The organism is Ruminococcus flavefaciens (genome assembly GCF_900108555.1).
Taxonomy (GTDB): domain Bacteria; phylum Bacillota; class Clostridia; order Oscillospirales; family Ruminococcaceae; genus Ruminococcus; species Ruminococcus flavefaciens_P.
Genome location: NZ_FNWV01000010.1, coordinates 1 through 94,664 on the forward strand (window position 1 = coordinate 1; position 94,664 = coordinate 94,664).

The 94,664-nt window shown below is 45.7% G+C and carries 78 protein-coding genes, 1 tRNA gene and 1 other annotated feature; of the genes, 34 read left to right on the forward strand and 45 right to left on the reverse strand.

Annotated elements, in window-relative coordinates; all coding sequences use genetic code 11:
* Window positions 1–1,046 (reverse strand): RNA dependent RNA polymerase (locus tag BLW60_RS12550; protein ID WP_431768015.1); only part of this gene is annotated, 1,046 nt, incomplete at its 3' end.
* Between the two features lie 337 nt (window positions 1,047–1,383).
* Between BLW60_RS12550 and BLW60_RS12555 the strand changes: the two genes are divergently transcribed.
* The 6 genes from BLW60_RS12555 to BLW60_RS12580 all read left to right on the forward strand — a co-directional run bounded on the left by BLW60_RS12555 (window position 1,384) and on the right by BLW60_RS12580 (window position 7,185).
* Window positions 1,384–2,574 carry an AAA family ATPase gene (locus BLW60_RS12555; RefSeq protein WP_074717937.1) on the forward strand — a complete coding sequence of 397 codons (1,191 nt, stop codon included), beginning with the start codon at window positions 1,384–1,386 and terminating at the stop codon, window positions 2,572–2,574.
* 344 nt (window positions 2,575–2,918) lie between these two features.
* Complete coding sequence (locus BLW60_RS12560; protein ID WP_051629783.1) at window positions 2,919–3,230, forward strand: plasmid mobilization protein; 312 nt, start codon at window positions 2,919–2,921, stop codon at window positions 3,228–3,230.
* Window positions 3,230–4,558 (forward strand): relaxase/mobilization nuclease domain-containing protein, encoded by a 1,329-nt coding sequence (locus tag BLW60_RS12565; protein WP_051629781.1) that lies wholly within the window; start codon window positions 3,230–3,232, stop codon window positions 4,556–4,558. The genes BLW60_RS12560 and BLW60_RS12565 overlap by 1 nt, the downstream gene beginning before the upstream one ends.
* A gap of 677 nt (window positions 4,559–5,235) precedes the next feature.
* Window positions 5,236–5,514, forward strand: a complete 279-nt coding sequence (locus tag BLW60_RS12570; RefSeq protein WP_074717939.1) for a DUF6809 family protein — start codon at window positions 5,236–5,238, stop codon at window positions 5,512–5,514.
* A gap of 157 nt (window positions 5,515–5,671) precedes the next feature.
* Window positions 5,672–5,887, forward strand: coding sequence for a helix-turn-helix domain-containing protein (locus tag BLW60_RS12575; protein ID WP_031561560.1), 216 nt, complete (start codon window positions 5,672–5,674; stop codon window positions 5,885–5,887).
* Between the two features lie 95 nt (window positions 5,888–5,982).
* Window positions 5,983–7,185: a tyrosine-type recombinase/integrase gene (locus BLW60_RS12580; RefSeq protein ID WP_074717941.1), complete on the forward strand. Its 1,203-nt coding sequence runs from the start codon at window positions 5,983–5,985 to the stop codon at window positions 7,183–7,185.
* Window positions 7,186–7,314: 129 nt separating this feature from the next.
* Here BLW60_RS12580 and BLW60_RS12585 read toward each other — a convergent pair.
* A tRNA-Ser gene (locus tag BLW60_RS12585) sits at window positions 7,315–7,403 on the reverse strand.
* A gap of 275 nt (window positions 7,404–7,678) precedes the next feature.
* Window positions 7,679–9,469: a 1,4-alpha-glucan branching protein GlgB gene (gene glgB / locus BLW60_RS12590; protein ID WP_074717945.1), complete on the reverse strand. Its 1,791-nt coding sequence runs from the start codon at window positions 9,467–9,469 to the stop codon at window positions 7,679–7,681.
* 243 nt (window positions 9,470–9,712) lie between these two features.
* Here glgB and aroC point away from each other — a divergent pair, with 243 nt between their 5' ends.
* The 7 genes from aroC (at window position 9,713) to BLW60_RS12625 (ending at window position 18,145) form a co-directional block, all read left to right on the forward strand.
* Window positions 9,713–10,804, forward strand: a complete 1,092-nt coding sequence (aroC, locus tag BLW60_RS12595) for a chorismate synthase (protein ID WP_074717947.1) — start codon at window positions 9,713–9,715, stop codon at window positions 10,802–10,804.
* A 33-nt stretch (window positions 10,805–10,837) separates the two neighbouring features.
* On the forward strand, window positions 10,838–11,866 hold the full coding sequence (locus BLW60_RS12600; RefSeq protein ID WP_074717949.1) for a 3-deoxy-7-phosphoheptulonate synthase: 1,029 nt from the start codon (window positions 10,838–10,840) through the stop codon (window positions 11,864–11,866).
* Window positions 11,867–12,209: 343 nt separating this feature from the next.
* Entirely contained in the window at window positions 12,210–12,446 is a 237-nt protein-coding gene (locus BLW60_RS12605; RefSeq protein WP_081348258.1) for a putative Se/S carrier-like protein, read from the forward strand.
* Window positions 12,433–13,569 (forward strand): aminotransferase class V-fold PLP-dependent enzyme, encoded by a 1,137-nt coding sequence (locus BLW60_RS12610; RefSeq protein ID WP_074717951.1) that lies wholly within the window; start codon window positions 12,433–12,435, stop codon window positions 13,567–13,569. The genes BLW60_RS12605 and BLW60_RS12610 overlap by 14 nt, the downstream gene beginning before the upstream one ends.
* A 140-nt stretch (window positions 13,570–13,709) precedes the next feature.
* Window positions 13,710–14,597, forward strand: coding sequence for a diadenylate cyclase CdaA (gene cdaA, locus BLW60_RS12615; protein ID WP_074717953.1), 888 nt, complete (start codon window positions 13,710–13,712; stop codon window positions 14,595–14,597).
* The gene (locus BLW60_RS12620) at window positions 14,594–15,937 is read left to right on the forward strand and encodes a CdaR family protein (protein WP_074717955.1); all 1,344 of its coding nucleotides are present in this window, start codon (window positions 14,594–14,596) and stop codon (window positions 15,935–15,937) included. Before cdaA ends, BLW60_RS12620 begins: the two co-directional genes overlap by 4 nt.
* A 228-nt stretch (window positions 15,938–16,165) precedes the next feature.
* The gene (locus BLW60_RS12625; protein ID WP_074717957.1) at window positions 16,166–18,145 is read left to right on the forward strand and encodes a DUF5620 domain-containing protein; all 1,980 of its coding nucleotides are present in this window, start codon (window positions 16,166–16,168) and stop codon (window positions 18,143–18,145) included.
* Window positions 18,146–18,232: 87 nt separating this feature from the next.
* On the opposite strand, the gene BLW60_RS17300 is transcribed toward BLW60_RS12625, so the two are convergent.
* Window positions 18,233–18,364 (reverse strand): hypothetical protein, encoded by a 132-nt coding sequence (locus tag BLW60_RS17300; protein WP_278289922.1) that lies wholly within the window; start codon window positions 18,362–18,364, stop codon window positions 18,233–18,235.
* Between the two features lie 81 nt (window positions 18,365–18,445).
* Here BLW60_RS17300 and BLW60_RS12630 point away from each other — a divergent pair, with 81 nt between their 5' ends.
* Both BLW60_RS12630 and BLW60_RS12635 read left to right on the forward strand, forming a co-directional pair.
* The gene (locus BLW60_RS12630; protein WP_074717959.1) at window positions 18,446–20,716 is read left to right on the forward strand and encodes a D-alanyl-D-alanine carboxypeptidase family protein; all 2,271 of its coding nucleotides are present in this window, start codon (window positions 18,446–18,448) and stop codon (window positions 20,714–20,716) included.
* Window positions 20,717–21,462: 746 nt separating this feature from the next.
* Window positions 21,463–23,928: an ABC transporter substrate-binding protein gene (locus BLW60_RS12635; RefSeq protein WP_074717961.1), complete on the forward strand. Its 2,466-nt coding sequence runs from the start codon at window positions 21,463–21,465 to the stop codon at window positions 23,926–23,928.
* A gap of 206 nt (window positions 23,929–24,134) precedes the next feature.
* On the opposite strand, the gene BLW60_RS12640 is transcribed toward BLW60_RS12635, so the two are convergent.
* The 8 genes from BLW60_RS12640 to pyrR form a co-directional block, all read right to left on the reverse strand.
* Complete coding sequence (locus tag BLW60_RS12640) at window positions 24,135–26,174, reverse strand: cellulase family glycosylhydrolase (protein ID WP_431768016.1); 2,040 nt, start codon at window positions 26,172–26,174, stop codon at window positions 24,135–24,137.
* Window positions 26,175–26,243: 69 nt separating this feature from the next.
* Window positions 26,244–28,004, reverse strand: a complete 1,761-nt coding sequence (locus BLW60_RS12645) for a cellulase family glycosylhydrolase (protein WP_431768017.1) — start codon at window positions 28,002–28,004, stop codon at window positions 26,244–26,246.
* A 272-nt stretch (window positions 28,005–28,276) separates the two neighbouring features.
* Window positions 28,277–30,238 (reverse strand): excinuclease ABC subunit UvrB, encoded by a 1,962-nt coding sequence (gene uvrB, locus BLW60_RS12650; protein WP_074717967.1) that lies wholly within the window; start codon window positions 30,236–30,238, stop codon window positions 28,277–28,279.
* 257 nt (window positions 30,239–30,495) lie between these two features.
* Entirely contained in the window at window positions 30,496–33,687 is a 3,192-nt protein-coding gene (gene carB / locus BLW60_RS12655) for a carbamoyl-phosphate synthase large subunit (RefSeq protein WP_074717969.1), read from the reverse strand.
* A 157-nt stretch (window positions 33,688–33,844) separates the two neighbouring features.
* Window positions 33,845–34,942, reverse strand: a complete 1,098-nt coding sequence (locus BLW60_RS12660; protein WP_074717971.1) for a carbamoyl phosphate synthase small subunit — start codon at window positions 34,940–34,942, stop codon at window positions 33,845–33,847.
* 250 nt (window positions 34,943–35,192) lie between these two features.
* Window positions 35,193–36,119: an orotidine-5'-phosphate decarboxylase gene (pyrF, locus tag BLW60_RS12665; protein ID WP_074717975.1), complete on the reverse strand. Its 927-nt coding sequence runs from the start codon at window positions 36,117–36,119 to the stop codon at window positions 35,193–35,195.
* Between the two features lie 17 nt (window positions 36,120–36,136).
* A complete protein-coding gene (locus BLW60_RS12670; RefSeq protein ID WP_074717977.1) occupies window positions 36,137–37,405 on the reverse strand; it encodes a dihydroorotase in 1,269 nt (422 codons plus the stop codon).
* 32 nt (window positions 37,406–37,437) lie between these two features.
* Window positions 37,438–37,959: a bifunctional pyr operon transcriptional regulator/uracil phosphoribosyltransferase PyrR gene (pyrR, locus tag BLW60_RS12675; protein ID WP_074717979.1), complete on the reverse strand. Its 522-nt coding sequence runs from the start codon at window positions 37,957–37,959 to the stop codon at window positions 37,438–37,440.
* Between the two features lie 544 nt (window positions 37,960–38,503).
* Between pyrR and BLW60_RS12680 the strand changes: the two genes are divergently transcribed.
* From BLW60_RS12680 to BLW60_RS12725, 10 genes are all read left to right on the forward strand, one after another.
* A complete protein-coding gene (locus BLW60_RS12680) occupies window positions 38,504–38,689 on the forward strand; it encodes a DUF6897 domain-containing protein (protein WP_074718104.1) in 186 nt (61 codons plus the stop codon).
* Window positions 38,690–38,862: 173 nt separating this feature from the next.
* The gene (gene trmB, locus BLW60_RS12685; protein ID WP_074717981.1) at window positions 38,863–39,525 is read left to right on the forward strand and encodes a tRNA (guanosine(46)-N7)-methyltransferase TrmB; all 663 of its coding nucleotides are present in this window, start codon (window positions 38,863–38,865) and stop codon (window positions 39,523–39,525) included.
* Window position 39,526: 1 nt separating this feature from the next.
* Entirely contained in the window at window positions 39,527–39,736 is a 210-nt protein-coding gene (locus BLW60_RS12690; RefSeq protein ID WP_074717983.1) for a hypothetical protein, read from the forward strand.
* A 76-nt stretch (window positions 39,737–39,812) separates the two neighbouring features.
* A complete protein-coding gene (locus BLW60_RS12695) occupies window positions 39,813–40,823 on the forward strand; it encodes a M42 family metallopeptidase (protein ID WP_074717985.1) in 1,011 nt (336 codons plus the stop codon).
* Between the two features lie 2 nt (window positions 40,824–40,825).
* The gene (locus BLW60_RS12700) at window positions 40,826–41,830 is read left to right on the forward strand and encodes a M42 family metallopeptidase (RefSeq protein ID WP_074717987.1); all 1,005 of its coding nucleotides are present in this window, start codon (window positions 40,826–40,828) and stop codon (window positions 41,828–41,830) included.
* Window positions 41,827–42,624 (forward strand): GNAT family N-acetyltransferase, encoded by a 798-nt coding sequence (locus BLW60_RS12705; RefSeq protein WP_074717989.1) that lies wholly within the window; start codon window positions 41,827–41,829, stop codon window positions 42,622–42,624. Before BLW60_RS12700 ends, BLW60_RS12705 begins: the two co-directional genes overlap by 4 nt.
* Window positions 42,625–43,095: 471 nt before the next feature.
* Complete coding sequence (locus BLW60_RS12710) at window positions 43,096–44,085, forward strand: diaminopimelate dehydrogenase (protein ID WP_074717991.1); 990 nt, start codon at window positions 43,096–43,098, stop codon at window positions 44,083–44,085.
* Window positions 44,086–44,271: 186 nt separating this feature from the next.
* Window positions 44,272–45,414: a leucine-rich repeat domain-containing protein gene (locus tag BLW60_RS12715; protein WP_074717993.1), complete on the forward strand. Its 1,143-nt coding sequence runs from the start codon at window positions 44,272–44,274 to the stop codon at window positions 45,412–45,414.
* Window positions 45,415–46,142: 728 nt separating this feature from the next.
* Complete coding sequence (locus BLW60_RS12720) at window positions 46,143–46,955, forward strand: hypothetical protein (RefSeq protein WP_074717995.1); 813 nt, start codon at window positions 46,143–46,145, stop codon at window positions 46,953–46,955.
* A gap of 75 nt (window positions 46,956–47,030) precedes the next feature.
* The gene (locus BLW60_RS12725; protein WP_074717997.1) at window positions 47,031–48,605 is read left to right on the forward strand and encodes an SEL1-like repeat protein; all 1,575 of its coding nucleotides are present in this window, start codon (window positions 47,031–47,033) and stop codon (window positions 48,603–48,605) included.
* Between the two features lie 204 nt (window positions 48,606–48,809).
* On the opposite strand, the gene BLW60_RS12730 is transcribed toward BLW60_RS12725, so the two are convergent.
* Both BLW60_RS12730 and BLW60_RS12735 read right to left on the reverse strand, forming a co-directional pair.
* Window positions 48,810–50,048 carry a hypothetical protein gene (locus BLW60_RS12730; protein ID WP_074717999.1) on the reverse strand — a complete coding sequence of 413 codons (1,239 nt, stop codon included), beginning with the start codon at window positions 50,046–50,048 and terminating at the stop codon, window positions 48,810–48,812.
* Between the two features lie 12 nt (window positions 50,049–50,060).
* A complete protein-coding gene (locus BLW60_RS12735) occupies window positions 50,061–50,621 on the reverse strand; it encodes an RNA polymerase sigma factor (RefSeq protein WP_074718001.1) in 561 nt (186 codons plus the stop codon).
* 438 nt (window positions 50,622–51,059) lie between these two features.
* On the opposite strand from BLW60_RS12735, the gene BLW60_RS12740 reads away from it, so the two are divergent.
* Window positions 51,060–52,076 carry an SDR family oxidoreductase gene (locus BLW60_RS12740; protein WP_074718003.1) on the forward strand — a complete coding sequence of 339 codons (1,017 nt, stop codon included), beginning with the start codon at window positions 51,060–51,062 and terminating at the stop codon, window positions 52,074–52,076.
* 36 nt (window positions 52,077–52,112) lie between these two features.
* Complete coding sequence (locus BLW60_RS12745; RefSeq protein WP_074718005.1) at window positions 52,113–53,294, forward strand: iron-containing alcohol dehydrogenase; 1,182 nt, start codon at window positions 52,113–52,115, stop codon at window positions 53,292–53,294.
* Here the strand turns inward: BLW60_RS12745 and BLW60_RS12750 are convergent.
* A complete protein-coding gene (locus BLW60_RS12750) occupies window positions 53,278–53,856 on the reverse strand; it encodes a zinc metalloprotease (protein WP_074718007.1) in 579 nt (192 codons plus the stop codon). The two genes, BLW60_RS12745 and BLW60_RS12750, sit on opposite strands and share 17 nt — an antisense overlap.
* Window positions 53,843–54,109 carry a hypothetical protein gene (locus BLW60_RS12755; RefSeq protein ID WP_074718011.1) on the reverse strand — a complete coding sequence of 89 codons (267 nt, stop codon included), beginning with the start codon at window positions 54,107–54,109 and terminating at the stop codon, window positions 53,843–53,845. Before BLW60_RS12755 ends, BLW60_RS12750 begins: the two co-directional genes overlap by 14 nt.
* Window positions 54,110–54,235: 126 nt before the next feature.
* Between BLW60_RS12755 and BLW60_RS12760 the strand changes: the two genes are divergently transcribed.
* On the forward strand, window positions 54,236–54,970 hold the full coding sequence (locus tag BLW60_RS12760) for a polysaccharide deacetylase family protein (RefSeq protein WP_074718013.1): 735 nt from the start codon (window positions 54,236–54,238) through the stop codon (window positions 54,968–54,970).
* Window positions 54,971–55,334: 364 nt separating this feature from the next.
* On the opposite strand, the gene BLW60_RS12765 is transcribed toward BLW60_RS12760, so the two are convergent.
* From BLW60_RS12765 to BLW60_RS12810, 10 genes are all read right to left on the reverse strand, one after another.
* Window positions 55,335–56,195, reverse strand: a complete 861-nt coding sequence (locus tag BLW60_RS12765; protein ID WP_074718015.1) for a COG1361 family protein — start codon at window positions 56,193–56,195, stop codon at window positions 55,335–55,337.
* Window positions 56,196–56,321: 126 nt separating this feature from the next.
* Window positions 56,322–57,299, reverse strand: coding sequence for a GTP-binding protein (locus tag BLW60_RS12770; protein WP_074718017.1), 978 nt, complete (start codon window positions 57,297–57,299; stop codon window positions 56,322–56,324).
* Between the two features lie 85 nt (window positions 57,300–57,384).
* The gene (locus BLW60_RS12775) at window positions 57,385–57,978 is read right to left on the reverse strand and encodes a phosphoribosylanthranilate isomerase (protein ID WP_074718019.1); all 594 of its coding nucleotides are present in this window, start codon (window positions 57,976–57,978) and stop codon (window positions 57,385–57,387) included.
* 1 nt (window position 57,979) lies between these two features.
* Entirely contained in the window at window positions 57,980–58,756 is a 777-nt protein-coding gene (gene trpC, locus BLW60_RS12780) for an indole-3-glycerol phosphate synthase TrpC (RefSeq protein ID WP_074718021.1), read from the reverse strand.
* An 8-nt stretch (window positions 58,757–58,764) separates the two neighbouring features.
* On the reverse strand, window positions 58,765–59,784 hold the full coding sequence (gene trpD / locus BLW60_RS12785) for an anthranilate phosphoribosyltransferase (protein WP_074718023.1): 1,020 nt from the start codon (window positions 59,782–59,784) through the stop codon (window positions 58,765–58,767).
* 327 nt (window positions 59,785–60,111) lie between these two features.
* Complete coding sequence (gene trpA / locus BLW60_RS12790) at window positions 60,112–60,888, reverse strand: tryptophan synthase subunit alpha (protein ID WP_074718025.1); 777 nt, start codon at window positions 60,886–60,888, stop codon at window positions 60,112–60,114.
* Complete coding sequence (gene trpB, locus BLW60_RS12795; RefSeq protein WP_074718027.1) at window positions 60,881–62,071, reverse strand: tryptophan synthase subunit beta; 1,191 nt, start codon at window positions 62,069–62,071, stop codon at window positions 60,881–60,883. The genes trpA and trpB overlap by 8 nt, the downstream gene beginning before the upstream one ends.
* A 193-nt stretch (window positions 62,072–62,264) precedes the next feature.
* Entirely contained in the window at window positions 62,265–62,831 is a 567-nt protein-coding gene (locus BLW60_RS12800; protein WP_074718029.1) for an anthranilate synthase component II, read from the reverse strand.
* Window positions 62,828–64,294, reverse strand: a complete 1,467-nt coding sequence (gene trpE, locus BLW60_RS12805) for an anthranilate synthase component I (RefSeq protein ID WP_074718031.1) — start codon at window positions 64,292–64,294, stop codon at window positions 62,828–62,830. Before trpE ends, BLW60_RS12800 begins: the two co-directional genes overlap by 4 nt.
* A 432-nt stretch (window positions 64,295–64,726) precedes the next feature.
* Window positions 64,727–65,140, reverse strand: coding sequence for a peptide deformylase (locus tag BLW60_RS12810; protein WP_074718106.1), 414 nt, complete (start codon window positions 65,138–65,140; stop codon window positions 64,727–64,729).
* Window positions 65,141–65,299: 159 nt separating this feature from the next.
* Between BLW60_RS12810 and BLW60_RS12815 the strand changes: the two genes are divergently transcribed.
* The 3 genes from BLW60_RS12815 to BLW60_RS12825 all read left to right on the forward strand — a co-directional run bounded on the left by BLW60_RS12815 (window position 65,300) and on the right by BLW60_RS12825 (window position 68,959).
* Window positions 65,300–66,100 carry a hypothetical protein gene (locus BLW60_RS12815; protein ID WP_074718033.1) on the forward strand — a complete coding sequence of 267 codons (801 nt, stop codon included), beginning with the start codon at window positions 65,300–65,302 and terminating at the stop codon, window positions 66,098–66,100.
* Window positions 66,101–66,112: 12 nt separating this feature from the next.
* Window positions 66,113–67,639: a YifB family Mg chelatase-like AAA ATPase gene (locus tag BLW60_RS12820; RefSeq protein ID WP_074718036.1), complete on the forward strand. Its 1,527-nt coding sequence runs from the start codon at window positions 66,113–66,115 to the stop codon at window positions 67,637–67,639.
* Window positions 67,640–67,804: 165 nt separating this feature from the next.
* Window positions 67,805–68,959, forward strand: coding sequence for an FtsW/RodA/SpoVE family cell cycle protein (locus BLW60_RS12825; RefSeq protein WP_074718038.1), 1,155 nt, complete (start codon window positions 67,805–67,807; stop codon window positions 68,957–68,959).
* 70 nt (window positions 68,960–69,029) lie between these two features.
* On the opposite strand, the gene BLW60_RS12830 is transcribed toward BLW60_RS12825, so the two are convergent.
* The 16 genes from BLW60_RS12830 to BLW60_RS12905 all read right to left on the reverse strand — a co-directional run bounded on the left by BLW60_RS12830 (window position 69,030) and on the right by BLW60_RS12905 (window position 83,152).
* Window positions 69,030–70,103, reverse strand: coding sequence for a radical SAM/SPASM domain-containing protein (locus tag BLW60_RS12830; protein ID WP_074718039.1), 1,074 nt, complete (start codon window positions 70,101–70,103; stop codon window positions 69,030–69,032).
* A 1-nt stretch (window position 70,104) separates the two neighbouring features.
* On the reverse strand, window positions 70,105–70,854 hold the full coding sequence (locus tag BLW60_RS12835) for a dockerin type I domain-containing protein (RefSeq protein WP_074718041.1): 750 nt from the start codon (window positions 70,852–70,854) through the stop codon (window positions 70,105–70,107).
* A 126-nt stretch (window positions 70,855–70,980) separates the two neighbouring features.
* On the reverse strand, window positions 70,981–71,256 hold the full coding sequence (locus tag BLW60_RS12840; RefSeq protein ID WP_074718043.1) for a hypothetical protein: 276 nt from the start codon (window positions 71,254–71,256) through the stop codon (window positions 70,981–70,983).
* A gap of 114 nt (window positions 71,257–71,370) precedes the next feature.
* Window positions 71,371–71,925 carry a dockerin type I repeat-containing protein gene (locus tag BLW60_RS12845; protein WP_074718044.1) on the reverse strand — a complete coding sequence of 185 codons (555 nt, stop codon included), beginning with the start codon at window positions 71,923–71,925 and terminating at the stop codon, window positions 71,371–71,373.
* A 259-nt stretch (window positions 71,926–72,184) separates the two neighbouring features.
* On the reverse strand, window positions 72,185–72,997 hold the full coding sequence (locus tag BLW60_RS12850) for an amidohydrolase family protein (protein ID WP_074718047.1): 813 nt from the start codon (window positions 72,995–72,997) through the stop codon (window positions 72,185–72,187).
* Between the two features lie 148 nt (window positions 72,998–73,145).
* On the reverse strand, window positions 73,146–73,712 hold the full coding sequence (locus BLW60_RS12855) for a S1 RNA-binding domain-containing protein (protein WP_074718049.1): 567 nt from the start codon (window positions 73,710–73,712) through the stop codon (window positions 73,146–73,148).
* Between the two features lie 45 nt (window positions 73,713–73,757).
* Window positions 73,758–74,060, reverse strand: a complete 303-nt coding sequence (locus BLW60_RS12860) for a hypothetical protein (RefSeq protein WP_074718051.1) — start codon at window positions 74,058–74,060, stop codon at window positions 73,758–73,760.
* On the reverse strand, window positions 74,050–74,595 hold the full coding sequence (gene yabQ / locus BLW60_RS12865) for a spore cortex biosynthesis protein YabQ (RefSeq protein ID WP_074718052.1): 546 nt from the start codon (window positions 74,593–74,595) through the stop codon (window positions 74,050–74,052). The genes BLW60_RS12860 and yabQ overlap by 11 nt, the downstream gene beginning before the upstream one ends.
* Complete coding sequence (gene yabP, locus BLW60_RS12870; protein ID WP_074718054.1) at window positions 74,592–74,870, reverse strand: sporulation protein YabP; 279 nt, start codon at window positions 74,868–74,870, stop codon at window positions 74,592–74,594. The genes yabQ and yabP overlap by 4 nt, the downstream gene beginning before the upstream one ends.
* 70 nt (window positions 74,871–74,940) lie before the next feature.
* Window positions 74,941–76,086, reverse strand: a complete 1,146-nt coding sequence (locus BLW60_RS12875; RefSeq protein ID WP_074718056.1) for a hypothetical protein — start codon at window positions 76,084–76,086, stop codon at window positions 74,941–74,943.
* Between the two features lie 16 nt (window positions 76,087–76,102).
* Complete coding sequence (locus BLW60_RS12880) at window positions 76,103–77,251, reverse strand: hypothetical protein (RefSeq protein ID WP_074718058.1); 1,149 nt, start codon at window positions 77,249–77,251, stop codon at window positions 76,103–76,105.
* Window positions 77,252–77,281: 30 nt separating this feature from the next.
* Window positions 77,282–78,379: a DUF3810 domain-containing protein gene (locus BLW60_RS12885; protein ID WP_074718060.1), complete on the reverse strand. Its 1,098-nt coding sequence runs from the start codon at window positions 78,377–78,379 to the stop codon at window positions 77,282–77,284.
* A gap of 114 nt (window positions 78,380–78,493) precedes the next feature.
* Window positions 78,494–79,111: a hypothetical protein gene (locus tag BLW60_RS12890; RefSeq protein ID WP_074718062.1), complete on the reverse strand. Its 618-nt coding sequence runs from the start codon at window positions 79,109–79,111 to the stop codon at window positions 78,494–78,496.
* 52 nt (window positions 79,112–79,163) lie between these two features.
* Complete coding sequence (locus tag BLW60_RS12895; RefSeq protein WP_074718064.1) at window positions 79,164–80,870, reverse strand: NAD(P)H-hydrate dehydratase; 1,707 nt, start codon at window positions 80,868–80,870, stop codon at window positions 79,164–79,166.
* Between the two features lie 33 nt (window positions 80,871–80,903).
* Window positions 80,904–82,613: a hypothetical protein gene (locus BLW60_RS12900; RefSeq protein ID WP_074718066.1), complete on the reverse strand. Its 1,710-nt coding sequence runs from the start codon at window positions 82,611–82,613 to the stop codon at window positions 80,904–80,906.
* Window positions 82,613–83,152: a hypothetical protein gene (locus tag BLW60_RS12905; RefSeq protein WP_074718068.1), complete on the reverse strand. Its 540-nt coding sequence runs from the start codon at window positions 83,150–83,152 to the stop codon at window positions 82,613–82,615. Before BLW60_RS12905 ends, BLW60_RS12900 begins: the two co-directional genes overlap by 1 nt.
* Before the next feature lie 588 nt (window positions 83,153–83,740).
* On the opposite strand from BLW60_RS12905, the gene pheS reads away from it, so the two are divergent.
* The 3 genes from pheS to BLW60_RS12920 all read left to right on the forward strand — a co-directional run bounded on the left by pheS (window position 83,741) and on the right by BLW60_RS12920 (window position 90,416).
* The gene (pheS, locus tag BLW60_RS12910; protein WP_028518928.1) at window positions 83,741–84,769 is read left to right on the forward strand and encodes a phenylalanine--tRNA ligase subunit alpha; all 1,029 of its coding nucleotides are present in this window, start codon (window positions 83,741–83,743) and stop codon (window positions 84,767–84,769) included.
* Window positions 84,770–84,851: 82 nt separating this feature from the next.
* Window positions 84,852–87,308: a phenylalanine--tRNA ligase subunit beta gene (gene pheT / locus BLW60_RS12915; RefSeq protein ID WP_074718070.1), complete on the forward strand. Its 2,457-nt coding sequence runs from the start codon at window positions 84,852–84,854 to the stop codon at window positions 87,306–87,308.
* A gap of 252 nt (window positions 87,309–87,560) precedes the next feature.
* Window positions 87,561–90,416: an insulinase family protein gene (locus BLW60_RS12920; protein WP_074718072.1), complete on the forward strand. Its 2,856-nt coding sequence runs from the start codon at window positions 87,561–87,563 to the stop codon at window positions 90,414–90,416.
* Window positions 90,417–90,487: 71 nt separating this feature from the next.
* Here BLW60_RS12920 and asnA read toward each other — a convergent pair whose 3' ends face one another.
* The 3 genes from asnA to BLW60_RS12935 all read right to left on the reverse strand — a co-directional run.
* Window positions 90,488–91,498: an aspartate--ammonia ligase gene (gene asnA, locus BLW60_RS12925; protein ID WP_074718074.1), complete on the reverse strand. Its 1,011-nt coding sequence runs from the start codon at window positions 91,496–91,498 to the stop codon at window positions 90,488–90,490.
* A gap of 173 nt (window positions 91,499–91,671) precedes the next feature.
* Window positions 91,672–93,042, reverse strand: coding sequence for an asparagine--tRNA ligase (gene asnS, locus BLW60_RS12930; RefSeq protein WP_074718076.1), 1,371 nt, complete (start codon window positions 93,040–93,042; stop codon window positions 91,672–91,674).
* A gap of 71 nt (window positions 93,043–93,113) precedes the next feature.
* Window positions 93,114–93,371: a binding site (T-box leader), on the reverse strand.
* 348 nt (window positions 93,372–93,719) lie between these two features.
* On the reverse strand, window positions 93,720–94,664 hold a 945-nt coding region (locus tag BLW60_RS12935), incomplete at its 5' end, for a leucine-rich repeat domain-containing protein (RefSeq protein ID WP_139283421.1).

Consider the following 94,664-nt stretch of genomic DNA (forward strand, 5'->3'; position numbering starts at 1 on the left):
TTCTGCGGACTGTCTTTGCTTACACCAGAGATGTACAGAGCGTGCCTGTATCTGCGGAATGCGTCCCAATAGTCCTCCCAGCTCATATTGTTATCGCAGAGCCAACTGTAGCCCTTGAACATACTCTTGGTTAGGATAATATCAACGTCAGCAACCTTGTGCTCAACTCCCCAGATGTCGGTGAGCGTTACAACTCCTGCGCTCTTGAAAAAGTCGTGAATATCTATCTGATGCAGCATTCCCTTGATGTACGGCAGTCGTATCTGAAACGAGGTATGCTCGCCGTTCAGCTTTTTATTGATGACCTTGGCGAACTCCTTGGAGATAATGCCCTCTCCGTCATAACCGAGAATATCCACACTCTCCCTGTGCTCAACACGATGATACTTCCGAACGGCATTGTCGCTGCCATCGTCTTCAACAGTGATAACATCTGTGTCGTGAACAGTGTGTTTTTGATTATCCACAACGATAACTCTGTGCGGCTTGTCGATGTTTATTCCATCAACACGAATGCCGCCTGAGAGCATAAGTCCGTTGTATGCGTACAGCTTGCTGAGCTGACACTTGGTTATCTCCATGCCGAGGCGAATGCGCTCTGTGACCTTCCAGAAAAGGTCCTCACGGATAAATGACAGCACAGCATTTCTGCTCATGCTTGCGGAGCGCTCAAACGCAACGTACTTGTGCATACCGTTGCCGAAGTCTATCTCCACACCTCTGTTCGTGAAAAGTGCCGCAGCCTTCTCTTGGAGCTGTGCATAGTAAGGGTGCGATGCGTCTCGGTCAAACACCTGTGAGAAGTCTGCGTAGAAAATAACATCGGAAAGGTCCGTCACAAGTTCAGCGCCGTCATATTTGAAATCGTCACCGTGCAGCACGCACATTATCTGATAGAAAAGTGCGTTGTCGTCCTGCTCGTGTGCGGAGTGTTTTAGACAGCTCCGCAGTGCATTTTTATCAATAACTGTTTTGTAAAACAGTCCGTCAGGCTTGGAGTAGTTGAGCATTGCTCTGACGGACAGATCATATATCCTGTACTTCATGGTCTCACCACCTGCTAAAAGTATATCACAAAACCTGCCAAAATGCAATAAGGATACTGCTCCCACATTTTTATTCCGAAACGCTCATTTTTACCCTAAAAACATTCAAAACTGTCATAGTAACAGTTTTGAGTTGAAATGTCTGCCAAGCTCTATTCTATGGGCAGTGCAGCTGTTTTTATTATTTAGTGAGAATTAGTGAGAAAAGGTCAGTTCCCATAATAATCAATTTGTGTTTCGGAAAATGTTTCAGAGCGGTCAAAAACTTATGCAAAAACAGGTCGATTTGCATAAAGGATACTGCTCCCACATTTTTATGAAGAAAGGATGATTTTTATTGACAAAACGAATCGAAATTGAGTTCAAAAGCAGCGTCGAGATAATGAACACTCCGATGAAAAAGCGGCGCTTCATCGTTGACGAAATGATCTATCCCGGTCTCCATGTACTGTCAGGTGATCCGAAGATAGGTAAATCGTGGATGATGATGGATATGTGTCTTGCTATTGCCAAAGGTGAAAAGTTTCTCGGACGCAAAACAGATCAAGGTCATGTGGTGTACATGGCACTTGAAGATACGTCTGATAATTTACAGACGCGAATGTATGAGCTGACAGATGAGCCGACGGATAATCTGCAATATGTTTTACTTGTCAACACTCTCGGTAACGGTCTCGAAGATGATCTGCGCAAGTGCAAGGAAACATTCTCAGACCTGAAGCTGATAGTCATTGATACTCTGCAAAAGGTGCGCGAAACTGTTGACATGAAGTACGGCAGTGATTACAAGGACGTATCAACGCTGAAATCTATTGCTGACGAGTTAGGCATCGCAATAATTCTTGTTCATCACAACAGAAAGCAGCAGGACTCCAATCCGAACAACATGATACTTGGCACGAATGGTATCCCGGGTGCAGCAGATGGTCTGCTCGTTCTTACGCACAAGTCAGACAGCAAGAATGCAGTACTGAACATCAGCGGTCGCGGTGCTCCGTCACTCGACATAAATGTTATCAGGGACGGAGCAAAGTGGAAGCTGCTTGACAAGCCGCCCGAGGACAAGCCTGATAACTTCCCGTCTGTGATACATGATTTTATGCTGGAGCGAAAAGAGTTCCGCGGAAGTGCGTCTGAGTTGTGTGAACTGTTATGCAAAAAGTTTCCGTCAGAGGAATTCAAAAACAACTGGATGTACCGAGAACTATTGCAGCACGATGAAGAAGTTCACTCGCTCGGTATCAGCTATGGCAAAACAAAAAGTAACGGCACTCGCAGTATCTGTGTCCGTTACGAAGCTGATAGGGACAGCAGTGGCAGTAAATTACTGTACCCTGAAAGTGGTGCCCCTGCTGTCCCTGAAACGTCTTCAAACGCTGATATATCTTCGCAAACCGATACTCCCTCTGCCAGTGATGTTAAAACAATTGCTGTCCCTGTTGGTGATAAACTTATTGAGTGGGCAGCGAACCGAATCACAGAAAAGTTAGCGGAGCAAGGTATTGAAGTCGAGCCGTTTCAGCCGTGAGGCACCAAAACGCCAATATTTGCCGCCGATACAGAAATCGGGTAGTTACCCCACCTGCGGCGATAAAAGCGATTGTGGCGCAACGTGGAGCGAGTGTGGCGATACCGCACAGATACTAATGGCAGAGGGAAAAGTGGCGGTACCCGAGAAAAATCAACCCCACTGGGTTGGCAAGCATAGCTGCCGGCATTCCGCCTGCCGCCTTTGCTTGTCGGGCAGAAGCCCGAACCCACTTACGGCGAGCCGCCGCTCCCAATTGTGCCTCCGCATAGTCCTTACGGACAGGAAGTATAATTGTCGGCACGCTGAAACATTTTACAAAACGGAAGAAAAGGAGGGATTCTATGAGACGGAGAAACGCAACCATAGCGATACGCTGCACAGAGGAAGAAAGCAGACGTATCCATGAACTGGCTGAGAGGCACGGCTTAAGGCTGAATGACTTCGTAATGCGGAGTGCTCTGGGCAAGAAAATCGTTGTTGCCAACGGCATCGATGAGATAGTTCGGCAGCAGAAAGCTATCGGTCGAAACCTGAATCAGATAGCTACACTTGCGAATATGGACAGGCTGACCGCCGTGAACTTCCAGCCGCTCCTCGACGAGCACAGGAAGGTCACGGAGCTGATAGGTCAGCTCTTACGGGAGGTGAAGTAGTGGCGACGGTCACAGCTATTAGTACAAAAGGTGGTGGCGGCGGCAAGAAAAGTCTGGACTACATCTGCCGCGATGACAAGACCGAGAATAAAAAGTTCGTGACGGCTCTCAACTGTTCGCTGCCCACAGCCTATCAAGAATTCCAAAATACAAGAGAGATGTACGGCAAGACTGACGGCATTCGTTACTATCACTTCGTACAGTCGCACCCAAGCGGCTACAAGATAGAGCCTGCACTTGCTCACAAGATAGCTGTTGAGTTTGCAGAGCGAGCGTTCAAAGGTCACGAAGTTGTAGTCGCAACTCACAACGACGCTGAACACGTTCACTCACATTTTGTGCTCAACGCAGTTAATGCTGAGACAGGTTTGAAGTACCACTCAAACAAGTTCACACTGCAAGACCTACGGCAGCTCAGCGATGAAATTTGTCAGAAGTACGGAGTGACAACTCTCAGCAAACCTGAGATTCACAAGCAGAGCAACGGTATCACTAACGGTGAGTACCGTGTTGCAATGCGAGGTGAGAGCTGGAAAATGAATCTCATCAATACAATAGACATGGTCATGAAAAGAGCAAAGTCAAAGAAACAATTCCGCTTCTATATGAAGCAGTGTGGCTACGATGTCAAGTGGGAGGACAGCAGAAAGTACATCACATACACCTGTCCCAACGGCAGGAGATGCCGCGACAACAAGCTTCACGAAGCGAAATACAGAAAGGAGAATATGGAATATGAGTTCGAAATACGAAGAAGCGAAAGAAGCCTCCAAGCAGAATTTGGAGGAGACACAGGACATACCAACTATGGTCTGCGTCCAGGAACACAACTGGCTGGCGTTGATATCACAGCTGAAGCTTCTGACAGATACGCTGTTCGAAGTCAAGGCTCAGACAGACGAGACAATGACATATGCACAGATGGAACGGTACCTGCGAAATCAGCAGACGATATACAATCAGCTGCTGGAACAGGGAAAGGAGATACAGGAGCAGACGTCACAGAACGTGACGGCAGAGGTGTCGAAGCTGGATCAGGCGGCGAAGGAACTCGTATCACAGGCTGGGAGTCTGAACGAGCAGACCTTATCGCAGCTGAAATGCTCCGAAGAGCAGAGCAGAAGTCACGGCTTCAGACTGCTTCGACTGGTGGTGCTGATAGAAGTGCTGCACCTGATATCATCGGTGGCATTGCTGCTGTGGCTTCGATAATCGAGGACGAGTCTGAGCCTACTGACGATACCGAATACGCACGTGAGCACGTTGACCGCAAGGCACTCGCCGAGGAACGAGAGCGAAAGGAAGCTCACGGAATACACATGGGATAAGCTATGACTCCCTGAATCAGGGACTCAACTAACTCAGGGATAAAACGTCCGTGAGTTATTATTCGTAGCTGGGCTACCGTAACGGTACTTGAAGTCCGAAACAGAACTGCACTCATTCCCAGCTCAGGATAGAGTTCCCATAATGGACATTCGTTATGGCGGGATGTAATATCCCGTCACGACGATGGGGTGGTGAATCGCCACCTCGCCACCTGAGTCGGCGAATCGCAGGGGCAGCAAAGGGGTGTCCAAAACGGACTGAGCTGATGTATGGAAACACGACGGTAGCTCACGGTGAACGAGGCGTTCACCGTACTGAACTCGCCCTGATTCGGGGCGGGTGTGAACGAACCGTTCATCCCTTTGCTGGTACCGAACAGATTGTACAGTACCGACAGGTGTTGCCAAAATGGCAGCGCCTTCAAATCATCCATATTGGAAGGTATGAGCTGACAGAACGATTCGTTCGGTCAGTAGACGAAGTAACGAAACGTGACGGCGTCTCAATCACCAAAGGATGTCACCAAACGTGACATCCTTTGCAATAAGGGTATCGTGAAAGCCAATACCCTTGTAGTGCTTCTGCTCAGTATCAACAGCGAACATTCAGTGGTTCTGATGAATGGATTTCGACTGGAAGCTGTGGTATGATTGTTGGTCAGGAGGTGACCGCGGCGATGAAGTTGCAGGATCTGTATTACGGGAACGTCATACCGTGTCAGCACGATGTGAGGAAGGACTCCGATTATGCAAAGCGAAGTCTGGAGCTCCTCGAGATGTGCGACAGACTGGAGAAACGACTGTCAGCTGACGATAAGAAGCTACTCAACAACATAACGGATATGCAGGGAATGTTGTCCGAGACATTGGTAGCTGAAAGCTACATACAAGGCTTCCGTGACTGCACCGAACTGATAATAGATGTGATGTTCGGCAGGAGCGAGAACCTGAAATAACAAATCAAATGGAGAGAGTACGGTAAAACACCGTACCCATTTTCGTATCAAAGGGAGCGGCTAACCACCGCTCTCTTAATAATTCAAAAGGAGAAAGTTAAAATGAACAATGCAGATCATACGAGAAACACAAGCGAAATAATAACAGGAGGAACGAATGAGATATACAGAAATGTTCAGAAACGAACCGGACGTGCTGACTGTCCCAGAGGCAGCAAAGCTGCTCCGCATTGGAAAGAATCAGGCTTACGAGCTCGTGAAAAATGGAAGTATCGGAGCGATAAGACTGGGCAAGAAGATAATTATTCCGAAGCCCGCTCTTGTTGACTTCTGCCGAAACGAGAGAAACTATTTAGTGCTTCTGCCGAAATGAGGTGAAAGGTATGGATTTTTCGAGAGAAGTGTGGTATTGTTGTCGTGACGAAAGTCACGATAAGGAACGATTTGGGAATTGAAAGGAGGATGCCAATGAAAATAACCACAGGACATTTGGCCGAGAAAAGCGGCAAATGGTATGCCGTTATAAACTTATACGATGCCGACGGTAAGCGTCACGAAAAGTGGCGCTCCCTCGGACTGGACGCAAAGAAAGGCACCAAGACCGAAGCCAACCACCGTCTGAACGAGGTGTTGGAGCAGTACAATCTTGGTGACCAGTACCTGCACGAAGGTATGTCGAGAGCCGACAAGGAGCGTAACCGCATAGCTGATATGCGTGTTGAGGACTACCTTGCGGAGTGGCTGGAGTCCTACAAGGGCAACATCACGAAGTCCACATACACAAGCTACAAGCGGTACATGGACGTACACATGATACCATTCTTCAAGAAGATGAAGATAAAGGTCAAGGAGATAACCGGCGACGAGATAAACGAGTACTACGCTTACCTCAGAGCCAAAGGACTGAAGGGCACAAGCTGTCAGCGGCACCATTCGCTCCTGCACCTTGCATTCAAGTCTGCAATGAAGCGTCGTATAATTCCGACAAATCCTGTCGATCAGGCTGACCGCCCGAAGTCGGTGCAGTTCATCGGAAACTACTATAACGCTGAGGAGATAAAGCAGCTCATCGACTGCACAAAGGACGATCCGCTGCACATCGTCATCGTTATAGCTGCATACTATGGACTCCGCCGAAGCGAGGTCATCGGGCTGAAATGGTCGGCGGTGGACTTCGTAGGCAAGACCATAAGCATCAAGCACAAGGTGTTGCAGGACGAGGACGGAGTTGCAGGTTACGATGTAATGAAAACGAAATCGTCGTACAGAACGCTTCCGCTGATACCTGTAGTCGAGCAGGCACTCATCGCCGAGCGTGAGCATCAGGCAGAAATGAAGAAGGCATTCGGCAGAGGATACTGCAAGAAGTACGAGGACTACATCTGCGTAGACGCTGTGGGAGAGCTGATACGTCCCAACTATGTATCGGACCACTTCCCGATAGTGCTCCGCAAGAACGGTCTGCGGAAGATACGCTTCCATGACCTGCGGCACAGTTGTGCCAGCTTACTTCTCGCCAACGGAGTGCAGATGAAGCTGATACAGGAGTGGCTCGGTCACAGCGACATAGGTACGACCAGCAACGTGTACAGCCATGTGGACAGCGAAAGCAAGAAGCTGAGTGCGGAGGCGATTGCTAAAGCACTCTCAAACGAATCAACAGCCGTATAACATAAACTGAAAGGCAATTGCAGTTTTCTCGCAAAAAACAAGTCGGTCATTATGCAAGCAACTGCGCTATAACAAAAAAGTTCCGCCTCTCGAAAAGGCGGAACTACGCGGAATACTCCGCATTTGGCTTGGCGCAGTGGGTGGGATTCGAACCCACGTCCCTCAAGGGGCATCATGATTTCGAGTCATGTCCGTTATGACCACTTCGATACCACTGCGTATTTAATTTAACTATAAAACTGCGAGAAAACTGCGAGAAAGCCAATTACAAACGCAACTGCGAACACCGCCGAAACCACGCAGAACAGGGAAAAATCAAAGTGCGGCAAGCTCAAAAACGACTATGTTTCGAGTCATGTCCGTTATGACCACTTCGATACCACTGCATAAAAATTACTATAATATTATATCACACTGCTGCTTGGAAATCAAGAGAATTGTAAAAAAATAATATTATAACAAAAAGAGCAGAGGAGCTCCCCTGCTCTGTGTATTATTTAGTCAGCAGGAACATTCTGCCGCTGAAGGGCGGGATATCCATATTGAGACTGCCGTCTTTGCACGAAAATGCTGTTTTTCCATGCGGTGTAGTACCGCTGTAGAGCTGATCGTCGGAGTCGAGAAGCAGTTCTGCACTGTACTCTTCGCCTATACGGACGGAGTATTTCGACTGAAACCAGTCCGAGAAATTGAACACTGCCAGTATATCGCCTTCTGCGGACTTTCTCCGAATTGCGTAAATGCACCTTTCTATTGCATTACAGTCAGACCACTCAAAGTTTGTGGGATCATGGTCGTAGTGAAGCGCACTATGCTCAAGGTATATCTTATTAAGAGCTTTGATAAACTCACGGAAAGAGTCATGCAGCGGATATTTCAGCATATCCCAGTCCTGCTGACGCTTTTCGTCCCATTCCCTCAGCTGAGCGAACTCGCTTCCCATAAAGTTCAGCTTTTTGCCGGGGTGAGCGATCATATACATATACAAAGCCCTTGCCTGCGGAAACTTCTCGGGATACTGTCCGTTCATCTTCTGTGCGACTGTAGCCTTTCCGTGGACTACCTCATCGTGCGAAAGCGGAAGAATGAACTTCTCATTATAAAAATAAAGCATTGAAAAAGTCAGCTTATGATAGTCCCGTGAGCGGTACATCGGCGCACTTTGAAAATACTCCAGCGTATCATGCATCCAGCCCAAGTCCCATTTATAGTCAAAACCAAGACCGCCTGCATAAACAGGAGCCGTTACTCTCGGATATGCTGAGGAGTCCTCAGCGGCTATGACAGCAGAAGAATGACGTGCTTTAAGTCCGCAGTTCATAGCTTTTATGAACTCTATTGCAGTACGGTTCTCTCCGCGGCGTTCGTCACCGTTCCAGTAGATCATATTGCGGATAGCGTCCATGCGCAGTCCGTCGAAATGATACACGCTCAGCCAGTAATCCGCAGCCGACTGTATGAACGATCTTACCTCGCCTTTCGAGTGATTGAAGTTGCGGCTTCCCCACTCGTTATATCCTGCACTGTCGTCAGGGTACTCATATAGCTTAGTGCCGTCATACTCCGTAAGCCCGTAGTGGTCGACCGCAAAATGCACAGGAACGAAGTCAACTATTACGCCAATGCCGTTTTTATGGCATTTATCCACAAGCTCCATAAGGTCTGAGGGAGTCCCATAACGGGAAGTCGGCGCAAAAAATCCCGTGCTCTGATAGCCCCAAGACTCATCACATGGGTGCTCGCTGAGAGGCATGAATTCGATGAAATTATAACCGTATTCCTTAACATAAGCGATGAGCTCGTCAGCTATTTCAGCATAGGAATACCAGCCTGTCTCCTCTTCATCTGAACGCCTTTTCCATGAGCCGAGATGCACTTCATATATGTTCATAGGCTTGTCATGGCAGTCTGTACGCTTTTTCAGCCATTCATCATCTGTAAATGAGTAGTCCGTGATGCTCCTTATGACGGAACAAGTTCCCGGACGCACCTCCATACCGAAGCCATAGGGATCACAATGGTCGATGAACTTACCTTTTTTATCGTAAATTCGGTACTTATACCGCATACCCTCCTCAGCTTCGGGCAGACATAACTCAAAGAACCTGCCGTCCTCAACAGGCTTCATGGGGATATCCTTCCAGTCGCTGAAATCGCCTATTACCGATACCTTTGACGCATTCGGCGCATATGTACGAAAAACAGTGCCCTTTTCAGTGATATGAGCACCGAAATATTTATATGCTTCAAATTCCTCGCCCTTGTAAAAACTCATAATGTCCATACTATCAGCTCCCGTCACCGATCTCTCTTTTCTGATTATAACACGATATATCGTCAAAGTCAATGATGTCAAATCCGACAAAAAGGAGCAGCTGCGCCTATACAAAATCACTATTTACTTTAGCGCTTTGTACCTGCAAATCGTTAAATTGCCGTGTTGACATATTTCAGACTCGGTGATATAATTTAATAGTGTTCCGAATATAGATATCGGGGCATAAAACGTTATCAGGGAGATGAAATAATGAAAAACACCTTTGGTTCAAGCGTTTCCGTAACAGTTTTCGGCGAAAGCCACGGCGAAGCTATCGGTGCAGTGCTTGACGGAATGGCATCAGGTATCCCCGTAGATGAGAATTTCATCGCACAGCAGATGCAGCTGAGACAGTCTATCGGTGCTCTTTCCACAGCAAGACGTGAAGCAGACAAGGTAAGGATAGTCAGCGGAGTCTTTAACGGAAAAACTACAGGAACTCCTATGACGTTTATCATAGAAAATCAGGACACAAGAAGCAAGGATTACGGCGAGCTCGCTTACAAGGCACGTCCGGGACACGCAGACTTTTCCGCACAGATGAAGTATCACGGCTTTCAGGATTTCCGCGGCGGCGGACACTTCTCGGGCAGGATAACAGCAGGAATAGTTGCGGCAGGCGCAGTTGCGATAAGTGCTCTCCGTTCTAAAAATATAAACATAGCAACTCATATCTTATCGTGCGGCGGAGTCTATGACCGACCGTTCAATAACATCGAAGATGACATAAAGCAGCTCAATTCTATGGAATTCGCTGTTCTTGACGAAAAGAGAGCCGAGGAGATGCAGGCTGCGATAACTGCTGCAAAGAACGACGGCGACAGCGTAGGCGGCAGACTTGAAACTATCGTTACTGGACTTCCAGCAGGCGTAGGCGAACCGTGGTTCGATACTCTCGAAAGCGTACTTGCTCATGCACTTTTCGGTATCCCAGCCGTTAAGGGCGTGGAATTCGGTGCAGGCTTTGCCGTAGCGGATATGCTCGGAAGTCAGTGCAATGACTCATTCCGCTCAGCTGACGGAAAGGTATACAGCGATACCAACAACAACGGCGGTATCATCGGCGGAATCACCACAGGACTGCCCGTACTGTTCAGAACAGCTATAAAGCCCACTCCTTCGATCTACAAAGAGCAGGAAACTATCGACCTCAATACACTTGAAAATACAACATTGCAGATAAAGGGCAGACACGATCCAGCAATAGTTCACCGTGCAAGAGTAGTGGCAGACAGCATAACCGCTCTCGTACTCTGCGACCAACTGTCTCTCCGTTTCGGAACAGACTGGCTCAAAGCGTAAAACGCTTTTTCAAACAAGAAAGGAAAATGTAATATGGCACTTAATATTATCCGCGAGCTGCCTCACCCGTCTGAACTGAAGGCTGCTCATCCGCTCTCACAGGAGCTCATCGACATCAAGGCTAAGCGTGACGAAGAAGTAAAGAAGATATTCAGCGGCGAGTCTGACAAGTTTCTCCTCGTCATCGGACCTTGTTCCGCCGACAATGAGGACAGCGTACTTGACTATATCACCCGTCTGCGTGAGCTTCAGGAAAAGGTCAGCGACAAGATAATGATGATACCGAGAATATACACAGGTAAGCCAAGAACTACAGGTGCAGGCTACAAGGGTATGCTCCACCAGCCAAACCCTGCCGCTATGCCTGACCTTAAAAGCGGTATCATCGCTGTAAGACATCTCCACATGAGAGTTCTCTCGGAAACAGGCTTTTCATCTGCCGATGAGATGCTCTACCCCGAGAACTACAGCTACCTTGACGACCTTCTCTCGTATATCGCTATCGGTGCTCGTTCCGTAGAAAATCAGCAGCACCGTCTGGTATCCAGCGGAGTTGATATCCCTGTTGGTATGAAGAACCCAACAAGCGGCGATATTTCCGTAATGATGAACTCTATCACTGCCGCACAGCACCACCATGCATTCATATACAGAGGCTGTGAGGTAAGAAGTGACGGCAATCCTTATGCACACGCTATCCTCCGCGGCTATGTCAACGACAAGGGACAGTCCTTCCCGAATTATCACTTCGAGGATCTTTACAACCTTGCACAGACATATGCAGAAAAGGAACTGAAAAATCCTGCTCTTATCGTTGATACCAACCATGCAAACTCAGGCAAGAGATATGAAGAGCAGATAAGAATATCCAAGGAGATACTTCACAGTATGCGCCACAGCGATGACATCAAGAAGCTGGTCAAGGGACTTATGATCGAGAGCTATATCGAAGACGGAGCGCAGAAGATAGGCGAAAATATCTACGGCAAGTCCATCACAGATCCATGTCTCGGCTGGACAAAGACAGAAAAACTTGTATACGATATCGCAGAACAGCTCTGATAAAATAAAGTTTTCAAACATTACACAAAATTTAAAGCCACAGTATTTCTGATATCATTCAGAAGTGCTGTGGCTTTATGTTATTGACAAAGATAGATCATAATTCAGCGCATACACGCAAAGTTGAGAATTGAGAATTGTGGTGTCGCCTACGGCGATATAATTTTAATAATTTGATCGCAGCGAACTCGATCATTCTACTCACTACTCTCTACTCACTTAAATCAAAACATCGCACTTTAGTTCTCACTTTTTATGACATTTTCCGTCATATCGGCATATAATAAACAGTACCGCATTTCCTGCTGACCTGCGCAATACGCAGCAGTCAGGGGTGATACTATTGACCAACAGTATTCTTGATATGCCCTCATATACCTACGCTGTCAAAGCACAGCGGCTTCTGCGGTCACGGGGCTATCCATGCATGATAAAAAGGCGAGAAAAGAGCTCCGAACGGGGCTGCGGCTACTCAGTCCACATTGCAGGCGGCAGCGAAAGCGCAGTTAAGCTCCTTGAAAGCCGCGGTATACCCTATTCTGTCGTAAATAACGGAGGTGAAGGCGATGACCAACTTTGACAACGCAGCCACCACCTATCCCAAGCCGCTGTCCGTACGCCGAGCCGCCGCAGAAGCCATTCGCAGCTATGGCGGCAATGCAGGCAGAGGCGGTCACGAGCTTGCCATGCGTACCTCAGAGGCTCTTTACTCCGCCCGTGAGACCGCAGCAGAATTTTTCGGCGCACAGACTGAAAACACCGTCTTTACTCTTAACTGTACTCACGCTCTGAATATGGCTATACAGGGCGTAATGAAAGACGGCGGACACCTTATCATAAGCAGTCTCGAACACAATTCCGCTACCCGTCCCTCATTCACTCTTACAGCCGAAAAGCGCATATCTCTTTCAATAGCCGAAGTCTTTGCTGATTCAGCGCAGACTGTGGAGAGCTTCCGCCGCCTTATCCGCAGCGACACAAAAGCGATAGTCTGCACACTTGCAAGCAATGTCACAGGTCAGCTTCTCCCCTACAGGGAAATAGCCGCTCTTTGCCGTGAAAACGGCATATGTTTCATAGCAGACGGCGCACAGATATGCGGAATATATGATATAAAGCTCGAAAGCGGCATAAATATACTATGTACCGCAGGTCATAAGGGACTTTATGGCATCACAGGCACAGGTCTCCTTATAACTGACGGCAGCTTCCCTTTATCTCCGATAATACAGGGCGGCACGGGAAGCGATTCCCTGCGTCTTTTCCAGCCTGATATGCTCCCCGACAGCCTTGAAAGCGGCACACCGAATATCATCGGTGCAGTAACCGTAGGTGCAGGGATAAATTATATAAACTCCTACGGCATGGAAAATATACGCCGCCATGAAGAAAAGCTTTGCAGAATGTTCATTTCAATGCTTGAAAATACAGAAGGCATTACCTTCTATCGTGACAGCAATGCGGAATATGCTCCTATCGTCTCCTTCAATATCGACGGCTTTTCATCTGAGGAAGCATCCTCTCTGCTTGCCGAAAAAGGCTATTGTCTCCGCGCAGGATACCACTGTGCAGCACTTGCTCACGCTTCCCTCGGAACAAAAAACGGCACTGTACGTTTTGCACCGTCAGTATTTAATACAGAAACCGAAGTAAAAAATCTTGTACTTTTTGTTAAGACAATGAAAAATTTACAAAATTCTTAAAAAACTATTGAAATTATCTGAATTTGTGGTACAATAATATTATAGTATTGCGCAGTCAGCTATGAGGACAGCCGTCCTCATACATAAACAGATCACGCAAAATAAATATGTGTAATAATTCCCCGAGGGGGTGTATATAATTGTTCAAAACCACGCCGCAGGAGGTATTTAACGCTTTTCTCAGCGTAGTAAGTACGTTCAGAGCTATAGACGTAATAGACGTTCTTATCCTTACATACGTTATCTATCTTCTGCTGAAACTTATACGCGAAACTCGCGCAGGTCAGCTTGTAAAGGGAATACTTTTCCTTGTTGCCAGCTATTTTATAAGCGTTGCTTTTGACCTCAAGGTCGTAAGCTATTTGCTGAACAGAGCTCTCAGTATGGGAGTCCTTGCAATGATAGTCCTCTTCCAGCCCGAACTCAGAAGAGCACTTGAAAAAGCAGGACGTACCCGTTTCGGAATACGTCTTTTCGGTATCGGACAGAGCACCGATGAGATCAAACAGCGTTGGGAGCCTGCTATCGAAGCAATATGCGATTCATGTGTAGAGCTTTCCGCAACCTGTACAGGCGCACTTATCGTCGTTGAAAGACAGGTGAGGCTTGGCGAACAGATCGAAACAGGCACTATACTTAACGCAACACCCAGCAAGGAAGTGTTCGGAAATATATTCTACCCGAAAACACCGCTCCACGACGGTGCTGTTATAATGCGAGACGGCGTTATCCTCGCCGCAGCCTGCTTCCTGCCAAAGCCGCAGAATGACGCAATAATCAATAAAAAGCTCGGTTCGAGACACAGAGCCGCAATAGGTATGAGCGAAAACTCAGATGCCGTTGTCGTTGTAGTTTCCGAGGAAACAGGACAGATCTCCGTAGCAGTAAACGGTACTCTCACAAGAGATTATACACGTGATAAGCTGAAAACACTTCTCGAAGAAATGCTCTTCAACGATAAAACCGAGATATCTATAGGCAAAAAGAATTTATTTTCTTCATTCTCCGAAAGGAGGAAGAAAAAATGAACCTTTATAGTAACGGAAAAACTCATAACACAAAAGACACCAAAAGCAATGCTGTACTTTTCGTCATAGCTTTGATATGCGCCATAGCAAGCTGGCTCATAATAGCTATGAAGATGTACCCTTCTGCTTCAAAGCAGCTGTACAACATTCCCGTATCTCTTGATGTAAGCGGTACTTCCGCAGCAGAAAACGGATTGCAGGTACTTTCTCCCGAAAAAGTTACCGTAAATATCAGCTTCGACTGCAGCCGTACCGATTTCAGCAAGCTCACTAATGACAATGTAATAGCCTACGTTGACTTTAGCAATATAGACACCATAGGTTCAAGAGAGCTTAAAGTTGAAGTAAAAAGCAAGGACGGCTCGGGAATGTCAAATATCAGCTGCTCGCCGTCAACGATAAAGGTATATCTTGATAAGTTTGAGACAAAAACCATACAGCTGAAGCCAAAGCTCCAGAATTTAAAAACTGTAGAAGGTATGTCTTATTATGACGATGAGGTCACCTGTACTCCCGATGAGATAAAGATCACAGGTCCTTCCCAGAAGCTTGCAAAGATCGCTGAATGTTATGTGGTATCAAATAAAGATGTTACCCTTGACAGAGAATCGGATATAGCAGGCGAATCTTTCCAGATACTTGACGAAAACGGAACAGGTCTTGATGATACGGGTATCAAATTCGGTGCTGAAGCACAGAGTATAAGTATGCATATACCTGTACGTATACAAAAGACCGTAAAGCTTGATGTAAGCCTCGGAGTATGGCCCGAAAACTTTGATCCCGACTGCCTTGATTTCACTATAACACCTGAAAGTATCCCGATCGCGGCAAAGGATAACGAGTCGAATATCCCTGATACACTGACAATACCTATACGTCTCAGTGCTCTTGATATCGGATACTCATGGGACACAGAGATAGATAAGCTGCTGGCAGACAGCAACCTGAAGAATATATCGGGAATAGACAAGATCAATGTTACTCTCAACAGCGACGGTCTTTCATCTAAGGAGGTCACTATCAACTGTGACGATATACCTCTGACCAACAAACCCAGCGATAACAATGATTATACAATACTTACCGGTCAGGTAAAAGTCAAGATCGTAGGACCTGAGGACATAATCAACGAACTCACAGCAAAGGATCTCAGTGCCCGTGTCAACCTCCTCGGAGCAGACACCTCCAGCGATCAGTTCAAGTATAATGTTACTGTATCGTGTTATACATATGATAACGTATGGGCTGTAGGCGATAAGAAGGTAGAGATAAAAAAGACTCCGAAAGAAGGAAAGACCACACAGTCTTCTTCGACAGCAACTACAAGTGCAAACTGATATCAAAAGCTCCACTGTACTAATGTACAGCGGAGCTTTTTTGTTCATACAGATACATATCATTAGCAATTTTTCACAAATTATTCATAACATCTTAAAACATTATGCCGAATTTCACTGCTTGTTAACAATTTATTAACATTTCAATGTCATAAGAGTGCTATAATGTGCGTGTACAGCAATGTACTATCTTATTTTATTTAATCTTATCTGAAAGGATGATACACAATGAAAAACCATCTCTCCAACCGAATAACCGCTTCTGTAATGAGCCTCGCAATGGCAGTTACTGCACTTCCGTTATATGCTATGCCCGCTGTTGCTGCAACTCCGTCGGGAAATATAGCAGCTGTCAGAAACGTAGGGCTGTCTCAGACTATGAAGGTAGACTCTGTATACAAGGGCACTTTCCCGGAGGGCGGTGCTGACTCTGTTACATTCACTCTGAGCACAAGCTACTCGGGACAGAGCTTTTCATACGGCTTCGGCTGCTCAACTGAGGAAGATCCTTACTGGCTCGAACTTGACAAGAGCGGCAAGTGGATGGAAGGCGGAAAAAATTCAAAGGTAGAGGGTACTGCCTGCAAGCTTGACAAATCATCGAGCACTATCACTATCGACCTTAAAAAGGCTGGTATAAAGCCGGGCGGCTCATTTGAATTCAGATGCTATTATTCAGCACACTGGGATAACTCCAAGAGTGATATGGTTGACAACTCCGTAACTCTCACAAGTGTTGATTTCAAGGGTGGAAGCAGCTCATCTTCTTCATCTTCAAGCAGCAGCTCATCTACAACATCAAAGAACGCAAAGAGCGGCGCATGGAGCTTCAAGGACAACAAGGACGGTACTGCTACAATTTCATCAACTGTAACAAAACAGCTTGATGACCTTGATTATAAGCTCACAGTAGGCTATGATGAGGACTATTACACTTCAAAGGGAGAAAAGATAACAGACGACTCCCCTATCAACAGCCATAAATTCAAGTACAGCGATTTCGGCATAACCGAGACCGAGGGCATTACCATAGAGTCACTTGATGTTATCGTCGAGACAGATTTCGACGTTGATAAATTCATGTACGGCTGCGGAACCAACGTAGAAAAAGGCTCTCCTGCCGATACAGAATACGCTAAGAGCGGTATAATAGAGGGCAAGGATACTGCCGGCTACTGGTACAACGAAATGGGCGAGGACTCACGCAAGGAATTCGAGGACGCAGGCGTTGAATTCGGTATCAAGGATATAGGCGAAGGTACGACTCTCGAAAGCGCCGGCAAATGGATAGAATGTGTATGGGACGTTCCTGCCGAAGTACAGAAATATCAGACCACAGCAGGAAACGATTCTATCGGCTTCCAGTTCTGGTACGGCACAAAGGATGCTGCAAAGTATACCGAGATCACCGAAAAAGATGATGTTACTATCACAAGTGCTGCACTTACATATACAATAACCAAGACTATCCCCTATACCAAGTCTGTAAAGAATACTATAGGCAAGTCGCTTGACTGCACAGCTACATCTGATTCTAAGAAGAACCTTGAAGTTGATTATGCCGACCTTGGTATAGAGAAAGATATGAAGGTCTACGCTATCAGATTTGATGTTTCCGCAAAGAAGGACGTAAAGAAGCTTGTTTACGGCACAGGTACAGGCACGACAAATAAAGCTGATGATTACTGGTATCAGGAGCCTGTAAACTCTGTTATACTCAACGCAGGCAAGTCCGCAGAGATAATGTGGGTACTTCCTACGACCATCACAGGTGACAAGCCCGAAAAGAACATCGTAAATCCTGACGGAAAGGTCGTATTCGGCTATTACTACGGTGAGTCCGACTCTATCACAGTTGACGATATCGAGGTATACTACGATGTAGTTGAGACAACAACAACTACTACGACCACGACCACTACTACAACCACCACAACGACTACTTCGCCCACACCAAAGGTAACAGTATGGGGCGATGCTAACTGCGACGGCGACATGGATCTCAGCGACGCCGTGATCATAATGCAGAGCCTTGCAAATCCTAACAAGTACGGCGTAAATGGTACTGACGATCACCACATCACCGAACAGGGTATCGCAAACGGTGACGTATACCAGAACGGTACAGGACTCACATCAAACGATGCTGCATCTATACAGAAGAGACTTCTCAATCTCATTACTGAGCTTCCCGAGTCATATAAATAAGAAGATGATCTCGGGACAAACCGTTTTTCACAAGCTGTTTTACCGAAAAATGGTAAAATTATACATTATATAAAAAACAAACATTGTTCAAGAGCTGCCGTTATCGGGCAGCTCTTTTTTATGGAAAACACCGAAAAACGTCAAAATAGCCTTGTTTTTTCGCGTTTCATCTTCCATTTCAGTTCCAAGCGTGATATAATGAAATCTGCCGTTTAACATAATCATATAACAATAAGCGGTATTCGTGTTGTAAAAAGCACAAAATGATATATATCGACACAATTATAGAAGGAGAAAAATATGAATGTCAAAAGATTTTTAGTGTCTGTGCTTTCCTTTGCATTATGTACAGGACAGCTTTCCACATTCGCTGCCAACGCTGAATATCCTCACAACGTTACTTCAAACAGCTCAGCTGCGATCGCTTATGCAGATACAGCGGAAGTAACAGCACAAGCCAACATTCATTCCGTTAAGGGAGCATCACAGGCAGCCGCCATAAACGCTCTTGGTGATGTGAATAACGACAAGTTTATTGACGCAAACGATGCATCGCTGATACTGAAGGCATACGCAAAGATCTCAAACAATATGTCCTCAGGTCTTACCTTTGAACAGGCTAATGCAGCTGATGTAAACACAGATCATCACATTGATTCTATCGACGCTTCGTGCATACTTTCATATTACTCCTACGCCTCCACAAACGGGACTCTTTCGCTTGAGGACTTCCTCAAGACTGACAAGCCGTCCACAACAACGACCACTACTACAGCAGCCCCTGCCACGACTACAACGACAGCTGTATCAACAACTGTCTCCAAGACCACAACTGCTGTATCCACCTCAAAAACCTCTTCATCATCTAAAGCAACCACAACAACAACAACAACAACAACAGCAGCAGCCTCCTCAACTACGACCACAAAGGCTGTAACATCATCGACTACTGCTGCATCAACAACTACAACAGCTGCACCTGTCGTATCTATAGTATCAGCACCTCCAACAACATCAACAACAAGCGTTACAAGTTCTGCTGCTACAACTACTTCCGTGACCACAACAGCTGTTCCCACATCAACAACTACACTTACCGCTGCAACTACTACTTATCAGGATCCTTACAAAGTACAGGGAATAAAGCTCAGCAAGACCGAGATGACTCTTACTGTAGGCGACGGCGGCGGAATATCATACGTTACTATGCTCCCACTGACTGTAACAGACTATCGTGATATATGGAGCTGCTCCGACGAGCGCGTAGCAATAGTTGACAACGAAGGCTGGATATTCCCTCTTGCTGAAGGAAACTGCATAGTCACCGTACAGAGCATAAACAACCCTGCCGTCAAGGCTGAGATAAAGGTCACAGTAAAGGACCCCAACAAGGTAACATCAATGAAGCTCAGCAAATACAATATGTCCATACCTATAGGCGGCGGCGATATAGCTTATGTGACGATGCTTCCTTCAAGTGCGACAAACAAGAAAGAAACATGGAAAAGCTCTGACGAAAGCGTCGCAACCGTTGATCCATCAGGCTGGGTAAGCGGTGTTTCCGAAGGAACCTGTACAATAACAGTCACAAGCAGATCAAATCCTGATGTAAAAGCAACTATAAATGTTATAGTAACCGATCCGAAAAAGGTAAGAGAGATAAAGCTTAGCAAATACGAAATGGATATTGCTGTGGGCGGCAAGGATATCGCATACGTTACAATGCTCCCATTAACAGCAGAAAACACCGAGGAAGTATGGACAAGCTCAAATCCTGCAATCGCCAGCGTTGACGCGTACGGCAATATCAAGGGTATAGCACCAGGAAAGTGCGTAATATCAGTAATAAGCAAAGCAAACCCGAATATAAAGGCTGATATATCAGTTACAGTACACAGCGGTTCTGTTGTCACTACTTCTTCAACATCTTCAACTACTACCACAACAACAACTACTACGACACTGACTTCAACTACCACAACATCGACCACTACAACTACTTCAACTGCCACAACTACAGTAACTCAGTCCGCACACCTTGTTCAGACAATAAACGGTGCAACATATATCGACGGTATATTAGTTGTAAACAAGACCTACAGTCTCCCCGAAAACTTTAGTGCGACTGCACTTAATCCCCTTGCACTTGACAGCTTCAACAAGCTTGCAGAAGATGCTGCAAAGCTGGGACTCAAGATACAGTGTTCATCAGGCTTCCGTTCATACGCTACACAGAAAGCGATATACAATAACTATGTAGCTTCCGACGGACAGGCAGCAGCCGATACATATTCCGCAAGACCGGGACATTCGGAACACCAGACAGGTCTTGCCATAGACGTAAATTCCATAAGCAATGATTTCTTAGGAACTCCCGAGTGTGAATGGCTCGCAAAGAACGCTCACAAATACGGCTTTATAATCCGTTATCCAAAGGGCAAGGAAGCCATAACAGGCTATCGCTATGAACCGTGGCATATAAGATATCTCGGAGTAGATACAGCCACAGCAGTTTACAACAGCGGTCTGTGCCTTGAAGAATACCTTGGTATCGACTCATACTACAGATAAACAGCAAAGCTGCCGAAGTCTCGGCAGCTTTATTTTATATGAAAGCAGCCTTCCGAAGCTTCGCCGTATGTCGGGAAGCTATTCACGGGAACAAGACTGCTCCACCTCCTGACGACGCGCTCATATTGCCGCTTACATTATATTATGCAGAAAGCGAAAAAAAGTACAAAGAAATTTCTTACAGCACACATAAATATTATTGTAAATATTGTCAGAATTATGTAACCGATGAAATACATTCCGTAAGCAATTGATTTCCAAACTGTATTCAAACCGTGATTGCTCTGTTATTGCAAATCCGTCCCCCATGATATATAATATAGTCATACCAAGGAAAAACACACTCATAAAAAACTTCATTGTTCCCCCCGTGAAGTGTCTAACATACCTCCGGACGCTTCAACTGAGACGGACTCGCACACACCCCGTCTATGAACACACCTTTCAGGAAAAAGAGGAAAAACCGCCGGCGCAATAGTGTCGGCGGTTCTCTTTTTCGCATTGTTTTATTTTTTCAAAAACTTTTTTCTGAATTTCTGTCACAAAAGCTTTGAAAAAAGCGTTTATATAAGTGTGGGGACAATCAGTAACATATAAAAGTGATTTGAATGGCATAAAAGGCCGACCTGCGCACTTGGTCTGTGTATACAGATAACAGCTGCAATATTTGTGCAAAGGTCATAGGCACTGTGCTTTTTATGCTTAACAAATCACCTTTATATGAAAAAACCGAAAGGAGCCCCGACATGAATAAAAACTCATCACGAATACTTGCATTTACTTTTTCAGCTTGTATCGCACTTTGTTCCTGTTCCGAAACAAAAAAGAATTCTCACGACTCTGAAAAGCAGTCATTAAAGGAAAACAACTCAGCAACACAGTCTCTTACTGAGCTTTCCGAAAACTCATACAAGCTGGTAAAATACAAAACTATCGACAAGGCAGCATACCTTTATGATATAACGAGAGCAAAGGACGGCTTTTACTACGCCAGCGGCGACGATACAAGCCACACTAACGCTGACTCCGCCGCTTCCGCTCCGTATATATATAAAATAAGCTCAGACTTTTCAGATTTTCAGAAAATAGAGCTTGAACTTCCCGAAGCCGCCAAGCAAGCCGATGAAATAAACAACTTCATAGTTTATAACGCAAACGGCGATATTGCAGTTTTTTACACATTTATCGACAATGGTGATATGGAAGAGCCCGAAGAATACGATGAAAACTTCGATTATGAAGCTTTTTACGAAAATCAGACAGCTTCCTACGGCATCTGCTTCTATAATAATGACGGAACCATCAGGAAGTTCATTGACTTAGGCAGCATGGAGTCCGAAAATTCAGAGGACGATAGCTTAATTTATCATTTAGCCATAGCAATGCCCGACAGTGATACTGTAGTTACATTTTACAGCCATAATAAAATAGATATCTTCAAAAGCGATGCAAACCATGAAACTATCACTGTTCCCGATGAGTTTTTACAATACTGCGATCCTCAGCTCCTTACAGGCAGCGACGGAAAAAGCTATCTGAGCATTGTCTCTGCCGGTAAAGATCCCAGTTCAACACAAAACAAGATACTTGAAATAGATACAGATACCAATGAGCTGAAAGACCCTTTTTATACTGAAAATTCGGCTAATTACATTCCGACAGGTCCATATCATTACATCACGGGCTGCGGCGACTATCTGTTCATCGGCAGCAATGAAGATGAAGTCATGGGCATAAAGGCTGACGGAACATCTGAAACTATCCTCAAATGGGTAGATGCAGATACAACAGAAATGCGTATCATTCCTGCTGACAATGACGAATTCTACTGCCTCAGCTACAATAATTACGGTAATGAGCCTTCCCTTGAGCTGTATAAGCTCGTACACCGCCAGGCAGGCGAGCTCGACAATGTACAGATCATAACAATGGCTTCATTCGGCTCTAATCCGCTGAATTCCTATATAAGCAAGTTCAACCGCGAACAGGATAAGTACAGGATACAGTCCGTTGACTATTCAACTGAGCTTACTCCAGAGGATATGGAGGACAAGTCTCCTCAGTCCATTGCCGAACGAAACAAAAACGACTTCAACAAGCTTGAAATTGATATAACCGCAGGCAAATGCCCTGATATATTGATGCTGAGCAGAAGCGATACCGCACTTCTCGGCAAAAAGGGTGCGCTTCTTGACCTCTATACCCTTATGGATAATGACTCCGAGGTCAACCGTGATACGGTAGCACCAAATATACTCAAGGCACTTGAAAGCCGCGAAGGCAAGCTCTACTCGATAACACCGAGCTTTACAGTCAATACCTTTGCAGCAAAGAAGAAATTCGTTGACCACGAAAACTGGACATTGCAGGAAATGATCGACCTTTACGACAGAATGGATACCGCTTCCAAGCGTTACAGTACAATGGACAAATCCGAGGTATTCTGTATGATGCTATACGCCGACAGCGACCTCGTTGACATAGAAAGATCGGAATGTCATTTTGACACCCCCGAGTTCATAGAAAAACTGAAATTCTGCAACAGATTTGTTGACGAAATGGAATTTGCCGACAAGTCCGGCGATGATGCCTACCAAAGGTATTGGGAGGAATATTCACGCAGATTTACAGACGATCAGGATATCATTTCAAATGTGATGCTCTGCGGTGACCGCGATCTTGGCTATGAACAGATCGAATTCGGCGAAGATATCACATTGGTCGGATTTCCCACATCAAACGGCAAGGGCGGCAAGCTCGAGCCGAGCTATGAATTCTCTATAGGTGCAGGATCATCTGTTAAGGAAGGTGCATGGGAGTTCATCAAGATGATACTCAGCGACGCTTCCGATGAGAATATCGACGCAGGCAAGGGCAACATTTCAGACGGCTATCCTGTTTTAATGAAGGATCTCGACAATAAGATCGACAGTATGTCTAAGGTAAAAGCTTACGATGAAAACGGAAATTTAATAGAGTCAACGACCTACACTATACAGGGTATCCCCATAAACACTCCCACAAAGGAAGAGCTTGCAGACCTTAAACGATATATACTCAGCTGTGATACATTAAAGTATTCAATGGACGATGATGCTTATGCAATATGCATTGAAGAAGCAGAAGAGTACTTCCATGGCGGAAAGTCCGCAGAGGAAGCTGCTAAAATGATGCAGAACCGCATATCTCTCATTGTCAGCGAGAAGAGCTGAGTATATAAAAGACATCTTCTATTATGCTTTTTTCATAATATTCTCTATATTTCAGGGAAACGGCAGTCATAATAATGGCTGCCGTTTTTCTTTACAAAAAAATTTTCATGATATTCAATGGTTTTCCGTTGAAAAAAACACTTTTTCAGCCCCCTTATAGAAAGCATAAAAAATCGGCACAGCTTTCGCCGTGCCGATAATTATATTTACTTTCCTGTCTTTGGATCAAACTTTCCGAGGAGGTAGAGCTGTATCCTTACAGCGTCGTTATTAGTAACGCTGCCGTTATTGTTTACAACAGAAGCATTGTTAAGACCAGCCTGTGTGATGTGGTTCTTGTCAGTACCGTTCACACCGTACTTATTCGGGTTAGCAAGGCTCTGCATGATAAGAACAACGTCCGACATATCAACTTCGCCGTCACCGTTTGAATCTCCCCAAACAGTACCTGTTACCTCAGGAACAGCTGATGTTGTTGTAGGAAGCTGACCTGATCCTATATCAGTACCCTTAATAGTTGTGATTGTGGTTGAACTTGTAGTTACAGTTGCAGAAGTAGTTGTCTTGCTTGTTGTAGCAGATGTTGTAGTAGTTGTAGTCTCCTTGCTTGTTGTAGAAGTTTTAGTTGTAGTTGTTGTGGTAGTAGTTGTAGTTGTAGGCTGTGAAGTAGTTATTGTTACCTTAGGCTCAACGACTATAGGAGTACCGCCGCCTGCCTTGCCGCCGTCAAGGTTGCTCTTTGCGCCTGATGAATAGAACTGATTGAGTGAAAGACCGTTGTCACCGAGAGCTGTCTGGTGGTCGAGACCGATATACTTACCAGAATCTGTCTGCCAGAGCGACTTCTCGAACAGGCTGTACTTATTGTTATCCCAGTTCATGAATGTAGAATCAAGAAGTCCGCCTGTATCGCCTGAGTTAGGATTGATACACCAGAATGTGTGGTTGATATGATTGTTTATCATATAATCACGGAGAAGCTCCATCCACTTCTGGTTAGCACCCTTGTCCATATGACCGCCCCACTCACCGATGAGGAGAGGTGCGATATCTTCCTTATTGATGTATGCCCATGTGTCATACCAATAATCATCAAGAAGAGTCTCTGTAGTAAAGTTCTTGTTGAACCATGTCTGTGCATAAACTGACGGGCCGTAATCGTGAGGTGAATATACTATCTGTGAAGACTCGGGAAGTACAGGAAGCTCCTTTACACCTCTGAGGTTTCCGCCCCACCAAGCACCGTACCATTTTTCTTCACCTGGCTCCGGATTAAACTTATCTGCATCGTCCCATGTTATGTTCTTGTCGAACATAGGAGACTGCTCGATACCTTCAACGAGGATAAGAGCGTTCGGATTTACAGCGAGGATAGACTTAGCACACTCTTCTGCTGAGTATCTCCAGTTGTTCTTATCTGTAGAGTCGTCCCACTTAGCCATATTTGCAGGGCACTCGGTTCCGTTGTAGCCGCGCTTACCGTGAGGCTCGTTCTTGAGGTCATAAGCAACGATAGTATCATCATTTGCATACTTCTTAGCGAGCCATGTGATAGAGTCCTTCCAATCGTCCCAGGTTATCTTAGCCTTTGAGAAGTGACCTGTAGCCATACCATCACAGTCCTCTGCTGTCGGCTCATAGTACCAGAGGTTATAGTTATGACCTGAATTGTGTGAAGCAGGGCTGTGAACATCAATGAGAGCCTTGATACCATACTTCTTGCACTTCTGCATGATGATATCAAAAATAGCCATTGAATCCTTGAGTGTCTTACCGTCAGACTCAACGAATTCCTTGTTGATATTTCCGTACTTACCTGCCGGAGTAATAGTACCGTCCTCGCCTACTTCGTCCTGAGGAGGATTGTAGCTTGCCTGTACTGAGCTGACAGGAAGCGGTTTACCGTCCATCCATGAAAGCAAGAGCTCTGTGGAAATAGGGAAACGGATAATGTTGATACCGTGATCCGCAACGCTCTTGAGGAGATCGTCAACATCTCTTGCATACAGACCATGAGGAACGTTCTCGGTACAGTTAAGACCGAACCAGTTAGCACCTGTGAGCCATACTTCGTTTCCGTTCATGTCGTAGAGTCGGCTTCCCTTTGCGTGGAGCCAGTCGTCATTGTTGTCATCGGCAGCAATAGCTACACCGATGGTGTCTGGCGCAACTGCCGGTGCATAGTAAGCAGCACCTGATACAGTCAGCGCAGCTGCGGCAGCAACAGCTGCCAGTGATTTTAAGATCTTCATATTTTTTTCCCTCTCTGATTATATATTTTCCGCACCGCCCGTATCAGCAGCGCGGTATGAAGCTTATTTTACAGGAAGCGACTTATACTTGCCAAGGAGATACATCTGTATAGCCTGTGCATCGTTGGTAGTTATGCCGTTTCCGTTTCCCTCAACATCGGCATTTGCAGAGCCTTCTTTTGTGAGGTGGTGTTCATCTGTTCCGCTTGTTCCGTACTTATTAGGATTAGCAAGTGACTGCATTATGAGAACAGCGTCTGCAAGATCGACCTGACCGTCGCAATTAGCATCTCCGAATAAGCGATTACTGACGTCCACAACAGATGTGGTAGTTGTAGTTGTTGCAGCAGATGAAGAAGTAGTAGTTTTGGAAGTAGTTGTAGTGGTCGTCTTTGCAGGATCAGCATCAACTGTCTTGCCGTCTGATTTCTTTCCACCGTCAAGGTTGCTTCCCTCTGAAGCAGCGTAATTAGCGTAGAAATCGTTCAGTGAGATACCGTCCTTGCCCAGTGCTACCTGATGATCGAGACCGATGAACTTCTTTGAAGTCGAGGTCTTCCATATAGCAGGATAGTAATATGTCTCATACTTTTCCGTATCCCAGTTTATAGTTGTCTTTCCGACCATAGTGCCGTCAGACCCCTGTGTTACGCCGAACTGGATATCCTTCCAGAGTCCGCCCGTATCACCTGAATCGTCATTGAGACACCAGAATGTATGATTGATATGATTTTTTATCATATAATCACGGAGAAGTCCGAGCCATTTCTCGTTATCTCCGCCGTCAAGACGTCCGCCCCATTCTCCGATGAGGAGAGGATACATATCCTTGTCCACAAGGTATGCCCATGTTTCGTACCAGTAATCATCAAGGAGTGTTTTCTCTGTAAAGTTCTTGTTGAACCATGTCTGGTCACTTACTACAGGGCCGTAGTCGTGAGGTGAGTATACTATCTGAGATGTTCCCGAAGCAGGCTTTACAGGATATTTTGCAACACCGCGGAGGTTTCCGCCCCACCATGCGCCGTGTCCCTCAAAGCCTTCAACGCCCTCGATAAGAATGAGTGCGTGGGGATTTTTTTCGAGTATAGCGTCAGCACAGTCCTGTGCTGCCTTTTTCCAGTTATTCGGAGCATTGGAGTCGTCCCATATCGCATCTACAGGAGCTCCGCCGTATTTGCTGTGAGGCTCGTTCTTCAGATCGAAGCCTATAAGTGTATCATCGCCCTTGTAGTGGTCTGCGCACCATGCAAGAGTTTCTATCCAGACATCGGTAGTAACTTCAACTTTCTTTCCGTCACGTCCCGTGAAGCTCTTGCCGTACCAGAGTCCGTAGTTGTGTCCCGAGTTATTGGATTCGGGGCTGTGGATATCAATGAAGCACTTTACGCCGTACTTCTTGCACTTAGCAAGGAGGATATCGAAGAGCTCCATGCTGTTTACAACGCTTCCGTCGGACTTGATAAGGTCAACGTTGAACGGATAGCTTGGATCGTTATTAGGATTGATGCTTCCTACAGGATCGGGATCTCCTACCATCCAGTTGTAGAGCAGCTCCGTGGAAACAGGAAGTCTGAGCACGTTTACACCGTGATCGGCAATATCCTTTACCATGTCGTCGATATCGCCGCTCCAGAGATAGTGAGGTGAGCACTCGGTACAGTTGAAACCGAACCAGTTTGCGCCCGTGAGCCATACCTCGTTTCCGTTCATGTCGTAGAGTCGGCTTCCTTTTGCGTGGAGCCAGTCGTCATTGTTTGTGTCAACTGCACAAGCTGTCATCGTTGTCTGACTAAGACAAGGTGCTGCTCCTGTCAAAGTCATTGCTGCAGCAGAAACTAACGCTGCAACAGAGCGTGTAATTTTTTTCATTATTTAATTTCCCCTCTCATAGTACACTTTTTCCAGTATACTAATATTACCTATATTGTAGCATTTCAGTACAAAAATGTCAATAGTTTTGGTTGTATTGAGTGCAGAATACAGGCAAATAATAATGAATTAACGAAAAGACAGGTGAGCAAAAACATTATGCCGCACTCTATACTTTAATAATCGTAAAAGCGCGGCATAATCGGACATAAAATATTGATTTTTTAGCTTTCTCTCAGTTCCTGTATCTTATCACGGAGATATGCAGCGTGTTCAAACTCAAGCAACTTTGCCGCATTCTTCATTTCCACGGTGAGCTTGTCTATGAGATGCTGCTTCTCGGAAGCCGACATCTTCTTCTTTTTCGTCTTTTCCTCCACCTTGTTCTTGGAGGTAATTTCCAGAACATCGCGGACTTCCTTGATGATAGTCTTTGGCACTATACCGTGCTCCTCGTTGAACGCCATTTGCAGTGAGCGGCGGCGTTCGGTCTCGGTTATGGCTCTCTCCATTGAACCTGTTACGGAGTCGGCATACATTATGACCTGACCCTTGGCATTTCTTGCTGCTCGTCCTATGGTCTGGATAAGGGAAGTCTCACTTCTCAGGAAGCCCTCCTTGTCCGCATCGAGTATGGCGATAAGGCTTACCTCCGGTATATCAAGTCCCTCACGGAGAAGGTTGATACCAACGAGTACGTCGAATACTCCCTCGCGGAGATCCTTGATTATCTCCATACGTTCGATAGTGTCGATATCATGGTGGAGATAACGGACTTTTACGCCCAGCTTTTCATAGTAAGAAGTCAAGTCCTCTGCCATTTTCTTCGTAAGAGTTGTAACAAGCACTCTCTCGTTAAGAGCGACACGCTCATTTATCTCGGACAGCAGGTCGTCCACCTGTCCGTGTGTGGGCTTTACGATTATCTCAGGGTCAACAAGTCCCGTAGGACGTATCACCTGCTCCACGATAGTATCAGTCTTTTCACGCTCTATCTGTCCGGGAGTCGCACTGACGTATATCGCCTGATGTATATGATCGTTGAACTCGTCAAAGTTCAGAGGACGGTTATCCATTGCACTGGGCAGACGGAAGCCGTAGTCCACAAGAGTAGTCTTTCTTGCGCGGTCGCCTGCGTACATAGCTCTTACCTGCGGCAGAGTAACATGGCTCTCGTCAACTATGAGGAGGAAGTCCTCGGGGAAGTGATCCATAAGCGTGAGAGGAGTACTTCCCGCAGGTCTGCCTGCAAGTACACGGGAGTAGTTCTCGACTCCGCTGCAATAGCCTACTTCACGGAGCATTTCCATATCGTAGTGTGTGCGCTGCTCGATACGCTGAGCCTCTATGAGCTTGTTGTTCTGCTGAAAATAGTCGATGCGCTCCGCAAGCTCGCGGTCGATCTCCGTAAGTGCAGCTTCAAGCTTGTCATCGCCTACAACATAGTGAGAAGCAGGGAAAATAGCCGCATGGGACACAACTGCCTTGACCTCGCCCGTTATCACGTTTATCTCGGAGATACGGTCTATTTCGTCGCCGAAGTACTCAACTCTTACAGCCGTATCCGTGGACATTGCAGGAAATATCTCCAGAACATCGCCGCGGACTCTGAACCTGTTACGCTCAAAAGCTATATCGTTTCTCTCGTAGCGTATCTTCACAAGCTCAGCAATGAGCTGATCGCGGGGCTTTTCAGCTCCCTGACGAATGGAAACGCACATGGAACGGTACTCCTCAGGACTACCGAGGGAGTATATACACGAAACACTGGCAACGATTATAACGTCACTGCGCTCCGCAAGAGCAGTTGTAGCGGAGTGGCGGAGCTTGTCTATCTCGTCGTTTATGGAGGAGTCCTTTTCGATGTAGCTGTCCGTGCTTGGCACGTAGGCTTCAGGCTGATAGTAGTCGTAGTAGGAAACGAAGTACTCAACGGCATTTTCGGGGAAGAACTCGCGGAACTCCGAGCAAAGCTGGGCTGCAAGTATCTTGTTATGGGCAAGTACGAGGGTAGGCTTGTTCACACGGGCGATAACGTTCGCCATAGTGAAGGTCTTTCCCGAACCCGTAACACCCAGGAGTATCTGCTCCTTTTTGCCAGACTGTATACCGTTTACAAGTTTGTCTATAGCCTGCGGCTGATCGCCTGCGGGCGCGTAGTTTGAACATAGCTTGAAGTGATCCATAGTTCCCCCTTTGGAAGTTGAGAGTTTAGAGTTGAGAGTTGAGAGTGTAGGGGCGCACACTGTGCGCCCGTGTCTTACATTAAAACAAATTTGGAACGAAATGTAGGGGGCGATGCCAACATCGCCCCGTCAATTTAAAGTTATTGTGTAGGGGCTGCCTTTGGCAGCCCGAATTTCCTTCAGTGTATCTTGCAGGCGCACACTTCGCCCCCCTACAGGCTAAAGGCTTGCGGAACGCCGAGGGCGGCGTTCCCTACTTATATTTTCGTAATATCGACCAATTCAACATCGTTGATAGTTCTGCCCGATTCGAGGACCTTTACCAGTGATTTTGCCGTATCTACAGCAGTTAAACTACAGATAGAACGCTCAATGGACTTTCTTCTCATCTTAACACTGTCACGCTCGGGAAGTCTGCCCTTTGCGGAAGTGGATATTACATAGTGTATCTTGCCGCTGTCGAGAAGAGTCTCAACATTCGGAGTTCCGTCCGATATCTTGCGGACAAGGTTCGCAGCTATCATATTCCTGTGGAGCACGCTCTGTGTGCCCGATGTTGCGTAAAGCTCAAAGCCCATACGCTCGAACTTGTCGGCAATAGGAAGTATCTCCCTCTTGTCGCTGTCACGTACCGAGATAAGAACTCCGCCCTCACGCTTGAGGTCAAAGCCTGCTGCGATAAGTCCCTTCAAGAGCGCGTCCTCAAGGTTTCTGCCGATACCGAGGCACTCACCTGTTGACTTCATCTCAGGTCCGAGCATTGTATCAACGTCTGTGAGCTTCTCGAATGAGAATACAGGAACTTTAACTGCAACGTAGTCGCCGGCTGGATAAAGTCCGCTCTCGTAGCCCATATCTTTAAGCTTTGCACCGAACATTATCTTTGTTGCGATATCGACCATAGGTATACCTGTTACCTTGCTGATGTAAGGAACTGTTCTTGAAGAACGTGGATTTACCTCGATAACGAATACCTCATGGTTGTAAACAACATACTGTATATTCACAAGACCGATAACGTTGAGCTCCTTGGAGAGAAGTCTTGTGTACTCAACGATTATGCGCTTGATACGCTCTGAAAGATGCTGTGCAGGATATATCGAGATAGAGTCGCCCGAGTGAACGCCTGCACGCTCGATATGCTCCATGATACCGGGGATAAGGAAGTCCTCGCCGTCACAGATAGCGTCGACTTCTACCTCAGTACCCATCATATACTTGTCGATAAGTACAGGGTTTTCGATATTATGGCTCATGATGATGCCCATATACTCCTTTACATCTGCATCGGAGTGAGCGATTATCATGTTCTGACCGCCGAGAACGTAGGAAGGACGGAGAAGAACAGGATAGCCGAGGTCATTGGCTGCCACAAGAGCTTCCTCTGTGTTCATTACAGTATGTCCCGCAGGTCTCGGTATACCGCACTTTTCAAGGACTTCGTCGAAACGCTCTCTGTCCTCTGCTGCATCTATCATATCAGCAGAAGTACCCAGGATACGAACGCCCATATCCGACAGGTAACGTGTGAGCTTGATAGCTGTCTGTCCGCCGAACTGAACAACAACGCCATAGGGCTGCTCAGTCTCGATAATGGACTGAACGTCCTCCTTTGTCAGCGGATCGAAGTAAAGACGGTCGCCTGTATCGAAGTCGGTTGAAACTGTCTCAGGGTTGTTGTTGCATATTACAGCCTCGTAGCCGAGTTCTTTGAGAGTCCATACGCAGTGTACCGAGCAGTAGTCGAACTCGATACCCTGTCCGATACGGATAGGGCCTGAACCGAATACGATGACCTTCTTCTTGCCCTTGTCTGTGCGCTCGATGAACTGCTTCGCCTCGTTCTCCTCGTCAAATGTTGAGTAGAAGTAAGGAGTCTCAGCCTTGAACTCGCCTGCGCATGTATCGACCATTTTGTATACGGCACTCTTGTGCTTGGGGCACTTCTGTCCCGAAATACGCTCGATAGTGCTGTCAAGGTAGCCGTACTGCTTTGCGATATCGTACTTTTCCTCTGTGAGCTCACCCTCTGCGAGCCATTTTTCCAGCTCAACAAGATTCAGGAGCTTGTACAGGAACCAGTTGTCTATCATGGTTATCTCGTGTATCTCTTCGGGAGTTATTCCGCGCTTGAGAGCTTCAAATACGCAGAATGAACGCTCATCGTCGATAACGTGGAGCTTCTCGCGTATCTCCTCAGTTGAGAGCTTTGCAAGCTTTTTCAGGTTCATAGTGTCAAGACCGAGCTCGATAGAGCGGACTGCCTTCATCATAGCCTGCTCGAAGCTTGTACCGATAGCCATTACCTCGCCTGTAGCCTTCATCTGTGTGCCGAGGGTACGCTTTGCATATACGAATTTATCGAAAGCCCACTTAGGGAACTTGATTACTACATAGTCCAGTGCAGGCTCGAAGCAAGCGTAGGTCTTGCCTGTTACCTGATTGATTATCTCGTCAAGAGTATATCCGATAGCTATCTTTGCAGCAGTCTTTGCTATCGGATATCCCGTAGCCTTTGAAGCAAGTGCGGAAGAACGCGAAACTCTTGGGTTTACCTCGATAACAGCATACTTGAAGCTTGTTGGGTGAAGTGCGAACTGGCAGTTACAGCCGCCCTCGACTTTGAGCTCCTTGATGATATTGATAGCAGCTGTACGGAGCATCTGGTACTCTCTGTCGGTGAGAGTCACAGCAGGTGCGATAACGATACTGTCGCCTGTGTGAACGCCTACAGGGTCGAAGTTCTCCATTGAGCAGACTGTGATAACGTTGCCCTTTGCGTCACGGATTACCTCAAATTCTATTTCTTTCCAGCCGCTGATGCACTTCTCAACAAGTATCTGTGTGATAGGTGAAAGGCGAAGTCCGTTTGTAGCGATGTCGCGGAGCTCCTCTTCATTCTGTGCTATACCGCCGCCTGTACCGCCGAGTGTGAAAGCAGGGCGGACGATAACGGGATAGTGTATCACCTGTGCGAAGTCAACTGCGTCCTCAACGGTCTCAACGACCTTTGAAGGTATAACAGGCTCGCCTATCTTTTCCATAGTGTCCTTGAAAGCCTGTCTGTCCTCTGCCTTGTGGATAGTCTCGGGGTCTGCGCCGAGGAGCTTTACATTGTGGCTCTCAAGGAAGCCCTCCTCTGCAAGCTGCATAGACAGTGTAAGACCTGTCTGACCGCCCAGTGTGGAGAGAAGGCTGTCTGGCTTTTCGATCTCGATTATTCTCTTTACAACGTCAAGTGTGAGGGGTTCGATATATACCTTGTCTGCCATAGCCTTATCGGTCATAATGGTAGCAGGGTTTGAGTTAACGAGGACTACTTCAAGTCCTTCTTGTTTAAGTGCGCGGCAAGCCTGTGTGCCTGCGTAGTCAAATTCGGCAGCCTGTCCGATAACGATAGGACCTGAGCCGATAACAAGTACCTTTTTTATATCACTTCTGAGTGGCATCTTTTTTACCTCCGTTTTTCATCAACAATCAAGATGTTTAATTCGGAATTCGTAATTAGGAATTATGAATTTATGGTGTCGGCTTTGCCGACTGATTTGAATAATGTGAGCGTAAGCGAACACATTAATTCCTAATTCTGCATTCCGAATTCCTAATTCATTTAAGCATTGTATTTACGAAATCGTCAAACAAGTAAGCTGTGTCCAGCGGACCACCGTGTGCTTCGGGGTGGAACTGGACTGTTCTTGCGTTGACTGAGGTATAATGTATGCCCTCACAGGTCTTATCGTTAGCATTTATATGCGAAACATGACCTACTGACGGGTCGATGCTGTCGCCTACTACCGCATAGCCGTGGTTCTGGCTGGTAACGTAGGTAAGACCGCTTTCAAGGTCGATAACAGGCTGGTTTGCACCTCTGTGACCGTATTTGAGCTTCTCGGTCTTTCCACCGTTGGCAAGCGCCATGAGCTGATGTCCGAGGCAGATACCGAATATCGGTATGCCAAGCTTCTGTATCTCCTTGATATTCTCTATTATCTCAACATTTTCGGCAGGATCTCCTGGGCCGTTGGAGAACATGATACCGTCGGGAGCAAGCTCCTTTATCTCAGCAGCTGTGGTATATGCAGGTACTACAACTACTTCGCAGCCTCGCTTTAAAAGCTCCTGTCTGATATTGCGCTTGTAGCCGAAATCGAAGAGCGCAACTTTCAGCTTTTTCTCCTCGGGCTCATATGTAAGAGTCTCGGTATTTGTAACATTCTTTACAGCGTCCTTTACTGTGAAAGCGCGTATCTTTTCGAGAAGCTCGTCCTTCTTTGCGTAAACGTCCTCGGTAGTTATAACGCCATTCATAACGCCCACCTCGCGGATAGTTCTTGTAAGACGGCGTGTGTCGATGTTGTTGATACCAACGATGTTGTGCTCCTTCAGGAAGTCGTTGATATTGCCCTCACAGCGGAAGTTTGACGGTGCATTGCACCATTCTCTTACGATATATCCCGATACGTAGGACTTTGCGGACTCATTGTCCTCGGAGTTCACACCGTAGTTTCCGATAAGCGGAAATGTCTGTGTGACTATCTGTCCGTAATAGCTGGGGTCTGTAAGAGTCTCCTGATAACCTGTTACACCTGTGGTGAATACTACTTCACCTATGACAGTGCCCTTTGCGCCAAAGCTCCTGCCCTCGAACACCTGTCCGTCGGCAAGCATAAGGTAAGCTTTTTCGCCCATGTTGAATAATGACATTGTAAATTCCTCCCTTTAGTTTTTAGAGGTCGTATTGTTGATGTTTTGCGCCCTGTTCCACACGCCATTGTATGGAAGAGCGGTTTTAATGCGGAATTCGGAATTATTGTTATCTGCGGGCGAACGCTGTTCGCCCCTACAGATTGGTTCATGTTATTTATATCGTCAGGCACGGAACGCCGAGGGCGTCCCTACATTTTTTGTTATCTGCGGACTGCCAAAGGCAGCCCCTACACTCTCAACCCTCAACTTATTTAAGGTTGATGTACTGGCAGATATCGTCTCTCATGCGGATAACTTCTCTTCTTGCTGCCTTTGCGAATTCTCTCTCGTCGCAGCCTTCCTTCTTGTATGCACACATTACTGCGCGTGAGGAGTTTACTATAGCTCCGAGACCGTTCTCGTCAAAGCCGCCCTTTAAGCCCTCAGCTCCGCCGCCCTGTGCGCCGTAGCCCGGGACAAGGAACATTGTGTGAGGGAGTCTCTTTCTCAGCTCTGTAAGCATTTCGGGATATGTAGCACCTACAACTGCGCCTACTGCGGAATAGCCGTACTTTCCGCGTGTATCCTCGCCCCACTTCTCGCACATATCGCCCATGCACTCGTAGATAGTGCGTCCGTCAGCAAGCTTCATATCCTGAAGCTCACCTGATGAAGGGTTGGAAGTCTTAACAAGTACATATATGCCCTTGTCGCGGTCGCGGCATACTTTAAGGAGCGGCTCGATACCGTCTGTACCGAGGTAGCCGTTTACTGTGAGGGCATCTGCACCGAAAGCTTCAAGCTGATTTTCGCCTACAGAGGTTACGCCAAGATGTGCAGTAGCATAAGCTTCCATTGTTGCACCGATATCATTTCTTTTGCCGTCTGTCATTACGAACATACCGTTGAGCTTTGCATAGCGGATAGTCTTTTCAAGAGTTCTGATGCCGTAGTGGCCGTACATCTCGTAGTAAGCAGCCTGCGGCTTGATAGCAGGTACTATATCATGTATCTCGTCTATGATAGCCTGATTAAAGTCGAATATCGCCTTTGCAGCAGCCTTTAATGTCCAGCCGTCACTGTCAAGATAGCGGCGCTGAATGAATTCGGGAACATATTCCAGCTTAGGGTCAAGGCCTACCACTGTAGGGTTTTTAAGGTCGATTATCTTTTCGATAAGTCTGTCAAATGACATATGTTTTCCTCCTGTAATTACATTTCATTATATCTTATCTCGCCCTTTGATATAGTAACGAGAGGCTTTCCTGTAAGTTCCATGCCCTTGAATACGGTGTTATGCGACTTTGAATGGAGCTTTTCGGGCACTACTGTCCATTTTTTATTTATATCGGCGATCACAAGGTCTGCTGTGCTGCCTTCCTTTATTGCAGGCACTTCAAGTCCCAGAAGCTTTCGCGGATTTGCGCACATTAGCTCAACTACTCTGTTAAGGCTTATCTCACCCGTATGATAGAGTGCGGTAAGAGTTGCGGCAAGAGATGTTTCAAGTCCAACAACACCGTTGGGAGCTTTCTCGAAATCAGCCTTTTCCTCGGCTGCATGAGGTGCATGGTCTGTGATTATGCAGTCGATAGTGCCATCCTTTACGGCTTCTATGATAGCCTTTACGTCCTCGGGAGTCCTGAGAGGCGGATTCATACGGTAATCGGCATCGCGCTTCTCTAAAAGCTTATCCGTAAGCATGAAGTAATGCGGAGCAGTCTCGCAGGTGACCTTTACTCCCCTTGACTTTGCAAAGCGTATCATTGCCGCACTTCCCTCAGTGGAAACGTGGCATATATGGATACGGGCATCAACTGAAGAAGCAAGTATCATCTCACGGGCGGTTATGTAGTCCTCGGAAGCTCTGTCCATACCCTTGACACCAAGCTTTGCGGAAGTCTCGCCCTTGTTCATAATGCCGCCGTTTATTATGCTCAGGTCCTCGCAGTGTGAAGCAACGAGGAGTCCGTTCTCCTTTGAAAGTTCAAGTGCTTTTCTCATCATCTCAGCGTTTTCAACAGGTCTGCCGTCATCGGATATGCATATGCAGCCTGCGGCTTTAAGAGCTTCGTAGTCGCAGAGACCGTTTCCGCTCATTCCGCCTGTGATGCAGCCTACGGGATACACTTCAACTCCCGTGCCCTCTGCCTTGTCTATGATATAGCGTATAGTTTCGGGGTTATCGCAGGGCGGCTTCGTATTCGGCATTGCAAGTACTCCCGTAACTCCGCCTGCAAGTGCAGCAGAGCAGCCTGTAAGGATATCCTCCTTATGAGTAAGCCCCGGATCGCGGAAATGAACGTGCATATCAAACAGTGAGGGCATGAGCACAAGCCCCGTGCCGTCTATTACCTTGTCTGCTTCTGCTGAGATATTGTTTCCCAGCTTTGATATTTTGCCGCCGCTTATGAGCACATCTGTTGTCATATCCGTTTCAGTATCGACTGCACGGATATTTTTGATAAGTATCTGAGACATGATTACCTCGCTTTCATATTGTGGATATTGGTTCAGTATATGGCAACTCCGTCGCTGCCGTCTATCTCCATTGCGGAGACCTTTACGACTTCACTGTGAGAGGTGGGAAGATTTTTGCCCACATAATCGGGACGTATGGGAAGCTCTCTGTGTCCGCGGTCGACCAGCACTGCAAGCTGTATAGTACGCGGTCTGCCGCGCTTGATAAGTGCATCTATGGCTGCACGGGAACTCCTTCCCGTAAATATAACATCATCAACTATGATAACGTTCTTGTCTGTTATATCGAAAGGGATATCGGTCTTTTCAGTCTCTCCTGCCGAACGGCTGTCGTCGCGGTAAGGAGTTATGTCAAGTGCTCCGAAAGGCACATCATTTTTTTCAAGCTCGGAAAGCTTTGCTGCGATACGCCTGCCAAGAGGCACTCCCCTTGAAAAGATACCAACGACACAAAGATCCTCCGTACCCTTGTTCCTCTCGATTATCTCGTATGAGATACGTGCAATGGCTCTGTTGACCGCTTTATCGTCCATGATAATGCGCTTTGTATCCATACAGGCTCTCCTTTCAACAAAAAATGCTCCCCGCTGCGGCAGGGAGCATACTTATAGTTATAGCTATAGTTAGAGGTATAGTTATAGTATCAAATAACGCGCCTTGCCGACCTCACGGGATCGGATTTAAAGGGTAGTTTCCAAATAACACATCTATTATAACACATACTCTTTCACTTGTCCAGTCATTTCAGCATTTTTATTATCAATTGACAAAATATCCTCAAAGTGATATAATAACATCAGTATAAAAAGACCGTATCATAAAAATCTGTAAAGGAGGGATCTTATGAGTTATTGGGGAGTATTGCCTTTGGTCCTTATATTTTTCTTAGGTCTGTTAGGTCTTTGATCACATTTGATGTTCAGTAATGACCGTAATATCAAAAACTTTCCGCAAAGGAGGTATCTTATGTCTTTTTGGTATTTATGGTTTATAATCATCCTTTGCTGCTGCATAATACCTGCCGCAAACGCAAGAAAAATACGTCAGGTAAAGAGAGCAAAACAAAATCGCAATAAAAGAAAACTCGGAGGTCTAACTATGAACGAACTTATAAAAAGCTTTATCGGCAAGAATGTGCTCCTTTACGGTTATTCCACAGGTGTTGAAGGCACTGTTACAAAGGTCGAAGAAAACTGGATCGAGGTGGAGGACAAAAAGGGCAAGAAACAGCTGGTCAACATGGACTATGTGAGCCGTATACAGGAATATCCGCGAAAGAAGTAATAACACAGAAATCCGAAAGCGTTCATGTTCAGCTGCTTTCGGATTTATTTTTTTACTTCAATTATTGCAATGTTTGATATTTATAGATAAAATATGAAATTATTCTCTGTTAACGTTGATTTATGCGACAATATATGATATAATTATTTTATGAATTCATTTGGAGGTAATTTATGAGAATTCGTCATAAACCCTGGGCAAAGCCCGAACTGGAAGCCTGCCCTTTCTATATACATGAACCACAGAAGCAGATAGGTCACTGGCGTGAGCTTTTCGCAGAACCCGACAAGCCGCTCTATGTGGAGCTTGGCTGCGGTAAGGGCGGCTTTATATCGCAGGCTGCTCCTGCTCACCCTGAGGTCAACTTCATCGCTATGGACATCAAGAATGAGATGCTGGTCCTCGCAAAGCGCAAGCTGGAAGCTGCATACGAGGAAAAAGGAGCTTCTCCCGATAATGTACGCATAGCTATACAGAATATCGAGCGTCTTGAGCTCGCATGGGACGAAAACGACCGCGCTGACCGTATCTATATCAACTTCTGCAATCCGTGGCCAAAGGCTAAGCACAAGAAACGCCGCCTTACCCACACTCGTCAGCTTATAAATTACAAGAAATTCCTCAGAGGCGAGCTCTGGTTCAAGACAGATGATGACGAGCTTTTTGAGGAGTCATTTGAATACTTCGAGGAAGCAGGCTTCAGGATAAAATACAAGACTTTCGACCTCCATGCGGAAAGCCCCTATGAGAATTTCGTAACGGAACACGAGAAAATGTTTACCGATGAGGGCAAGAAGATAAAATTCCTCATTGCAGAGCCTGTCAGGGAGGACTAATATGGAATTTCAGAAGGATCTCGGTATTTTCCATATCGAGGGCGGTTCTATGAAGACCGCAGGCAAGGGCAATCTCGGCGTTACCGAGGAAGTGCCGCAGAATATCAGGACAAAGACTGATGTAAAAAAAGTGGCTAAGACTGCCGTAAAAGCTGCCGCTCTTGCAGGAACATTCATGCTGAAGCATAAGATGAAGAAGAAAAAGAAATGACGCTCGCATATCGTCTTTTCTTTTATGTGTATATCTGAACTTTTGAGATCAATTTTATATGAAAGGAGTTATTGCAATGGATATTACACAAACCGTAATCTCTCTCTCGGAGTCTGTGGGGGCTTCGGGAAATGAAGAGAATGCCGCAGCTCTCGCACTGAGTATGCTGCGTGAATACTGTCCCGATGCCGTAATACAAAACGGCAATGTTATCGGACATTTCGGTACTCACCGCGAAGGTCTGCCGTCACTTGTACTTGACGCGCATATCGATCAGGTAGGCTTCATCGTTACCTATATAACCGATGAAGGCTTCGTCAAGGTGGGAAATATCGGCGGCATAGACCGCAGACTTCTCCCTGCACAGCCCGTTGTCATTCACGGAAAGCAGGACGTAAAGGGCGTTATCTGCTCCGTTCCGCCTCATCTTTCAAACGGCAGCAGCAAGGTGCTCAGTATGGAAGATGCTGCCATTGATACAGGCATGACCAAAGATGAACTGTATCAGGTCATAGCTCAGGGCGATACAATAACATTCGATGTATCCTGCCGCAAGCTCATCGGCAGCCGCATTACAGGCGGTGCTCTCGATGACAGATGCGGTGTTGCAGCCCTGCTGTACACTCTTAAACTCCTCAGCGGATATGAGACCGCTTACAATGTTACTGTTATATTCTCGACTCAGGAGGAAGTCGGCGAACGCGGCGCAAAGATAGGCGCGTTCTCGCTTGCTCCCGATATCGCTATTGCTGTGGACGTGAGCTTCGCTTACGCTATAGGCGAAGAAGAAAGCAAGTGCGGATATCTCGGAAAAGGTCCTATGATCGGTCTTTCTCCTTCACTTTCAAGAGAAATAAGCGATCAGCTCATAAATACTGCCGAAAGTGCAGGTATCCCCTATCAGAAGGAAGTTATGTGCGGTCTGACTTCTACTAATGCAGACCGTTATTCAGTAAGCAGGAACGGCGCAAAGACCTGCACTGTTTCCATACCCCTGAGAAATATGCATACGCCTGTTGAGGTCATAGATATGTCAGATGTTGAAATGACCGCTATGCTCTTAGCAGCATTCATCAAGGAGGGCTGAACATGAAGGATCTTCTGAAAGAACTCTGCCTGACTGATGGTATATCAGGCGATGAAAATGCTGTTCGCGACCTCATAATCAGTAAGATAAAGCTGGTCTGCGAATACAGCGTGGATAATCTCGGCAACCTTATATGCTTCAAAAAGGGCAGAAAAAAGCCCAAGAAAAAGCTTATGATATGTGCTCACATGGACGAAGTAGGTCTTATGGTGACTTTTATCCGTGCCGACGGTACTCTTTCATTCAGCTGCGTTGGCGGTATTGATCCGTCTGTTATCATCGGCAGACAAGTACACATAGGAAAGAACCGCATCAGCGGCGTTGTGGGCTCGACTGCTGTACATAATCTCAGCAAAGAGGACAGAGACAAAGCTCCCGAGGTCGACAGCCTTTACATTGACATCGGTGCCGCAAGCAAGGAAGAAGCAGAAAAATACGTATCCCTCGGTGACAGCGTCTGCTTTGACTCCGAATTCACCGAGCTGGGCGGCAGCCGCGTAAAATCAAAGGCTCTCGATGACCGTGCAGGCTGCGCTATGATGATAAAGCTGCTCCATGAAAAGCTTGAATACGACACATATTTCGTTTTCAACGTGCAGGAGGAGATAGGTCTCAGAGGCTCGACTGTCTCGGCTTTCTCTGTAGCTCCCGACTTTGCCATAGTCCTTGAAGCTACCACAGCCGCAGATATCGACGGAGTATCAGGTGCAAAGCGCGTCTGCGTACTTGGTGACGGTCCTGTTGTATCGTTTATGGACAGAAGCACTATTTACGACAAGGAGCTCTATCAGCTCGCATTCGATATCGCTACCTGCCAGACAAAGACCATGATAGCAGGCGGAAATGACTCGGGTGCGATACACATAAGCGGCAGCGGTGTGCGCACTATCGCTATATCCGTTCCTTGCAGATACCTGCACTCCCCTTCGTCAGTCATCGAAATGTCTGACCTTGAAAGCTCATACAAGCTTGTTAAAATTCTCGCCAGAAGGATACCCGAATTATGATAACACTTATCGAACATGAGCACGAGCTCGACCGCGTACTGCTCAATAAGACTCTCTCAGGCAAAAAAATGCTTGCATATATGAGAGCCTATGGTCCGAATTATGAATTCTGCCGTTTCTATAAGATAACCGATGAGACAGGTATCGGATTCATGTTCATTATCAATTCCACGCTTATTATTTGCGGCGACGGAAAACTCGAACCAAACGAGGAGATAGACCTTTTCGTCAGCATGAACGTCCCATTCCGTATCGAGGGCGACCAGAAGATACTCGAAGGCATAAAGATACCTGAAAGGTATCAGGTGCTCAACCGCACTATCTTCGAGCTTATCCCCGATGATACGCCACTTGAAGCTATCGAGGAGCACGTTGAGTTCAACCCAAATCTCCCCGATGTTTACAAGATACTCAGCGAGGGATTTCCGAATATCGCCGACTTTTCACTGTGGTACACCGATACCTCTCACAGATGCCGACACGGTATCAGCAGAGTGTTCACCTACCGCAACTCTACCACAGCTTCTGCCGTGTTCGATATCGGCAGCACAGTTCTCATCGGTCAGGTGGCTACAAATACGGCTGCCCGCGGAAGAGGCTATGCAAGAGAATTCCTCAAATGGCTTGCCAAATTCTTCAACGGACTGGGAAAACGTGCATACCTGCTGGCTCTTGATGTCCGCGTAAGCTTTTATACCGAGATAGGCTTCCGCATCGCAGGACGTGAGATAGTCCTCGAACGTATCGACATCGAAAAGGACAGCGCAGCAAAGGGTCGTCTTGAAGAAAGATGAATATTTTATAATAGCGGATACAGGGACGACAAATTGCCGTTCCTGTTTTTTGTTCCTGCCCACAGTTTTACAGGGGATTTTCAAAAATCAATAATTGACGGGCGAACACTGTTCGCACCTACAGCTTGTTATTTAGTTTTTACGTAATTTACGGGCGAGCGGAACTCGCCCCTACAGCGCAGAGCCTGCGCTCCCTTGCTCGTCCGTATATTATCAAAAGGGCAGTCGCTTCTCGACACGGGAAGTATCGTCTGAATTGACGGGCGAGCGGAACTCGCCCCTACTACTTTCTACTCTCTACTCACTACTTACTACTCACTAATCACTAACGGGCGGATAATATCCGCCCCTACACTTAAACTAAGTTCTAAATTTATATATTTAATGCTTTACAACTGTGAAAAAAGGTGCTATAATGTTCATAGGCTGTGTTCAAAGGCGAGTACGGCAAATCAAAGGAGGTATTTCCAAATGGAAAAAGTTAGAATAGGTATTTTAGGTTACGGCAACCTCGGCAGAGGCGTTGAGCTTGCTATCCGTCAGAACGACGACATGGAGCTTGCAGGTATATTCACACGCCGTGATCCTTCATCAGTAAAGCCGCTTACAGCTGGTGCAAAGGTATACAATGTTGCTGATGCTGAGAAAATGGCAAAAGATATAGACGTATTGATAATCTGCGGCGGAAGCGCTACAGATCTTCCTAAACAGACTCCCGAAATGGCTAAGCTCTTCAATGTTATAGACAGCTTCGACACTCACGCAAGAATACCCGAGCATTTCGCTAACGTTGACAAGGCTGCAAAGGAAAGCGGTCACCTCGCTTTCATCTCTCTCGGCTGGGATCCGGGCCTTTTCTCACTCAACAGACTCTATGCCGAGTCTATCCTTCCTAACGGCAAGAGCTATACATTCTGGGGCAAGGGCGTAAGCCAGGGACACTCAGATGCTATCCGCCGCGTAAAAGGAGTTAAGAGAGGTATTCAGTACACTGTTCCGATAGAGTCAGCTATGGAAGCTGTCCGCAGCGGAAGTCAGCCTGAGCTCACAACTCGTCAGAAGCACCTCAGAGAGTGCTGGGTAGTTCCTGAGGAGGGTGCTGATCTTGCTCAGATCGAGAACGATATCAAGACTATGAAGAACTACTTCGACGAGTACGATACAACTGTAAACTTCATCAGCGAAGAAGAATTTGATGCTAAGCACAACAAGATGCCTCACGGCGGCTTCGTTATGAGAAGCGGTCTCACAGGCGACGGTGAGAAAACTCACCAGATGATAGAGTATTCACTCAAGCTCGAGTCAAATCCCGAGTTCACTGCAAGCGTACTTATCTGCTATGCAAGAGCACTTGCAAGACTCAAGGCTGAAGGCGCAACAGGCTGCAAGACTGCTTTCGATATTGCTCCTGCATACCTTTCAAAGCTCAGCGGCGAGGAACTCAGAGCTTCAATGCTTTAATAAAAAATACGTTTTACAAAAGAGCCATTTTTTAAGTGGCTCTTTTACTTTATGTATATGCAATTATGCCAAACAACAGCAAGTTCTTCTGTATATTTTGTGATATTTGCTTTGGTTTTATTGACATATTCGCCCATACGTGGTACAATTATTTTATAAAAGAAGCTTTACAGGGGGGATATTATTATGGCTAACGTAAATGCTATTTGTACAAGCTGTAACAAAACTGTCGAGGTAGACAACACAAAAGATGCGTGGGTATGTCCCTATTGCAGTACTCCGTTCATTGTTTCAAAAGCGGTAAACAAGTATAAGGCACAGCACAAGGACGTTGCCAAAAAGGTAAAAGCTGTAAAGAAGCACAGCTCCGATTTTGTTGTTGCTGAAGGCGTTCTTACCGAATATAAAGGTAATGCCGAGGATATCACTATCCCCGGAGAAGTTCGCAAAATAGGCAAGCACGTTTTTGAGAACAACACTACTCTCAAAAATATCACTATCCATGATAAAGTTGAAGAGATCGGTGCATATGCTTTCCGCGGCTGTACCGCACTGGAGGAGATAAAGCTCCCTGACAGTATAAATTCTATTGATATATGGGCTTTCCGAGGCTGCACAAGCCTTAAAAGCGTTGTAGTACCGCCTCATATGAGGTATATCTCGGACTGCCTCTTTGCTGACTGTTCAAGCCTTACTTCCGTGGAGCTCCCCGAGCCTATCGGCAGTATCGGTTCATTCGCTTTCTCAGGCTGTAAAAATCTCGAAGAAATAAACATACCGCAGTATGTTTCCACTATCGGCAAATACGCTTTCTCAGGCTGTGAAAAGCTCGAAAAGGTAAATATCCCCGAGGGCGTGTCTCTTGTTGAGGAGTGTACTTTCGCAAACTGCACGGCTTTGGCTGCTGTGGGACTGCCGAGAACTATCAAGTCTATCGGTGCGTTCGCTTTCCAGAACTGCGTATCACTGCGCGATATCGAGCTCCCCGGCGGGATACTCAGTGTTGACGGTTTCAGCGGCTGTACAGGTCTGAGAGCCTTTACAGTTCCGGGCGGTGTTTCGTCTATCGGCGATTTCAGCGGCTGTACCAACCTTGAGAAAATAACTCTGCCTGCTTCACTCAAGAAAATAAGCGGAGGCTTCAATAACTGTCCCAAGCTCCTGAGCATCGCATGGCCTAATCTCGCGGACAATGCTTCCAATTTCCCTGCTTACTATGAGACAGTTGTCGCAAGCAGAAAGACCGCAGGTAAATGCGTCTACTGCGGAGGTGACTTCAAGCTCATCTCAAAGACCTGCAAGCTCTGCGGCAAGAAAAAAGACTATTGATACATCAAGTCCCGAAGGTTCAGGCTTTCGGGACTTTTTTCGTGCTTAAATTATATAAACGATGATCTCCTCATTGGTGTTATCGTTTATGTATCATGTTCAATAACGGGCGGATAATATCCGCCCCTACAGCGCGGAGTCCGCGCCGCCTTGCCACATTGACGCTTGCAAGCTCGCTCACTTTTATCAACACCCATACTCGTACATCGCTTACAATACATTCATGTTACTCGCATTGTTCTCACGGGCTGCCACAGGCAGCCCCTACAGAGCGGAACTGCTTTTCTTTCGGACGCGCAATGTGTGCCCTTACACTACTCACTACTTACTACTCACTACTCACTTGCGGAACGCCGAGGGCGGCGTTCCCTACTAATCACTATGCACTGACCACTAACAACTAAAGAGCGGATATATCCGCCCCTACAATACATTCATGTTACCTGCATCGTTTTCACGGGCTGCCACAGGCAGCCCCTACAGAGCGGAACTGCTTTTCTTTCGGACGCGCAATGTGTGCCCTTACACTACTCACTACTTACTACTCACTACTCACTTGCGGAACGCCGAGGGCGGCGTTCCCTACTAATCACTATGCACTGACCACTAACAACTAAGGGGCAGATAAGATCCGCTCCTACATTTCTGCTCACAAAATTGCTGATTATCTATTGACTCATTTTCCTTTTGGCGTTATAATGTTTATATATTGTTTTAAGGAGAGACATATGACACCTATTTCAAAAATCATCGCTGCTGCCGCTGTTTGCGCGATATCTGCTTCTATGTGGAGCTGCGGTGATAAAAAGAAAACGGACAGCTCAGATAAAAACGAAACTTCCACAAGCTCGTCCGCCGAAACAACAACTGATGTAACAAGTACTTCCGAAAAGGAAACTACAACTGCTTCGGATAAAACAACAGAGACTACTGTATCTTCCACTGAGACCTCTGCTGCTCAGACTACCACTACAGCAGCTGCTACAGAAAAGCCAAAGGAAGCAGAGAAAAAAGCTGAAGAAGCTCCGCAAAAAGGCTTCAGCAGCAGTTTTGAAGCCGCTAAGGCTTACTACAATGCATACCTCACCTCAAATGCAGATGCAGTATATGATATGTTCTGCTCAGAGGAAATGGAAGGCTATTTCGCTTATCTCGGCACTACAGACCTGTTACAGGGCAAGAACGCTCAGGTGGTTTTCAAACGCTCAAACGTTGTGAACGCTATAAAGCAGTCAATGAAGAATATCCATGACATCATGGCTGAGAAGTCCGATGTTCCTGCCGATAAATGGACTACTTCATTAAGCGAGGATCTTCTGAAAGCAACAGGCGAGAACGAACTGAACGACTTCAACAAGACTCTCGGCACTAAGTTCACAAGTGCTGCGGACTGCGGTATGGTATACTACAAAGACGGCAACGATGAACACAACTTCATCGGCAACGGCTGCGCTTTTGTAGAGCTTGACGGCAGGTGGTATCTTTCATATACCAGTATCATGCACAGTGAGCTTATAACATATTTAGAAGATATATTCTGACAAAGGGCGGAACTCCGCCCTTTTCTGATAAAAACCCGGTGTACGGCTCTTAAACCTATCAGGAGGATAACATTTATGGATAGCAAAACTCTCAGTGATACCTCTCAGGCTGTCAAGCAGGTAGTTGAAAGGTTTGGCATAGAAATACTCGATGACCATAAACGCTTCTGTTCAGCTTTTGCAGATTTCGCACCAAAGCTCTCCAAGGAGAACAAGGCTTTCTTTGTGGCTCTCAGCGAGAATATCGGAAGTATTTTCATACGCGAGAACGACGACGTTGCGGCAGGCAATAAAAATCCCGATGATGTCATGCAGCGCGCGATCAAGGATATAAGCGAATATCTCAACAACGAAAAGGCTGAGCTCGTTGCAAGGAGCATTGCAGCTGCTCTGGGCTGGAAGGCTGCTTTACCCGAAGAAAAGACTCAGGATAACGGTAACGAACCTGCTTCTTACGGCAGCTCCGCTTCCCTTATCGAGGACCTTTTCAAACGCGCTCAGAACGGCGATAACGATGCCTGCTTCAATCTGGGTGAACACTTCTTCTACGGGCGCGGTGTAAAACAGGATTACGCAAAGGCTGTAAAATGGTACATCATGTCCTCGGACCGCGGAGATTGCAGCTCTCAGAAAAAGCTGGCTGACTGCTATTATCTCGGTCAGGGTACTGAAAGAAATATCGCAAAGGCTGCTCACAGATACGAACAGGCTGCCGAACAGGGCGATTACGACTCGCAGAAGGCTCTTATAAAATGCTACATGATCGGCGGAAACGGGCTGCTTGCCGATACTAAAAAGGCTGAATACTACTCAAAAAGATACAATATCCCCATAAGCCGCGGTACAACCGAGGATATACTCCAGAATGCAATGGCAGGCATACCATCTGCGCAGTTCAAGCTGGGAAATATGTACCTTCACGGTACAGGCGTGGAAAGATCTCCCGAGACTGCTGTTACGTGGTTCAAAAAAGCTGCCGACCAGAACTATCCTGCTGCTCAGTTCAACTTAGGCGTGTGCTATTACTACGGTATCGGCGTACAGCGCGACCGTATAACCGCAGTAGACCTGTACAAAAAGGCTGCCGACGGCGGAGACATGGACGCTCTCAACAATCTTGCAGGCTGCTTTATGCGCGGCGAAGGTACTCACACTGACCAGTCCGCAGCAGCAAGGTATTACAAAAAAGCTGCCGAGAGCGGTCTTGCAAAGGCTCAGTATAATTACGGCGAATGCTGCTTCAACGGCTTTGGAGTTACAAAGGACGCAAGAGAAGCTGTTAAATGGTTCAAGGAAGCTGCTATACAAGGCGATCCTGACGGACAGTTCTCATACGGCTGGTGTCTACGTGACGGTCTCGGCTGTCTGAGAGATAATATCCTTGCTAAGGATATGTTCGAGAAAGCCTCTGCTCAGCGTCATACAGCTGCACAGAAAGCTCTCGGCTACTGCTATGCAAACGGTACGGGAACTCCGAAAAATTACGCATCTGCAGCAGACCAGTTCGCAAAGGCTGCTGCCGCAGGAGACAAGGAAGCAGCAAAGCTGCTCGTTGCCTGCTATAAATACGGCGGAGACTATCTGGCAATAAATGAGGCAAAAGCTCATCACTACGCGGATCAGTACAGTCTCGATTATGATATGATATAATTTTTCACGACACTGCACCATTCTATAATAGGAGCGAAAAAGGCACTTTTTCAACGAAAAACCATTGAATATCGAAAAAAATACACCTTGAGATGATAAAATGCATATCATTTGTTGAGTAATAATATGTATCATCATAAAGAAAGACTTCCCTTTTCGGGAAGTCTTTCTGCTATATGGAGTTCATAAACTGAACTTGATTTCTTACCAGTTAAGTTCCTCAATATTCATGTCATCGTCATTCTGCTTGTTGTATCCGCCGTTTTTAATTTCTTTCATTATGTCAGAAGGTGTCTTGAATTCCTCTGCTTCATCATCAAACTTATAATTTGTGGCTTTGAATATTGTGCCAGGAGTTCCATCTTCTTCAAGGATCTCATAAGAAAGTGTTATACCTGTTGCCGCATCAATTTCAGCTGTATAATCATAATTAACATATCCTTCTCCGTGTCCGCTTATGCTGACGATAGTTCTTCCGTTTTCTGTTCTCTCGCCTGTTATCTCCCAATCATCACTATTAAGAATGTCAGTAAGATTTTTGCCGCATGGTATTGTATTTATAGTTACCTTGGTATCATACCAGCTTCCAAAGCCATAGACAGAAGAAATACCATACTTTTTATCAGGAGCATCCAGGAATATATAACCGGTATTTACCCAATCCATATCCCTTGCTAAATACTCTATGGCATAGAGTTCATTCTTATCCTTTATTGCATAAAGCTCTGATCTTATCAGCTTATCATCGTAATAAACATTTTGCTCTCCGGATGCTGTAAGAGTTGTATTGTCAAGATATATCTTGCCTACCTTTGTCTCAGGCTTCGGACGGTATTCATTATGCATAATAGTATAGCTGTATTCAGCTGAGAACTTATCAAAAAATACCTTTTCAGTCAGGACATCAGCTCTTTCTTTAAGCTCTTCCTTAGTTACGCTGAACTTGTTCTCAGGCTGATTTTCACTGTTTGATGCAGTATTTTCTGTTGTCTTTTCAGTTACCTTTGTGTCACCTGTAACTGCTGTATTTGTTGTAGTTACTGATGATGTAGCTGTTGTTTTACCTGTCTTTGCTGTACCTGTACCTGTGCCTGTTCCTATAACTGTTGTTGATGTGTTTGTAACATCTGTAGTAACCTCATTCAATACAGGCTCAGGAATACCTGGTTCGCTGTTATTTCTGAAAAGATATGCTCCTCCACCGATTGAACCTACTACTAATACTGCTGCTGCAGCAATGCTTGCTATTTTTGTCATACTAATTCTCCTCTCGTATTTTTCAACGCCGCTTACACTGTCGGCATATTCGGTCTGTTCGATATTTGCTCTGCGCTGTGCCTTTGCAAATATCTCGTTCTTCTTAGCTTCCTCCGCCATGAGCTTCTCAACGGAAGCCTTGTCCGCACTGCGAAGGGTATCTATTATTTTTTTCTTATTATTCATATTTACCCTCCTTTAAAGAGTTATACCGTCAGCTACAAGGAGCTTTTTCAGCCGCTTCATGGCTCGTCCGCAGCGCATTCTCACTGCTGTCGGGTTGAGTCCCACCATTTCGGCTATCTCATTGGAGCTTTTATCGTAGTAATACTTCTGAATAATTATTATTGAATCGGGAGGTCCAAGCTCGGACACCTTGTTTAGCAGAAGCTCTGATGTCTCAGACTTGTCGGTATTTCTTTCGATGTCCTCTTCATCTGCTATCTCTGCCATGCTTTCCTCGTCTGCGGATATGTTCCTGCCCGTCTTTGCCGCCAGTGAACGCCTCATGCTTATTGCAGCATTTCTTGCCACTGCACCTATGTATGACTTCAATGAACATTCATCATCAGGTCTGAGCTTCATCATGACCGAGGCAAATACATCTATAACGCACTCCTCCGAATCATCAGGACTTCCAAATCCGCTTATTATCCTGTTCACTATTGAATATACATAACTGTAATATTTGTCAAAAAGAGCTCGTTGACCCTGCGGCGGTGTTACCCGCATCAGACTCAATATCTCATTATCAGTCATACGCTTCCTCCTCTGTATTTTTAAGACCAGATCTGTCTTTCACCTATAGTAACGCAAGGTGTTTATCATGTGTAACACATTTTTTTGAAAAATTTTTCAGGTCCCTTTGGACTTTGTTTTTTTAGATCAGATCTGTTCTTCACCTATAGTAACGCAAGGCATTTATCAAGTGTAACACTTTTTTTGAAAATTTTTCTCAGTCCGTTGGGACTGTGTTTTTTTAGATCAGATCTGTTCTACATCTATAGTAACGCAAGTGATACACAGTGTGTAACACCATTTTAGCATTTTTTATTTTTAAGTGCAAGAATTTATATTATAAACAATAAATTTGATACTTTTCTCCCTGCAAAAGGTTGCTTTTTTAATAAATTTGTGTTATAATAGTTCCAACACTTTAGCGCATTAGACAAAAATAATAATAAGAGGTGAAAAATTATCAAGATACTACTTATCGGCGGCACAGGCACTATCAGTATGGCGGTCACAAAACTCCTTGCACAGCAGGGACACGAAGTCATTCTCCTTAACCGCGGCTCGCGAAATGAACAGCTCCCCGACGGAGTTAAAACTATACAGTGTGATATATCAGATGAAGCTGAGACTGCAAAAAAGCTTGAGGGTATGAGCTTTGACTGCGTCGGCGAATTCATCGGCTTTGTGCCTGCACAGGTCGAACGTGACTTCCGCCTTTTCAATGGAAAAACAAAGCAGTACATCTATATAAGCTCCGCTTCTGCGTATCAGAAGCCCCTTTCAGACTGCGTTATCACAGAGAGCACTCCCCTTTCAAATCCTCATTGGCAGTATTCACGAGACAAGATCGCCTGTGAGGAATACCTTATGAAGCAGTACCGCGAAAATGGGTTCCCAGTTACTATAGTACGTCCGAGCCATACCTACGATGAAAGATCGGTGCCGCTCGGAGTTCACGGCGACAAGGGAAGCTGGCAGGTGGTGAAGCGTATCATGGAGGGCAAGCCCGTTATCATTCACGGTGACGGCTCTTCACTCTGGACTATCACCCACAATAGCGACTTCGCAAAGGCTTACGTGGGACTTATCGGAAATATCCACGCTATAGGTCAGGCTTTCCATATAACCTCTGACGAGAGCGTTACTTGGGATCAGATATACTCCATTATCGCCGATGAGCTTGGTGTGGAGCTGAAAGCCTGTCATGTATCTTCAGACTGGCTGAACGCTGTAGGTCCTTATGACTTTGAGGGAACTCTCCTCGGCGACAAGGCTTGTACAGTTATTTTCGACAACTCAAAAATAAAACGCGCAGTACCCGATTTCAAGGCTGCTGTACGCGCAGATCAGGGCATCAGGGCTACAGTCAGATATATCCTTGACCACAAGGAATGTCAGAACGATGATCCCGAATTCGATAAATGGTGCGACAAGGTAGTTGCTGCTATGGAAAAGGCTAAAAAAGAATTTTTTAACTGAGACATATTATAATTATTAAAAGGGAGGAATTACACTATGGAAAATTTTCAGTTTTACAGTCCGACTGAATTCATTTTCGGCAGAGATTCAGAAGTAAAAACAGGAGAAATGGTAAGCAAATACGGTGGAACTAAAGTCCTTATACATTACGGCTCGGGTTCGGCTGTTAGATCGGGACTTATCGACAGAGTAAAGGCTTCGCTGGAAGCAAGCGGCATCGCTTATACAGAGCTTGGCGGCGTTAAGCCTAATCCCCGTGATACTCTTATCTATGAGGGTATCGAATTATGCCGCAAGGAAGGCGTTGACTTTATCCTTTCGGTTGGCGGCGGTTCTTGTATAGACTCATCTAAGGCTATCGCTCTGGGCGTACCTTATGACGGCGATTTCTGGGACTTCTACGGCACAGGCAAGACCGTTGAAAAGGCTCTGCCCGTCGGTACTGTACTCACTATTGCTGCGGCAGGCAGTGAGGGTTCGGGAGCTTCTGTAGTAACTAAGGAAGAGGGCTGCCTTAAACGTGATGTAGGCTCTGACCTGCTTCGTCCGCGCTTCTCTATCCTCAATCCTGAGCTTACCTGCTCGCTTCCTGCTTATCAGACAGCCTGCGGTGCTACTGATATCATGGCTCACGTATTCGAGCGTTACTTTACAAATACCCGTGAAGTCGAGATAACAGACCGCCTCTGCGAAGCCGTTCTCCTTACTATGATAAAAGAGACTCCCCGTGCTATCGCTCAGCCTGACAACTATGATGCCCGTGCAAATATAATGTGGGCAGGTACTGTCGCTCATAACGATATTGTCGGTGTGGGAAGAAGTCAGGACTGGAACAGCCACGCTATCGAGCATGAGCTGTCGGCTCTCTATGACTGCGCTCACGGTGCAGGTCTTGCTGTTATCATGCCTGCATGGATGGAATTCGTATACAAGCACGATGTTATGCGATTTGCTCAGATGGCTGTCCGCGTATGGGGCTGTCAGATGAACTTTGAATTCCCTGACGAGACTGCTCTTGAGGGTATCGCCTGCTTCAGAAGCTTCCTGCACAGTATCGGTATGCCTATAAACTTCGAGCAGCTGGGTGCAAAGGAGGACGATATACCTAAGCTTGTAAGAAAGTTCGGCATAGGCGACGGCAAAACAGGCGGCTTCGTTCACCTTTCTGCTCAGGATATTGCATCTATCTATCGTATCGCTGCTAACGCAGGCTTATGATATCGCCTATAAATAAGGCTAAAGACGCGGCAAGGAGCGGAAATACTTCACGTCCGCAATAATAGACTGCGGCGGCTGAAAGAGCTATCATCAGTAGTTTAACGGCAGTGAGGATATGCATGACGGCTCTTTCACGGACAGTGCCCACTGAAAGCAGTGATATTATCGCTCCGCCGTCAAGGCTGCGGTAAGGCAGCATATTGTATACGGCAACGATAAGGTTGAGCTGTGCTAAACTCCTGTGATATCCGCATATACTCAGCAGCACATATAAGAGAATATTGGCGGCAGGTCCTGCAAGCAGTACGTAAAGTCTGCTTTTGTCAGAGATACTGCCGTCTTTTCGCGTCCCTATGACTATCCCCGCTCCGCTTATATCAACTGTGGATATGCTGCCGCCTGTATGTCTCAAAGCTATGAGATGACCTGCTTCGTGCAGCAGGCATACAGCATAAAAGCTCAGTACAAGTCCGCAGCTGCGCATAAGGAATATCAGAGCATTGAACACAAGGAACGAAAAATGTATGCGCACAGCTGCTCCGTATATCCTAATGCTTATCAAGTATTTCCCTCAGCAGGTCTATGGGGTTGACTATAACATAGCTGCTGTCTGATGCAAGTCCTTTCAGTCTGGTGAATACAGCTTCTGTTATCTCGGGGTAGAAATACCTGCCGCAGCAGAACATAACTGCCAAAATTATGCATAATACAGCCTGCGTAGCTATAACGTCATCGGCTTTGTTATTTCGTTTCCTTTCGTATGTATCGAGCAGCTCCTCTGTGGTATCCTGCTCTGCTTTTTCTTCACTTTCCATAATATCACCTCTGTAAAAAATATGCGAAAAAACTGAAAAAATGCAAAAAAATCCACGTTTTTTTCTGAAAACGAGGTATATAATAGTCTTGCGGAATTATCCGCAACTAAATCAGAGGTACAAAAAATGAAGATAAATATTCCTGCTGCACTGCTTACCGCTGCCGTTATGCCTTGTACAGCCGTTGTGGCTGCCGATAATACCAAAATAGGATACGGTCAGGGAACGGCTGTCGATGAAAAGAACCGTCCCGTTGACGCAGTACAGTTCAACAGCCGATTTGGCGACCTTGATGCCTTCGCCCTGTCGGAGGACGAGAACAGAATAATCATCACCTTTGATCAGGGCTATGAAAACGGTTATACCGCAAAGATACTCGATACCCTGAAAGAGAAAAACGTTCAGGCTATATTCTTCCTCACAGGCTCTTATGCAAAAACAGAGTCCACTCTTGTAAAACGTATGATAAACGAGGGACATATTCTCGGCAACCACGGTATGACTCATGCAAGCCTGCCGACTCTTTGCGATGAAAACGCAAAGGAAGAGATAATGTCGCTCCACGACTATGTACTGAACAGCTACGGCTATCAGATGCAGTATTTTCGCTGCCCCTGCGGCGAATACTCAGAACACGCACTGGAGATCGCAAAAAAATGCGGCTATATCTCCCTTTTCTGGAGCAGTGCCTACGTGGACTGGAACACAGACGCTCAGCCCGATCCTGCCGAGGGACTGAAAAAGCTCACGGATATGGCTCACGGCGGAGAAATACTCCTGCTACACTCGGTATCTGCTACCAACGCTGAGATACTCGGCGACCTTATCGACAATTTCCGCGCCAAAGGGTTTACGGTATAAAAATACTGCCGTATTGGTCGCATTTCCTTTATAGGAAATTTATGTACAGTATTGAGAGAGACCCTTTTGAAAAAGGGTCCCTCTGACGGAGGCGAGCCCCTCTGTCACTGCGTGACATCTCCCCGCACTGCGGGGAGTCACCCTCAAACTCCCTCCCTAAAACTTCTGGTTTTATTTTTTCTCATATAGGGCACACCACAAAATAAAAAAGCTTTGTAATTATATGGTGTGTGCCCTATATGAGAAAAAATCAGCTAAAAAGTCTTTGGAAAGGGGTTCGGGGAAGAACCTTTCCTCAGAAAGGTTTTCCCCGATAATTGCGCATATACTTCTACATAGGCAATATGATCATACAGCAGTATTTTTATGCAAGTCTGCCCTTGATAACGAGAGTGCTTACGCCTGCCTGTGTTGTCCACTCTCCTGTTGTTTCGTCCTGCACAAACTGTGCGGCAGGTACCGTCACCTGACCGTCAAGACTTGTAAATACTCCTGTATCGGGATCGTAAGCATAATTCGTGCCCGATACCCATGCTGTGCCGTTGAACTCGGCTGTAAGTCCGCTGAGTGCAGGAGTGAAGCTATCGCTGAATACTACATTGTCAACAGCTTCTGCGGCAGCTGTTCCGAAATTCTGGATAACAAAAGTATAGGTCACTTCGCCGTTCTCCTCTACAGCCGCAGGACTCAGTGACTTGCTGATAGCAAGGTCTATGCCCTCGGTGTAGGCAATAGCCTCGGAAGCTGAAACAGGTTCAAAGCCAGCACCGCTTACTGTGACTGTATTCACTATCTCGCCGTCTGCGCCAAGTGGTGCAAATCCGTTGGTATCTGCTGAATATACCAGCATAGCATTGCCGCCTGCGGGTACATTTATACCTGTAACTGTAAGAGGTGAAAGTGAAGTTACGGCAGGTGATGCCTGCTGTACACCGTTTACATAATAGCTGAGTGTTCCCTCATTGTAGCTGAGCGGAACTGCTGTGCCGCCTGTCTCTCCGAAGGTGTACTCGCCTAAATTATCTGTGACTGTAAGTCCGTTATAACAGCTTGAACCTGTATTGACAATACTTATCATATACACATTCTCGCTGCCCTGTGAATAGGTGTCGGAAACTGCATTCTTTGATACCGAAAGCACTTCCAGTATCTCGCCTGCTGTTATATTTGAGCTTGCAACTGTTCCGTTATAGGAAAGAGTTGCCTGATTATAGAATGTTGCCATAATATTATCCTCCATATGGCAGATGACTGCCGTATTAAGGGAGGGAGTCCCCTCCCTCGGTAATATTATATGCCACTCCTGCATTTAAGGTGAAAAAAGAACGCCAAAGCGGCGTTCCTTTAAAAGCTATATTGAAACATATTCTTCATCGGTGTTGAGCGGCTTGATATGTTCGTCTATCCGCTCGCGGCATACATCATCGCCAATGACGATAAGCACGGGCTGTCCCTCATCTACAGGGGATATCTCAGTCTTTTCACGGGTTGCGTTGACTTTCAGCCAGCCCCCTTCAACAGGCAGAGAGCCCTTTATCCTGAAAATACTGCCGCAGCTCTCATCGTTCATTATCCTGCTGATAAGCGGCGATATCTCGCCCTTATCAATATTTATATGCATGAAATAGTGTACCGAGCTCTGTATATCCTCGGGACTGAATTTCTTCACATAGCTCGAACCGCGATAGCCTGCATTTTTGAAGAGCCTGTGATCGTCCTCGTCAAAAGTCTCCCAGTCCTTAGCGACTATATCGCGCATTGCAAGTCTGCGGTCACAGCGTATAGCTTCAAGGGCATGATTAACGTGAGATAATATACGCTCAGATGTTTGCTCAGTCGTTTCATTCTTTATATTACCAAGCTTGCTGAGAATAAGCTTTCCGCAGCAGGCTGCTTCCGAGCCGAGAAGGTACTCCATTTGCTCCGAAAGCTGCTCCTCCATTTCCGCATCAACGATAGTGAGTACGCTGCCTATCTCAAACCACCTGTCAAGGGGAGATTCATGGAGTATGTCGAAGAATTCGTCCATATCGAAAATGCCCGAAGGCTCGACAAGTACGCGGTCGAAATGCTGCATACCGAGAGAAATGAGCTGTGTCTTGAAGCGTCTTTTGTGGCAGTCCGCGTCGCAGCCCCCTGCTATCATTTCAAGGCGGCAGTTGTCGCATTTAAGTTCCTGCAATATCATCATATCTATATTGACAGCGCCGAAATCGTTTTCAAGAATGGCGATATTCTCGCCTTTATCTATGAAATGCCGCGCATATTTCATCAGGAACGTGGTCTTTCCCGAACCGAGTATCCCCGTTATAAGGTCTATTTTTGTCATAAAAAACTGCCTCCTTCATATTTCAGTATAACACATCGGCTCATTCAAGTCAAATGTATATCTGAATATTCAGGAAGCAGTTTATTCATTTTCTGACTGCCTGTGCAAAGGCGTTCATTTTGTCGAAGTCCTTTAAGCCGTCCACTTCAAGGCAGGAGCTTGCGTCAACTGCATAAGGTCGGAGCGTTTTTATCGCTTCACCTGCATTGTCGGCTGTAAGTCCGCCTGCAAGGAAGTATTCACGCTTTATCTCACCGATGACCGACCAGTCAAAAGTCTCGCCCGAGCCTTGTCCCGAATCAAGCAGCACATAGTCCGCACAGCTGCTCTCAGCGGCTTTTATATCGGCTTTCGAGCGAACTTTAAATGCACGTATGACGCAGATACCCAGCTTTTTAAGTTCCGCTGCGTAATCCTCGCTCTCTTCCCCGTGAAGCTGCACAGCTCTTATAGCACCGCTGCGGACTATGCCGATAACCTCCTCTATGGGCGAATTAACGAAAACTCCAACAGGTGTTATACTGCTGTCAAGCTTTTTCGTAAGCTGGGCAGCAGTCTCAGGCTGTACATATCTCTTGCTGGACTTTGCAAATACATATCCGATATACTCGGGCTTTATGCTGTTTGCATATTCAATATCGGCTTCTCTGCGCAGTCCGCACATCTTTATCTTTGTCATATTATCCTTTCAGCTCAGCAAGCTTCGCTTTCTTATCAGCCGCGCGCATAAGAGTCTCGCCTATGAGAACTGCGTTGACTCCTGCTTCACGAAGAAGCCTTATATCCTCAGCGGACTGAACTCCGCTCTCGGATACGAAGCTCACATTTGCGGGAGCAAGCTCGCGCAAACGGCGGCTGTTGCCTGTATCTACAGAAAAATCCTTTAAATTACGGTTGTTGACACCGATGATGCGAGCTCCTGCGGCAACAGCCATGCGAAGCTCCGCTTCGTCGTGAGCTTCAACGAGGGCTGATAATCCCAGCTCGTCGCATATGCCGATGTATTCGCTTATCTGCTCCTGAGTAAGTATCGAGCATATGAGCAGAACAGCCTTTGCGCCGAGAAGCTTTGCTTCATATATCATGTACTCATCTACTGTGAAGTCCTTACGGATACAAGGGATACTCACATTTGCAGCTATCTCACGGAGATATTCGTTGCTGCCCAGAAACCACTTAGGCTCTGTGAGTACTGAAATGCAGTCAGCTCCTGCTGCTTCGTACTCCTTTGCAATGGTGAGATAAGGGAAGTCCTCGGCTATAACGCCCTTTGAGGGAGAAGCCTTCTTGCACTCGCATATAAAAGCGATATCGTCCTTCTTCAGTGCATTTTCAAACTCGAACTTTCCCTTTGGCAGTTCAAGTGCCAGCTTTTTTATATGATCTGCTGAAATATCCTTCTTAGCAGCCTCCACACGCTCACGGGCATGGTCGGCAAGCTTGTCAAGTATAGTCATTTTCCACCTCAGTTATTGGACTCTGCTACGAATTTATCCATAGTTTCAAGTGCCTTGCCGCTGTCGATAAGCTCGGCTGCCTTTGCAACACCGTCTGCCATAGACTCAGCCTTGCCGCCGATATATATAGCTGCACCTGCATTGAGAAGAACTGCGTTTCTCTTGTGTCCCTTTATCTCGCCTGCAAGGATACCGCGTGTTATAGCTGCATTCTCCTCAGGTGTACCGCCCTTGAGGTCGTCCTTTGTGCAGCGTTCAAAGCCGAACTGCTCGGGAGTTATCTTATAATTCTTCATCCAGCCGTCCTTGTACTCGCATACAGCAGTAGGTGCGCTCAGTGATATCTCATCAAGCTTGTCTGTGCCGAATACTACCATACCGTTCTTTGAACCCAGCTTCATAAGTACCTCTGCAACAGGTTCAAGAAGAACTCTGTCATATACACCGAGAAGGTGATGATTAGGGCAGGCAGGATTTGTAAGAGGTCCGAGGATATTGAAAACAGTTCTGAAGCCAAGTTCCTTACGGATAGGTCCTACGTACTTCATGGAAGTATGATATTTCTGAGCGAAGAAGAAGCAGAAGCCAACGTTTTCAAGAAGCTGTCTGCACTTTTCAGGCTCAAGATTTATATTTGCGCCGAGAGCTTCGAGACAGTCAGCAGTTCCCGAAAGTGAAGATGCAGCACGGTTGCCGTGCTTTGATACCTTTATACCTGCTGCTGCGATAACAAATGCGGAAGTTGTTGAGATATTGAAGCTGTGAGCATTATCTCCGCCTGTTCCGACAATTTCAAGAAGATCCATGTTATGCTCGAACTTTATAGCTGCATCACGCATAGCAGCTGCACAGCCTGTTATCTCGTCTATTGTCTCAGCCTTTGTGCTCTTTGTGGAAAGAGCTGCAAGAAAAGCTGCATTCTGTGTAGGAGTTGTCTCTCCTGCCATGATCTCGGATATTACCTTGTAAGCCTCATCATATGTCAGATCCTGCTTGTCAACGATCTTTTCGATTGCCTCTTTGATCATAATTAAAACTCCTTTATATTATAATTTACATTTGTAGGGGACGGCGCAGCTAACAGCTGCACCTACTCTCTGTCCTACGGACATCTCCCTACACTGTAGGAAGTCACTCGACGTCCCTTGCAGGGGCGGATATTATCCGCCCGTGATACAACAATAATATCTACGGGGCGATGTGGGCATCGCCCCGTACAATGGGATAACGGCTCAAAGCATAATTCAGCAAATCACGCGATGTTATTCGCCTTTTATTCATTCCCCCTCGCGGCGATACCTTTTCTTTTCGCAGGTATTTTATCGCGGAGCAAGGGTGCAGCGTCACGCTGCAAATTATGCTTTCGCTACCGCTTCTTTCATTTCCTTAACGTATTCACCTACATAAGGTGCTGCGTCCTTGCCGTACTTTTCAAGTATCTTGATTATAGCCGAACCTACGATAGCTCCGTCGGATACAGCTGCCATAGCCTGTGCCTGCTCGGGCTTTGAGATACCGAAGCCAACTGCACATGGTACATTTGTATTCTCACGCACTACCTTTACGAGGTCACCGATGTTTGTTGTTATCTCGCTTCTCATGCCTGTAACTCCGAGGCTTGAAACGATGTAGATAAAGCCCTCTGCTTCCTTCGCTATCATTGCGATGCGGTTCTCAGATGTAGGTGCGATAAGTGAGATAAGGTCAACTCCGTACTGCTTTGCTACTGCTGAAAACTCATCTTTTTCCTCAAACGGAAGATCGGGAAGTATGATACCGTCAACTCCGCATTCGCAGCATCTTGCCATAAATCTCTCTGCATCGTAGGAGAATACAACGTTTGCATATGTCATAAATACAAAAGGTATCTTTACGTCTTTGCGGAGCTCCTTTACAAGCTCAAATACCTTGTCTGTTGTTACTCCGCCTGCAAGTGCGCGGATATTTGCCCCCTGTATAACAGGACCTTCTGCTGTAGGATCGGAAAAAGGTATACCAAGCTCGATAAGGTCTGCGCCGTTCTCTGCTGCTGCACGAACTACCTTTGCAGTAGTTTCAAGGTCGGGATCACCGCAGGTTATAAATGGTATGAATGCCTTTCCGTTTTCAAATGCTGATCTGATATTACTCATAGATATCCTCCCCTCTGTAACGTGCGATAGCTGCACAGTCCTTATCGCCGCGTCCTGATACTGTTACGATTATTATTTTGTCCTTGTCCATTGTAGGAGCAAGCTTCATAGCATAAGCTATTGCGTGTGCAGACTCTATTGCAGGGATAATACCCTCTGTACGTGAAAGATACTCGAAAGCATTTACTGCTTCGTCATCTGTTATCGGCACATATTCAGCTCTGCCGATATCGTGAAGATGTGCGTGCTCAGGACCTACGCCCGGATAGTCAAGACCTGCCGAGATAGAATAAACAGGTGCTATCTGACCATATTCGTCCTGACAGAAGTATGACTTCATACCGTGGAATATACCAATTCTTCCTGTGTTTACTGTTGCAGCTGTCTCGAATGAGTCGATGCCTCTGCCTGCTGCCTCACAGCCGATAAGACGTACTCCCTCATCGGGGATATAGTGGTAGAAGCTTCCGATAGCGTTTGAGCCGCCGCCTACGCAGGCGATGACTGCATCGGGAAGTCTGCCCTCAGCCTCAAGTATCTGAGCTCTTGACTCACGGGAAATAACTGCCTGAAAATCACGTACTATAGTCGGGAAGGGGTGTGGTCCCATAACTGAACCGAGGCAGTAATGTGTATCCGAGATACGTGAAGTCCACTCACGCATTGCCTCTGAAACAGCATCTTTAAGTGTAGCTGTACCTGTTTTTACAGGGACAACGTCTGCGCCGAGGAGCTTCATACGGTAAACGTTGAGAGCCTGTCTCTTTGTGTCCTCTTCGCCCATGAATACTACGCACTCCATATCAAGGAGAGCTGCTGCTGTTGCAGTAGCAACACCGTGCTGACCTGCACCTGTCTCTGCGATAAGTCTTTTCTTGCTCATTTTCTTAGCAAGAAGAGCCTGTCCGAGAACGTTGTTGATCTTGTGTGAACCTGTGTGGTTGAGGTCCTCGCGCTTTAAGTATATCTTAGCACCGCCAAGCTCTCTTGTGAGCTTATCTGCGCGGTAGAGCAGTGAAGGTCTGCCTGCATAGTTGTTGAGAAGCTCTGTAAGCTCTCTGTTGAACTCGGGATCGTTCTTATAGTGATCGTAAGCCTCTTCAAGCTCAATGATCGCATTCATAAGCGTTTCGGGGATATACTGTCCGCCGTGTACGCCAAATCTTCCTTTTGACTGTGACATGATATCTTTCCTTTCTGTTTCAGCCATTAGCCGTTAGCTATCAGCCGTTAGCATTTGCAGGGAACATCTCCCTACGGTTCATTTTTATCTGTCGGGCAAACAACTCTGCATATAGCATTGCCAGCCAAATCAAAGATTTGGGTCACTGCTTAACTGTTCGCCCCTGCAAAGTTCTTAGTTCTTAGCTCTTAGTTCATAATTCTATGAAGTTCCTGAGCATTATCTTTCCATCGGGAGTCATGATCGACTCAGGGTGGAACTGAACTCCGTATATCGGGTATTCCTTGTGCTGTACTGCCATTACCTCGCCGTCATCGGCAAGTGCTGTAACTTCGAGACAATCGGGAAGCGTACTTGCATCTGCTGCAAGAGAATGATATCTTGCAACGGGAGCTCCCTCGTCTATTCCCTTGAATAACGGGCTGTTGTTCATAAAGCTTATAACGGACTGCTTTCCGTGCATAAGCTCCTTTGCGTAGGTAACTGTTGCACCGTATGCTGCGCATATTGCCTGATGACCGAGACAAACACCGAGAGTCGGTATCTTCTGGCACACTGTTTTTGCAGCCTCGATTATGATGCCTGCGTCCTCGGGACGTCCCGGTCCCGGTGAGAGGATTATACGCTGCGGATTGAGCTTTTCTATCTCCGCAACAGTCATCTCGTCGTTTCTTATTACCTTTATATCAGGCTCTATAGCTCCTATAAGCTGATACAGGTTATAGGAGAAGCTGTCGTAATTATCTATGAGAAGTATCATGCATCTGCCTCCTCTGCAAGTTTAAGAGCGTTGACTACTGCCGCAGCCTTGTTTATGCACTCCTGATATTCCTTTTCGGGAACTGAGTCTGCAACTATTCCTGCGCCGCTTCTTACGAATACCTTGCCGTTTTTCTTATATGCGATACGGATAGCGATACAGGTATCAAGATTTCCTGTAAAGTCGATGTATCCTATTGCTCCGCCGTAAATTCCGCGCTTGTTGTTTTCGAGTTCTGCAATGAGCTGGCAGGCTCTTATCTTGGGAGCACCCGAAAGCGTACCTGCGGGGAGTACGGCACTTACTGCGTCTATACCGTCAAACTCTTCCCTGATCTCTCCGCGTACTGTAGAGCCTATGTGCATTACGTGGGAATATCTCTCGATGCTGTGGAGCTTTTCCACCTCAACGCTTCCGAACTTGCTTATCTTGCCCAGATCGTTTCTTCCGAGGTCAACAAGCATATTATGCTCTGCAAGCTCCTTTTCGTCCTTGAGAAGTCCTTCCTCAAGCTCTTTGTCCTCTTTTTCAGTCTTGCCTCTCGGTCTTGTGCCTGCAAGAGGGAATGTGTGGAGGACTCCGTCCTCAAGCTTTACGAGAGTCTCAGGTGATGCACCTGCTATCTCTACATCTGTTCCCGAAAAATAGAACATATACGGTGAAGGATTTATAGTTCTCAGCACTCTGTAGGTATTGAGGAGACTGCCCTCAAACTCAGCACTGAGTCTGTTTGAAAGGACTATCTGGAAGATATCTCCATCGTGGATATGATGCTTTGCCTTTTCCACCATTTCGCAGTACTCTTCCTTGCTGAAAAGTGCTGTAACTTCACTTTTAAGGTGTCCTGCCGTTTCTTTCTTACGGTCGCCGTTCCTGAGCAGATCAGCCATTTGCTGGAGTTCAAGCTTTGCCTTGTTGTAGCCTGCTTCACCTTCATCAAGCTTCATATTTGCTATAAGTATGAGCTTCTGACGGAAGTTGTCGAATGCGATGACCTTATCGAAAAGCATCAGGTCTACGTCCTTGAAGTTCTCTGTATCCTCGGTCTTTATACGCAGTGTCTTTTCTGTATAAGCAAGGAAATCATATGAGAAATATCCCACAAATCCGCCTGTGAAAGTTGGAAGATAATCGAATTTAGGACTTCTGTACTTTTCAAGTATCTGTCTGATCTGTACAGACGGATCTTCTGATGTCATTTTAACATCACCTATGGTGAGCTCGTTTCCGCAGGCAGTTATCTGTGTCTTCGGATCAAAACCGAGAAATGTGTATCTGCCCCACTTTTCCTTTTCTGCCACAGATTCAAGCATATAGCAGTGTGTGGAAACATTTTTCAGTGTCATTATAGCCTCGATAGGGGTACAGATATCAGACATTATCTCACAGCTTACGGGAACAATGTCATATTTTCCGCTCTTGGCTATTTCTTGTACTGTACTGAATTCGGGTAAAAATTTCATAAAAGCACCTCCGCTGAACTGTCATGGGAAATAAAAAAGTCCTTGACAGAACAATATGATCTGTCAAGGACGAATATACTTATCCGCGGTACCACCTTGATTCACGGCTTTGCCGTGCGCTTTACAGGATACTATCATATCCCTGATGCTTAACGCACATCTTAACGTTGCAGAATACTCTGGAAAATATTGCAGGTTCATCTTACTGCACCGCGACAGGCTTTATTCCATGCATCGCGTTCACCCATTTGACTGCACCCTCGGCGGTCCATTTGCTAATCTGTTTTTCACCTGACTCTCAGCATCGCAGGCTCTCTGTGGAATCATAATTAACTTTATCTCCGCGTCAACGGTTTACTCATGGATTAATTATAGCACCTGTTTTTTTCTATGTCAATAACGCCGAAAATATTTTTTATATTTAATCAAAGGTCATATGATAATGCCGCTGAAATGGTCTATCTCGTGCTGTATTATCTCTGCCTCAAAATCGCGGAATATGCCGCGGCGGCGTTTGAATTTCTTGTCAAGATACTCCACTGTGATTATATTATGGCGCGTAACGGGACGAACTCCGTCAAGCGAAAGGCAGCCCTCCTCGGTATCATATGTCTCCTTTGACTTATCTACTATGACAGGATTTATCATAGCCACGTATTCATCGCCTATAAGTGCCACAAGTATAGTCTTATTTACTCCTATCATATTGGCAGCCATGCCCACGCAGCGTTCCTCGTTTGCCTTTACCGTGTCAAGAAGATCGCGTACAGTCTGCATATCCGCTTTAGTTGCCGCTTCCGATCTTATGCTCAGTATCTCCTTATCTCTGACGATTTCCTTTATCATGCCCTTTGCCCTTTCGTTTTTTGTTTTATCATACCACATCAGTCCGCAGCTGTCAAGGACAATGAGAACTGCACATAATTTTTGATACAAAAATGTTTACATCAAAGATAAAAAGTGATATAATAATATAGACCATAATTTTTTATACTGGAGAATTATATGGAATTCAAGAAAAACCCTGAACTGATCGAAAAGCCCGACCACGCTCACTATCCCGTGTGCCGCGGAAGGCTTGACGAAATAGAAGAAATAAGCCGAAAGACCTTTTTCTACACCCTCGCTGTAAGCGGTATATTGGCATTTTTCTCTCTGCTTCAGGTACCTATGCATCTGGCAGGCTGGGTACCTCTCATGTTCACTATACAGGATACGGTCGCATTCAACATGGGCGCTGGCTTCAGCCTTTTCCAGCTGATCATGTGTCTGGTCATTGCAGGAATATCTCTCATCGGCTGTACAAAACACAAAATAGCCACTGTTATCATGTTCTTTCTGTACGTTCTGACGTTTGTATGTTCATTGATCGCAAGGATCTCGGCATTTGATTTCATAACTGCTATTATCGGCATTGGCGGAATGTATGTAAGCTCAGGTTCGCTTAAAGGATATTCGGATTACAAGCAGCTGAGGAACACTGAGGGCTTCCCTATATTCAGCACTGTCCTTGCCGACCATGATGACATGAAGAAAAACAGTCCCAACGGCTATAACAAAAGACATTTTGAAAAGCTTCTGCGCGAAAAAGCTTTGCGCGAACGCAATATAGCTCCAAATGCAGCAGGCGGCAGACAGCCTGTCCCGAACCTTACTAAGCCGCAGTCTGCTGATACGAACGATATCGGCGGAATGCCTGCACTGAATGTCGCAAGGCAAAACCGCAATTTATCGGTGGGACAGAAATTCGTACCCAAAGATCATAAAGAGGTGTTTTTTTCTGACAGCACGTTAAAATTGAAATAAGGGGGACATATTATGTTTGCGAAGGTCTCAAGTCTCGGACTTTTCGGGCTCAACGCTTTTCCTGTTGATGTGGAGATAGATATCAGCCGCGGAAATCCGCAGTTTGAAGTAGTCGGACTGCCCGATACCGTTGTAAAGGAGAGCCGCGAAAGAATAAGGGCAGCTCTGCGCTCATGCAGTATAAGCTTCCCTGTAGCCTCGGTAATGATAAATCTTGCGCCTGCCGACACAAAAAAGAGCGGTTCTGTGCATGATATGGCTATATTTATGGCAATTCTCCGCGGTATGCGCATGATAAGCGAGGATCTTGACGGCTGTTCGTTCATCGGCGAGATATCCTTAAACGGCGATATCCGCAGGATAAACGGTGTGCTCCCTATGGTCATGCTTGCCCGTGAGCTTGGCATAAAGTCCGTATTCGTTCCTGCTGACAATGCAAAGGAAGCCTCTGTCATCGACGGTGTGGACATATACGCTGTAAATAACGCAGAGGAGCTTATAAGGCATTTCCGCAACGAAGAGAAGCTCGTTCCCTGTGAACACTACGTTCCTTCTGAAGCTGCATATACCGAAACTCTGGATTTTGCTGACGTAAGAGGACAGCAGTCCGCCAAAAAGGCTCTTGAGATAGCTGCGGCTGGCGGACATAACGCTCTGCTTATCGGTTCGCCCGGAAGCGGAAAGAGTATGCTCGCCAAGCGTATGCCATCAATACTTCCGCCGCTTACCTTTGAGGAGGCACTTGAAACTACAAAAGTTCATTCGATTTCGGGACTTCTTACTCCCGAAACCCCCATAATAACAAAAAGACCGTTCCGCTCGCCTCATCATACCATTTCCTCGGCAGGACTGGCTGGCGGCGGCAGTATCCCTCACCCCGGAGAGGTATCCCTCGCTCATAACGGTCTGCTTTTTCTGGACGAGCTTGCGGAATTTGACCGCAAGACACTGGAGATACTCAGACAGCCCCTTGAGGACAGAAAGGTGACTATCGCCCGTGCATCGGGAACTATCACTTACCCATGCACTATCATGCTCATAGGCGCGATGAACCCATGTCCCTGCGGCTATTACGGTCACCCCAAGAGAAAATGCATCTGCCCTAAAAACAAAGTGGCATCATACCTTTCAAAGATATCAGGTCCGCTCCTCGACCGCTTCGACCTTCACATCGAAGTTGCGCCTGTGGAATTCGGCGACCTTTCCTCGAAAGTCAAGGAAGAAAGCTCCGCTGACATACGTAAGCGTGTTATGGCGGCAAGAGCTGTACAGGAGGAGCGTTTCAAGGGCACGGGCATTACCTGCAATGCTCTGATAACTCCCGATAAATTGCAGGAGCTTTGTCCTATGGACGATGCTGCCGAAACACTTATGAAAAATGTATTCGACAGGCTTGGACTCAGCGCGAGAGCCTACGACCGCATACTGAAAGTATCAAGAACTATCGCGGATATCGACGGTTCTGAAGTAATAAAAAAACAGCACGTTGCGGAAGCAGCTCAGTTCAGAAGCCTTGACCGCAAGTACTGGAACGAATGACAGTTGAGAGTTTAGAGTTCAGAGTTGAGAGTTAATGTGGTTATTTTGCTCACATTATCTGATCATACCGCCGAAGACGGCTCCGAAACTTTCAACTCTCAATTCTCAACTCTCAACTTTGCTATAATATAAAAAGACAGATATATAAAGAAAAAAGGAGAAACAATGAAATCGGCATTTAAAAAATTACCCTCAGGCAAGCACAGCATTGACGGAGGACTGCTTTTTGCAGTTACGCTGTGCGCCGCAATAAGTACCCTGCTGATCTATTCGATCACACAGAACAAGGTGCTTGAGTCAGTTGGTTCAAGCTACTGGAAAACTCAGCTTTTTTCAATGGGCGCAGGTATAGTTGCAGCGATCATAATCTCGTTTATTGATTACCGAAAGCTGGTCAAGCTATGGTTCATATTCGTTCCAGTTGCTCTGGGACTTATGGCACTCACCTTCACCTCTCTCGGCTACAGGCGACAAGGTGCAGACGACCAGGCTTGGCTCAATCTCGGATTTATCCAGTTCCAGCCATCTGAGGTACTGAAACTGGCATTCATACTCACATTCGGCTATCATCTCTCCCGTGACGAGGAGGAAATGAACAAACCTCTGCATATGCTGCTGATCATAATCCACGGCATGATACCCATAGGCATCGTCGGCTTGCAGGGTGACTACGGAACAGCTATCGTATTCGCTGCTATATTCGCATTTATGATATGCTCGGCAAAAATATCGTGGAAATACCTTGTGGCAGCTCCTTTCATTATCGCTGCCGGAGTAGTGGGAATGTGGTTCTTCGCACTCAGTGAGTTCCACAAAAAGCGTATACTCATTCTCTTCCACCCCGGAACTGATCCCGAATATATCGAATATCAGCAGGATCTGGGACTTGCTGCCCTTAAATCTGGCGGAGTATTCGGAAAAGGACTCTTCGGCAAGCCCGAGGATTATATAACAGTTCCCGAAATACACAACGACTTCATCTTCACATACGCAGGACAGGTATTTGGCTTTGTTGGTTCTATCGGAATAATCATAATCCTCGCTTATATATGCCTTAAAATTTTCGGCGACAGCCGTGTATGCCGCGATCATCTGGGCAAATTCATCTGCATGGGAGCCTTCGGACTTATCTTTTCACACTGTATAATGAATATCGGAATGGTACTAAAAGTCGCTCCTGTTATCGGCGTTCCGCTGCCTTTCCTCAGTGCAGGCGGTACGGCTATGATAAGTATGTACGCCATTATCGGACTCGTTCTCAGCACCTACAGTCACCGTGCAGTGAACTACAACGTATTCTATGACGAAGAAAACGAATAAACTTCATATAACGACAAAATGCGGAAGTCTTACGACTTCCGCATTTATATATATATTGATACCCCTTAACTCAGAAAAGAATGTCCTTGAAACAGACAAGCGGCTTGTTATTGTCAAAATCCCAGCTGTGGAAAGCATCGCCGTGACAATAGTCCTTGTGGAAGCACTTTGAGCAGTTCTCGTTATCGTCTGCAAGATCGCGTCTGAATACCTGGAACTTGTTCTTCCATACCTCACTAAATCTGTCCTTGAGGATATTTCCCTGTACAAATTCAGGTCTGCGCTCGATATCGAGACAGGCAATGATATCACCGTTTGCGGTGATACTTGCAGTATAGAGTCCTGCTGTGCAGAGATAGTACCAGTCACGGACTTCGCGCTCGTACTCCATGCCAAGATAATGACTGCATCCGTATGTAACAGGCTCTCCTGCTATGCGCTTATTTCTGATAAACTCAAAGATAGTCTGATAGTCCTCTTTTGTAAGGATAAGCTCGGGGTGCTGCTTAGCACGTCCCATAGGCTCGATATTGATAACACGCCATGAGTCGATGTCCATTTCGTTGAATATCTTGTAAAGCTCATCAAGCTGTCCGATATTCTGATGAGTAACAACGGTAGTTATCTGCACATTCTCAAATCCGCCCACGCGCAGAAGGCTCTCGATACCTTTCATAGCCTTCTTGTAGCCGCCCGGAGTTCTTCTGAAAGCGTCGTGAGTCTCTTCAAGACCGTCTATACTTACGGAAATAGTTCCCATGCCGACTTTCTGAAGATCACGGGCAACACTGTCGTCAATAAGTGTAGCATTACTTGTCATGCCCCAGCTGAAACCGAGTTCATGTGCAACGCCCATGATATCGAAGAATTCCTTCCTGAGAAGCGGCTCTCCGCCTGTGATACAGAGCATTTTTCCGTCAGTTGTCATATCTTCCTTAACCTGTGTAAGAAATGTGCGGTACTGGTCAACCGACAGCTCTTCCGAAGTTACATCGCCGCAGTAGCTTCCGCAGTGGAGACAACGCTCATTGCAGCGCAGAGTAAGCTCAAGAAATAGATTACGGAGCTTTGGCTCTTTCATAAGTTTGCTTCTGTACTCTCTCATCTGTTCAAGATGCTTGCGCTTCATTTCTATACTGAGCATATTATTTCTCCTCGTTTGTTGTATTTATATTGCCGTCTGATGCTGATTGCTCTTCTGCTGTAGTTGCATAGGATCTTATTTCGTATACAGGAGCAGGTCCGTAAACAGGAGCTACTATATCAGTCCTCGGATCATATGTAGTTGTAACAACGATCTCATCGTCTACCTTCTTGGCTGGATAATTGTCAAGATCCTTTATTTTTCCGAGAAGATACTTGTTAAGGATAACAAGGTCGCCGACGCTTATTTTTCCGTCCTTATTGAGATCGCTGAAATGAAGATTTACGGTATCAGCATATTCATCGAAAAGTATAGCCTTTCTCATTGCTATTGAATCAAAGATATCAACAGTATAATCACCGTTCACATCGCCCTTTATAGTCGGAGCAGGTCCGTAAGCAGGCTGGGGCAGCATTGTTGTTGTCAGTTCAACAATATCCTCCTGCTCGGAAGTAGTAACAGTGCTTGTTGATGTAGGACCGTAAACTGTTCTCGGCATCGTAGTTGTCAATGTTGTCGTAGTTGAGGTAAGCGTTTCTAATGCTTCGGTAGTTGTAGTTTCGTCCCACATTGGGATACTTGTCGGCGGAGGTCCGTATGCCCCATAGAATTCCTTGAACACATCTCGCTCAGTTTCATTGTTGAACTCCATACGAACAGGTTCGCGTCCTTCTGCAACGGCAGTCATTGCAGACACACCTGCTGCTGCGAAAGCTGCGGCAGTAAGAACGGTACGTATAGTTTTTTTCATCTCATAAACACTCCTTTCAGATTTTTACAGTGCTGTATAATAAATGTCGGAAAAACTCTCAGTTTTTCCCTTATAAATTCAATTTCGGATATATGCACAAACGGAGTCTTTTCTTATTGTGCATTTTTACTCCTCAGGCGGACCATATACCAGCTGTACCTTGTCTTTTTCGGGCTTGTATTCGGTAGCAGCCTCGGTTTTGTCTGCTTCGGTTACAGGAGGTCCGTAAACGTCCTGTACTTCGTCCTTTGCAGGATCGTACTCAGACGTCATGGTAGTATTTTCGGTGACGGGCGGTCCGTATACTGTCTGAACGTCACTGTTACCGTGATCGCAGCCTGTAAGTCCCGCAGCCGCCGCAAACATGGCAGCCATTAACTTTGTCTTGCTCGTCTTTTTCATGTCCATGCCCCCCTTAGTGTTCTTACTATTATTTTACTCCATATATGGCGGTTTGTCAACCATTTGGAGCATTTAGTAAAAGAAAAAGCGGAACATAATGTTCCGCTTGATTTATCAGTTTTTATCGGGAAGATCATCAAAATCTTTCAGAGTTCCGAGGAGATATCTGTTCAGTCGAACGAGATCGCCTACGCTTATCTGCCCGTCTTTATTGAGGTCTGCCCAATACCTATCTATTGCATCGCTGTACTCATCGTAGAGGATAGCCTTTCTCAGTGCAACGGCATCAAAGATATCTACAACACCGTCCATGTTCACATCGCCCATGAATGCCTTAGGCGGTCCGTAAACAGTAGGCGGGAATGTAGTTGTGGTCATTGTTGTGAGATCTTCAAGATAATCCGAGGTCACAGATACCGTTGTCATAGGACCATAAACACAAACCGGCGTAGTTGTAGTTGAAGTTATCAATGTTGAAGTCGTAGCCGATGTTGTTGTCAGCATGGACGGAGGCGGTCCGTATACTGCCATGAATTTTCTCTCGACTTCCTCAACAGGATTGATCTCCTTTGGCTGCTCATTGACTGCATTTGCTGCTGTCGGCATTGCACACATATTTGCTGCGGCAAAAGCTGCGGCGGTAAGAACAGTACGTAATGTTTTTTTCATTTCAGAAACACTCCTTTCAAGTAATTACAGTGCTATATAATAAATGTCATGAAAAGGCTTATTTTTTTCATTCAGGTCTAAAATTCAGATATATGCACAAGTCAGACTTGCTCTGATTGTGCAGTTTTACTCTGGTATCATATCCTTGTTTTCTCATTCTTTATTTTACTCCATATACCGTGATTTGTCAACTGTACCACTGTTTTATTAATACTATTTTTACAAAAAAGGACGGTCAATGACCGTCCGCCGAATATATTTATTCAAGTCCGAGGAACTCTTTGAAATTGGCAGCAAGTATCTTCTGATTTTCCTCTTCTGTAAATCCTAACTTCAAAAAGCGCATAAGCTCGTCCTCATGGCTCCACATAGGGAAATCAACTCCGAAGAAGCAGTTCTCTATACCATAGTTTCTTATGATACGGGCAGCTTTTTCGGGAGTAAGGAACGCAAGTGAACTGCTGCAATCTACTTTTACATTTTCAAGCCCGGGAAGGCACTCCACTGCCGCGTCCCACTGCTGATAACCGCCGAGATGAGCAGCAAGTATCTTGAGCTTAGGAAAATTATCGTGTATCTTTCTTATACGGTGAGGAGCAGAATAATCATACCTGTTGTCGCCGCAGTGGATAAGCAGCGGCAGTCTGCCCTCCATAAGCTCATATATCTTGAAGGCTTCGGGTGAATCAGCATTAAACTTCTGAAAATCAGGGTGAAGCTTTACACCGTGTAGTCCGAGGCTCAGTATCTGGTTGATGTCCTTTTCAAGATCTTCCGAATCTGCGTGTGTTGTACCGAAACCGTAAAAACAGCTGTGCTCGGCACATTCCTTTGCAATAAAAATGTTTATATTCTCTGTCTGGTGCGGTGCAGTAGCCGTCGAGCACACAAGGTATTTCGATACGCCTATCTTGCTTCCTGCTTCACGCAGTCTTTGGCTCATTCCGTTGCCGTCCATTGGGATACCATAAAAATGTCCGATATTCTCTGTCGCATTCTCCGCTATTTTCTCTGGGAAAATATGCGCATGAGCATCTATTATCTCATACTTGCCATATACCTCTGAGTTCATTATATACATCTCCTAAACCAAAAAATACAAAGTCATTATACTCCATATTTTCCGCTTTGTCAAATAAAAAGCAAAGTATTACCCATACAAAAAGGCTATTCAGGGATATAAAAAACTCCTATAGCTCACGCCATAGGAGACTTTTTCATTATTTTCTTCTTGTACCGTTTTTTCTGTCAGTACTGCGCTTGAGATCACACATACGCTCTTCACTTGTCTGCTTGAAGCGTGACATCATATCCTCGAAAGTCATTTCTGAAGGTGGGATCTGCTTCTTTGGCTCCCATACAACAGGCTTGCTGCGCTGAGGACGCTCACCTTTATCGAAGCTGCGCTCGCCCTTGTCGAAACCTCTGTCGCCCCTGTCGCTGTTTCTTTCGCCGCCTCTGTCACTGCCTCTTTCGCCGCCTTTGCCGCCGTCCTTATCGAACTTGCCCTGTCCTTTGTCGAAACGACGCTGACGCGGCTGAGAGTCGCCGTTCTCGGAAGCCTTCTTGATCGAAAGGCTTACCTTTCCTGCTTCATTTATTCCGATGACCTTGACCTTTACATCCTGATCCTCAGCCAAATGCTCTCTTATGTCACTAACGTATGTATTGGCGATTTCGGAAATATGCACCATACCTGTACCGCCGCCTTCGATATCCACGAAAGCTCCGTACTGTGTGATGCCCTTGACCTTGCCATTATAGATCTTACCAATTTCCAGCTGCATATTTATTTATAACTCCTTTTTATGGACCTGTCTCCGCAAGCCCTATTAATCCCTTGTAGTGTCGTAGAATCTGCGCTCGTCAGGGTAGGCATAGCCTCTTTCCTCAAGTGCGACCTTTTCCATATACTCATTCAGATCGTCACTGTCAAGAACACGCTGCAGCTCGGCATTTTCGGTCTCATAATCATCTATTTTAGTCTGTATCAGCCTTACCTGCTCCTCTTTTTCGGCGCAGTCTTTCTGAGTTGATGCAATAAGAACACCGCAGCCGATTATTACTGCAAATGCTGCAAGTTTTACAAGTCCGCGGTTGAACAGACCTTTCTTCTTTTCCTTTTCATGTCTCATTTTCTTCGACACGCTTTTCACGTTCTTTCCCTTTTGTATTTTCCATTTTATTATACAACAGATGCCGCCTGTTTAGCAATACTATTTTTATTTTTTTAATAGGTTTAACAATAATTTTGGAATTTCTTACAAATTCAGCAGTTGCTTTTTTACGTAAAAATGCACAGCAAGGCTTTAACGGTCTGAAAATCAGCTTAAACAGAGCTCCGATAAGCGTGAACAGCTTGCGTATAGTCCGCATAACTACGCTTCCTATGGTAACATAATACAGCACGTATCCCACAGCATTGCCTATGACGAAATACATTCTCATCTCGCTCCTTGCGGCAGCTTCGGAAAAGGCTGTGAGCGAAATCGCATAAAGCAGCAGAAAAAATATATCCTCGGCTGCGGTAAGAAAGCCGTTATGGGGCGTTATTATCCTGAAAACTCTCAGCACATCGTAAGCCGCTCCGACTATAGCTCCCATAAGGCAGGAAAGTCCGAAAAGGCGCAGTTCCTCACTGACGGTGAAGAAGGTCTCAGCCATTTTCATCGGAACAGCCTTCCAAGTGCGGATAAAGGACCTTTTTTGTCCCTGTCACCGTAGATCATAGCCCATATATCGCCTGTTATGGTCATATCGCCCGTTTCAACGCTCATAGAGTCGATGTGAAGTTCCCGTCCCTGTATGGTGAGCTCGCCAAGCTGAGTATAAAGGCTTATCTCCTTTTCATCGAAGCTGTCAACATCGGTTATGCCCGATATGCTCAGGCTTTTGCGGTTTTCGAGTATTATGTTCTGATTTTGCTTTACAGTCTTGTCCTGCATGGTCATACCTCCGAAATACTTGATACTTCAAGTATATTCGGAGGTATACTTTTATATGCTGATCGTATTATTATCCGATGACCTCAACACAGATATCGTGAAGCTCTTTAAATGTCCTCTCATCTGCTTTCTCGTCAGGTTCCGTGTAAGAATCAGCGTCATCGCCTGCGGCAACCATAATGTAATCAGAAGGATAAGTTCCTACATACTGCTGATCGTCAGAATAAACAACAGCAGCATACTCAACGTATCCATTTTTTATCACAGCAAACCATTCCAGCTCAGTGACCATTCCAAAATAATTCTGAACTCTTTTTTTGAGGAATTCCATATCAAAATCATCGGGAACTTTATAATTCAAACTATCATCTGAGCTGACAATAAACGCTGAATCAGATGATGGCAGCTTGTCCTGTTCGTCCATTTCCACAAGTGCAGTATTCAGGGCTTTGTCTAAAGTAGAAGCTGTGGAATTCATTGAATCTTTTCTGTTTGCTTTAACATTGCCATGTATATCACCTATACTGATCTTCCAGCCATTTTCCCCCTTAATACGTACAGCATAAAGAGTTCCCTCATCAGCTTCACTTTCATCGTCTTCAATTTCAAAGGTAACATAATAGCCCTCTTCGATATCGACTTCGCATGGGTACTCATCATAATCCAGATCCTCCCACTCCTCATCAAGCTCAGCAGGGTCTGCCTTATCAGGTCCGCCATGTTCATTTATGTAGTTAATTGCCCATTTTACAGTGGAGAACGTTTCTTTTATTTCACTTTCTTCATCGCTTCTCAACGGCTCGGCACTGACGATACCCTTGAATGTGACTTTAGCGTCTTCATCAAAATCATCATACATACCATACTGCAACAATGATATGACATCTTCCTCGGTCCATTCTTCACTTTCTTCTGATCTCATAAATACCTTGACGAAATCCATTATACCGTCAGGGTACTGCATCTCGAGAGTTTTCTGACGGTCGTTTGCCATATATGCCTCGACAAACTCCTTGACAGCATCTTCATACGTGCCTGTTTCAGCTGATGCAGCAGAAGCTGCTTCTCCATCTGTTGTTTTCTCCTGTGAAGCAGTTGTTTCTGCCGCTGTGCTTGCGGAAGTACCTGCCGCATCATCGGCAGCGTCCTTTCCGCAGCCTGTAAATGAACATATTACTGCTGTTAATGCGATAATTCCTGCGATCACTTTTTTCATTTTTTAATCCTCCATTTTAATTTATCATACCGGCAAAATGCTCATATATCTCATCATAGTTCTTTCCTGAAATTTCATAATCACCTATAAATGAGCTCCTGTCTTCATTTCTGATGCTGAAATTAGAGTCAGGCTCGGCATCTAAAGCACATACAAGATCATTGCTCGAATCACTTACAACTGCCAATAATGCATCATAACCCTCTGCTATTATGAACCAATCCTCACTGCCGATGAACGCACCTTCATTGACCATATAAACAAATTCCTCAACATCTATAAAATCAGGAACATTTTTATTTCTGCTCATATCTGAACTGATAATAAATAACGAAGTGCCGTAATCGTCCATATCAATATCGGCTTCACGGAAAGAGCTTATAAGCTCGTATCCGCCGTATTCTCTTACACTCTGAGCACTTTGGATAAACTCGTCAGACCTGTTTGCATTAAACACAACGTCATCTACCTTCCAGCCGCTGTCATTGATACTATAAACCAGCATATCTCCGACTCCGCTTTCAGTTTCACCTGTATACTCAAAAGTTACTCTGTATGCTTTTATATCTTCAACATCAGCGCCGAAATCAGCAGCAGGACTATTACAAGCTTTTTCAAATTCGGCATGATCTTTTTTTTCAATGCCGCCATTATCTTCAATGAACTTCTTGAGATATGCTTCTTTGTTATATCCTGTCCTTGTTAAATACGTATCATCGTACGAAGCTTTTTTGACAGTCTTTACATCAGACAGGCTGTTATCGTTATCCGTATACAGATATTTAACAGCGTTCTTTACAATAACACTTTCATCTTCGTCCTTATCTTCAATGACCTTCTTTTCAGCCTTTACAACGTCAAGATAGCCGTCAATATTCATCATATCAAAAAGCTGTCTGTAATCACGTTCATTGTAAGCGTCAATGAATGTTTCAGCCACTTCACGAACTGTATCTTCCTCCGTCATTGAAGAGCTGTCTTTATCGGAAGCTTTTTCTGTAGTTGGTTCAGTCGTTTTCTCTTCTGTATCGGTCTCTTCTTCGGGAATGGTGGTCGTTTCTGCTGTTGTGGACTCTTCCGCATCATCGGCTGCATCTTTTCCGCAGCCTGTAAGTATGCCCATCACTGCTGTCATTGCTATAATACCTGCAATTAGCGTTTTCATTATTATTCTCCTTTTGGATATTCACTGTTTTTACGGGAAATAGTAATCGAGCAAAAGGTCAACTACCATAGAATAAGCCTTTATGCCTTCATCTCTTCCGTTCATCTTTATATTCGTATCGATTGCCGCACTTGAAGCCTCGCTGACCGTCTCGGTGGAGATAACTTCCTTATCTGCGTTTTCTTCCCAGTAATTCTCGGGCATGAACCTGAACCAGTCCATGAGGACTTCTTCGCATATCTCGCCAGAAAGCGGATAAGCTTCTTCGACTTCGTTGTCCCAGACCGTATTATGTACATATTCAAGGGCATCAAGATAGCCCGAATACTGAAATTCCACATTATCGCTGCCTGTAGCTGCCACAAAGGATATGAAATTAGCTTCGTCCTCCTGTATAAAGCCTTTCAGATGAGCAAGCTCATGGCAGACCGTTGACGGAAGGTTTGCACGTATCATATCATCGTTATAATTGGCTTCAATAGTGTATGGCAGATATATTCCCGTAAGGTGAGACTGGCTCATAAAGTATGAAAACTCAATAGGCTTTGCATCGGGATAATAGCCTCTGAGCTGGGGCGAGAGCTTGTCCGCAGCATTTTTCATAGCTGTTTTTGCTTCTTTCTGAAAGTCGCAGGTAAGCTTGAAGCAGCCATTTTCATCTCGCTGCACCTGCTTTGAGAGCTCGTTGCATTTCTTTATAAGTGCTCCATAAAGCTGTGTAAGCTCCTCGTTGGTATGCTCGTGGGCATCGGGAAAGCATTTTTCCGCAAGAGGAGTACACTGATACATTATGAAGCAGTTCATAGTCTCGGTGGTGGTAATATAACAGAGTATCCACAATACAAGCGTACCTGCAAATGCGGCAGTTTTTTTGCGTTTGCCCTTTCTGAATATGAGGAGCAGCAGGAACAGCGGTATGCCAATAATTACAAGAACTACAGCCGCAACCGTCAGCATTTCCCCAAGTGAAAACGGAAATACTCCCGTAACGAATGAGACTGCACCTGATATGTAATGGAATATGTTTTCCACGTAAAAATCCGAAAAAGCCGTACTGAAACGAGAAATAACATTCAGAAGTACCATGACCGCTATGATAATAAGCGGTATACTGTATCTTTTTTTCATCATTCTCCCCCTGTTCATTCAGAAATCACCTAATTATACCATAATTCATTAAAATAATCAACAGGTATTTTTCCCCTAACAAAAAGCGGACAGCAAAAGCTGTCCGCGCAAACTTTATGCATTTGTAGTTAACGTTGTCTGAACATCGGTCGATGATGTTACAGAAGCAGAAGTGGCAACAGTTTCGGAAGTTCCCTGCTCCAATGATATCTCCGCAGTTTTCATCTCGGTAAATCTCATGGTAAGCTTATTGTTGGGCATATCGAACCTACTGAGCAGACCGTCATTGTCAACGGTAAGAGTGTAATCTCCGCCGTCAAGAGTGCCCTCTATTTTCAGCATATCGCCGTCCTCCTTGCCGCTGAGCTCCTCCGTTTTTGCGTTTTCGTCAACTGCTTTCATAAGATTGAGCATCATTGCCTTTACGGGCACAGCCGACTGGGGAACAGAAAATGTCAGTCCCTTGTATGAAGCTATGACATTTCCCTCGCTGAATTCCAGCTTTACGCCGCTGAGAGTATTGGGTTCGGAGAACTCTATCTCCCACACTCCCTCGCCGAAGCGTTTGATACTGCCCTCAGCTTCAAGGCGGTCAAGAGTAATGCTGACAGATGCAGAAAATGGACTTGAAAGCCCGTTCTTCCGCGAACTTTTGCTGCCAACAGGTACTGCACAGGCTGTCAGGCACAGTACCACCGCCAATGTCGATACGAATGTAAAAACTCTTTTCATAATACCAGCTCCGTTCATAGTAATGAAAATACATTTTCACATCCTGCCGTAGTTATACGGTCATATTTTTCTTCTTTTCCTTTAGTATACCGAATGCATCTGGAAGATTGCCGATTATATCTCTCGGCAGCATTGCTTCCATACTCAGCTTCTGTGCCGCGATATCGCCTGCAAGTCCGTGCATATACACACCTGCGCAGGCACCGTCAAAAATGCCGCAGCCCTGTGCGACAGCAGAGCCGATTATACCTGCAAGAACATCGCCGCTGCCGCCAACGCTCATACCAGCATTGCCTGTATGATTTGCCGCTGTGTAACGGCTGTCAGCCACAACAGTTCCGCCGCCCTTGAGCACTACGGTGATGCCGTACTGCTCGGCATACTTTTCCGCAGCAAGCAGTCTGTTCTCGGATATCATCTGCGTATCGCATTTCAGAAGCCTTGCCATCTCTCCCACATGAGGAGTTATAATGATGTCTGTACGCTTCTTCATTAAAATATCTATGTCCTTTGCTATGCAATTTATTCCATCAGCGTCTATTATTACAGGACACTCCGCATTTTGCACCACAAATTTTGTAAGCTCTATGGTATCGGGAGTCACGCCCATTCCGCAGCCTATAACTATAGCTGTAGCTTTTTTCATAGCCTCGGAAAGCGGCTCGCAGCTGCTGTCATACAGCATAAATCCGTAATCATCACAGTCAAGCTCGATAAATGTAGCCTCGGGAGCAAGCACAGATACAGTATCTATGCACTTTTCAACAGAAGCCACTCTTACCAGTCCTGCGCCGCTGCGAAGTGCGCCAAGTGCTGCAAAAGCCGCTGCACCGCGCATGGAAGAGCTTCCTGCGATAACGAGGACTGTTCCGAAGCAGCCCTTATGAGCATCTCTCTCCCTTTTCTGAGGATATGCAGCAAGGAAGTTACGCTCTATCCTGAAATATTTCCGCTCACCCTCAAGTATTTTAAGGGCTTCTTTGGGTATGCCTATATCTGCGATAGTAATTTTTCCGCAGTATTTCTTCAACGGAAACTGAGACATACCCGATTTTATAAATCCGAAGGTCATGGTCTCGTCTGCCTTGAAGATACCGGCAGATATCGTACCCGATGCGCTGTTTCCGCCGCTGGGTACATCTACGGCTATCCTGTAAGCCGCAGTACCTATGCCGAAGATACCCATTATATCCTTATCAAGACTGCCGTGGAAGCCTGTGCCGAAAACTCCGTCAACAAGCACCTGCGCCCCTACTACAGCGCCCTTTATGAGTCCCATGCGCTTCTTCTCGGCATTGAGTATATCATCGAGAGGATTATGCTCATTTTTATCATCGGAGGAATCGAGCTTTCTCGGCTGTATTGTCATATAGTCAAGCTCTGCCGCCTCTATAGCCGCTTCAACATTTCCGCTGCGGAAGCCTTCGATAAAGCTTATCTTTTCTCTGGGCAGTCTGCTCATCATTTCCTGAGCAAGAGGAGTTTTCGGCAGCCCGCCTATTTGTATGACAGTCAGCTTATACCCCTTATACAGGAGAATATCAGCCGCCGCAAAACAGTCGCCGCCGTTATTTCCTGTACCTGCAAGAAATACTACCGAGCATTCCTCGGGACTCAGCTTTGCTTCATTGCGGCAGTAGCCGTCAATAAGCTCCGCAAGCTTTCTTCCTGCGTTCTCCATGAGCTGCCTTTTCGATACCCCCAGCTTCTCGGAACGCTCCTCAAGTCTCCCCATTTGCTTTGGTGTTACAATCTGCATATAAAAGCCTCCGTTTCAAGCATAAAATGCTGATCATTTTCTTTCATAAATATTTCCCCTTTGATCGTCTATCCATTTGAACTGAGGATACTCGCCGAGAAGATCCTCGCGTATGTATAAACGCTCATAATAATTATTGAAATCAAGCTTATAAAATACGCTATATTCAAGCATATACACAGGAAGATACTTTACACCTTCAAGTGTTTCTGCGTCATATACTTCATCTATCGGACAATAATCAAGTATAAGATCGGGAAGTCCTTTTTCTCTCCATTTTTCAAATACAGCCTCCGGATCTTCTTTATATATGTAATGCATATAAAGGTCATCGGGACGATCAACATTAAAGTTCATAAAGATATTTTTGCCGAAATACGGCTGTATCATTACAGGATCACCCATGAGATACGTGCTGTTGCTTTCTATCTTTCCATGTACAGAAGGAATTTCGAGCACCTTGAAGACATTATCAGTTCCTTCATCGTATTTTACGCTCCATTTAGTCATTATCTTCCTGTCTTCAAGATGATTGTCCTTTATTATCTCAGCAAATTTACTTATTCCGCACTCTCCTTTTATGTCCATGTAAGATGCACCTATGCTGTATACCACAGGCATCAGACATATAATAACGCCTACACCCAAAATGACTTTGCGTATAAAAGGAGAACCGAAACTGTTCCTTATTTTTACAAATGACTCAGGCAGCTGTATACCGCCCTCCTGCTCTGCCATTATCCAGAAAATAAACACATGGAAAAGTCCGCTTATACCGATATGATGTGCTGACATATAGTGAAATGCCATAAAAGCAGTCATTATTATATACGGGACAAAAAATGCTGCGAACTTCCTATTCTTTCGCGTTATTAAAATGAGAGTGAGCCAGATGAGTGCTCCTATTATGATCTCTGCAATAAATATGGAAGTATACTCTTTTTCGCCGTTCAAGCTGAACATTACTCCGCTCCAGCTCTCAAAAGGAAGTATAATGACAGTACCATAGTTCTTTATTCTCGTCAGTATCTCTATGATACTTCCTTTGTTCTCCACCCCTCCGTAAAAGCAGTCGTCCGCAGGAGTTATCATAATGAGAAGCATTACAGCTGTCAAGAGGATAAAACAAAGAGCATAAAAACGCTTGTCTTTCCAAAAAAGAGAGAGCTTTTCGCCTCTATGGAGCTCTGATATTATTTCAAATGTCCATACAAGACAAAGACCGCCTGCAAGCATAATGCCGTAAGCTGATGTAAGGCACAGGAAGGTAAGCGAAAAAATATACCTCCATGGCTTTGAATTGCGGTTTTTATAGGTTATCGCAGCAAGCATGAACGCAAGCATCGTCATCGAATATGGTCGGCAGTATACTCCGTAATGATAAAAAAAGAAGTAGGTAAAAGGCAGTATATATCTTACCGCTTTCGGGAACGGCGAACGGAATATGAGAAGAGCCATTGCCGCAGCACTGAACGTTATATTTATCGCCTTTATCGTAAGGTCAAAGGGAGCTCCGTTCTTCGCAAATACAGAAAGTATCAGATGCCACAGCGGCGGATGTCCCTCATAATGAGGGACATAGGTAAAAAGCTCCTTGAATGAAGCACATCTTGCTATCAGCCACGCCTGCGACTCATCAAACCACGGTTCATGGAAACAGCCTACAAATATAAGTCCGCTTATGTAAATAATAAGAACTGTCAGACCTGAAAGTAAGCTGTTCTTTTCCTTTTTAATCTCCATTAAAGTTCATTTTTTTCGGGAAGTTTAGTTCTGAGCTTTGCAGGCAGGAATTTTGTGATATTCTCAAGCATTCTCTCGTCGGGTGAAAATACCAGCCTTGCCGAACCTACAGACTCGTCAGTGAAATCCGCATAGTATTCATGAGAAGCAATATTATCCGTTGCGAATACTATGGTCATATCATCTGTCTCTTCAATGTCATCGCTGTATTTTCCGAATGCAGTGAACTGTCTTACATTTGTCGAAAGCATCTCACGTCTTTTCTTCTTGGCAATTATCTTGTCAACATCGAGCTCACCATTGGTGAAAGAATACTCATACTCAACGTACGTATTCTGAAAGAAATTATAAGTTCCGTAGCCCGCTGCTGCCGCAAGGAAAAAACCCAGAACAGATATGATCGGATTTCTTATCTGAAGCAGGGAAAGAGCCAAAATCGACAGGGTGAACAAGCCGCCTACAATAAGAAACAGTATTCTTCTGTTCTTGTCTGACTTTGTTTCGTTCTTTTTTACGAGCTGTTCTGCAAAATTATCCATTATATTATCTCCATTCGATATTTTAAAAGTGATACAAATTAATAATAACACATTTTTAGTCAGAATGCAATAAATCATATCATTTTTTTCAAATGCTTCATCTTTTTTTCACAAGTTTGCTGTTACTCGGGATTTTTTTGAAAAAAGCCTTGATTTTTTTCAAAACAGCGTATATAATTGTGTTATAACCCGTTGACTGAGAGAGTAAGTGTGCATAAGCTTCATCAGAGAAGGACGAAAAGGTGCGAGCGTCCTGCTGCTTTACATACCGAAGTTCACTCACGAGGGGCAAAGCGGAAGCGCGATAGAGATACCGCGTAGTAGGCTGAGACGTAGGTCTGCGTTAAAGACAAGAGAGTGTCGGCTCTCCTGACAATGGGTGGTATAAAAGCAAGGTAAGTCTTGTCCTGTTGGACAGGGCTTTTTTTAATTCGGAATTAGGAATTCGGAATGCGGAATTGTTTGTAACGGCTTTTTTATCAAATTCAAACGACCGATATTTCTATTTTTTATCATCGCCGTAAGGTGACACTTTAATTCCGAATTATAAATTCCGAACTCCTAATTAATATTTTTTGAGGTGAAACAATGAAAGAACAGCTTGAAAAGATCGAGGCTCTGGCTAAGCAGGAGCTTGATGCCTGCACTGAGATCAAGGCACTGGACGACCTGAGGATAAAGTTCCTCGGAAAAAAAGGTGAGCTCACAGCTATCCTCAAACAGATGGGTAAGCTCTCCGCAGAAGAAAGACCTGTTATCGGTCAGCTCGCAAACAAGGTAAGAGCAGATATCGAAGAAGCTCTGAACACTAAGCTTTCTTCACTGAAAGCAAACGCACAGGCTGCAAAGCTTGCTGAGGAGAAGATCGACATCACTCTCCCCGGCAAACACGCTCCTTTCGGCAAGCTCCACCCGCTCACTAAGGTGGAAAACGAGATAAGAGAAATATTCATCGGCATGGGCTTCAATATCGCTGACGGTCCCGAGATCGACGACGATTACCACGTATTCGAGGCTCTCAATCTCCCTCCCGATCACCCTGCAAGAGATACTCAGGATACATTCTACATCGAAGGAACAAACGAGTCTGTACTTCTCCGTACTCAGACTTCTTCCGTACAGGTACACGTAATGGAGAACCAGAAGCCCCCTATCCGTATCATCTCACCGGGACGAGTTTTCCGTTCGGACGCTGTTGACGCTACTCACTCTCCTCTCTTCCACCAGATAGAGGGACTCGTAGTTGACAAGGGCATCACAATGAGCGACCTCAAAGGCACTCTCGAAATGCTTATGAAAAAGCTCTACGGCAACGACTGCAAGCTCCGTTTCCGTCCTCACCACTTCCCGTTCACAGAGCCAAGCTGTGAGGTAGATATAAGCTGCTTCAACTGCGGCGGCAAGGGCTGCTCAATGTGTAAGGACGAGGGCTATATCGAGCTCCTCGGCGCAGGAATGGTACACCCGAAGGTGCTTGAGAACTGCGGTATCGATCCTGAGGAGTACTCGGGCTTCGCATTCGGTCTCGGTCTCGAGCGTATGGTAATGGGACGCTACGATATCAACGACCTCCGTCTCCTCTATGAGAACGATGTTCGCTTCTTAGAGCAGTTCTGAGCAATTCACAATTCATAATGCATAATTCATAATTTCTCTTTGGAGAAATGTACTGATTATAGATCTTGAAAGGAAAAAAGATATGAATTTATCTATGAAATGGCTCGGCGACTATGTAAAAGCCGATATGCCTATAAAGGATTTCTGCCACGCCCTCACAATGAGCGGCTCAAAGGTAGAGTGCTATGAAAAAGAGGGCAGCAATATCTCCAACGTAGTAGTTGGTAAGATACTCTCAAAGGGACCTCACGAAAACGCTGACGCGCTGTTCGTATGTCAGGTGGACATCGGCGCAGAAGCTCCTATACAGATAGTTACAAACGCAAAGAACGTAAAAGAGGGCGACCTCGTCCCCGTTGCTCTTGACGGAGCTGTTCTCCCCGAGGGCAAGATAAAGAAGTGCAAGATGCGTGGAGTTGAAAGTTTCGGTATGTTCTGCGGACTTGATACTCTCGGTCTTACAGCTCACGACTTCCCATATGCAGATCCCGAGGGCGTATTCGTAATCGAAGAGGACTGCAAGCTTGGTGAGGATATCCACACAGCTATCGGTCTTGACGATACTTCCGTAGAGTTCGAGATAACCTCAAACCGTCCCGACTGTCTCAGCGTTATCGGTCTTGCAAGAGAAACTGCTGCTACCTACGGTACAGAGCTTAAAGTAAAAGCTCCCGAATTCAAGGGCGTTGACGGCGATATCAACTCAATGCTCAAAGTAGATATAATCAACACTGAAAAGTGTCAGAGATACTGCGCAGGTATCGTAAAGAATGTAAAGATCGGTCCTTCACCTCGCTGGATGAGAGAGAGACTCCGTGCAAGCGGAGTTCGTCCTATCAACAACTTCGTTGATATCACAAACTACGTTATGCTTGAATACGGTCAGCCTATGCACGCTTTCGACCTCCGCTACGTTGAGGGAGCTCATATCAATGTCCGCAACGCTAAGAACGGCGAAAAGATAATGACTCTTGACGGCGTTGAGCGTGAGCTCACAGAGGATATGCTGGTTATCGCTGACGAGAAGAAGCCTGTAGCAGTTGCAGGTATCATGGGCGGCGAGTACAGCGGTATCATGGACGATACAACAACTGTTGTATTCGAGTCTGCATACTTCGAGCCAACACAGGTAAGACAGACTTCAAAGAAGCTCCGTCTCAAGTCTGACGCTTCTGCTCGTTACGAAAAGGGCGTTGACAGACTTATCTCCATGACCTGCTTAAAGAGAGCATTTGAGCTTGTCGAAGAGCTCGGTGCAGGTGAAGTCCTCAACACAGTCATCGACCGCGACTACACAGACAAGACTCCTGCAACAGTTGATTTCAGCGCAGAGTGGATAAATAATTTCCTCGGCACAGATATCTCCGAAGCAGATATGATAAAGTACCTCGAACGCCTTGAATTCAAGGTAGAGAACGGCAAGGTAATAGCTCCTTCATTCCGTATCGACATCGGCTGCAAGGCTGATATCGCAGAGGAAGTTGCTCGTATCTACGGCTACAACAATATCCCTTCAACTGATTTCCGCGGCATAGCAAGAGCTGAATTCACTGAGGAGCAGAAGTTCGCACGTACACTGAGAAACGCTGCTGTATCACTTGGCGGATACGAGATAGCAACCTACTCATTCGTATCACCTAAGTATTTCGACAAGATAAAGCTCCCTGCTGACAGTAAGCTCCGCAAGGTAGTAAAGATAGTAAATCCTCTCGGTGAGGACACAAGCGTTATGAGAACATCTACTATCCCTTCGATGCTGGACGTTCTCTCATTCAACTACAATAACCGCAACGACAAGGCTTGTCTCTTTGAGATAGCTAAGGAGTACCTCCCTGCTGAGGTCGAGAAGCCTTTTATCAACGGCGAGACTCTTGCTAACAGCGGCAAACAGAAGCACAAATATAACTATTCACTTCCAGATGAGCCTCAGAGACTCACTATCGGTATGTACGGCGGCGATGCTGACTTCTACACCCTCAAGGGCATGGTTGAGCAGCTCCTTGCTGAGCTTAAAATAGCCGATGTTGAGTATATCCGTGCAAACGACTGCGATGAATTCGATGAGAAGTACGCTCTCCACCCCGGCAGAAGCGCAGTTATCATCAAGGACGGCAAATATCTCGGTATCATGGGCGAAGTTCACCCTGATGTACAGGAGACATATGAGATAGGCGTAAAGACTTATGTTGCAAAGCTCAATATTCCAGAGCTCATGGAAGCTGCTGCTGACAAGATAACATATCAGCCGCTGCCAAAGTTCCCTGCAACTACACGTGACCTCAGTCTCCTTGTTGACGAGGATATGCCTGTTGCAGAGCTTGAAAAGGCTATCAAGGGCGCAGTCGGAAAGATACTCGAAAAGGTAACTCTCTTCGACGTATACCGCAGCGACGATATGAAGAAGAACAGCAAGAAGAGTATCGCTTACTCTATCTCAATGCGTTCACACGAAGGCACACTCACTGACGAGCAGGCTGATGGAGCAATGAAGCGCGTACTTAAAGCTCTCAATGCTATCGGCGCAGAGCTCAGAGGCTAAGGCAGCGTGACGCTGCACTCTTGCCGCGCTGACACTCGCAAGCTCGTTCAAACGTGACTTGTACTTCGCTTACAGCGCGGTAATACATTATAAATTTAAGGCGGACTTGTATAAAAGAGTCCGCCTTTTTCAATGACTTGCTATTCATAAGAAACTATCGGAGTTAACGTGTGCTAATTTTGAGTGAGTCCGCTTGCATAAAATGACAAAAAATGATATACTTATATCATAAACCACATTAGGAGGCAAATAATGCAAATAAACGATAATATACACGGCTTTACCGTAATAAGAATAACTCCTGCTCCGAACAGCGGTTCAGAGCTTATAGAAATGAATCACGACAAAACAGGTGCAAAGCTCATCTGGCTCAAAAACGACGGTGAAAACAAGCTTTTCTCCATAGGATTCAGAACTCCTCCAAAGGACGACACAGGTATATTCCATATCCTTGAACATTCAGTACTTGGCGGTTCAAAGAAATATCCCGTAAAAGAACCTTTCCTTGAGCTTATGAAAGGTACTATGAACACCTTCCTTAACGCAATGACCTATCCCGATAAGACTATTTTCCCTGTATCGAGCCGAAATGATACGGATTTCATGAATCTTACACAGGTTTATCTCGATGCAGTCTTTGATCCTGCTATATACTACAATCCAAATATCTTCTATCAGGAGGGCTGGCACATTGAAATGCGCAGCAAGTCCGACAAGCCTGTATACAAGGGCGTTGTATTCAACGAGATGAAGGGCGCACTTTCCTCTATATACAGCCGTATCGAGACAGAGCTCATGAACGTGCTCTTCCCTGACACCTGCTATCGCTTCGAGTCAGGCGGACTTCCCGAAAAGATCACAAACCTTACATACGAACAATTCATCGAAGGTCACAAGAAACACTACCACCCTTCCAATTCATATATATTCCTTGACGGTCCTGTGGACATCGACAGTGTTCTCGGACTTATCGACGGCGAATACCTCAGCCGCTATGACAAGCGCGAAGCTGATACGGAAATACCTTTCCAGAAGGCTATCGCTCCTACAGTAAAGAAATGCTATTATGAGATCTCTCAGGACGAGGACGATAAAAAGCATACCTATCTCGTTATGGGCAAGGTCCTCGGAAGCTGGGAGGAACGCGAAAAGATAACAGCTGCTTCCGTACTCGCAGAAGCACTTACAGGCTCAAACGATGCTCCTCTCAAAAGAGCTGTCCTCGATACAGAGCTTTGCCTTGATGTATCTCTCGAAGTCAGCGACGGCATTTTACAGCCATTCGGCAGCCTGTGCATAAGCAACACCGACCCTGAAAGCTGTGAAAAGCTGAAAGAGACTGTAAGAAATACTGCTTCCAGTCTGTGCAGGGACGGAATTGACCGTGAGCTTCTCAAAGCTTCAATAAACCGCCTTGAATTCAAGTTCCGCGCAGGAAAAGAACCACGAGGTCTTACACGCTGCACAAATGCTCTTTCAGCATGGCTCTACGGCGGCGATCCCCTCTGCTATCTTGAACTCGGTGAGGTATACGACTCTCTCAGAAGCAAACTGGACACAGATTATTTTGAAAAGCTCCTTCACGAATGGCTTCTTGACGAAAGCGGTCAGGCTGAGCTGTATATGCTCCCGTCCCGTACATACGGCGAAGAGCAGAAGGCTGCCGAAGAAAAGCGTCTTTCAGATGTAATGAACAGCCTTGCCTGCGAAGAGGTAGATGTACTGATCGAACAGAACAAGAAGCTTGACGACTGGCAGAAGTCTGTGGATACTCCCGAACAGCTTGCAACTATGCCTCATCTTGCACTTTCCGAGGTCAGCGATAAGCCTCTGGCTTTTGAGACAGACGAGACAAAATGCAATGGCGTGACAGTCCTGCGCCATCCTGCTTCTGATAAGGGCATAGCTGCGTTAAATCTTTACTTTTCACTTGCAGACTGCACCGAGCAGGAGCTTTCAGCCGCTGCTGCAATGTGTGAGCTTTACGGTTCTCTTGCAACTTCAAAAAGCTCGGCTGCAGAGATACAGCGCAGAGTAACAGGAGTTCTCGGAAGCATCTCCTACAATATAAACGTATTCTCACAAATGGGAGTAAAGGACAAGTGCAAGCCTTTCCTCTCCGTTAAGGCACGTTTCCTCGAAAAGAATACTGACGAAGCTCTTTCCCTTATCAGTGAGATAATAACAGATACTCAATTTACCGATAATGCGGCTATATGCGAGATCTTAAAGCAGGAAAAGGAAGATTTCAAGCAGCATATCATGTCAAACGGACATTCATACTCAATGAATCGTGTTAAAGCTTCACTTTCTGCCGAGTCGGCAGTAGCTGAACTCGTTTCGGGATATGAAGGATATAAGCGTCTTAATGCAGCTCTCGATGCTCCTGAAAAGCTCATTGCCGATATAAACTCTGTCAGCAAGCGCATAATATGTTCATCTCGTCTTACTGCAAGTATAACCGACAGCAGCGACATTTCAATTGAGCCGCTTATCAGCTCGCTCCCCGAGGGCACTCCATCTGCCTGCGAGGAAATGGCATATACTCTTAATATCCCCGAAAAGCAGGGAGTCATTATCCCTTCGGGCATATCATATACAGCTATGGCATTCCCTGATAATTCAGCAGATATAGCTGTATGCAATGTACTTTTCCACGCACTTTCACTTGAATACCTCTGGAACGAAGTTCGAGTAAAGGGCGGCGCATACGGAACAGGTGCAATGATATCACCTTCACGCGAGCAGTCGTTCTATTCCTACAGAGATCCGTCCCCAAAGACTACGATCGAGACTTTCCGCAAGGCTGCTGATTTCACAGCAGAATACTGCAAAAACGATCCTGATATCACACAGTATATCATCAGTTCTATCGCAAAAAACGAACCGCTTTACTCAGACGGAAACAGAAGCATAAAGGCTGACGGCGTCTGGTTCAGAGGCGTAAGCAGTGAAGAACGTGCAGATATCAAGAGGAAGATGCTGAAGGTAACTCCGAAGCAGCTTGCCGAAGCTGCCGAAAAGCTCAGGAACTGCGGAAATATATGCGTATTCGGCAACGAAGCCGCTATGCAGGGACTTGACCTCACAGTAGATACACTTGCCTGATATAAATTATATTCTTTATCACATACAAAATAAAGCCCGAAAGCATATGCTTTCGGGCTTTGCTATTGCTATCAAAGAAGAGTTATACCGTTTGCTGCGCACTTCTCTATCATCTCGTCAGACCATATGGACGACTGAACTTCGCCGATATGAGCCTTTTCAAGAAGAAGCATACAAAGTCTTGACTGACCGATACCGCCGCCGATAGTGAGAGGAAGTGTGCCGTCAGCTATCATCTGGTGATACTTGTACTGCATTCTGTCCTCAGCGCCGCACTCGGCAAGCTGCTTTTTAAGGGACTCTTCGTCAACACGAATACCCATTGAGGATATCTCCAGAGAATCATCGAGGACTTCGTCCCAGAACAGGATATCACCGTTGAGTGACCAGTCGTCGTAGTCGGGAGCTCTGCCGTCGTGCTTCTCACCGCTTGCAAGCTTACCGCCTATCCCCATAAGGAATACTGTTCCGTGCTCCTTAGTGATAAGACGCTCACGCTCGTGACCTGTCTTATCGGGATATCTGTCCTCAAGCTCCTGAGTTGTTATGAAATAAGGCTCTTCGCAGATCTTGCCTGCTATCTGAGGATAGCGGAGACTTACCTTGCGCTTTGTATAAGCGATAGCCTTTACTACTGATTTTACAGTCTCTTTAAGGAACTGGATATTTCTCTGCTCACGAGTGATGACCTTTTCCCAGTCCCACTGGTCAACGAATATGGAATGTGTATTGTCTGTATCGTCATCGCGGCGGATAGCATTCATATCTGTATAGATACCCTCGCCTGCATTGTAGCCGTAGCGATAGAGAGCCATTCTCTTCCACTTTGCAAGTGACTGGACTACTTCTGCTTCTGCGGCGATCTCCTTGATATCGAAATCCACCTTGCGCTCAACGCCGTTGAGGTCATCGTTGATACCGCTGCCCTTTTTTACGATAAGGGGAGCAGATACTCTGTCCAGAGTCAGTGCGAATGATAAAGCCTGCTGGAAAACGTCCTTGATGTATTTGATTGCGTGCTGAGTTTCTCTCAGCGTAAGGGCTGACTTATAGCCCTCAGGGATATACAGCGATCTTGACATGATTAATCACTTTCCTTTACTTGATATTTTAACGGCAATCGGCGCCATTGACGAAAGCCGTGCTGTCCTTATTTAAGCCATTGTAGGGAACGCCGCCCTCGGCGTTCCGCGAAATAAATAAATTTATATTGGAACGCCGAGGGCGGCGTTCCCTACGTAATTAATACGTTACATTATCTGATAGAACCGACTGTTCTCGGGAAGAGTATTACGTCACGGATATTAGCCATACCTGTTGTGTACATGATAAGTCTTTCAAATCCAAGACCAAAGCCGCCGTGAGGTACGCTTCCGAACTTTCTGAGGTCGAGGTAGTCGCTGTAGAGATCGAGGTTCATCTTTCTCTCGTTCATAGCAGCGATAAGCTTCTCATAGTCAGCCTCACGCTCACTGCCGCCGATGATCTCGCCAACGCCCGGTACAAGAAGGTCAACAGCTGCAACTGTCTTGCCGTCAGGATTCTGCTTCATATAGAATGACTTGATGTCCTTTGGATAGTCTGTAACGAATACAGCCTTCTTGAATACCTTTTCGGAGAGGTATCTCTCATGCTCAGTCTGGAGGTCGCAGCCCCATTCTACAGGGTATACGAAGTTCTCGCCAGACTTCTTGAGAAGCTCGATAGCCTCTGTATAAGTAACTCTTGCGAAATCGTGTGAGATAAGCTCTTCAAGACGAGCGATAAGTCCCTTTTCAAAATGAGCGTCAAAGAACTTCATATCATCAGGACAGGTATCAAGAAGCTTGCGGATAACATATTTGAGCATATTCTCAGCGATCTCGATAACGTCGTCCAGCTCTGCGAAAGCTACCTCAGGCTCAACGTGCCAGAATTCAGCAAGGTGCTTTGGAGTATTTGAGTTCTCAGCTCTGAATGATGGACCGAATGTGTATATCTTACCCATAGCCATTGCAGCCATTTCACCCTCAAGCTGACCAGATACAGAAAGTCCTGCTTTTCTGCCGAAGAAGTCGTTAGCATAGTACTCTTCCTCATTCTTGTAGTCCTTGCTGTAGCCGATAGTTGTTACCTGGAACATCTCGCCTGCGCCCTCACAGTCGCTGCCTGTGATAAGCGGTGTATTTACATAAACATAGTTGTTTTTCTGGAAGTACTCATGTATTGCAGCAGCAAGTACCGAACGTACACGCCATACAGCGTTGAAAGTATTCGTTCTGCCTCTGAGGTGTGGGATAGTACGGAGAAATTCAAGTGTATGTCCCTTCTTCTGGAGAGGATAATCTGTAGGAGCATCGCCCAGTACAGTGATACCGTCGGGAACTGCGTTTATCTCAACTGTATCATTTCTGCCCTCTACTGCTGTACCTGTTACCTTTACGGACATACCAACTCTTGGCTCTTTGTAATCGCTGTCGCCCTTGTCAACAACGACCTGTACGTTTTTAAGGGAAGTACCGTCATTTACCTCAACGAATGCAACGCTCTTTGAGTTACGTGAGGTACGTACCCAGCCGCATACTGTTACCTGCTTGCCCACATAATCCTTAGTGGTGATTATTTCCTTGACATCAATGTGCTTCATAATGATCTTTTCCTTTCAGTATATAATGTATATACAGGACGAGCAGGAATACAAAAAGCCCCGTCCTGAAACTACAGGACGGGGCATATTACCCGTGGTGCCACCTGAATTACCGCAAAAGCGATCACTTTTGAGCCGCTGTAACGTGCGGAATACGTCGCCCCTACTCAGACACTCAAGAAAAACATACGCTGTCCCTCTTAAATCGGCGCCCTTTCGGTTTGCTGCTCGGGAGTGTTATTCACACAGACTCTGATATGCGGCTCTCACCATACCCGCACTCTCTGGGAACGAAATTCCATGCTACTTCTCTCTGTCGTTGCATTTTATTTGTCTGTATTATATCACTTTTATTAAGTCTTGTCAAGAGAAAAAGAGTAAAAAAGTTCATACTTTTCACATTTTCATCAGAACATATGCCAAAATCACCACATTCCGACATTTTCTTACACAAAGCTTTCCCGATTATTTCACCTGTCAATGCGATGTCTTACAAAAAAGAGGTGTATATTATAACCATGGAAATAAATCACACTTCCGAATTCATAGCGCAGATGATCTCGGAAAAATGTGATCAGGATCTCACTCCCCTCTCTTTAAAATATAGTAAAAGATAAGTCCGAAAGCAACAAACGCTTTCGGACTTACTTTTTCTGAATGGAATAATGATCTCTATATTATATGAACAATGTACTGAAACCGTGCTCGCGGGCATAACGCTCTGCTTTTTTACGGTTTATCTGCTTGAGTATCCTTATTGTCTGCTTATGACCCTTTCGTATCTCATCGATCGGGATAGCTTCGTTTTCAAACTCGATTATATTGATATTGTAAAGGCTCTCGCAGCCGCTGAATGCGTCTTCCTTGATATCCTTGGTATTCATGCTTATTTTAAGATCCATAAGGTTCTGACAGCCGTAGAAAGCCCAGTTTCCAATGGATTTCACAGTACTCGGGATATCAACTGCCGTAAGTGATCTGCACCATGAGAATGCGCTTTCACCGATAGTCGCAACAGAATTCGATATAACTATCTTTTTAAGGCTGTAGCACTCAGAGAATGCCGCATTGCCTATAGCTTCGACCGAACCCGATATTACTATTCTTCTGAGCTTCTTGCATGAGAAGAACATCAGATCGCTTATACGCTGCAAATACGCAGGAAGCACTACACTTTCAACGCTGTTGCATCTTCCGAATGCACCCTTGCCCACTTTCTTCACAGACTCTGGAAGATTTATCTCCTTTAGTCTCAGGCATTTAAGGAATGCATTTTCTCCGATAGATTCAAGATTTTTTGAGAATACTATCTCTTCAAGGTTGAAGCAGTGACAGAATGCGAACTTTTCAACGATATGTATGCTGTCCGACATAACTATCTTCTTTACGGTCTCATTTCCGCGGAAAGCATATTTGCCGACTACCTTTACCTTTTCAGGGATAACGATAGATTCTGTAGTTCCCACGTATTTCACAAGAGTACCGTTTTTGTCGATAGCCATGTTATTTTCATCGTCTATCTCGATATTTTCATCATTTATAAGTTCGCCGTACTTTTCATAATCATCAGACGCTTCTGACTTCTTTTCCTCAGCCTTGACATCGGGCTTTGGAGCGAGTGA

What these genes read in the sequence shown, in the direction of transcription:
- BLW60_RS12895 (WP_074718064.1), bottom strand. Translation starts at nt 80,870, where the DNA reads ATGCAGATTGTAACACCAAAGCAAATGGGGAGACTTGAGGAGCGTTCC.
- BLW60_RS12820 (WP_074718036.1), top strand. Translation starts at nt 66,113, where the DNA reads ATGTTTGCGAAGGTCTCAAGTCTCGGACTTTTCGGGCTCAACGCTTTT.
- BLW60_RS17300 (WP_278289922.1), bottom strand. Translation starts at nt 18,364, where the DNA reads ATGTTAAACGGCAGATTTCATTATATCACGCTTGGAACTGAAATGGAA.
- BLW60_RS12560 (WP_051629783.1), top strand. Translation starts at nt 2,919, where the DNA reads ATGAGACGGAGAAACGCAACCATAGCGATACGCTGCACAGAGGAAGAA.
- trpD (WP_074718023.1), bottom strand. Translation starts at nt 59,784, where the DNA reads ATGATCAAAGAGGCAATCGAAAAGATCGTTGACAAGCAGGATCTGACA.
- BLW60_RS12730 (WP_074717999.1), bottom strand. Translation starts at nt 50,048, where the DNA reads ATGAATAATAAGAAAAAAATAATAGATACCCTTCGCAGTGCGGACAAG.
- BLW60_RS12770 (WP_074718017.1), bottom strand. Translation starts at nt 57,299, where the DNA reads ATGACAAAAATAGACCTTATAACGGGGATACTCGGTTCGGGAAAGACC.
- BLW60_RS12735 (WP_074718001.1), bottom strand. Translation starts at nt 50,621, where the DNA reads ATGACTGATAATGAGATATTGAGTCTGATGCGGGTAACACCGCCGCAG.
- yabP (WP_074718054.1), bottom strand. Translation starts at nt 74,870, where the DNA reads ATGCAGGACAAGACTGTAAAGCAAAATCAGAACATAATACTCGAAAAC.
- BLW60_RS12815 (WP_074718033.1), top strand. Translation starts at nt 65,300, where the DNA reads ATGGAATTCAAGAAAAACCCTGAACTGATCGAAAAGCCCGACCACGCT.
- BLW60_RS12575 (WP_031561560.1), top strand. Translation starts at nt 5,672, where the DNA reads ATGAGATATACAGAAATGTTCAGAAACGAACCGGACGTGCTGACTGTC.
- BLW60_RS12860 (WP_074718051.1), bottom strand. Translation starts at nt 74,060, where the DNA reads ATGAGACATGAAAAGGAAAAGAAGAAAGGTCTGTTCAACCGCGGACTT.
- BLW60_RS12625 (WP_074717957.1), top strand. Translation starts at nt 16,166, where the DNA reads ATGAAAAACCATCTCTCCAACCGAATAACCGCTTCTGTAATGAGCCTC.
- BLW60_RS12695 (WP_074717985.1), top strand. Translation starts at nt 39,813, where the DNA reads ATGGATATTACACAAACCGTAATCTCTCTCTCGGAGTCTGTGGGGGCT.
- carB (WP_074717969.1), bottom strand. Translation starts at nt 33,687, where the DNA reads ATGCCACTCAGAAGTGATATAAAAAAGGTACTTGTTATCGGCTCAGGT.
- BLW60_RS12855 (WP_074718049.1), bottom strand. Translation starts at nt 73,712, where the DNA reads ATGCAGCTGGAAATTGGTAAGATCTATAATGGCAAGGTCAAGGGCATC.
- BLW60_RS12890 (WP_074718062.1), bottom strand. Translation starts at nt 79,111, where the DNA reads ATGAAAAGAGTTTTTACATTCGTATCGACATTGGCGGTGGTACTGTGC.
- BLW60_RS12710 (WP_074717991.1), top strand. Translation starts at nt 43,096, where the DNA reads ATGGAAAAAGTTAGAATAGGTATTTTAGGTTACGGCAACCTCGGCAGA.
- BLW60_RS12775 (WP_074718019.1), bottom strand. Translation starts at nt 57,978, where the DNA reads ATGACAAAGATAAAGATGTGCGGACTGCGCAGAGAAGCCGATATTGAA.
- BLW60_RS12620 (WP_074717955.1), top strand. Translation starts at nt 14,594, where the DNA reads ATGAACCTTTATAGTAACGGAAAAACTCATAACACAAAAGACACCAAA.
- BLW60_RS12755 (WP_074718011.1), bottom strand. Translation starts at nt 54,109, where the DNA reads ATGGAAAGTGAAGAAAAAGCAGAGCAGGATACCACAGAGGAGCTGCTC.
- trpC (WP_074718021.1), bottom strand. Translation starts at nt 58,756, where the DNA reads ATGACTATACTTGACAAGCTTGCCGACCATGCCCGTGAGCGTGTGGAG.
- yabQ (WP_074718052.1), bottom strand. Translation starts at nt 74,595, where the DNA reads ATGAAAATGGCTGAGACCTTCTTCACCGTCAGTGAGGAACTGCGCCTT.
- trpA (WP_074718025.1), bottom strand. Translation starts at nt 60,888, where the DNA reads ATGAGTAATATCAGATCAGCATTTGAAAACGGAAAGGCATTCATACCA.
- BLW60_RS12845 (WP_074718044.1), bottom strand. Translation starts at nt 71,925, where the DNA reads ATGAAAAAAACATTACGTACTGTTCTTACCGCCGCAGCTTTTGCCGCA.
- BLW60_RS12670 (WP_074717977.1), bottom strand. Translation starts at nt 37,405, where the DNA reads ATGTCTCAGATACTTATCAAAAATATCCGTGCAGTCGATACTGAAACG.
- BLW60_RS12715 (WP_074717993.1), top strand. Translation starts at nt 44,272, where the DNA reads ATGGCTAACGTAAATGCTATTTGTACAAGCTGTAACAAAACTGTCGAG.
- BLW60_RS12600 (WP_074717949.1), top strand. Translation starts at nt 10,838, where the DNA reads ATGGCACTTAATATTATCCGCGAGCTGCCTCACCCGTCTGAACTGAAG.
- pheS (WP_028518928.1), top strand. Translation starts at nt 83,741, where the DNA reads ATGAAAGAACAGCTTGAAAAGATCGAGGCTCTGGCTAAGCAGGAGCTT.
- BLW60_RS12645 (WP_431768017.1), bottom strand. Translation starts at nt 28,004, where the DNA reads ATGACTTTGACAGGAGCAGCACCTTGTCTTAGTCAGACAACGATGACA.
- trpB (WP_074718027.1), bottom strand. Translation starts at nt 62,071, where the DNA reads ATGTCACAGTCAAAAGGAAGATTTGGCGTACACGGCGGACAGTATATC.
- pyrF (WP_074717975.1), bottom strand. Translation starts at nt 36,119, where the DNA reads ATGTCATTTGACAGACTTATCGAAAAGATAATCGACCTTAAAAACCCT.
- trpE (WP_074718031.1), bottom strand. Translation starts at nt 64,294, where the DNA reads ATGAAATTTTTACCCGAATTCAGTACAGTACAAGAAATAGCCAAGAGC.
- BLW60_RS12840 (WP_074718043.1), bottom strand. Translation starts at nt 71,256, where the DNA reads ATGAAAAAGACGAGCAAGACAAAGTTAATGGCTGCCATGTTTGCGGCG.
- BLW60_RS12690 (WP_074717983.1), top strand. Translation starts at nt 39,527, where the DNA reads ATGGAATTTCAGAAGGATCTCGGTATTTTCCATATCGAGGGCGGTTCT.
- BLW60_RS12835 (WP_074718041.1), bottom strand. Translation starts at nt 70,854, where the DNA reads ATGAAAAAAACTATACGTACCGTTCTTACTGCCGCAGCTTTCGCAGCA.
- BLW60_RS12920 (WP_074718072.1), top strand. Translation starts at nt 87,561, where the DNA reads ATGCAAATAAACGATAATATACACGGCTTTACCGTAATAAGAATAACT.
- BLW60_RS12700 (WP_074717987.1), top strand. Translation starts at nt 40,826, where the DNA reads ATGAAGGATCTTCTGAAAGAACTCTGCCTGACTGATGGTATATCAGGC.
- BLW60_RS12880 (WP_074718058.1), bottom strand. Translation starts at nt 77,251, where the DNA reads ATGAAAACGCTAATTGCAGGTATTATAGCAATGACAGCAGTGATGGGC.
- asnA (WP_074718074.1), bottom strand. Translation starts at nt 91,498, where the DNA reads ATGTCAAGATCGCTGTATATCCCTGAGGGCTATAAGTCAGCCCTTACG.
- BLW60_RS12765 (WP_074718015.1), bottom strand. Translation starts at nt 56,195, where the DNA reads ATGGCAACATTCTATAATCAGGCAACTCTTTCCTATAACGGAACAGTT.
- pyrR (WP_074717979.1), bottom strand. Translation starts at nt 37,959, where the DNA reads ATGGATACAAAGCGCATTATCATGGACGATAAAGCGGTCAACAGAGCC.
- BLW60_RS12810 (WP_074718106.1), bottom strand. Translation starts at nt 65,140, where the DNA reads ATGATAAAGGAAATCGTCAGAGATAAGGAGATACTGAGCATAAGATCG.
- uvrB (WP_074717967.1), bottom strand. Translation starts at nt 30,238, where the DNA reads ATGGATCACTTCAAGCTATGTTCAAACTACGCGCCCGCAGGCGATCAG.
- BLW60_RS12680 (WP_074718104.1), top strand. Translation starts at nt 38,504, where the DNA reads ATGAACGAACTTATAAAAAGCTTTATCGGCAAGAATGTGCTCCTTTAC.
- BLW60_RS12720 (WP_074717995.1), top strand. Translation starts at nt 46,143, where the DNA reads ATGACACCTATTTCAAAAATCATCGCTGCTGCCGCTGTTTGCGCGATA.
- BLW60_RS12705 (WP_074717989.1), top strand. Translation starts at nt 41,827, where the DNA reads ATGATAACACTTATCGAACATGAGCACGAGCTCGACCGCGTACTGCTC.
- asnS (WP_074718076.1), bottom strand. Translation starts at nt 93,042, where the DNA reads ATGAAGCACATTGATGTCAAGGAAATAATCACCACTAAGGATTATGTG.
- BLW60_RS12630 (WP_074717959.1), top strand. Translation starts at nt 18,446, where the DNA reads ATGAATGTCAAAAGATTTTTAGTGTCTGTGCTTTCCTTTGCATTATGT.
- glgB (WP_074717945.1), bottom strand. Translation starts at nt 9,469, where the DNA reads ATGGACATTATGAGTTTTTACAAGGGCGAGGAATTTGAAGCATATAAA.
- aroC (WP_074717947.1), top strand. Translation starts at nt 9,713, where the DNA reads ATGAAAAACACCTTTGGTTCAAGCGTTTCCGTAACAGTTTTCGGCGAA.
- BLW60_RS12570 (WP_074717939.1), top strand. Translation starts at nt 5,236, where the DNA reads ATGAAGTTGCAGGATCTGTATTACGGGAACGTCATACCGTGTCAGCAC.
- BLW60_RS12745 (WP_074718005.1), top strand. Translation starts at nt 52,113, where the DNA reads ATGGAAAATTTTCAGTTTTACAGTCCGACTGAATTCATTTTCGGCAGA.
- trmB (WP_074717981.1), top strand. Translation starts at nt 38,863, where the DNA reads ATGAGAATTCGTCATAAACCCTGGGCAAAGCCCGAACTGGAAGCCTGC.
- BLW60_RS12635 (WP_074717961.1), top strand. Translation starts at nt 21,463, where the DNA reads ATGAATAAAAACTCATCACGAATACTTGCATTTACTTTTTCAGCTTGT.
- BLW60_RS12900 (WP_074718066.1), bottom strand. Translation starts at nt 82,613, where the DNA reads ATGGAGATTAAAAAGGAAAAGAACAGCTTACTTTCAGGTCTGACAGTT.
- BLW60_RS12610 (WP_074717951.1), top strand. Translation starts at nt 12,433, where the DNA reads ATGACCAACTTTGACAACGCAGCCACCACCTATCCCAAGCCGCTGTCC.
- BLW60_RS12725 (WP_074717997.1), top strand. Translation starts at nt 47,031, where the DNA reads ATGGATAGCAAAACTCTCAGTGATACCTCTCAGGCTGTCAAGCAGGTA.
- pheT (WP_074718070.1), top strand. Translation starts at nt 84,852, where the DNA reads ATGAATTTATCTATGAAATGGCTCGGCGACTATGTAAAAGCCGATATG.
- BLW60_RS12830 (WP_074718039.1), bottom strand. Translation starts at nt 70,103, where the DNA reads ATGCTCAGTATAGAAATGAAGCGCAAGCATCTTGAACAGATGAGAGAG.
- BLW60_RS12905 (WP_074718068.1), bottom strand. Translation starts at nt 83,152, where the DNA reads ATGGATAATTTTGCAGAACAGCTCGTAAAAAAGAACGAAACAAAGTCA.
- BLW60_RS12580 (WP_074717941.1), top strand. Translation starts at nt 5,983, where the DNA reads ATGAAAATAACCACAGGACATTTGGCCGAGAAAAGCGGCAAATGGTAT.
- BLW60_RS12850 (WP_074718047.1), bottom strand. Translation starts at nt 72,997, where the DNA reads ATGAACTCAGAGGTATATGGCAAGTATGAGATAATAGATGCTCATGCG.
- BLW60_RS12760 (WP_074718013.1), top strand. Translation starts at nt 54,236, where the DNA reads ATGAAGATAAATATTCCTGCTGCACTGCTTACCGCTGCCGTTATGCCT.
- BLW60_RS12825 (WP_074718038.1), top strand. Translation starts at nt 67,805, where the DNA reads ATGAAATCGGCATTTAAAAAATTACCCTCAGGCAAGCACAGCATTGAC.
- BLW60_RS12800 (WP_074718029.1), bottom strand. Translation starts at nt 62,831, where the DNA reads ATGATACTTCTCATAGATAATTACGACAGCTTCTCCTATAACCTGTAT.
- BLW60_RS12875 (WP_074718056.1), bottom strand. Translation starts at nt 76,086, where the DNA reads ATGAAAAAAGTGATCGCAGGAATTATCGCATTAACAGCAGTAATATGT.
- BLW60_RS12660 (WP_074717971.1), bottom strand. Translation starts at nt 34,942, where the DNA reads ATGTCATTATTCAACATGGGCGAAAAAGCTTACCTTATGCTTGCCGAC.
- BLW60_RS12885 (WP_074718060.1), bottom strand. Translation starts at nt 78,379, where the DNA reads ATGAAAAAAAGATACAGTATACCGCTTATTATCATAGCGGTCATGGTA.